Origin of the sequence: Mucilaginibacter terrae (assembly GCF_031951985.1) — a bacterium.
GTDB lineage: Bacteria > Bacteroidota > Bacteroidia > Sphingobacteriales > Sphingobacteriaceae > Mucilaginibacter > Mucilaginibacter terrae_A.
The window spans coordinates 1,671,857-1,787,199 of the sequence record NZ_JAVLVU010000001.1; the positions used below are offsets into that span (position 1 = coordinate 1,671,857).

103 protein-coding genes and 1 pseudogene (2 of these 104 running past the window's edge) are annotated in these 115,343 nt (G+C 47.0%); 62 read left to right on the plus strand and 42 right to left on the minus strand.

Annotated features, from left to right (window positions below):
• Nucleotides 1–784, minus strand: partial view of an HNH endonuclease domain-containing protein gene (locus QE417_RS06630; protein WP_311948575.1) — the 5' portion only. Its footprint begins 314 nt before the window's first position; only the first 784 of its 1,098 coding nucleotides appear in the window; the start codon lies at nucleotides 782–784; the stop codon falls past the left edge of the window.
• Nucleotides 785–1,156: 372 nt separating this feature from the next.
• Between QE417_RS06630 and QE417_RS06635 the strand changes: the two genes are divergently transcribed.
• The 4 genes from QE417_RS06635 to QE417_RS06650 all read left to right on the plus strand — a co-directional run bounded on the left by QE417_RS06635 (nucleotide 1,157) and on the right by QE417_RS06650 (nucleotide 8,366).
• Entirely contained in the window at nucleotides 1,157–3,517 is a 2,361-nt protein-coding gene (locus tag QE417_RS06635; RefSeq protein WP_311948578.1) for an AAA family ATPase, read from the plus strand.
• 105 nt (nucleotides 3,518–3,622) lie between these two features.
• A complete protein-coding gene (locus QE417_RS06640; protein WP_311948580.1) occupies nucleotides 3,623–4,900 on the plus strand; it encodes a metallophosphoesterase family protein in 1,278 nt (425 codons plus the stop codon).
• Nucleotides 4,901–4,909: 9 nt separating this feature from the next.
• Nucleotides 4,910–7,645 (plus strand): ATP-binding protein, encoded by a 2,736-nt coding sequence (locus QE417_RS06645; protein WP_311948582.1) that lies wholly within the window; start codon nucleotides 4,910–4,912, stop codon nucleotides 7,643–7,645.
• The gene (locus QE417_RS06650; RefSeq protein WP_311948584.1) at nucleotides 7,617–8,366 is read left to right on the plus strand and encodes a hypothetical protein; all 750 of its coding nucleotides are present in this window, start codon (nucleotides 7,617–7,619) and stop codon (nucleotides 8,364–8,366) included. Before QE417_RS06645 ends, QE417_RS06650 begins: the two co-directional genes overlap by 29 nt.
• A 13-nt stretch (nucleotides 8,367–8,379) precedes the next feature.
• Here the strand turns inward: QE417_RS06650 and QE417_RS06655 are convergent, their stop codons facing one another.
• From QE417_RS06655 to QE417_RS06685, 7 genes and pseudogenes are all read right to left on the minus strand, one after another.
• Entirely contained in the window at nucleotides 8,380–10,107 is a 1,728-nt protein-coding gene (locus tag QE417_RS06655; RefSeq protein ID WP_311948587.1) for an nSTAND3 domain-containing NTPase, read from the minus strand.
• A 25-nt stretch (nucleotides 10,108–10,132) separates the two neighbouring features.
• On the minus strand, nucleotides 10,133–10,747 hold the full coding sequence (locus QE417_RS06660) for a restriction endonuclease (RefSeq protein WP_311948590.1): 615 nt from the start codon (nucleotides 10,745–10,747) through the stop codon (nucleotides 10,133–10,135).
• A gap of 398 nt (nucleotides 10,748–11,145) precedes the next feature.
• Nucleotides 11,146–13,132 (minus strand): annotated as a pseudogene (gene mobC, locus QE417_RS06665) (conjugal transfer protein MobC).
• 44 nt (nucleotides 13,133–13,176) lie between these two features.
• Nucleotides 13,177–14,136, minus strand: coding sequence for a relaxase/mobilization nuclease domain-containing protein (locus QE417_RS06670; protein ID WP_311948592.1), 960 nt, complete (start codon nucleotides 14,134–14,136; stop codon nucleotides 13,177–13,179).
• On the minus strand, nucleotides 14,105–14,476 hold the full coding sequence (locus QE417_RS06675) for a relaxase/mobilization nuclease domain-containing protein (RefSeq protein WP_311948594.1): 372 nt from the start codon (nucleotides 14,474–14,476) through the stop codon (nucleotides 14,105–14,107). Before QE417_RS06675 ends, QE417_RS06670 begins: the two co-directional genes overlap by 32 nt.
• Nucleotides 14,464–14,931 carry a plasmid mobilization protein gene (locus tag QE417_RS06680; protein WP_311948596.1) on the minus strand — a complete coding sequence of 156 codons (468 nt, stop codon included), beginning with the start codon at nucleotides 14,929–14,931 and terminating at the stop codon, nucleotides 14,464–14,466. Before QE417_RS06680 ends, QE417_RS06675 begins: the two co-directional genes overlap by 13 nt.
• Before the next feature lie 92 nt (nucleotides 14,932–15,023).
• On the minus strand, nucleotides 15,024–15,938 hold the full coding sequence (locus QE417_RS06685) for a toprim domain-containing protein (protein ID WP_311948597.1): 915 nt from the start codon (nucleotides 15,936–15,938) through the stop codon (nucleotides 15,024–15,026).
• A gap of 140 nt (nucleotides 15,939–16,078) precedes the next feature.
• Here QE417_RS06685 and QE417_RS06690 point away from each other — a divergent pair, with 140 nt between their 5' ends.
• The 4 genes from QE417_RS06690 (at nucleotide 16,079) to QE417_RS06705 (ending at nucleotide 18,132) form a co-directional block, all read left to right on the plus strand.
• Complete coding sequence (locus QE417_RS06690; protein ID WP_311948599.1) at nucleotides 16,079–16,360, plus strand: hypothetical protein; 282 nt, start codon at nucleotides 16,079–16,081, stop codon at nucleotides 16,358–16,360.
• Nucleotides 16,361–16,685: 325 nt separating this feature from the next.
• Complete coding sequence (locus QE417_RS06695) at nucleotides 16,686–16,868, plus strand: histone H1 (RefSeq protein WP_311948600.1); 183 nt, start codon at nucleotides 16,686–16,688, stop codon at nucleotides 16,866–16,868.
• A 55-nt stretch (nucleotides 16,869–16,923) separates the two neighbouring features.
• The gene (locus QE417_RS06700) at nucleotides 16,924–17,184 is read left to right on the plus strand and encodes a hypothetical protein (protein WP_311948602.1); all 261 of its coding nucleotides are present in this window, start codon (nucleotides 16,924–16,926) and stop codon (nucleotides 17,182–17,184) included.
• 21 nt (nucleotides 17,185–17,205) lie between these two features.
• On the plus strand, nucleotides 17,206–18,132 hold the full coding sequence (locus QE417_RS06705) for an SOS response-associated peptidase (RefSeq protein WP_311948603.1): 927 nt from the start codon (nucleotides 17,206–17,208) through the stop codon (nucleotides 18,130–18,132).
• A 2-nt stretch (nucleotides 18,133–18,134) separates the two neighbouring features.
• Here the strand turns inward: QE417_RS06705 and QE417_RS06710 are convergent, their stop codons facing one another.
• Genes QE417_RS06710 through QE417_RS06725 form a run of 4 tightly spaced genes read right to left on the minus strand, consistent with a single transcriptional unit; the run spans nucleotide 18,135 to nucleotide 23,912 of the window.
• Nucleotides 18,135–21,344, minus strand: a complete 3,210-nt coding sequence (locus QE417_RS06710; RefSeq protein ID WP_311948605.1) for an error-prone DNA polymerase — start codon at nucleotides 21,342–21,344, stop codon at nucleotides 18,135–18,137.
• Complete coding sequence (locus tag QE417_RS06715) at nucleotides 21,341–22,843, minus strand: Y-family DNA polymerase (RefSeq protein WP_311948607.1); 1,503 nt, start codon at nucleotides 22,841–22,843, stop codon at nucleotides 21,341–21,343. The genes QE417_RS06710 and QE417_RS06715 overlap by 4 nt, the downstream gene beginning before the upstream one ends.
• The gene (locus QE417_RS06720; protein WP_311948609.1) at nucleotides 22,836–23,558 is read right to left on the minus strand and encodes an ImuA family protein; all 723 of its coding nucleotides are present in this window, start codon (nucleotides 23,556–23,558) and stop codon (nucleotides 22,836–22,838) included. Before QE417_RS06720 ends, QE417_RS06715 begins: the two co-directional genes overlap by 8 nt.
• A gap of 9 nt (nucleotides 23,559–23,567) precedes the next feature.
• A complete protein-coding gene (locus QE417_RS06725; protein WP_311948611.1) occupies nucleotides 23,568–23,912 on the minus strand; it encodes a hypothetical protein in 345 nt (114 codons plus the stop codon).
• Nucleotides 23,913–24,002: 90 nt separating this feature from the next.
• Between QE417_RS06725 and QE417_RS06730 the strand changes: the two genes are divergently transcribed.
• The 5 genes from QE417_RS06730 (at nucleotide 24,003) to QE417_RS06750 (ending at nucleotide 26,814) form a co-directional block, all read left to right on the plus strand.
• Nucleotides 24,003–24,266, plus strand: a complete 264-nt coding sequence (locus tag QE417_RS06730; RefSeq protein WP_311948612.1) for a hypothetical protein — start codon at nucleotides 24,003–24,005, stop codon at nucleotides 24,264–24,266.
• Nucleotides 24,263–24,757, plus strand: a complete 495-nt coding sequence (locus QE417_RS06735) for a helix-hairpin-helix domain-containing protein (RefSeq protein ID WP_311948614.1) — start codon at nucleotides 24,263–24,265, stop codon at nucleotides 24,755–24,757. The genes QE417_RS06730 and QE417_RS06735 overlap by 4 nt, the downstream gene beginning before the upstream one ends.
• 3 nt (nucleotides 24,758–24,760) lie before the next feature.
• Nucleotides 24,761–25,369: an alpha-ketoglutarate-dependent dioxygenase AlkB family protein gene (locus QE417_RS06740; RefSeq protein WP_311948616.1), complete on the plus strand. Its 609-nt coding sequence runs from the start codon at nucleotides 24,761–24,763 to the stop codon at nucleotides 25,367–25,369.
• A gap of 43 nt (nucleotides 25,370–25,412) precedes the next feature.
• Nucleotides 25,413–25,616, plus strand: coding sequence for a hypothetical protein (locus tag QE417_RS06745; RefSeq protein WP_311948618.1), 204 nt, complete (start codon nucleotides 25,413–25,415; stop codon nucleotides 25,614–25,616).
• 73 nt (nucleotides 25,617–25,689) lie between these two features.
• On the plus strand, nucleotides 25,690–26,814 hold the full coding sequence (locus tag QE417_RS06750) for a S1/P1 nuclease (RefSeq protein WP_311954606.1): 1,125 nt from the start codon (nucleotides 25,690–25,692) through the stop codon (nucleotides 26,812–26,814).
• 55 nt (nucleotides 26,815–26,869) lie between these two features.
• Here the strand turns inward: QE417_RS06750 and QE417_RS06755 are convergent, their stop codons facing one another.
• A complete protein-coding gene (locus QE417_RS06755) occupies nucleotides 26,870–27,778 on the minus strand; it encodes an ArdC family protein (RefSeq protein ID WP_311948620.1) in 909 nt (302 codons plus the stop codon).
• A gap of 449 nt (nucleotides 27,779–28,227) precedes the next feature.
• Here QE417_RS06755 and QE417_RS06760 point away from each other — a divergent pair, with 449 nt between their 5' ends.
• The gene (locus QE417_RS06760) at nucleotides 28,228–29,094 is read left to right on the plus strand and encodes a hypothetical protein (RefSeq protein WP_311948623.1); all 867 of its coding nucleotides are present in this window, start codon (nucleotides 28,228–28,230) and stop codon (nucleotides 29,092–29,094) included.
• 1 nt (nucleotide 29,095) lies between these two features.
• A complete protein-coding gene (locus QE417_RS06765; RefSeq protein WP_311948626.1) occupies nucleotides 29,096–30,490 on the plus strand; it encodes a hypothetical protein in 1,395 nt (464 codons plus the stop codon).
• A gap of 24 nt (nucleotides 30,491–30,514) precedes the next feature.
• Here the strand turns inward: QE417_RS06765 and QE417_RS06770 are convergent, their stop codons facing one another.
• On the minus strand, nucleotides 30,515–32,845 hold the full coding sequence (locus QE417_RS06770) for a caspase family protein (RefSeq protein WP_311948628.1): 2,331 nt from the start codon (nucleotides 32,843–32,845) through the stop codon (nucleotides 30,515–30,517).
• Between the two features lie 229 nt (nucleotides 32,846–33,074).
• Here QE417_RS06770 and QE417_RS06775 point away from each other — a divergent pair, with 229 nt between their 5' ends.
• Nucleotides 33,075–35,204, plus strand: coding sequence for a hypothetical protein (locus QE417_RS06775; RefSeq protein WP_311948629.1), 2,130 nt, complete (start codon nucleotides 33,075–33,077; stop codon nucleotides 35,202–35,204).
• Nucleotides 35,205–35,360: 156 nt separating this feature from the next.
• Here the strand turns inward: QE417_RS06775 and QE417_RS06780 are convergent, their stop codons facing one another.
• Together QE417_RS06780 and QE417_RS06785 are read right to left on the minus strand one after the other, a co-directional pair.
• Nucleotides 35,361–35,939 carry a hypothetical protein gene (locus QE417_RS06780; protein WP_311948631.1) on the minus strand — a complete coding sequence of 193 codons (579 nt, stop codon included), beginning with the start codon at nucleotides 35,937–35,939 and terminating at the stop codon, nucleotides 35,361–35,363.
• A 508-nt stretch (nucleotides 35,940–36,447) separates the two neighbouring features.
• Entirely contained in the window at nucleotides 36,448–36,726 is a 279-nt protein-coding gene (locus tag QE417_RS06785) for a helix-turn-helix domain-containing protein (RefSeq protein ID WP_311948633.1), read from the minus strand.
• A 369-nt stretch (nucleotides 36,727–37,095) separates the two neighbouring features.
• On the opposite strand from QE417_RS06785, the gene QE417_RS06790 reads away from it, so the two are divergent.
• From QE417_RS06790 to QE417_RS06815, 6 genes are all read left to right on the plus strand, one after another.
• Nucleotides 37,096–37,368 carry a hypothetical protein gene (locus QE417_RS06790; RefSeq protein WP_311948634.1) on the plus strand — a complete coding sequence of 91 codons (273 nt, stop codon included), beginning with the start codon at nucleotides 37,096–37,098 and terminating at the stop codon, nucleotides 37,366–37,368.
• A 129-nt stretch (nucleotides 37,369–37,497) separates the two neighbouring features.
• Nucleotides 37,498–38,775 carry a TlpA family protein disulfide reductase gene (locus QE417_RS06795; RefSeq protein WP_311948636.1) on the plus strand — a complete coding sequence of 426 codons (1,278 nt, stop codon included), beginning with the start codon at nucleotides 37,498–37,500 and terminating at the stop codon, nucleotides 38,773–38,775.
• Nucleotides 38,776–38,786: 11 nt separating this feature from the next.
• Complete coding sequence (locus tag QE417_RS06800) at nucleotides 38,787–39,149, plus strand: carboxypeptidase-like regulatory domain-containing protein (RefSeq protein ID WP_311948639.1); 363 nt, start codon at nucleotides 38,787–38,789, stop codon at nucleotides 39,147–39,149.
• A gap of 47 nt (nucleotides 39,150–39,196) precedes the next feature.
• Nucleotides 39,197–41,857, plus strand: coding sequence for a SusC/RagA family TonB-linked outer membrane protein (locus QE417_RS06805; RefSeq protein WP_311948641.1), 2,661 nt, complete (start codon nucleotides 39,197–39,199; stop codon nucleotides 41,855–41,857).
• Nucleotides 41,858–41,867: 10 nt separating this feature from the next.
• Complete coding sequence (locus QE417_RS06810) at nucleotides 41,868–42,737, plus strand: RagB/SusD family nutrient uptake outer membrane protein (protein WP_311948643.1); 870 nt, start codon at nucleotides 41,868–41,870, stop codon at nucleotides 42,735–42,737.
• Between the two features lie 40 nt (nucleotides 42,738–42,777).
• Nucleotides 42,778–43,221, plus strand: coding sequence for a RagB/SusD family nutrient uptake outer membrane protein (locus tag QE417_RS06815; RefSeq protein WP_311948646.1), 444 nt, complete (start codon nucleotides 42,778–42,780; stop codon nucleotides 43,219–43,221).
• A gap of 63 nt (nucleotides 43,222–43,284) precedes the next feature.
• On the opposite strand, the gene QE417_RS06820 is transcribed toward QE417_RS06815, so the two are convergent.
• The 3 genes from QE417_RS06820 to QE417_RS06830 all read right to left on the minus strand — a co-directional run bounded on the left by QE417_RS06820 (nucleotide 43,285) and on the right by QE417_RS06830 (nucleotide 44,961).
• On the minus strand, nucleotides 43,285–43,602 hold the full coding sequence (locus QE417_RS06820) for a hypothetical protein (RefSeq protein ID WP_311948648.1): 318 nt from the start codon (nucleotides 43,600–43,602) through the stop codon (nucleotides 43,285–43,287).
• Nucleotides 43,603–43,730: 128 nt separating this feature from the next.
• Nucleotides 43,731–44,159 carry a MauE/DoxX family redox-associated membrane protein gene (locus QE417_RS06825; RefSeq protein WP_311948650.1) on the minus strand — a complete coding sequence of 143 codons (429 nt, stop codon included), beginning with the start codon at nucleotides 44,157–44,159 and terminating at the stop codon, nucleotides 43,731–43,733.
• A gap of 106 nt (nucleotides 44,160–44,265) precedes the next feature.
• Nucleotides 44,266–44,961: a Crp/Fnr family transcriptional regulator gene (locus QE417_RS06830; protein WP_311948652.1), complete on the minus strand. Its 696-nt coding sequence runs from the start codon at nucleotides 44,959–44,961 to the stop codon at nucleotides 44,266–44,268.
• Between the two features lie 102 nt (nucleotides 44,962–45,063).
• Here QE417_RS06830 and QE417_RS06835 point away from each other — a divergent pair, with 102 nt between their 5' ends.
• The 5 genes from QE417_RS06835 to QE417_RS06855 all read left to right on the plus strand — a co-directional run bounded on the left by QE417_RS06835 (nucleotide 45,064) and on the right by QE417_RS06855 (nucleotide 50,224).
• On the plus strand, nucleotides 45,064–46,317 hold the full coding sequence (locus QE417_RS06835) for an aminotransferase class I/II-fold pyridoxal phosphate-dependent enzyme (protein WP_311948658.1): 1,254 nt from the start codon (nucleotides 45,064–45,066) through the stop codon (nucleotides 46,315–46,317).
• Nucleotides 46,318–46,320: 3 nt separating this feature from the next.
• Nucleotides 46,321–46,896 (plus strand): GNAT family N-acetyltransferase, encoded by a 576-nt coding sequence (locus QE417_RS06840; protein ID WP_311948660.1) that lies wholly within the window; start codon nucleotides 46,321–46,323, stop codon nucleotides 46,894–46,896.
• 10 nt (nucleotides 46,897–46,906) lie between these two features.
• Nucleotides 46,907–47,824, plus strand: coding sequence for a response regulator transcription factor (locus QE417_RS06845; RefSeq protein ID WP_311948661.1), 918 nt, complete (start codon nucleotides 46,907–46,909; stop codon nucleotides 47,822–47,824).
• Between the two features lie 172 nt (nucleotides 47,825–47,996).
• Nucleotides 47,997–48,668, plus strand: coding sequence for a hypothetical protein (locus QE417_RS06850; protein ID WP_311948664.1), 672 nt, complete (start codon nucleotides 47,997–47,999; stop codon nucleotides 48,666–48,668).
• A 128-nt stretch (nucleotides 48,669–48,796) separates the two neighbouring features.
• The gene (locus QE417_RS06855) at nucleotides 48,797–50,224 is read left to right on the plus strand and encodes a hypothetical protein (RefSeq protein ID WP_311948665.1); all 1,428 of its coding nucleotides are present in this window, start codon (nucleotides 48,797–48,799) and stop codon (nucleotides 50,222–50,224) included.
• 68 nt (nucleotides 50,225–50,292) lie between these two features.
• Here QE417_RS06855 and QE417_RS06860 read toward each other — a convergent pair whose 3' ends face one another.
• From QE417_RS06860 to QE417_RS06870, 3 genes are all read right to left on the minus strand, one after another.
• Nucleotides 50,293–51,093: a helix-turn-helix domain-containing protein gene (locus QE417_RS06860; RefSeq protein WP_311948668.1), complete on the minus strand. Its 801-nt coding sequence runs from the start codon at nucleotides 51,091–51,093 to the stop codon at nucleotides 50,293–50,295.
• Between the two features lie 37 nt (nucleotides 51,094–51,130).
• On the minus strand, nucleotides 51,131–51,961 hold the full coding sequence (locus tag QE417_RS06865; RefSeq protein ID WP_311948670.1) for an SDR family oxidoreductase: 831 nt from the start codon (nucleotides 51,959–51,961) through the stop codon (nucleotides 51,131–51,133).
• Nucleotides 51,962–52,104: 143 nt separating this feature from the next.
• Nucleotides 52,105–53,262 carry a hypothetical protein gene (locus QE417_RS06870; protein WP_311948672.1) on the minus strand — a complete coding sequence of 386 codons (1,158 nt, stop codon included), beginning with the start codon at nucleotides 53,260–53,262 and terminating at the stop codon, nucleotides 52,105–52,107.
• Between the two features lie 178 nt (nucleotides 53,263–53,440).
• On the opposite strand from QE417_RS06870, the gene QE417_RS06875 reads away from it, so the two are divergent.
• The 17 genes from QE417_RS06875 to QE417_RS06955 all read left to right on the plus strand — a co-directional run bounded on the left by QE417_RS06875 (nucleotide 53,441) and on the right by QE417_RS06955 (nucleotide 70,782).
• Nucleotides 53,441–53,956 (plus strand): hypothetical protein, encoded by a 516-nt coding sequence (locus QE417_RS06875; protein WP_311948674.1) that lies wholly within the window; start codon nucleotides 53,441–53,443, stop codon nucleotides 53,954–53,956.
• 203 nt (nucleotides 53,957–54,159) lie between these two features.
• Nucleotides 54,160–54,483: a DUF4134 domain-containing protein gene (locus QE417_RS06880; protein ID WP_311948676.1), complete on the plus strand. Its 324-nt coding sequence runs from the start codon at nucleotides 54,160–54,162 to the stop codon at nucleotides 54,481–54,483.
• A gap of 17 nt (nucleotides 54,484–54,500) precedes the next feature.
• Nucleotides 54,501–54,956 carry a DUF1896 family protein gene (locus QE417_RS06885; protein WP_311948677.1) on the plus strand — a complete coding sequence of 152 codons (456 nt, stop codon included), beginning with the start codon at nucleotides 54,501–54,503 and terminating at the stop codon, nucleotides 54,954–54,956.
• 7 nt (nucleotides 54,957–54,963) lie between these two features.
• Complete coding sequence (locus tag QE417_RS06890; RefSeq protein ID WP_311948680.1) at nucleotides 54,964–60,537, plus strand: helicase-related protein; 5,574 nt, start codon at nucleotides 54,964–54,966, stop codon at nucleotides 60,535–60,537.
• A complete protein-coding gene (locus QE417_RS06895) occupies nucleotides 60,534–60,869 on the plus strand; it encodes a DUF4133 domain-containing protein (protein WP_311948682.1) in 336 nt (111 codons plus the stop codon). Before QE417_RS06890 ends, QE417_RS06895 begins: the two co-directional genes overlap by 4 nt.
• An 11-nt stretch (nucleotides 60,870–60,880) precedes the next feature.
• Nucleotides 60,881–61,684: a hypothetical protein gene (locus QE417_RS06900; RefSeq protein ID WP_311948684.1), complete on the plus strand. Its 804-nt coding sequence runs from the start codon at nucleotides 60,881–60,883 to the stop codon at nucleotides 61,682–61,684.
• 11 nt (nucleotides 61,685–61,695) lie between these two features.
• The gene (locus tag QE417_RS06905) at nucleotides 61,696–64,155 is read left to right on the plus strand and encodes a TraG family conjugative transposon ATPase (RefSeq protein ID WP_311948685.1); all 2,460 of its coding nucleotides are present in this window, start codon (nucleotides 61,696–61,698) and stop codon (nucleotides 64,153–64,155) included.
• Nucleotides 64,152–64,826 carry a conjugal transfer protein TraI gene (locus QE417_RS06910; protein ID WP_311948686.1) on the plus strand — a complete coding sequence of 225 codons (675 nt, stop codon included), beginning with the start codon at nucleotides 64,152–64,154 and terminating at the stop codon, nucleotides 64,824–64,826. Before QE417_RS06905 ends, QE417_RS06910 begins: the two co-directional genes overlap by 4 nt.
• Before the next feature lie 12 nt (nucleotides 64,827–64,838).
• A complete protein-coding gene (locus QE417_RS06915) occupies nucleotides 64,839–65,483 on the plus strand; it encodes a hypothetical protein (RefSeq protein ID WP_311948687.1) in 645 nt (214 codons plus the stop codon).
• 1 nt (nucleotide 65,484) lies between these two features.
• Nucleotides 65,485–66,129, plus strand: a complete 645-nt coding sequence (locus tag QE417_RS06920) for a TerB family tellurite resistance protein (protein WP_311948689.1) — start codon at nucleotides 65,485–65,487, stop codon at nucleotides 66,127–66,129.
• Between the two features lie 5 nt (nucleotides 66,130–66,134).
• Nucleotides 66,135–67,265, plus strand: coding sequence for a conjugative transposon protein TraJ (gene traJ / locus QE417_RS06925; protein WP_311948690.1), 1,131 nt, complete (start codon nucleotides 66,135–66,137; stop codon nucleotides 67,263–67,265).
• 5 nt (nucleotides 67,266–67,270) lie between these two features.
• Entirely contained in the window at nucleotides 67,271–67,888 is a 618-nt protein-coding gene (gene traK, locus QE417_RS06930) for a conjugative transposon protein TraK (RefSeq protein ID WP_311948692.1), read from the plus strand.
• Nucleotides 67,889–67,907: 19 nt separating this feature from the next.
• A complete protein-coding gene (gene traM / locus QE417_RS06935; RefSeq protein ID WP_311948694.1) occupies nucleotides 67,908–69,041 on the plus strand; it encodes a conjugative transposon protein TraM in 1,134 nt (377 codons plus the stop codon).
• Between the two features lie 64 nt (nucleotides 69,042–69,105).
• Nucleotides 69,106–69,903 carry a hypothetical protein gene (locus QE417_RS06940; RefSeq protein WP_311948696.1) on the plus strand — a complete coding sequence of 266 codons (798 nt, stop codon included), beginning with the start codon at nucleotides 69,106–69,108 and terminating at the stop codon, nucleotides 69,901–69,903.
• A 2-nt stretch (nucleotides 69,904–69,905) separates the two neighbouring features.
• Nucleotides 69,906–70,190 carry a hypothetical protein gene (locus QE417_RS06945; RefSeq protein ID WP_311948697.1) on the plus strand — a complete coding sequence of 95 codons (285 nt, stop codon included), beginning with the start codon at nucleotides 69,906–69,908 and terminating at the stop codon, nucleotides 70,188–70,190.
• A gap of 26 nt (nucleotides 70,191–70,216) precedes the next feature.
• Nucleotides 70,217–70,492 (plus strand): helix-turn-helix domain-containing protein, encoded by a 276-nt coding sequence (locus QE417_RS06950; protein ID WP_311948699.1) that lies wholly within the window; start codon nucleotides 70,217–70,219, stop codon nucleotides 70,490–70,492.
• A 71-nt stretch (nucleotides 70,493–70,563) separates the two neighbouring features.
• The gene (locus QE417_RS06955) at nucleotides 70,564–70,782 is read left to right on the plus strand and encodes a hypothetical protein (RefSeq protein WP_311948700.1); all 219 of its coding nucleotides are present in this window, start codon (nucleotides 70,564–70,566) and stop codon (nucleotides 70,780–70,782) included.
• A 150-nt stretch (nucleotides 70,783–70,932) separates the two neighbouring features.
• On the opposite strand, the gene QE417_RS06960 is transcribed toward QE417_RS06955, so the two are convergent.
• The 5 genes from QE417_RS06960 to QE417_RS06980 all read right to left on the minus strand — a co-directional run bounded on the left by QE417_RS06960 (nucleotide 70,933) and on the right by QE417_RS06980 (nucleotide 76,235).
• Nucleotides 70,933–71,538 (minus strand): TetR/AcrR family transcriptional regulator, encoded by a 606-nt coding sequence (locus tag QE417_RS06960; RefSeq protein WP_311948702.1) that lies wholly within the window; start codon nucleotides 71,536–71,538, stop codon nucleotides 70,933–70,935.
• A 120-nt stretch (nucleotides 71,539–71,658) separates the two neighbouring features.
• Complete coding sequence (locus QE417_RS06965; protein ID WP_311948704.1) at nucleotides 71,659–72,450, minus strand: SDR family oxidoreductase; 792 nt, start codon at nucleotides 72,448–72,450, stop codon at nucleotides 71,659–71,661.
• A 186-nt stretch (nucleotides 72,451–72,636) separates the two neighbouring features.
• Nucleotides 72,637–73,575, minus strand: coding sequence for an oxidoreductase (locus QE417_RS06970; protein ID WP_311948706.1), 939 nt, complete (start codon nucleotides 73,573–73,575; stop codon nucleotides 72,637–72,639).
• Between the two features lie 115 nt (nucleotides 73,576–73,690).
• Complete coding sequence (locus QE417_RS06975) at nucleotides 73,691–74,548, minus strand: helix-turn-helix domain-containing protein (protein WP_311954609.1); 858 nt, start codon at nucleotides 74,546–74,548, stop codon at nucleotides 73,691–73,693.
• Nucleotides 74,549–74,903: 355 nt separating this feature from the next.
• Complete coding sequence (locus tag QE417_RS06980) at nucleotides 74,904–76,235, minus strand: glycosyltransferase (protein WP_311948709.1); 1,332 nt, start codon at nucleotides 76,233–76,235, stop codon at nucleotides 74,904–74,906.
• Between the two features lie 316 nt (nucleotides 76,236–76,551).
• Here QE417_RS06980 and QE417_RS06985 point away from each other — a divergent pair, with 316 nt between their 5' ends.
• From QE417_RS06985 to QE417_RS06995, 3 genes are all read left to right on the plus strand, one after another.
• The gene (locus QE417_RS06985) at nucleotides 76,552–77,334 is read left to right on the plus strand and encodes a hypothetical protein (RefSeq protein WP_311948711.1); all 783 of its coding nucleotides are present in this window, start codon (nucleotides 76,552–76,554) and stop codon (nucleotides 77,332–77,334) included.
• A gap of 343 nt (nucleotides 77,335–77,677) precedes the next feature.
• On the plus strand, nucleotides 77,678–79,402 hold the full coding sequence (locus QE417_RS06990) for a glycoside hydrolase family 71/99-like protein (protein WP_311948712.1): 1,725 nt from the start codon (nucleotides 77,678–77,680) through the stop codon (nucleotides 79,400–79,402).
• Between the two features lie 160 nt (nucleotides 79,403–79,562).
• On the plus strand, nucleotides 79,563–80,318 hold the full coding sequence (locus tag QE417_RS06995; protein WP_311948714.1) for an SGNH/GDSL hydrolase family protein: 756 nt from the start codon (nucleotides 79,563–79,565) through the stop codon (nucleotides 80,316–80,318).
• 162 nt (nucleotides 80,319–80,480) lie between these two features.
• Here the strand turns inward: QE417_RS06995 and QE417_RS07000 are convergent, their stop codons facing one another.
• From QE417_RS07000 to QE417_RS07020, 5 genes are all read right to left on the minus strand, one after another.
• Nucleotides 80,481–81,122 carry a response regulator transcription factor gene (locus QE417_RS07000; protein ID WP_311948716.1) on the minus strand — a complete coding sequence of 214 codons (642 nt, stop codon included), beginning with the start codon at nucleotides 81,120–81,122 and terminating at the stop codon, nucleotides 80,481–80,483.
• A gap of 21 nt (nucleotides 81,123–81,143) precedes the next feature.
• Nucleotides 81,144–84,224: a sensor histidine kinase gene (locus tag QE417_RS07005; protein ID WP_311948718.1), complete on the minus strand. Its 3,081-nt coding sequence runs from the start codon at nucleotides 84,222–84,224 to the stop codon at nucleotides 81,144–81,146.
• 313 nt (nucleotides 84,225–84,537) lie between these two features.
• Nucleotides 84,538–84,681, minus strand: coding sequence for a helix-turn-helix domain-containing protein (locus QE417_RS07010; protein ID WP_311948720.1), 144 nt, complete (start codon nucleotides 84,679–84,681; stop codon nucleotides 84,538–84,540).
• Nucleotides 84,635–85,321, minus strand: a complete 687-nt coding sequence (locus QE417_RS07015; protein WP_311948722.1) for an AraC family transcriptional regulator — start codon at nucleotides 85,319–85,321, stop codon at nucleotides 84,635–84,637. The genes QE417_RS07010 and QE417_RS07015 overlap by 47 nt, the downstream gene beginning before the upstream one ends.
• Nucleotides 85,322–85,358: 37 nt before the next feature.
• Nucleotides 85,359–86,318, minus strand: a complete 960-nt coding sequence (locus QE417_RS07020; RefSeq protein WP_311948723.1) for an SDR family oxidoreductase — start codon at nucleotides 86,316–86,318, stop codon at nucleotides 85,359–85,361.
• Nucleotides 86,319–86,642: 324 nt separating this feature from the next.
• Between QE417_RS07020 and QE417_RS07025 the strand changes: the two genes are divergently transcribed.
• The 3 genes from QE417_RS07025 to QE417_RS07035 all read left to right on the plus strand — a co-directional run bounded on the left by QE417_RS07025 (nucleotide 86,643) and on the right by QE417_RS07035 (nucleotide 89,571).
• The gene (locus QE417_RS07025; RefSeq protein WP_311948725.1) at nucleotides 86,643–87,803 is read left to right on the plus strand and encodes a proline iminopeptidase-family hydrolase; all 1,161 of its coding nucleotides are present in this window, start codon (nucleotides 86,643–86,645) and stop codon (nucleotides 87,801–87,803) included.
• Nucleotides 87,803–88,801 (plus strand): alpha/beta fold hydrolase, encoded by a 999-nt coding sequence (locus QE417_RS07030; protein ID WP_311948727.1) that lies wholly within the window; start codon nucleotides 87,803–87,805, stop codon nucleotides 88,799–88,801. Before QE417_RS07025 ends, QE417_RS07030 begins: the two co-directional genes overlap by 1 nt.
• Nucleotides 88,802–88,920: 119 nt before the next feature.
• The gene (locus tag QE417_RS07035) at nucleotides 88,921–89,571 is read left to right on the plus strand and encodes a response regulator transcription factor (RefSeq protein WP_311948730.1); all 651 of its coding nucleotides are present in this window, start codon (nucleotides 88,921–88,923) and stop codon (nucleotides 89,569–89,571) included.
• Between the two features lie 268 nt (nucleotides 89,572–89,839).
• On the opposite strand, the gene QE417_RS07040 is transcribed toward QE417_RS07035, so the two are convergent.
• Complete coding sequence (locus QE417_RS07040; protein ID WP_311948732.1) at nucleotides 89,840–90,307, minus strand: hypothetical protein; 468 nt, start codon at nucleotides 90,305–90,307, stop codon at nucleotides 89,840–89,842.
• A gap of 246 nt (nucleotides 90,308–90,553) precedes the next feature.
• On the minus strand, nucleotides 90,554–91,543 hold the full coding sequence (locus QE417_RS07045) for an RNA polymerase sigma factor (RefSeq protein WP_311948734.1): 990 nt from the start codon (nucleotides 91,541–91,543) through the stop codon (nucleotides 90,554–90,556).
• Between the two features lie 347 nt (nucleotides 91,544–91,890).
• Here QE417_RS07045 and QE417_RS07050 point away from each other — a divergent pair, with 347 nt between their 5' ends.
• From QE417_RS07050 to QE417_RS07085, 8 genes are all read left to right on the plus strand, one after another.
• Nucleotides 91,891–92,475 (plus strand): RNA polymerase sigma factor, encoded by a 585-nt coding sequence (locus QE417_RS07050; protein ID WP_311948736.1) that lies wholly within the window; start codon nucleotides 91,891–91,893, stop codon nucleotides 92,473–92,475.
• A gap of 84 nt (nucleotides 92,476–92,559) precedes the next feature.
• Complete coding sequence (locus QE417_RS07055; protein WP_311948738.1) at nucleotides 92,560–93,681, plus strand: FecR family protein; 1,122 nt, start codon at nucleotides 92,560–92,562, stop codon at nucleotides 93,679–93,681.
• 224 nt (nucleotides 93,682–93,905) lie between these two features.
• Nucleotides 93,906–97,205: a SusC/RagA family TonB-linked outer membrane protein gene (locus QE417_RS07060; RefSeq protein ID WP_311948740.1), complete on the plus strand. Its 3,300-nt coding sequence runs from the start codon at nucleotides 93,906–93,908 to the stop codon at nucleotides 97,203–97,205.
• Between the two features lie 10 nt (nucleotides 97,206–97,215).
• Entirely contained in the window at nucleotides 97,216–98,667 is a 1,452-nt protein-coding gene (locus QE417_RS07065; RefSeq protein WP_311948741.1) for a RagB/SusD family nutrient uptake outer membrane protein, read from the plus strand.
• A 103-nt stretch (nucleotides 98,668–98,770) separates the two neighbouring features.
• On the plus strand, nucleotides 98,771–101,302 hold the full coding sequence (locus tag QE417_RS07070) for a zinc-dependent metalloprotease (RefSeq protein WP_311948743.1): 2,532 nt from the start codon (nucleotides 98,771–98,773) through the stop codon (nucleotides 101,300–101,302).
• A 292-nt stretch (nucleotides 101,303–101,594) separates the two neighbouring features.
• Nucleotides 101,595–102,413 (plus strand): AraC family transcriptional regulator, encoded by an 819-nt coding sequence (locus tag QE417_RS07075; RefSeq protein ID WP_311948744.1) that lies wholly within the window; start codon nucleotides 101,595–101,597, stop codon nucleotides 102,411–102,413.
• A gap of 127 nt (nucleotides 102,414–102,540) precedes the next feature.
• Complete coding sequence (locus QE417_RS07080; RefSeq protein WP_311948746.1) at nucleotides 102,541–105,684, plus strand: GH92 family glycosyl hydrolase; 3,144 nt, start codon at nucleotides 102,541–102,543, stop codon at nucleotides 105,682–105,684.
• Nucleotides 105,685–106,015: 331 nt separating this feature from the next.
• Complete coding sequence (locus QE417_RS07085) at nucleotides 106,016–106,606, plus strand: c-type cytochrome (protein WP_311948748.1); 591 nt, start codon at nucleotides 106,016–106,018, stop codon at nucleotides 106,604–106,606.
• Nucleotides 106,607–106,679: 73 nt separating this feature from the next.
• Here the strand turns inward: QE417_RS07085 and QE417_RS07090 are convergent, their stop codons facing one another.
• A complete protein-coding gene (locus tag QE417_RS07090) occupies nucleotides 106,680–107,792 on the minus strand; it encodes an alkene reductase (protein WP_311948750.1) in 1,113 nt (370 codons plus the stop codon).
• Here QE417_RS07090 and QE417_RS07095 point away from each other — a divergent pair.
• Complete coding sequence (locus QE417_RS07095) at nucleotides 107,784–108,302, plus strand: winged helix-turn-helix transcriptional regulator (RefSeq protein ID WP_311948751.1); 519 nt, start codon at nucleotides 107,784–107,786, stop codon at nucleotides 108,300–108,302. The two genes, QE417_RS07090 and QE417_RS07095, sit on opposite strands and share 9 nt — an antisense overlap.
• Nucleotides 108,303–108,445: 143 nt before the next feature.
• Nucleotides 108,446–109,570: an adenylate/guanylate cyclase domain-containing protein gene (locus tag QE417_RS07100; RefSeq protein WP_311948753.1), complete on the plus strand. Its 1,125-nt coding sequence runs from the start codon at nucleotides 108,446–108,448 to the stop codon at nucleotides 109,568–109,570.
• 172 nt (nucleotides 109,571–109,742) lie between these two features.
• Here QE417_RS07100 and QE417_RS07105 read toward each other — a convergent pair whose 3' ends face one another.
• The 6 genes from QE417_RS07105 to QE417_RS07130 all read right to left on the minus strand — a co-directional run bounded on the left by QE417_RS07105 (nucleotide 109,743) and on the right by QE417_RS07130 (nucleotide 114,059).
• Nucleotides 109,743–110,114, minus strand: coding sequence for a hypothetical protein (locus QE417_RS07105; RefSeq protein ID WP_311948755.1), 372 nt, complete (start codon nucleotides 110,112–110,114; stop codon nucleotides 109,743–109,745).
• Between the two features lie 10 nt (nucleotides 110,115–110,124).
• Nucleotides 110,125–111,099 (minus strand): NADP-dependent oxidoreductase, encoded by a 975-nt coding sequence (locus tag QE417_RS07110; RefSeq protein ID WP_311948758.1) that lies wholly within the window; start codon nucleotides 111,097–111,099, stop codon nucleotides 110,125–110,127.
• A 773-nt stretch (nucleotides 111,100–111,872) separates the two neighbouring features.
• Nucleotides 111,873–112,229, minus strand: coding sequence for a diacylglycerol kinase family protein (locus QE417_RS07115; RefSeq protein ID WP_311948760.1), 357 nt, complete (start codon nucleotides 112,227–112,229; stop codon nucleotides 111,873–111,875).
• A 7-nt stretch (nucleotides 112,230–112,236) separates the two neighbouring features.
• Nucleotides 112,237–112,740 carry a hypothetical protein gene (locus QE417_RS07120; RefSeq protein ID WP_311948761.1) on the minus strand — a complete coding sequence of 168 codons (504 nt, stop codon included), beginning with the start codon at nucleotides 112,738–112,740 and terminating at the stop codon, nucleotides 112,237–112,239.
• The gene (locus QE417_RS07125; RefSeq protein ID WP_311948762.1) at nucleotides 112,737–113,327 is read right to left on the minus strand and encodes a class I SAM-dependent methyltransferase; all 591 of its coding nucleotides are present in this window, start codon (nucleotides 113,325–113,327) and stop codon (nucleotides 112,737–112,739) included. The genes QE417_RS07120 and QE417_RS07125 overlap by 4 nt, the downstream gene beginning before the upstream one ends.
• A 24-nt stretch (nucleotides 113,328–113,351) precedes the next feature.
• Entirely contained in the window at nucleotides 113,352–114,059 is a 708-nt protein-coding gene (locus tag QE417_RS07130; RefSeq protein WP_311948764.1) for a hypothetical protein, read from the minus strand.
• Nucleotides 114,060–114,192: 133 nt separating this feature from the next.
• On the opposite strand from QE417_RS07130, the gene QE417_RS07135 reads away from it, so the two are divergent.
• Complete coding sequence (locus QE417_RS07135; protein WP_311948766.1) at nucleotides 114,193–114,762, plus strand: LysR substrate-binding domain-containing protein; 570 nt, start codon at nucleotides 114,193–114,195, stop codon at nucleotides 114,760–114,762.
• A 46-nt stretch (nucleotides 114,763–114,808) separates the two neighbouring features.
• On the opposite strand, the gene QE417_RS07140 is transcribed toward QE417_RS07135, so the two are convergent.
• On the minus strand, nucleotides 114,809–115,225 hold the full coding sequence (locus tag QE417_RS07140; RefSeq protein ID WP_311948768.1) for a winged helix-turn-helix transcriptional regulator: 417 nt from the start codon (nucleotides 115,223–115,225) through the stop codon (nucleotides 114,809–114,811).
• Nucleotides 115,226–115,332: 107 nt separating this feature from the next.
• Here QE417_RS07140 and QE417_RS07145 point away from each other — a divergent pair, with 107 nt between their 5' ends.
• Nucleotides 115,333–115,343: the start of an SDR family oxidoreductase gene (locus QE417_RS07145; protein ID WP_311948770.1), read on the plus strand. 736 nt of this gene lie beyond the right edge of the window; only the first 11 of its 747 coding nucleotides appear in the window; its start codon is at nucleotides 115,333–115,335; its stop codon lies beyond the right edge, outside the window.

The following is a 115,343-nucleotide window of genomic DNA, read 5'->3' on the forward strand; positions in this document are numbered from 1 at the left end:
TATCATATCGGACTACGGGAACTCCTGACCATACGCAACGAACTTTTCCCTCTGTTTGGAGAATACTCTGGTAAAGCGTTTTAGATTCAGCAATGTCGCGAGCGGTCACGGGGCTCTGCATTACCTCTGTAAGCACATCTGTTACAGATAGCTTTTGGCCTGATGCGCGAACCGAGAATTCAGCCCACTTGAATAAGATAGCGTCAGTACCATTAATAAAACTTCCGAGCAACTGAAAAGCTTCGTAATAATCCTGCGGTATAGAAAATGTACCGAAGTTCAAAATCAGGTATTCAGCATCAATTGCGCCTACCGATCTAGTTTTAACCCGGTCATATTGATAAATGCCAAAATGCTGTCCATCTATAGATGTGCCTATATACTTCATCGGCATTTGTGTGATTGTGCTTGCAATCTTCTTAACAAGTAATAAAAACACTTTTTGAATATCAGCTGGGATACCTTTGTTTTTGAGGTCGTTATAAAAGGCGGAAATGCCACCCCGTAGATTGTAATAGTTAACCAGTTCCCGCAAAGTTTCTGCAAAGGCCAGTTGGGCACTACCATTGATTTGTGGCACCAATACCAATGGATAGTAATATAACAGCCATTTTTCAATGAGTAAACCCAAGGGGAAATGAGCCCGCTGATCTTCAATCTTTATATAAGGGGAGTTTTCCCCAATCAGCTCTATTGTACCTCTTAATAGCGCAAATTTGTACGTGGTTGACTTACTGTCCCGAGCTAAAATATGGTTTATATTTCGAAAGGTCTGATGGTTCATAATCGATATGAGAAAGCAGTAAGGTACGACAACTCTGCTTATACCATCAAGTTTATTCTTTAAGACTGGAACAATCTAAACTTATTACATCAACAATTATGAGCATTTCTTCAGCCTGTTCAAAGTGCCCATCAAAACTCAAAATAACTGAACCGATTTTAACACTCATATTACCTCTTCTGCGGTGAATCAAGTGTGAATTACAGGCAGATTTTGAAATATTTTGCTAGTTTTTGAATTACACATCGTCGCGGAAATACCTAAACTCGAAATACTTTGCCAACTCAGATTGCAATTATTCTCGACCGCTTTTGCATTTTTATTTACCTAACTTTGAGTGAAACCTGACAATGCTTATCATAAGTCTCAAACATGATTACTAAAATCGACATCGGCCATTTCGGATTATTTAAGGATTACTCTTGGGATACCGTTATTTCTAAGGATAATACCTTTAAGAAAATGAATATTATTTATGGCCGTAACTATTCAGGCAAAACGACACTTGCCCGTATTTTCAAATGTTTTGAAGATAGTTTGATGCACAAAGATTACTTAGCATGTCAATTTAAGGTAACATTGAATAATGGCAATATTATAGCCGAAAAAAATCTCCAGGATTTTGCAAAACACAATCAAATAAGGGTCTATAATACCGATTTCGTCCGTGAAAATTTGGGTTGGCTTTATCGGGAGGATGGAACAATTAGGCCATTCACCATACTTGGTGCCAAAAACGTTGAACTTGACAAGCAAATTACCCTAATAAATTATCAGCTTGGCACAATTGAAGCTGGTAAGGGATTGGTGTTTGAGTATGATAAGGCTCAAAAAGCCTTGGCTGCACAAAAAAAAACTAATTCCGATAAGACGGACATTCTTGACGATAAACTTAGGAAACGTGCCAATGATACCATAAAAGTAAATAACGATTTATTTTTACCCACGAATGCAAAAAAGAGTTACACGATCACCGACATCAAGGCTGATATTGACCAGATTAAAAGTGATGTGAAAAAACATATCCTTGCCACAGCAACTGCGGATGAGCTCATTAAATTATTGAAAGAGGTCGCTATTGATGATGTAAACCCGCTTACGGAATCCCAACCTAAATTCGCTGATTATTATAAAGAATGTAATGATATACTTCAGAAAAAAATAACACCAAGCACGCCTATTGCCGAACTGATCAATGATAATTTATTACAGGAATGGGTTAGACTGGGTATTGATAAACATCGGGATAAGCGCAAAACATGCGGATTTTGCGGAAACCCTTTGGACAAAGATTTGTGGAAGAGGCTTGACGAGCACTTTAGTAAAGAGTCAGAGGAGCTTAGAGCCGCGCTTAAAGGCAAGATCGACCAGTTGGAACTGGCAAAAAAAGGGCTGACCGAGTTTATGACCTTAAAACGGGAACAGTTTTATTCTACGCTACAAACGCGTTTTGATGGCACGCTGAAAAGCTGGCATACTGTTAGTAACGCTTATCAAAAAAAAATCGACCAATTGATCACAGAATTGAAAATTCGTGAAAAAGATATTTTTAGATTACGCGAATTGCCAGCTGATATTTCAGACCTTTCTGATGAGGTATTGGCAACGATCAAAGATTTTAATCAAATTATCACCGAACATAACAAGAAGACCAGTTCACTTGCGACAGACCAGGTTAGAGCTCGGAAAGAATTAAGGTTTTCTAATATCGCACAATATATCTCCGACATAGATTATTTTAATGAACTGAAGGCGATTGAGCAGCAGGACAACAAACTGAATATTGTCGGAGGCGGCTTGATTCTGCAGAAGCAAGAAATTGAGCGACTTGTTGAAGATAAAAGGGTGTTAGAAACACAGGCTAAAGATGAGAGCAAAGGGGCAGAACTTATTAATCAGCATCTTACTCATTTTTTTGGGCATAATGAATTAAAACTCACTGCTCAAGGCGAATCTCCAAACATGAAATTTATTATTCAACGGGAAGGTATTGACGCGAACAATTTAAGTGAAGGTGAATGCAGCCTTATTTCATTTTGTTATTTTATTGCTAAAATAGAAGATGAGTTGAAAGATGAGCTCAATAGTAATAAGCTTATTATCTACATAGATGATCCTATTTCCAGCTTAGATAGCAATCATATCTTCTTTATGTTCAGTCTTATAGAAAGTGTTATTGCCGGGCCCAAAAAATATGGGCAATTATTTATCTCGACACACAATCTCGATTTTCTGAGATACCTAAAGAAGCTGACCTTTCCTAAAAAAGATCTCAAACATTTTATTATTGAGCGCAGGAATAAAAGTAATACGCTACTAAGACTGGCGCCTGAATACCTCAAAAACTACATAACGGAGTTTAATTACCTATTTGACCAGATTTATCAATGTTCATTGGGTGACCGCGAAATAATCAGCCATAATTATCAGTATAGTTTTGGCAATAATATGCGTAAATTTTTAGAAGCTTACCTGTTTTATAAGTATCCAAGCCACAAAATGACTTCAGAGGAAAAACTGAGAAAGTATTTTGACAATGATCGCGTGACCATCAACCTGATTAATCGTGTTATAAATGAGTATTCTCACATTGGCGAACACTTTGAGAGAGGAATGGAACCTATTGATATGGATGAAATTACTAAAGTTTCGAGTTTGGTGCTAAATAGGATAAGTACTACCGATCCGGATCAATATAATGCGCTAATGGACAGTGTCAATCAGCTGGTTTAACAATCATCATTATAAATTTTAGCTGGATTGTATAGTTTTTATCATTATCGGCTGGATAAATAGTATTATTTATATGTAAATTTAGAAGTCCATAAACCTACGTCCATGTCAATTAAAATCCTTGCAACCGCCGATCTTCACTTGGGCAAAACCTCCGCAGATGCTTCAGGATACCAGGCTTCAACAAAGTCTACCTGGGCAGCGCTGGTCAATATGGCGATTGAAAACGGGGTCGATATCGTCGTACTTTGCGGTGACATTATTGACCGAAATAACCGTTATTTTGAAGCAATCGGGCCACTGCAATCTGGAATAGACCGGCTAAGGGAAAATAACATAACCGTTTACCTGGTTTCTGGTAATCATGATTTTGACGTTTTGCCGCAGGTTGTCCGCAGATATTGTGACGACGGTGTTAAACTGCTGGGAAAAAACGGCGTCTGGGAGATAGTTACTTTTAGGAAAGATGATCAAACTATTCAGTTTGCCGGTTGGTCTTTTCCAACACAATATTTCAGGGACAGCCCCTTGCTGAGTTGGCAATTTAATGATATTGATCTCAATTTTCCGGTAATTGGTTTATTACATGGAGATATTGAAGGCAAAGACGGCAAGTACGCACCGTTTCGTTTAGGTGAGCTCGTGCGCGCGCCGGTCAATCTATGGATACTGGGACACATACATAAACCTTTTGAATATAGCGGACAGAAACCATTGGTCTGGTATACAGGTTCGCCACAGGCACTGAGTGCAAAGGAACCAGGTTTGCACGGGCCGCTTCTTTTCACCATTACCGGCGATCAATTTTCAGTGCAACATCTGGGCATATCTTCTGCGCGTTATGAATCGCTTGAAGTCGATGTTACCGGTGCAGAGGATGAAGAGCAAGTACGAGAAAAGATAGTTACAGCTTTGGAAAAGGATGCGCTACAACGACAGGAGGAATTGTCTAACATATCCTTCTTAATCTACCAGCTGGAGATTACCGGCGAACATGCCCGGATCAGGGAAGTAGAACATTGGTCAAGGTCAGCTACGGATATCCGGCTACCGCTTAATGGCGACCTGGAAGCCAGCGTCAGAAAAGTCGACTGTTATTTACGTCCAGCGCTGGATGACTTAAAAGCATTAGCAGGCCAGTCTTCCCCAGCAGGCATTCTTGCCGATACTATTCTTGCAATCAGCGAGGCACGCAATACGCCATTTCTCGATAAACTGATTCATAAATGGCGACAGCAGGCTACCGCTTTAAATGAAGCTGGCGTTTATTTGCCCTTATCAGATGAAGAACGCTTATCTAACTTAAAGGATGACAATGCTAAAATTTATCTGCAGCGTGAATGTAACCGCTTACTGGGCGAATTAATAAGTCAGGATAAATAAATCAGCATTATGTCAAATCCCTCCCTGCTTATCAAAGATATCTCGGTTTACAAACTGCCCGGCTTTCCCAGGGGGATGCTACCGCTGCATGATTTTGCGAGGCACATCAACATCATCGCAGGCCCCAACGGTTCGGGTAAGAGTTCTACGGCCAGGCTCATCAGGCAGTTGCTGTGGCAGCAACAATTGGGAAGCGTACACGCGGATTTTATGCTGGACATTTCCGGCGTGCAATGGGGTATCCAGGCCGATAACGGTCATTACCGGGTACTGCGTGAAGGGCAACCCGATACACTGCCATCTTTGCCCGCTGCAGATGAATCAAAACGTTATCTTCTGGCATTACATGAGCTCGTTGGCGACATGGACACCGACCTGGCAGCTCTACTCATCCGGGAGGCTAGCGGCGGCTATGACCTACCGGCAGCACAGCACAAGCTGGGATATGACAGCAGAACGAAACAACGAACCATCACCGAATACCGGCAGTATAACGAAGCCAAAATAAAGATCGCGGGAATTGAAAACAGGCAAAAACAGCTAACCACTAAAGCTGACTCTTTGCAAAGCCTTTTCAAAGCGAGGAACGAAGCAGCCGCTGCATCAAACTATCATGACCTTTATACATGCCTTATTGCTAGTTTGAATGCAGGTGATACATTGAACCGCTTGCAGCATTTACTGGATGATTACCCTCCACAATTGCGGATTCTGACCGGTCAGGAATTTGATCGGATTGTGGCGTTAGAAGGAGAAATCCAAATAAATAATCGTTCTATAGAAACTATATCGGGCGAGATACACCGCAAAGAAACAAGAATTAGTGAATTAAACCTGCCTGAAAAAGGCATCAGCAAAGCGTTGTTAGAAGAGTTGCATACCCGTGTCGATACTTTATTGAGTATTGAGCAAAAGCTCGGCTCTCTGGATATCGACATCGCAGGTGCTGAACTAATGACGGCCGAAGCTTTGGAAAAGCTGGCGTCTGAACTTAGAAACACAGATATCAAGCCGCTGGACGTTAGCGGAACGGTGCGGTTGGCGCAATTCATGGAGGGCGCACATCGCTTGCTAAGTGAAAAGCAATACCTGGAAACTACTGTCGGCCAGTTAAAAAAGGAGCAGCAGATCGCGGCTGAAGACCCGTCTAAAATTCAGGAAGGGATCAATGCCTTGTTGCTTTGGTATCAGGAACGGTCGCCGTTGGACGGCATTCCTGCTTGGGCACTTTGGGTATTATTGCTATTGGGTATCATTACAGGTGTAGCCACTTTATTATTGGGATGGCTAGGTCTCATAACTATCTTACTCATGCTTGGTTTCCTGTTGTACGCCGCCCGCGGAAAACGTGCAGATGATGGGGAAGTTAGAAAAAAGGATTTTGTGCGCACCGGATTGCGGGAGCCGCAACAATGGGACATCCCTGGTGTAGCCGCCCGGTTAGAGGAATTGAACATAGCATCGCAGGAAGCAAAGCGATTGAACCTATTGGCTGTTCAGTTGAAAACGCAGGAAGATGCGCTTACCGATTTGCTGCCCCGGTTAGCTAAATTAGATGAGCAGCGTGACTTATGGCTGAATGAAATTGGCGTAATCCCGCTACTGTCGGCGGACGAATTGAAAGATTATTCCGGACTTTACTGGTTTTTGGCCAGCCTGTTAACCTGGCAGCAATGCTTCGCACAGTTAAAAGCGTTGGAAGAACAAAAAGTACTGGCGCTGGATCAGCAAAAAAACTTATTGTCTGCAATAAATGTGCTGATCAAGGACATAGCGGCAGAAGTTGCTGATGGCGCGACAGCCAAGGGTATGTATCGTCAGTTACAAGCGGATGAAACCGAACGCTCGACACTTTCAGAAGCGGTCAAACAACATAATGTTCAATTGGAGGATAAGAAAGGTTTAGGAAAAAAACTGGCGGATGAACTGGCGGCCATTTATGAACGACTGGAGCTGGAAGAAGGTAAAAAAGAAGAAATATGGGTTTGGAACCAACAACTGGCGGCTTTTCGGCAATTGCACAAAGACCATCAGGATGCTGGTACGCTGCATAGCGATAAAAATCAGACTTTAAAAGCACATAACTTGTTTCTGGAAATAGAATCAGAGTTGGATGCGCTAACACTTGATGAGGCTAAGTTGAAATGTGCCGCTTTTAAACAGCAGGCAGATAAGCTTGACGAATTGAATAAGCAAATCATAGAGATCGAGCGTGACATTGAACATGAAAAGGAAGGAACGGCAATGGAAGACGCCTTGGCAATCAAGGAAGCGTCGCTAAACGGGCTGGAGCAGATTTACTTGAATAATCTTTCTGCTATGACCGGCGATCTGGTGGTTGGTTTACTGAAAGAAACCTACCGGGAACAGAATAGTGCAGGAATATTTGGCAAGGCGAATCAGCTGTTCAGCCGAATCACCAACGGGCGTTATCAACTTACTGTAGAGGAGAGTGGAGCGCCGGCTTTCCGCGCCTACGATACCATCTACAAAAACTGGCTGGAACTTTCGCAGCTATCGACTGGAACTCGTATTCAATTGTTATTGGCGGTCCGCCTGGCATTTATAGAAATGCAAGAACAAAACGTTAAATTACCAATACTCGCCGACGAGATACTGGCAAACAGCGACGACTTGCGTGCGAAGGAAATTATCAGCGCACTTGCAGAGATAAGCAAAGAAGGACGACAAGTCTTTTATTTTACCGCGCAGGCGGATGAAATTGATAAGTGGAACAGCTTTTAAAGCGAATGATGCCGAACTGGATTTTAAAATTTTTACGCTGGATGGGCAGCACAACGAAAAGCCGGATTATCGCTTAGAACAAGCGCCGTTATTGTCTGGGTTTAAAATTATTAATATACCTCTTCCCGGTACGTTAACCGCTGAAGAGTATCGTAAATTGATTAAAGTGCCCCGGTTTAATCCGCTTACGGAGGAACCAGAACAATTGCACTTATGGTATTTGCTGGATGATCAACAACTGCTATATACTTGCCTGGCAAAACGTATTGGCAATTACGGGCAGTTAAAAGGTTTTATGCAATATCAGGGCAGCTTGCCAGGTCTGGATGAAAACTTATGGGCGACCTTGCAGGTAAAGATCAGATTACTCGAATCTTATCAGGAGCTTTTTCGCAGAGGAAGATCTAAACCTATTGACAGGCAAACGCTTGTGCAGTCCGGAGCCGTATCTGGAACATTTATAGATTTAGTAGCCGAAAAATTAAAGGAACTGAATGGTGATCCTCAGCGACTGCTATTGGCTTTGGGAGCGAAAGAAGTGCAGGGCTTTTTGCAATCCAAATTAAAAGCGCTGGAACAATACCTTATCGGGCTTGGGGTGATAGATGATCAACAAGTCTTATCCGCTGAAGACTTGCAGGTCAGGCTAATGGCTCTGGTGTCCAACCTCGATATTCCTGAAGTTCAGGCCTACGAATTTATCGATAAAGTCATGAGCTAAGAACGTGTGGTAGCTAAAAAGGTGGTTCATCGAACGCAGTGTCGTCCTGAATCGCCTTCGTATAATTTGCTATATAGAATAAATCATCGATCGCTTTTTCCTCCGTTTTTGCTGTTAATGTGGAGTTTTTATAATAGTGTATCAATTTTTCCTTGTTTTTCAATTTCTCTTGTTTGAGCACATCGTTTTCCTTAATTTTCGTTTCCCAAAATGCCCTGTCGATTTGCCTTTCAAATTGAATATCCCGTTCTACATCCGGCATTAAAGAATTTTTGAGGTTTATATCGGCTTGATGAATCGTTAAATAGGTTTTATCTACTTCAATTAAACTCAATGCGTTATTCTCCAATATGCTTTTTTGAAATCTATAGTTATAATTGGCCGCGTTTATAATCATGTTTGACAACGATTCTGCACGCTTGTCGTCTGCGAAATAACGCTGATAATCCTGATCATAAAGAGCAAACAATTCGGGCAGTTTTCTGGCCATATCCGGCTGATCTATCGCCATGACCAAAAAATCGACAATATTTAAAAAATCATTCTTGATATATTTTTTAATTTGCTCCGAATTCTTGGGATGAAGTAAACAATATAGCATTGCATCTTTAATCCAGTAGGTATCGTTAAAATCAAGGGCTGCCATTTTATCCATGAACAATTGATCTATATCAATATCCGGACAGTACTTTCTTACAGTTTGAAGTATTGATGCAGGCATCCGGTATAATTTATATTTATCTATTGAATCTAGCTCGTCCCTTATTACCCTTTCTTTAACAATAAATTGCAAATCGCTTTCAAATGCAATACTGGCTACATCGGGATCAAAGTGCTGTAGCTGTTCGATATAAATAATACTTGAGATAATGGCTTTTTTCTGGTGAAAAGAATCCTTGATAAATCCTTTGAAAAAATCGGCCAGCGACGGATTTATAAATGAATATTCCCGTTCGGGGTTTTCCCCATCAATCAATGTGCTAATAACAAAGCCATTAAGCAATATTTTAGCCGAATCCCTAAACTGATTAGCTTTAATAATTTGGTTATGGCTAACTTTTTCATACTGAAGCCTGGCATCATAAGCCTTGATCAACGCTTTTTCGTTAACCTTTCCTCTGAACGTAAAAAGAGTAATTAAAAAAAGCTGATCAAAATAATTAATTTGATTATGAAACGACCGGCTCCATATTCCTTCCGGATTGGTCAAACTTAACGTAATAAATTCATGATACTCAGCCGGAGTCAGGTTTTCAATTTTTGTAGGGTCTGTTAAAGACTCTATCGTTCTGGGTGTATAATTTTTATGATTGATAATGGTATTATAAAACTTGTTTTGCAGGATACAATTGAACAAATTTTCTTTTATCCTGTAAAAATAGAGGTGATTGTACAGAATTTCAGCTTTCTCAAATTTGCTGTAATCACTTAATTGAATTTCATACTGCTGATTTAATAGCTGGCTGCGATTGATTTTTTCAGATTTATCATCTGCCTGATTCAGAATTACCGTTCTGGTGGTCAGCATCAAATATTTGTTGGGCGTATTTTTAATACGATCCACAAATTGCGTGATCTGACTTTCCGTTTGACTGGCGGTTAATATTTCATAATAAGTCTCGCCCAAAAAATCATCAAAATAAAATAGCTGTTTAACATCATTATCGGTAGCAATTACATCTTCCGCCTCCCTGATGCTAGCGACTTTATAGATTTGATACCCATTTTTTGCCCTTTCCAATAAAATTGCATCAGCTAAGGTAGTTTTACCCCAAACCGGGTTGCCCGGTAATTAATAACAATTTCTTTTGATCAAGCAGTTCGTTAGCCTTATCCAAATTCTTGGTCACTACATATAAGCCAATTTTGGACTTGATCTTTTCAAGATATGACTTTGTCCTGCCCTCAATAGCGTTGTTCAAAATGGCGTTAAGCATACTGACGCTGGAAAACCAAAGCTTAAATTGCTTTTTTTCTATTTCCGGAAATTCGCTTAAATAAGTGTTCAAATCATTTTGACCGATCACATCATTTGAGGACAAAATGTAAGGCGCTAACAACTCTTTTAATTCGTCTTTTTGTTTAATGGACAAAGGAAGTGATGTCGCAATAATATATCTATCCGGATTTAGATCCTTTACCTTTTTCAATTCTGCTTTAAGAAACGCTTTTTTGAGTTTAGGATAGCCGGAACCGATATAATGCTTCGCCTGAACAACGATTTGATTATTATTTTCTGAAGAAGAATATCTTAGATCTACACCCTGGTCTGGCCCAACTTTGAAAGCTTGGAGGTTTAAATTGAGTTTGGCATTTAATAGATCGAGTACCAGCAATTCAAATTCTTTGTCATTAATGGTTGAAAAAGTGTAATTAGACATTATGTATAAAACTTATTTTAGCTATTCGATCATTATACTGACCCTTTTGATGACAATATATCTATTATAAAATATCAAAGGTATCTAAAAAGCAATATCAAATTCGATGGCATGCTATTAAATAGGCTAGTTCAGAATTTGGGAAAATCAGCAGTAAGAACATATGATCCTAAGCAGAAAAGCTAATAAACTTTTAAAAGTCCTAAATATGGTTTTAAAAGCTAGAGGTATCTGAGGGAGACTTTGAACGGAATATAAATGTCCACAGAATGATCCGATACAAATAAAGACCATCGTAGGAATTGTCAATATCATATTTGCGCCGTCAAATAAAGGATAACTGAACATTTTCTAATGTTGAGCATCTTAGAACTTCATTAAGATTGAACCTGTAACATTTATCCCTTTTTAATTATGAGGTGCGAAGATGCCGGATCATTCAACAGCCGCTCCATTTCTTCAATCACAATAAGTTGAACATCATCTTTAATTTGCTCATAATTCCGCTGCACGATCGCCGGTTGCACCGGTTTTACTTGTGGTACGGCCTTATAATTGCTTTCCTCGTTCGCTAAGGCTTCATGGTCATTCATTATCTCACAATGAAAAGTCTTCAAGTCAATTTTCTCCTCGGGATTATCCGCCACCATACCGACAAACTCCCCTGAAGACAAGCTTGAAATAGTTGAGGCGGGTACCGCCGACTCTAATTGCTTGGAACGGCTGATCGAGGTATCATTCCTATTGATGGAAAGACTTTCCCGGTCCTGCATGATCTTACCAAACCGTTCTGAAAGCTGTTTGGAGGTATCACCGGTAACCTGCCCGCTGATGATATTACCTGTGATGTTCATGATCACATCTGCCAATTCCCGTCCGTAATCTTTTCGAAGCTGGCTCGCATCCTGAATGCCTAAACAAGTGGACACCTTGTTACTTCGTGCAGTGGCAATCAGACTGTCCATATTATTGAGATAGATGGTAGGGAACTCATCGAATATCAAACTGCTTTTCATCTTCCCTTTTTTATTGACAAGCTTGACCAGCCGGTTCACGTACAGCGATAGCACAGCGCCATAGGTTTGGATCTTCTGCGGGTTGTTACCGGCGCAAACAATCTTCGGTTTGTCCGGATCATTGATGTCCAGTGTAAAATCACTACCCGAAAGTACGTAATATAGCGACGGCGACGATAGTCGAGCCATAGAAATTTTGGCAGAGGCGATCTGCCCCTCAAGCTGTTCTACAGCATCCCGCAGATAAGCACTGACAAATGGATTGACCAGCACTTCGATCTCCTTTTCCGTCCTCAAGAGCGTAAACAATTTATCGTACTCCAGTTGCATGAATTCGATAACATGTGGCAAGGTGCAGAACTCTCCGCCCCTATATTTCTTGAGATACCAGATGATAGCAGTCAGAAAATTGATCGGCGATTCGACGAAGAAGTCACCCTGCCGCTTGATCCACTCCCGGTTGAGCCCCATCAGTATGGTACGCGCAGATTCTGCAGCATCAGTGATGTCAAACATGGATGCCGGATCGAGCGGGTTACACCGGTTGGTACGAGAGAGGTCGTCAAAGTTGATGATGAAGAATTGGGGCTTGATCTTGTAAGCGGTTTTCTTGTGTTTGAGCCAGGTGTTATAGACGATCTTGGTCAAATCATCAAACTTAAAATCGTAAATGAACATGGTGAACCCTTTTTTAATATGCTGGGTAATCACGTGGCGGATAACGAAGTAGGATTTGCCAGCACCTGGGCTACCAATAACCAGCAGGCCACGAAACGGATTCACAAAATTGATCCAGGAATTGCGCAGTTTATTTTTCAAGTGGTAGCGTGCCGGCAGGTTGATCGAGTACTCATTTTCCAGCAGGCGTTCTTCCTTGCGGGAAGGTCTCCTGATCGCGGTTAAAGATATCGCCGGTTAACTTATCGGTAATGATCCGGGACAGCATGGTTCCGCCACTCATCATGATAAGATAGCCTGCCGCGGTAGCCATCATATAGAGGACAGGCAAGACCCTATTATTGCCTTTGAATAGCAACAATAAACCTGCTGAGAAGTACAGTACGACGCCAATGGTAAGCCAGGTTAAGGCTTGCCTGTGGCTGCGTTTCTCGTCTTTTTTGCCTTTGATACCGATCAGCGCAATGACCAGTAATACCAGCGCAATGATCTTTGGTTTATTGAAGCTGGCGAACAATCCTGTTCTTGCGATATTGCCGAGGACCCGGTCAGTCAATGCGGCACTCCACTGCCATTGCCTGAATAGCCCATAGAACTCGAAATAAAAATGCAGTAACAATATTAAAATGCTGATCAGCCTGGTCATGTCCAGGATCTTGCGCATCGCCTGATCATTTTCTCCGGTCGACATTCTTCCTCCTTTTTTAATTCATCCTCACCTTTGTCCGGCAGTCCTTAATCCAAGCGCATTTTTCTCTTTTTCCGCTTGCGCCTGGTGGATCGCAACTCAAAATCCATCGTTTCAGATACATCCCGCTGCTCCAGCAATGCCGCCGTAAATTCACTTCCCCGGGTCACAAAATCCCCGGTCGACCTATCCCCTCCTACGTCGGTGCCTGGCCGACCTCCAGCTACCCCATCTGGCTTTTGTCCGCTCAATTCTTTCCGCGTCGTCAATTGCTTTTTCCTTTCAAAAGCCCCGTTGTCCTGACAGCGTTCTAAAACACCACGGGCACTATAAGCTTTACCCAGGTCACTCCCATTTAACACGACCCTGGTATGATGGTCGACATAGGTCAGACCGTAAACAACCCCTTGCTCATTCTGACGAACAATCGTGTCGATACCTGATCGCTTCAGTTCAGCAATCATATTTTGAAGAGAACCTTTTCGATGCAGCAGTGCAAGATCGATCCCGTTCCTGACCCTTGCTTTAGCGGGCTCCTTTGCCAGGCGATTTTCCGCAAACAATTTCATCAGTTGTTTCATTCCTGGATTGCTGAAAAATAGGCTTGCTTTGATCGGCGTCCCTACCGGTTTACCATGCTCATCCAGCAGCCGGTAAAGCAAACCTGCATGCTTTCTGACCCGGCTGTTTTCGGAGCCGTTGTCGGCAATGATATTGTATAGTTTCAATATAGCATTAAGCTCCGCAATAGAGGCAAAACGGTACTTGGTAACTACGGCATTCAATACATTATTGATAGCCCTTTTGGTCTCCGTTTTGCCATAGCTGACGCGCTGCGCGTCGATTGGTTTTAACTTGTGTTTTTCCGTCAGGGCAGACTTGTCGGCTTCTATCAAACCATATTTCTTTTCAATCTCCCGCCGGGCTTTTTCGGATTCATTCCTGCCCAGATTATGCAATGAAATGCGCGCGCCGTCAGGTTTGATATTCGTCGTTACGATATGCAAATGGCGGATGCCCGGAATCCGAATGCTGGTACAACAAATACGGCTGTCCGGCAAAGCCTATCCGCTCCAAATACTCCTGTGCGATCGCCTTTAATTTGGCTTCCTCAAGGTTTTCGGACGGGTCGAAGTTCAGCGAAATATGTACGCTATTGACCCTTGTCCGCTGGTTCAATTCCGTTAATTTTTCCAACCGTGAAAGCTTCTGAGCGAAGGTCAGTTGCGCTGCTTCTTTAGGATATAAACCAGCCTCAAGGCAAAGCGCCACACCTGCCTTCACCTTCTGCTCATTGTAGTTCAAAATATTGCGCAGGCTGCTGCTGGCATGGATCACAGCAACCATTCGTCCGCCAGTTGATCCAACCTTGATTTGATCGCTTCAACCTTGCCGAACAGCGCACCTTTATCGCGCTCAAACGCGGTCAGCCATAACTGCATCTGCGGCAAGTGGTCAAGGGTATGCAGCCGGTGTACTGCCTGGTTAAAATTCACGCCGATCGCATTCAACTCACGCCTGAGCAGCACCATTTCTTCCATGAGATCATCCAGCGATTTATTCCGGGTATAGACCGTAATGGTCTTACCCATTAACACCCGGCGAACGTACTCGCTTAGTTTTCGAAGTGTCGTTTTTTTCCAGCCTTTTTCCACTGACTCGTACTCTCCGGCCGATAGCCGGAACCCGATGAACCGCTTTTTTGCCTCATTTTCCTCTGCCATTGTTTCCTCCTCCACATCAATACATCCCATCATTAAATGGCTTTCCAGACCGCCCCCGACTTCGGAGAGGGGCGGCAAGATTCCGGTTGTTGTTAAACAACCGTACATCTTGCCGATTGCAAAAAGGCAATCTTGCCTTCCACTCGGACCTTAGAAAAGCTGTCTTATTCTTAACTGATCTTTTGCCCGATCTGCTGTTTGGGCTTCAAAAGCTTTCCGGTTAGAAAGTCATTCAGATCCTTATATTTCTCATATATCCCGCTCCTATCGATAAAGCCATCTTTCAGCGAAAGTGCAAACTGCGTGTAAGCCCGCCCGGTCGTGTCATGGTCCAGCCAAAGATTCTTCACAGGATACTCAGCCATGACCGGTCGTGCACGCTCAAAGAAAGCAGCACTATTCAGGACAAGCATGTCACCGGAAAAAGCGGCATCTATGCCATACAGGGTTTGAAAAGAAAGCATATCAAAAAAGCCTTCGAACACATGTAGCTGATCACTTCCGGAGCCGATCCGCGTGATGTCTTTTGGACTGCTGCTCGCCTTACTGAAAGCATTCCTGATCTCATAGCCCCCAGCATCATTTTTGAAGCCGACCCCAAAGTAATTCCGGCCATCCAACTGATAATTAACCTCCCGGCAAAATTGCCCGGCAACACTTACCGGTATCCTGCGCTCATGCAAATAATTGATGAGCGGATAAGCATACAGTTGCCGGTCAGAAAGGATCGTAATTTTACTGTCATGAACATCGCTTTTACCGTTAATAAAACGCTCCCCGGCGATATGCTGTTGAAAGGAAAAACCCGGCCTGAACTTATCCATCAATTCCCGAACGTTGCAACCAAAATAGGCCAGGCCAAAATCAATTAAATTGCCGCCTTTACCAAGGCCGTGGTCATACCAACGATTGATCTCGCGATTCACTTTGAAACTGGCCTCACCCTCCAGGCGTAAAGGTGATAGGTACCAAAAGTCCCTGTCCTTTTTGACGTATTCCGGCTGATGGCCCAGCGATGCCAGGTAATCTACGAGATCAAGGTTTCTAAGTTCCTCGATCGATAAACCGCTCTTCATATTTTCCATAGGGCACTCATCCTTTGCGATTAAACATAACGAAGGTAAGCAGACCTAAACCTCACCTGCAATCCACGCTATATTTTGATGAGGATCGTATTCGTGCAGCCAGCTACCTTTGTGTCATTGTTAACCTTAAAAATCAGCGTATGGCAATGAATGTATTGGAAAAGGTCTATGAGACGTTGCTCTGTAGCCCGGGGATGAATGAAGCCGTCAAGGTCGATGTTAAGATCAACCGTAAAGTGGTCCTGCTGCTGAGCAGCGTCATTGAGACAGGATTGGCACCGCAAGGCGATAAGGAGGTGCCTGGCCTGCTGCAAATCGTACCTAAAGAGGCGGTTGAAGAGTTAAGACAGTTTACGGAAGATTGCCTTAAAAAAGCTGGGCTTACCGAACTGAGTGAAAAGATGAGATCGCTCGCCAAGTAACATCGAAAAACAGTTTGGGCAACTTCAGGTCAAGCTGACGAAAAGCGCCCCAGATGCCTGCCCGGCGAAACGTGGCAGGTTTCTGGGAAGGCGCGGAGCGGAAGCTTGACCAGAGGTTGCAACTGCCTGAAAAGCGGGTGAGCATAGTGCGTAAGCACGGAGCGAACCTGCTGAAAAGGCAAAGCCGGTATGGATATGAATCGGCAACTCCAGAAAGGCCCATCTCTTTATACCGGGAGATTACGGAGCAGGCGCGAATCACTTTCATGATAATTTTTATATTTGGCTTGCATACGCACAAGTGTGAGCATAATTAGAATCTATTATGGAAAAATTAGCCGAACTCAAGGCGCTGGTTGAAACAGCGGAAAAAGAAGGTGCTGCCTTCTACGAAAAGAACAACAAAGCAGCGGGCACACGCCTGCGTAACGCGTTGCAGCAAATAAAGGTGCTGGCAACCGATCTACGCAAGGATGTCACGGAAAAGAAGAACACTGAAAAAGCATAGTGTAGAGGCCTGCAATAGCGGGCCTTTTTTGTTCTTATTTGTTTAACTTTAACTAATGCGCACGATAGAACCACCTTTTGATATTGAAAGTAATAGCGGACTGATTCATGTGTCAGAACATAGCATTGGTGGCGAGCGTGTGTTTCACCTGGAGTTTGCCGATATGCGAAAGCCGCTTAATATATTAGTAGCAGAAAAACGTCCCAGTGGCGAAAAATTTTGGACCTCAACTCCGGAAGGACGGCAGGAAGAAGCAGAACATTTCGGCAGGCTAATTGCTGCCTACATCAGGAGTAAACGAAAAAAAAACGACTGACAATCAGAAAGCGTTATAGTTATGTGTTATTACAACGGACAAAAAGTTACCCGTGCCGAAGCCATTCGGTTAAAAGGCATTGAGAAAGCGATAAAGAAATACAATTTCCTGAATGTTGGGGTGCATAATGGTTTCAATTATGCGCCTTGTGCCATCCTGATTCCATCGGCAGATGGGAAGGACTTCGACATTGTCCAGGCAGAATGGGGATATGTCCCCGGTTTTGTAAAGACCAGGACGGAGGCGAATATTTTCAGGGCCAAGTACACGACACTGAATTTCAAATCAGAGAACCTTTTTGTTAAAGAAGATGGTAAGCGATCAATGTGGGCGGACGCCGCCAAGAACAGGCGTTGCCTGGTGTTGTCAACCGGAATTGTGGAGTCCAGGCATATCCCAAAGATCGGCAAGAAAGGCCAAGAGCTGAAGGAAATGATCAAATACCCCTACCAGGTTACCGTGAAAGGTCAGGAATATTTTTATTTACCCGGCTTGTATAACGAGTGGTTAGATCCGGAAACCAGCCAGTTCGTGATGACGGTCGCGTTCGGTATCACCGAAGCCAACCATATCATGTCCCAAATCCATAATTCTAAAAAGCGTATGCCCTCTATCTTAACAGAAGACCTGGCCTGGGAATGGTTGATGGAAAAACCGACCGAGGAGCGCCTTTCAGAAATCGCACGTACCCAGATCCCATCAAGAATGCTGGACTTTTGCACGGTTGACCGGAACTACCGCACTGCCCTGGAGGCCTCACCCCTGGATTACCCTGAATTAGCCCCCATTGATATGAGCTTTGTTGACACCGAAGAGTTGCAGTTCAATCATTGGCCGGCGCAATTAGATGCACTCAAAGATGAAAGAAGTGAATTGGTTATAGCTGGTGAATCAGCCAAAATGGATTATCATCATGGGACAAGCGGTCAAGGCAACCTCTTCAGTTGATACTATTTAAAGTTCCTGCCCTTATGTAGGTAACTCGCTTGTTCGCTGTCCAGCGACTTAAGTGGTTTATCCATGGGAATAAAGGGTGAAGCTTTTTCATCTGCCCGGGATAACGTAAGAACAGGCTGCTGTTCATTGGGGATTGCCGTGAGATCCCCAAGTAATTTGGTCACATCGAAGATGCGCCTCACGATAATATGCGTTACTTCGGTGCGCTCAACAACACCTTCCGCCATCAGGAGACGTGCCCGTAAAATCTCTTTACGGTACTTATCAAAGATCTTCGGAAATACCACGAGGTTAGTTGTTCCCGTTTCATCCTCCAACGTAATAAAACAAACCCCTTTAGCCGTTCCGGGACGCTGACGAATAAGGATAAGTCCCGCAGTTTTGATCAGCGTTTTGTTCTCTGTGTCATTAGCAACCTTAGCTGTTTTGATATGCAGGAGGTCGAGCGTCTGCCGGATAAAGCTGAGCGGGTGCCCTTTAATAGAAAGGCCGGTAGTCGCATAATCCTGTACAACGTGTTCAGACAACCGTAAGGTTGGCAAATCTACTTCAGGTTCATAATCACTCTGTGAGGGCTGGCCTTGCATTAACTGCACCGGGCGGTCATGCAGGGCAGAAACTTCCCAAAGCGCCCTGCGGCGGTCAAGGCCCATTGAGCGGAAAGCATCGGCATTGGCGAGCTTTTCCATTGTGGCTACGCTTACGCCTACGTCGCAGATCTGGTGTGGGGCAGTATAGGGTTTGATCCGCCCTCCTACCAATTGATCCATCTCTTCTTTGCGTATGCCATCGATCTCCCTTAATCCCAAACGAAGTGCGAAATATTTACCTTGTTTAGCTTCTAATGTATTATCCCATTGTGAGCGGTTAACATCGATAGGCAATATCTGAACGCCGTGTTCCCTCGCGTTGCGAACGATCTGCGCCGGCTGATAAAAACCCATAGGCTGGCTATTGAGTAATGCGGCAGCAAACACATCAGGGTAGTAAAATTTCAGCCAGCAGGAAACATAAACGAGCAGGGCAAAGCTGGCAGCATGACTTTCCGGAAAACCGTAGCTGCCGAACCCCTCCAATTGTCTGAAAATACGACCCGCGTATTCCTGGGAATACCCCCGGGATATCATACCATTGATCAGTTTTTGTTCAAACTTACTGACCATCCCGTTGAACTTAAAGGTAGCCATGGTCCTTCGCAACAGATCCGCCTCACCCGGGGTAAAGCCTGCCGCAACAATGGCGAGTTCCATTGCCTGTTCCTGGAAAAGGGGAACGCCTAAGGTGCGCTCCAATATTGACTTGATTTCCTCCGAGGGATAATCTACTGCCTCTTCACCGTTCCTCCTTCTGATGTAAGGATGCACCATATCGCCCTGTATCGGTCCCGGCCGCACAATAGCCACTTCAATGACCAGGTCGTAAAAACAGGTAGGCTTCATGCGCGGCAGCATGGACATCTGCGCACGGCTCTCGATCTGAAAGACACCCAGGGTATCAGCCGCAGTGATCATTTGATATACCCGGGGATCATCCTGAGGGATATTGGCCAAAGTCAGCGTTTCACCATAATGTGCTTTGACCAGATCAAAGGCCTTACGGATGCAGGTCAGCATTCCCAATGCTAGAATATCCACCTTCATAAAGCCAAGCGCATCAATATCATCCTTGTTCCATTCGATATTTGTCCGGTTTGCCATGCGTGCATGAAAGATGGGGCAAAGATCGCTGAGCTTACCATCGGTAATAACAAAACCACCGGTATGCTGTCCCAACTGACGCGGGAAACCGATCAATTGGCCGGTCAGTTCCACCACTTTGAGCAAATGCGGGTCTTGATGATTGAGCCCTAACGCATCCAGTTGCGCTGGGGTAATCTCGTCATCGGAAAGGTCACCATAGGCGTCCGACAATTGCTTGACCACGTCTACCGAAAGACCCATAGCGCGGCCGACATCATTGACAGCACCTTTATAATGCAACATGAATACTGTGGGCAGAATGGCCGCACGGTCACGCCCAAACCGGTTGTATACATATTGAATGACCTCCTCCCGCCGCTCGTGTTCAAAGTCCACATCAATATCGGGCGGCTCGTTACGTTCCTTGGAAAGGAAACGGGCAAAAAGCAGGTTGGATTTATCAGGTGCGACGGAAGTAATGCCGAGCACGAAGCACACGGCAGAGTTTGCCGCGGAACCGCGACCCTGGCAAAGGATGTTTTGACCGCGGGCCCAGGTCACATAATCTTCAACGGTCAAAAAATAATCGGGAACATCCAGTTCCGCAATGATTTCCAATTCATCTTCAATAGCTTTCCTGACCTTCGGCGGAATATTATTATCGTAAAAAGTATTCGCACCTTTCCAGGTCAGATACGCTAACTGCTGCATGGGCGTGCGGCCGTCGGTCGTCAGCTCACTGGGATATTTATATTTAAGGGACTTTAGATCAAACCGGCAGGCATCTGCGATAACCCGGGCATTGGTGATCGCTTCGGGGTAATTGCGGAATAAACGCTCCATTTCTGATTTCTCCTTCAGGTGCCGTTCTGCGTTTTGATGCAATTTATATCCCGCATTAAAGATGGTACACTTTTCACGGATGCAGGTCAGGATATCCTGCAGTTCGCGTCGTGATACATTATGGTAGTGCACATCATTCGTTGCAACCATCGGGATTCCCAATTCAGCTAACAGGAACAGCCGCTTGGCATCGTCACCGGTATAATACTTCGTGGCAGCCAGGTAGAGATTGGGCAGGTTTTCCCTATAATCGCGTACATGGGTTTGAAAGACAAACTCAAATTCAAAGTCCTGGGTCAGCTTGTCAGGCGGCACGATAATGAAATAAGAACCCTCTGCATGCTGGTAGACATCCCTTTTTGAGATATGGCATTTCTCCTTTTCAGCACGTAAGTTACCGAGTGTAAGTAGAGCAGATAGCCGTCCGTATGCTTCCTTATCAGTAGGATATGCCAAGAGGCTGGGGCCGTCGAGTAGGTCAAGCCGCACGCCGGGAATCAGCCGTATGCTCCGGTCTTTGGCAACCTGATAGGCACGTACTATGCCGGCGAAAGTATTCCGGTCTGTAATACCAATCGCATCATAACCCAGGTCAGCTGCCTGATCGACGAGCTCTTCAGCATGGCTCCCGCCACGCCGGAAGCTGAAGTTACTGGTGACTTGGAGTTCAACGTAACTCATGCGAAAAAGCCATGTAAATACCAATGTTGATTGCTCTCTGCGTTATAATGACCGGAACGAAAAAGCCAGTAACGGCAGCCTGCTTCATCTTCTGCGATATAATAATCCCGGTGTTCACCAGGTTTCAGCCACCATTCCCGCTCGATACGTTCCGGGCCGTCTGCCCCGACGATGATGTGCTGCACACCTTTCCAGATGAACAGCCTAGGCGGATAATCGGGCGTCAGTGCCATGGCGCTGACTGGCTCCGGAGGATCCAATAGCTGAATTGGTCGCGGCTTATCCGTTCGCCATTCACTTACAGGCACCTTTTTGATATCGGCCTCAGGTTTGGGCGTGCGTTCTGGCCAATAATGCTCACCGGGCAGATAGCGGTTGATATAAGCGTTCCCTATCCTTCCCGCCACGCGGTCAAGTAGTTCGGCCACTTCATCACTTTCCGCACCACCTTTTGCCGACCATAGTTCACTTTGCTTCTCGTTTACCGGCTCCGTATTAAGGGCACTCAGGACGAAAAGTTCGATCCCCATGCCCGGCGCAACGGTATCCAGTTTATTAAAGAACAGTTTGAACAGATGCTGTACCCGGTTACTGGGATGGTTGGTGCCTATGGTCATATTGCCACTTTTCCCGTCTATCCGGTACCAGGTCAGCACAGCGGAACGCAGGCCTAAACCCTCACCGTAAAGCCGCTTACATAATCTCTCCAGCAGATCAGTTAGCCCGACCTCGATGGCAGTCCGGGTTTTAACCGGTTCCAGGCACGGCAAGTGTTCAGTATAAGGTACGGATTCTTTAAGCGGGAAAAGGTATTCGACTTCCTGGCCAAGCGCCTGGTGCAAACGTAAAACCATATTCTTCCCGAAACGGCGCCGCAAGACGGAATCCGGTATATAAATGAAATTGCTGATCTGGTTCAATCCCAGGTTGCGCAATTTGATCAGCAGTTCCGGTGGCAAGCGTAACGCTGATGGAGGTAAAGCCATCAGCGCGTTCCGGTGTTCCCCTTCCGGTACAATCAGACCTGATTTGGCAAAACGCGCCACTCCCCACGCGGTGCCAATGGTATCAGCAATTGCCGGGCGAACGTAATACCCGATCTGCTTAAGGCGCGAAACGATCTCCTGCAAGTAAGCCTTTTCACCACCCTTCAAATGCGTACACCCCGTCACGTCCAGTAACAATCCATCTGGCGGATCAAGCTGAACAAGCGGTGTATAACGCAGGAACCATTCCGCGAGGCCGGTAAGCAGTTTCATATTCCGTCCCGGTTTACCCTCAAAAACCTGAAGGCCGGGTGCAATAACTCTGGCATCTGCCACGGTCATGCCTTCCATAACGCCGTATTGACGGGCTTCATCCGTTAACGCAGTAATAAGCATACGCCCATGATCCGGTTCGGCAAAGACATAGGCTTTCCCTTTCAGATCAGGCTGGCGGATCGCCTTCTGGTCTGTGAGCAAATGCCGGAACCATATGGACGCAAAACGCTTAGGCATAACGTCGTGCGGCTTCGTTAATCTGGGGATTAACATTTTGAAAATCCAGATTTTTCCATTCAATAGTCCAACTACCTGGCTTGCCGTTCCTGACTTTAAGCAATTCCACCTGCCAACGCGGATGCCCCACCCCCGGCATGCCGCTCCTGAGCCGGCTCCGCACGGGGCGAACCCTCCAGCGCGTTACGCAGGCAGTAGTGTTTACTTTTTGAACATCTTTTCGCAGGATAAAGCCGGTGACATGGCTTTTCTCCACGGCCAACTGCAAACGCTGGGATTCTGTAAAGCTCAGGTCTTTGGTCTCGCAGATCACCGTGGCGACACCTTCACATTTCAGCGCCTCCTCGGTCACCCAAAGCAAATCCCGCTGAAATGGGACGTCAATAAAGATCACCCGGTCGGGATCAACACCGAAAAGTTTCAGTGCAGGCGGATAGATCCGCCGCGTATAGCTAATCCACAAACAGGCACCGCCGCCCGTCAAAAGCTTTTGGATCAAACCAACTATAAACCCACCGCTGGATGCGGTATCCTCCGGACAACTACTGATAAATTCATGAATGGCACCTGTTGGGAAAATGCCATCAGGAAAGGCGGCTGTCATGACACCTAAACCCAAGCCGTTATCTGTACCAGGCTTAGGAGGCCTAAACCCTTCCCACCGGCGCATATCTTGACGGAGTTTGCCGATGATCTCTTCTTTGGTCGCTTTCATGTCTTCAGGTTAAAAGTCAAAATGCATCTGGTCAAATGTCAGCTTGCGACTATCGTTGTAGGCTTTAATCGCGCTGACGATTATGCCAACCTCATCAGCCTTGAAAACCTCATCTTCACTGATCCCGGAATGATGACCGGGGTCCTGAACACCTTCATGAGAACTTTCCGAATCAGCGGCTGAAACGGATTGCGCCCACCCTTCTTCGATGTTAACGCAGATAATCGACCGCCTTTCGCCAAGGCTAACTTGATAACGCATAAATCCATCGTTATCAGCAATTTGATCAAGTTGCTCGGCGGTGCCGGTCATCCGTTGATCCGGAAATTCTAATTCTAAATTAAATGGTACCATACCTGTCAGATTTTTGGGACTACAAATCTATGCTAATATTTTTAGCATTTTTATATGCTTTTTTACAATTTTTTATTCACATTTGTTTCAATGAAAAGCAAGTTGTTCGAGGATAGGCCAAAAACGGCCAAAACCAGTACAGAAAGGTGGATCCGAATATTTCCGGACAACGGTGAAGGATATCAGCTCTATGATGTTTTCCGGGAACACAACGTGGGGCGCATCCTTTTCGATGTTGATGCGAACTGGATTTACGACGGTGACGAACTGAATGTGGATGAACAGGAAGATGTAGCCGGCTCGATTAGTGGCAACGTCAAAGAAATGAATGCGCTGCTCAAAGATATTTTATGAAAAGGAACATTGATTTTGAATTAACAACATTTGAAAAGCAATGCTTAAAGGAGCAAAAGGTCAGTCAGAAAGCACTGCGCGATTATGCACCTGACGAGATCGCGGCAATGCTGAACGCTTCGCCAGAGCGTGCTAAGGAATTAGCTGCACTCGCTGAATTCCAGAGTGTACCATCGCTTGGAGCCGGGTTTGCAAAAGAACTCATTGCCCAGGGATACTATTCGTTAGATCAGTTAAAGGGAAAAAGTGCGGTCGAGTTATTTGATGCTTATGAAAAGCACTCCGGTTGCTGGGCAGACCCCTGTGTGGAAGATTCTTACCGGCTTTTGGTGCACTATATTGAGCATAAGGACGAAAGCAAACGGTGGTGGGATTTTACGAAGGAACGTAAAGCTTACCGTGCAGAATTTGGATTTCCGGCAGACCGGCCAGTAATAGCATGGTATGAGACGGATAGATATCCAAAGGCCAAGGCATTTCTAAAAGGATAGTATATGGCGCAACTTTGTTTTTTCCCTGAAGCAGGTCAGAGTAAAGGCTTGCCAAAACAGTTTCTCGAATATGTTCCAAAGCTGATCGATCCTTTCACCGGACAGCAATTATTGGAAAAGCTGATTGCTGAAACGCCCTGGCAACAATCGATGCGGATCATGTATACCAAAGAAGTGCTAACACCAAGGCTCACGGCCTGGTATGGTGATCCGGAGGCTTTCGATTACCAGTCATTGAAAAGCACCCGGCCGCTTGCCTGGACACCGGAACTATTAATGGTCAAGAACCTGGTAGAGCCGCTTGCCGGGGCGACCTTCAACAGCGTGTTGTTGAATTATTACCGGGATGGCAATGATTCAGTGGCCTGGCATAGTGATAAAGAAGAAATATTAGGTAAGGAACCCATCATTGCCTCTGTAAGTTTCGGGCAGGTACGCAGTTTTGACATCCGCAATAAGTTAAATCATGCCGAGCAGTATTCCGTTAAACTTGAACACGGGTCTTTTCTGCTCATGAAAGCGGGGTTACAGGAAAAATGGGAACACCGCATTGCTAAATCCACAAAGGCCATGGAACCAAGGGTGAACCTGACGTTTCGTATTGTGAAATAATATTTACCTTGCCATGGTGATCACATTATATGATTTTCTAAGAATGGAACAGTCCGAACAATACGACGCCGTATGGAAGGGGACATTTCTGGGCGACCGCCGGGAAAACGAATTATGGATCCAGTGTTATAGCTTGCAGAACTTCTATGTCGAGGTTTATTATGATGCCGGTACCAATAAGGTCGCCCGCCTCAGGTCATTCACCGGGATAGAGCAATTAGCACCCTATTTAAAGGGCAACTTTTAAATAGGCGCAAGGCTGTTACATCTTTTTAATGTTGAATTTATTAAGGTTTGCGATCTTGCAACCAGATTTATTTATGAAAAAACGAACTATTTTAAGTGCAGGCCTGGCTTTTGCCGCATTGGGTCTGATCTCCTGGGGTTTCAAAGGACATCGTGCTGTCGCCACAATCGCACAAAATCATCTTAACGCCAGCGTTGCTTATGTGGCATCCGCCTACCTGAAAGGTGAGCAAATGGAAGCGGTGAGTACGTGGGCAGATGAAAACCGGGATCCCAAGACCGCGCCATGGCATTACATTAATTTGCCATTGGGCTTATCACGGGATGCATTTGTAAAAGCTGTTCAGGAAAGCGACAATAACGTTTATACCGCCATCCTAAAAACGGAAGCTACCTTGAAAGATGTGAACGCTTCTGATGAAGCAAAGAACGAGGCGATGAAGTACCTGATCCACCTCGTTGGCGATGCGCATCAACCCATGCACGTCAGCCGTAAAGAAGATAAGGGCGGTAATACCATACAAGTACGATTTGACAATAAAGGCACCAACCTCCACAGCCTTTGGGATAGTAAACTGATCGATAAAGAAGGATTGGGTCAGGAAGATATCGTCAAGACCTATGATACAGCAACGCCTGCCGAAATTAAAAAATGGCAAAGTGATAGTCCGTTCGAGTGGTTATGGGAAAGTTACCAGATCACAACTGAGCTATATGCGAATGCTAAACCGGGTCAGAATATTGATGATGTCTATTACCAGAAATATATCCCGGTAATTCATAAGCGGATCGACCAGGCCGGTATTCGTTTGGCAGGCGAACTGAATCGTTTACTGGCTGGGCAGAAAGTAAAAGCGGTTACCGTCTCAGCACCTCCAGCAGTACAAGGCGTTCCTACCAATAAAACCGCTGACGCAACACCAACGGCTGTGAAGCTGGAGGAAATAAAAAACTACGTGGGTAAAACCGTAACCGTTAGCGGTAAAGTATTCAGCAGCCGGGATATTGGCAGTATGATCCTGGTCAACCTTGGCGCGGCATATCCCAACCAATTGCTAACGTTGGCGTTAAAAGGCGATGCAAAAGCCTTGGGTACGCAATTAGACGGTAAGACGATTACGATCACCGGGCAGGTCATTGACTACAAAGGCAATCCTGAGATCATTGTAACCTCTCAACAGCAGGTTAAAGTACAATAAAGCACAACCACACAGTGCATTTAGCTGCTTAGGTAAAAGCCCCTAAGGACCTTTCCTAAGCAGCTTCATCTTTAATATTTCTGATGTAATCCGCTGCTTTCTGTGCCTGACCTGCAGCTTTGACAAGCAGGGTTTTATCGTTTTTCAACGCGCTTAACCAGCCTTGCAGGTAAGCTGCACTGTTCTCTATAGTCTGCTGGCCTATGCCAGTGAGTGCACAAAGGAATGTTGCGGTCAGTTCGGCAGTCAGCTCTTCGCACGAGTAGGGTTCACTACCATAACCGGCAGATTCCGTAATCTCCTTTCTTCCCAACCTTAGTTCATGCCCCGTACTGTGTGCCAATTCGTGAAAAAGTGCAGCATAGTATTCTTCGGCACTGCTAAATGAACTGATCGGCGGCACGCTTACCAAATCCCGGACAGGATAGTAAACTGGATATTGGCCATTTAGCCTTATCTCCGGACGCTTAGGCATTTGATCAATCAATGCTTCGCATGCAACATGCTTTTCGGCTTTACTTGAACCATTCATATCGGGTTCAAAAAATATAATTCCCTCTGCTTGTGCGATATTGAAAACCGTATAAACTTTTGGAACCAGCCGTTGCCGGTTCGCTTTATTTTCATCATCATCGGCAAGCTGACTTTCGTTGATTCCAGACTTAGTATGAATGGTTGCCCAATAGATAATCTTGACACCCTTCTCCCCTTTCCTGATGTTACCACCAAGATCAAGTGCCTGTTTGAAGGTCAGGTATTGAGGCGTTGGATAGCTTTTGACCATCGTGTGAAAGTTCAACCAGAAAACGTTCCAGCCACGGTAGCATATTCCAGTCGTCACATTACTTGGCAAGCCTGATTCTTTCCAGCCACAATGCCATACCAATACACCTTTTTCCATCTGTTCGATAACTGCATCTGTCACTTCCTGATAGATGTCTTTAGATCGTCCTGTAATTGCCATAACACTGAATTTTAAGTGAATAAAAAATTAATTATGGCGGATGCCCCGTTCGCAGAACGGAATAAGGGCAAGGTGGAGACCCGGAAAATGTGGAGGCTCCCGCAGGGATACCCATTTTCCGGGTACTACCTTGGAGGGCGTCGCAACGCAAAGCCCGGCACCCGTTTGCGGGCTGACGGACGAACTTTGCGCTAATGATTAATGGTTTAATTATATCCTTAATACATCACGTCGAACACTCCAATACCGGTCGCAACCTCGACTATTTTGATGAGTAGCTCGCTAGATCCAATAGGATAATTCTATGTAAATTAATAGTGGCGACCTCATGCAAACGATCACGCAGGCTAATGTGCGTTTATATTCATTTCAGTACCTGACAGCAATGTTTAAGGTTGTAATTCGCTGACCCACATTAAACGATTATTTAAATATGAAACTGGGAATTTGTGAGTATTTTAGTACCAATAATACCTAAGGCGCCCCACATGATGCGATATGTTTTTCTCTCCATCTTTCTTTGTTGCAATGTTTTGGTCAACAATGCTTTCAGTCAGTTTCGTCAGCCGCAATTTCAAATTTGCAAAACCCCAGCAATCATTGGTCACCGCTTGATAGATTCGGTTAATTTACTGATTGCAGCTGTTCCCAAGCGGGCAGACGCATTATCCATCATAAATGCTGCTCTGAAAAATAAACGCTATAAGGGCACACTAATCACAATGCAGGAAATCACTGGTAAAAACTCTTATAGGATCTTGCAATTTTACCTGGGAAACTCTACCCATGCGGATGAAAAAATGCTTACTCGAACGGTATCAAGAGGACAAGATGAAACCATCTATTACACAAGAGATTTTAAGAGTTCTTTGAAAGGGAGGGTGTGTTTACTTGACACACTGCGTATCAGCATCATATTGTATGATGAGCCATATCCATTGGAACAGTATTATCTTCTAATGGAAAATGGCCTAAGGCAAAGATCCAGGATAAGCCTACCGGTCGATGCAAACGGTAAGTTACAAGTGTTTGCTTCCCCCATGGAACCTCAAACTAAACCGAGTGATTGGAAGTGTGAACTGTTTAACAAGGCCGGAACAGGAAGCCTCGCCAGCTTTGGCCTACATATTTGCACCCTTGATGAAAAAAATCAATTACGACAGCAGATACGACTCCTTTTGTCAATGAATGGAAAGGAGATTGCCAGCAATAGGTCACTGATGGTACCGTATCTGCTTTTATTCGCTGAAGCCAGTATAGGAACAATAAAAAATAGTGATCTCGAGGCGTGGTTAAATCGGCAAAAATTTCAATAAAATGACTGACATTAATTCCATACAAAAGTTCTTGCTTCTACTTGTATGCGTGATGATTATGTCAGCTTTGGTTTGGGTAATCGTTCGAAAACCACTCACACTGAAACGGCAACTTATCGTCGCATCCATTATGTCCGGGCTGTTAACTGCTTATACAATTACATTCCTCGTTGGACATTCACTATTCTTTGAGGAGGAGGGAATAATCTCGGGTAAACTTGCTAAGTTAACGGAATGGTTTGACGATCATACTTCTTCAAATGCACAACTAAGTAAGCAACAGGATTTCGTAGAAAAATCCTTTGTATTTATCAATACATCAAAAACGGTAAGTCTTATCCCTGAAACACTGGAGGACAGCACCTATATGGTAGTTACCAACCGGGAGCAACTGACTGAACTTTTCAACTTTTTGGTAAAACATGCGGAAAACATTGGATTGGTCGCATGTGACCTGCAATTCTCATCTCCAACAAACCAGGATTCCAAGCTTGCTCAGTCGCTATTAGCATTACAGCGGAATGATAAGCTGGTTATTGCAAATTATGAAGGATTAACTGAACAAAACCCCGATATCTATCGATATATTAAAACTGGTTCTTTAGGAGAGGTTACCAAAGTTGCAGACGAACCTATTTATTATTCCCACAAGATTTATAACAAAAGCACTCGCCGATTCAGCCTCCCCTACTTGATGTATGCAAAACTTAATCATACGAAGCTGCTTCAGGAACAAGACAAAAACGTCATTTTCAAAAACTTTATCACGGAACTCAATTTTACTGATCAAGACAAGTTGTACCGCTCCATTGACACAAGCATGGCCCTTCAAACATCACATGAAAGGCATAAGTTAACTGAAAGTTCTTTAAATACTTTTGAGCTAGGAAATGCAACAACAATGATTGGGAAGGACCAACTGTTACGGACGATAAAAGCCCATAACCAGAAGCCGATCGTTTATATCGGCAATCTTTCAGACAAGTATCAGGATATACATCAAACTGCTGCTGGGCCGCTGCTGGGCTCGACAATCATACTAAACGAATTCTATTATATTGCTATGGGTTATCATAAGATGACTTTCTTAACCTATGGTGGGTTTTTAATTTTCCTGTTTGCGGGATTTTTCATTATAATATTTGTGATTTTGAAGCGCGCGATATTAGAAGAATCCCGGTCAGGGCACGGAGTGCAATCTGGAGAAAACCCCATCATTAGCTGGTGGTCTGCTGTTCAAGATTTCCTGCTGGATGACCTATTCTTCGTCTTGATGGTCGTATTTGTGCTCGTGCTCGACCTATGTTTTCATAAAGTAATTAATATCATCGGACTGATATATGTTATTCCACTTTTTAATGCACTTCTGAGGTGCTTCCTGAAATACAGACCATGAGATGTCGATTGTCAACTAGGTTGCTCAATCTTTAAGAATAAAAATAAAATCTCCGCCTTGATCGTTGGTGCCGCTTATGGTACCGTATTGGGGTATTTGATGCTTGGGACTGTTGTAGATGACCTGTTCACGCATATTAGAGAACAGCTTTGTTGCGGTTAGGTATTTTTCTTTGTTTGATTCAAGTTGCTGAAGAAGAAACTTCACGAAAACGCTGTTATCCGGTACAGTTTCTAATGTGCCGCTGGTAATTGCGCGCATGCTGGGAAGGCGGTAGAGGTCTTGTATAGGTAACGGTGCAGCATTGATACCACTTCGCGTCTTGAAAATGCTACCTGAAAAACAGGCATCAGAAATGAGAAGAATATGTTTACTTTTCATGGCAATAATCGATTCCCTTATGTCTCCGTTACTGACCCATGTGGAGCGCTTATCTTTCTTTGCATCTGCTAGAAACCAATAACCTTGTTGCCTTGCGTTATCCCAACTACCATGTCCAGCATAAAATATCAACAGATTGTCTTGCGGTTGGAGGGCATGGGATAGGCTATCTAATACGTCGAACACTTGTTCACGGGTTGGATCTTTTAGCAATCTGATATCACCTGCTGCAAATTTGTAAGAGCTTTGCAGAAGCTTGGCGAAAGCAGCAGCATTTTTGTTTGGATAATCTAGCGTTTCAACCTCCTTGTCCTTATAATTTTGTACGCCGATAATCAATGCAACGTATCTTATCTGAGGCGTTGCACTGGCCGCCTTTTCTGTATTAGCTTCTTCTGCAATCTGTAAATTACTTTCGCGATGAACTACGAATTTTAGCTCCTTACGATTCATTCTACCGTCAACAGAACTTACGGTTATTGGGTTATCTCCGAAAACAAGCGGTACATTTATCGTAAATTTTCCACTGCTCACCCTTGCCTCTTTGCCATTGGTGTATACAGCATAGATACCGCTACTATCGGCAGTAGTGCCGCTAATTGTAATGGAAGCTTTGTCATATCGAAAAGTGCCGCCTTCCTTGACACTTGGGGTTGATATACAAATCTCCGGCGGTTGCGAATCCAGCTGATTATCATTGCTTTTTGCAAATGTATTGTTCTGCATATACGACAATTTTTCAGGGGTTTTACCAAATCTGCCGGTATTCGGTTTAAGCTTATAATACAAATTGAGGTTGGCCTGCGCTGATTCAGACAATATATCGAGGTCTGAAGCTCTCTTTAGAAAAGGGTATGATTGATCCAATAAGTGATCTGTTTGTGCTAAGATATCCGCGATCCGCTTTTTATCGGTAACATTGATTCCGGTATTGTAAATCTTTATTGCCTTCTCTAAATAAAAACCACCTAGGCCAGCTGCAATATCAGCATCGTTGGAATTTATTTGAAAAGCTTTACGAAAGGCTTGCTCCTGCTTTACAAGATATCCGTTTTTTTCTTCGATCAACCGCGACTGCTCGTTTCGGGGTGCATATTGGTAACGATGATTAATATTTTCAATAAGAATGTCGTAAGCCCTTCCTAAATAATATGGCAACCATTCTCCGCCGGGGTTCGTTTTTGCTACCGTATTGATTTGTTGAATAAATGACGGTATGAGATTAAGTTTATAGTGATTCAGAAACTGTCTTCCCAATAATTCTTTTGAGTTTGGAATTTGATGAATTCCCTTATTTAGTATCTCAATAGCTGCTGTCGTATCTTTAGCTATCAGACAAAGAGCAGAAAACTGAATATAGATGTCATCTGTCTTTTTTATATCACTATTTAGAATCTTTGAGTATTTTTCTCTCGCAATCGGAGTAAATGCATGATCCTGTATCGCAGCATTATATGCTGTTCCGGCTGAGATAAGGACTAAATCAGTATCTGTTGGATCAAGCATTCTTGCATTTTCATATGCGGCGTAAGCGCTTTTATAATTTGACTTTGCGCCATAGCTGTTGCCTATTGCTCCATATGCGCTTTTGAGGATACTTTTTGCCACCCCATATAAATAATGTTCATAGGTATTTGCCTTGGGAACCGTCAATGTATTTAAGATAGCCAGTGCAGAGTCAGCAAGAGGTTGTGATTTTTCAGTTTTTTCAAGCCAACTAGCCGCGGCATTGATCCCAGCTTTGTAAATCTTTACTTCTTGTTGTTTTGACATCTTTTCGTTTGCCCAAACTTTATCTATTGCTGACTTAGCCTGTGCAATGGCGTTAAGATTTGCTTCATCGGAAGTATTTGGTCGTTTCCAAAAAATGTCAAAGTTATCTTTGGCAATTTGTAATTCTCGCTTTTGACCAAATAAAATATTGGGAATTACTAATAAAAAATAAAGAAAAATTAAATATCGTGCCTTGTACATGAGTATATGAACCGTAATTATTTGATAGGCAATATAGCTATTTTAGTGCGTCGTATTTGCTAATCAAAATCAGCGAAACCATGGTATCGGTTAGAATCCTTCCATTTAGATCGGGTACTAATCTTTATCTTATCATATTAATCCTCCTCTCGAATAGGTTCCTATTTGTAATAAAAGCTTTTAGATTGTTAGCCAAAGGTTTTAAATTTATAGAGCCTAAACACAAAGAATGATATCAACCAATACCCTTTACACTATTACCAAGATTCAATATGTAATTCTTCTCAAGAATGTACCAAATACTTACCCAGCGGCTAATTTTGTTTTAGAATACACCATTATCCCTAAGCTAAGGTATTTTCCTATTGACCTGCTACAATTCATTGATGGATATGATTATTTCGCACATGTTAAAGAACGTGATTCCGGAGGCCTTCAAGTATTGTTCTTTTCCATTGATGACGTGCTTAAATCGAATTCCACGAAAGCGAGTTTAGAGGCTTTCAAAATGTTGGGGCGGGTTGTTATTTTCCTGTTCAGCTATGAGTGTTTGCCTAGGATTTATGAGCTTTTAAACGTAGTTAATCGTATCAAATTGAGCCATTGGTACTTTTCCATTCAAGCGGCGGACAATCTAGTTGATGTCAATGGTCACCCGCGGTACTTTATGAATGCGGATGGATTATTTGCATTACTACATAGAGACTCTAAAAAGCTGGCAAATTACATATCGTCGAAAGTGAAGCACATGAAGAATCTTAGATTAAATGTGCCTAAGGTAAAGTTTGTAAATACCGAGTATGTGCATTTCCGACCAATTGTAAGCAACGTCCTGAATATCTTTCGTGCGGATAACATATTAAACATCGAAACCCATTATAATTGGGAAGACGCCCCGTTAGAAAACCGCCAAAAATTATTATTAACTTCTTTAAGAGATTTGGACGACATTCACTTGGCTTGGGGCGAAGAATTGGGAATAAGCTCATTCCGATCGCTTCCAACATTAATCATGATCTTTCCTTTTCACAATCCATTGTTTCGCGAAGCAGTATCCCAAGATAAGAGACAACTTTTTACCAAAGTGTTATTGGCTGAACAAACGAAAGACTATCAACATCATGTCCGATTAGATGAGGGAGATGATCCTGAAGCAGTCAAGGCAGCAAGCCGAGCACTTTCATCTGTACAATCGGATGTCTTCGATGGCATCGCCTATTTACATGCTTCTTTCCAATTTTCACCAGTCCTTAGATTTCCAATTCAAAGTTCGGAGTTGAATAAAGAACTTTCATTATTGAGTATGGGAAAAAGTAAGGGACTAAGACGTAGCGCAAATCGTTATAAATTGATACTACGGCTGGGTAGCAAATTTCACAATGTTTTTCTAGAGCCTGATCTGGAGGCGTATATCAGTGAAAGAAACGGTCAAATTTTAGTGGTATCTGATCTTCCGATAGAGTGGATGTTGATCAAAGGTGTGCCATTAGGTTTCCTTGGCGACGTTTGCCGTATTCAAGACTCGAATGTGCAAGGCTTTTTATTAAATTATTCCATAGCGAGCAAGATCAGATTTCAGTTGGGTGAGAAAGCTGTTGAAAAAGCTCTGGTACTTTTTAGCAGTAATGAAACAGACAAAGATGACTTTGAAAAGTCGATCGCCTTAGTGGAGTTCTACGGGAAGGAGCTACATTTCAACATCGGCCATGCTGGTAGCATTCAAGAGGTTAAGTCATTGATTGAAAAATATAAGCCACAAATACTGATTTTTGACTGCCATTGTGAGTTTGACAAAGAGACATTGCGGTGTTATTTACAAATTGGCGATGATCGTATGTATTCAAATGATATAGTAAAATATGGCATTGCAGCGCCTATTGTGTATTTATGTTGTTGCAATACCAATCCCAACTATGATAACCTTGACAAACTTCACGATGCATTTGTCGCCGCAGGCGCCATCACGGTAACCGGAACCTTTCTACCGCTAGATATGGAGCGCGGTACATTTGTCTATGTTCGGATGTTATCCTTATTACGTTCTAAACAAGAACGGTTGGCTTCAGGTAATTGGTTACATTTCGTCAGTTTTTGCATCAGGACATCTTTGATATGGGAAGCGCGTGGCAAGTGCTGGGTGAAGTTCAACCGAGCGCTCACCGATGAGGAAGAAGCGGTATTTATCCGACTGCTCGAAAAACTTCACAGCTTTGAACACCGGGCAGAGGTGTTCAACACGTTTGTAAACGAAGGACTCCGTATCTCAGATGAATTAATACTCAAACTGGAAGATACCAATCTTGAATTTATGTACTATTCACATTATGGCCGTCCTGATCTGATCAAATTTACTGGTTGACAAAAAATTATGCAACGCACGCTATAAAAGTTTAAAAGTATCAGCCCCCTTAGCCTCGGATCCAGCCTAAACGAAAAGTCGCAATTTGCAAGCATAAGAAGCAGATATATCCAATGGGGTACCTGCTTCTTACGATCTCAATGCTCATTAGCTATTTTAAAAAAGTGACAACTGCACCCTACTGTTTTTCATAGCCGCAATTGCATTTAGTGTCTTGTTTAGAATTTCCTGTTTATAATTAGTCGTATCTGCGTTACCCAAATATTTTGTCATTTGGGCTTTCATTTCCGCCAAAGCATCAGTTAATGCTGCATCACGACTAGCATACTTTTTGCAAAAAACGCAAAGTGGACTACTGCTTCCTGCCGTTCCATAATTACAGCTAAGTGCATAAGCCCATAAACCATTTGGGCCATGGCCTAAGCGTATCTCACTTTGCTCAAGTTGAATATCTTCTCGGTCTATAAACTTTGGTGAACTAAACCAACCATATTGATTGAAGGCAATTTCAGTAAAACCGAATTCCAGTGCCTTGCGGTGTTCATAGACATTCATTATAATCTGTCGGAGGCTATCGCCAAAGGAATTGAACCAATTCATTTTGACATAATCACCGGCGTTCACCGAAATTAATATTTCTGATAATAGGTCTTTTTCATATTTCATCAAATGATTACCTGCAACATAAGAGTCGATAGCGGGCTGGGACTGTAGGTTTAATGCTAACTTTTCCATGGTATGAAGTTTTTATTGCCCTATAGCACAAATCAAACTTTTTGTCAAGGGCCGTGGCGAAGCCCGGTTCATATACCCTTGACGGAAAGTTTGATTTGTGCTTGCTTTGCGTAAAGGCTTCATGCTATGGAAAGGAGAAATGCGGTTCGATCATCACCGTGTGTATAGATAGGTAAATAAAAGTCCCCTACACTCGCTGTAAGAGACTTTTAACCTAAACCTTATCACAAGAGCAAGCCAGAAAGCCTGCTCAGGCCAGCAATTTATAAAACTTTTTAGTATTCCTTTCTTAAAATGATAAACGTAGCGAACTCTTTGCCGCAAAATAATAGTCACTTTTGAATAGCAAGGGCTACATAAAGTTTATCGTCCAAATCGTCACCGTATCCAAACAAATAAAATTTTTTATAAATCCGTTTTAATATTCCGCGATAGGGATAGCAGCGGCATCCTGCGTAGCAGATATAGCGGATAGCCCGGGCCAAAGGCATCGCCCAGAAGTTATATTCTATTTCCCCTTCCTCTCTCTTCTTGTAGGCGGGTGCTTTACATAATCGAAATCAAAATCTAGAAGTTCTTTAGGATGGACTTCTAAGGCATTAGCAATTGCTTGTAAATGAGAAATGGCAAAATTGCTTTTACCACTAAGCATCAACCATACTTGCTTTTGAGTAAAACCAGTTCTTTCTACTATATCTTCTTGAACTATACCTTTTTGCAGGCGAATTTCTTCAATCCGCTTAGCAATTTGATCAATAAATTCTTGATTACGGTACTGTTCTGCCATTATCTATGTAAAGCAAGCACCAAAAAGAATTTATAAGTACGTCACTATTGACGTTATTATATATCTTCGTTATATTTGATAATGAATAATGCTAAATAAACCTGTGCATTAAAGCACATATGTTATTTTTGCGGATACTTCGAAAATATTGAAGCATTCGCTTTGAGTCTTGCTCTGGAAAATTTGCACTTTCAATATGAGCCCAAGATGAGAAGCCGGAATGCCCATGCTACAGGTATGGGCTCCCTTCTTGTTGGTGCTTAGGGCGTGCAAACCCTTCCAGAGCGATAAGTTGGGACCCATGCCTGTAGTATTTTAACAGCTATCCCCTTCAGCGGACTCCTTACTTGATATTTTAAATTCAGTGTAATGGATGACTTAAAGCCAACAAACGACAAACCTGATTTCGGTACCCTTACCGGGATAATGGAACGCTTTGCTCAAATTCCTTATGAGCAGTTCCAGCAGGAATTGCATGACTGGTTTTACACTTCGCTATCGGAAAAAGGGATTGATGCACAGCAATTGCAGGAAAGCGGTCTTGCCAACTTACCCAAACTGGTAAGCTCGATTTACCATGAAGCCGAACTGAAACAATTGTTGCACGATCAATCCATTTCCGATGAGCCAGGCGACGATTAAATCCACCATTTGGCTTCTTGTGATATGCCCTCCTGAGTGACACAGGGCCAGGGCAGCCTGCACCCAGTTAATAGTTAATCGCCGGTTGCCCTTTCCTTTCTGACTGACATTTCCAATCTCTTAACGCTCATGAAAAAAACGATACTCTCCGGTGTCCTGGCCGCGCTTTGCCTTTTCTCAAGGGTAATAGCCCAGGACCATCCGGCGTTAAAGCCACTCAAGCCCGGCGACCCGGTCCCTGATATTACTTTGACCGGTCTCCAAAACTATGCTGCGCCGACCCTCAAGCTGCACGATCTCCAGGACCGATTGGTCATCCTTGACTTTTGGGCGATGTGGTGCGCCTCCTGCATCAAAATGTTCCCGGCGATAGACAAGCTGCAGGAACAATATCAGGGGAAAGTGCTTTTTCTCGGCGTGAATGCCACCGGGGAAAAGCGAACGCAGATCGCTGCTTTCTTTAAAAAGCATGCCGGCGAATTCAGCTTTCCGAATGTTCCGGAGGACACGGTCCTCAAAAAGCTATTCCCGCATCATAGTATCCCGCATTACGTCTGGCTGTACCAGGGAAAGGTCGCCGCCATTACGGATGCCTTCGCAATCCATGCGGATACCATCGCACGGGTACTGGCCGGAAGCAGGGGCCCTCTTTACACGAAAGTTGACCAAACCCACCGGATGGATAAGCCGATCTTCCTGGATGGAAACGGCGGTGTACCTGCCAGTTACCAATACCGGTCGATCCTGACCCCCTACGCGCCCGGCCATCCCAGCTCGATCTATATGCAAACCAACGGAAAGGACTCCGTTTCACGCATCCAACTGGTGAATGCGACCCTGACACAAATGGTCTTCACGGCCTGGCCGGAGGTCGGCGCGGCTCCCGCCAACCGTATACGCCTGAATGTAAAAGACACGGTTGCCTACCGGACGACCGGCGAAAGCTTTGTCTGGCAGCGACAATACCGGTTTACCTACGAGTCTTCCTTCCCACAACGGCCGAAACGGGAAGCCCTTCAAATTTTCCGGGATGACCTGCACCGCTATTTCGGTTTGCGGGTGGATAGTGCAATGGAAAACAAGACCTGCCTGGTGATCCAAAGACGGGATACCCAACCTGCGACAAGCACAGGCGGCCCCGGGACCAATTGGTTCAATGAAGAAAAAGGAGCCGCCTGGTTCAAGAATTACCCTGTGGATGAGGTGACCGCTGCCTTAAACGAACGTTCCCCGCTGCCTATCCTGAACGAATCCGGCGGCAACGCGTTGCTCAGCCTGGAACTCCCCTCTTTTACGATTGACGAAGGATCGCTACGGGCGGCATTGATCAAGCATGGGTATACCCTCAACCGCATGGAGCGTCCCGTCCTCGTGTATACGATCACCGACCAGAACCCCCACCCTTAACCTAAAAAACTATGAAATATTTGTATTCGCTCTTCATTTTCATGCTTCCTTTGATCGCATCCGCGCAGACCCTGGTCACAGGGAAAGTTACCAATGAACGCAACGAGCCCCTCCAGGCGATAACGGTTACGGAAAAAGGCACGGGCGTCGTCCGCTTTACCGATGAAAAAGGCCTGTTCACGATTCCCCTGCATACGGGGTCGATCATTCGCCTGACCGGTGTTGGCGTTGAACCGGTCGATGTTCCTTATACCGGCAAAAACGGGCTCGTCATCGTTCTACGCCAGAGCCGGAGCCAGCTCGACGAAGTGCAGGTCATTGCCTATGGTACCAATACCCAGCGGTTCAACACCGGTTCGGTCACCGCAAAGTAACTGCTGAAGAGATCAGCCGGCAGCCGGTCAGCAATCCGCTTAGCGCCTTGCAGGGAAGGGTTCCCGGACTGGTGGTCACCTCCAGCAGCGGCCTGCCGGGCGCTTCTGTCAATCTACAGATCCGCGGGCAAAACACCTTACGGTCCAATGCCGGCATCCTCGCACCGCGCGATCAGCCGCTGTTCATCATTGACGGCGTTCCCTATGCAACGCAAAACGGTAACACGAACCAGTTCAGTTCCGTGCAATCGCCGGGTCTGGCCGGTTCCTATAACAATGCCTATGGCGGTGTAAGTCCGTTCAACAGCATCAACCCGCAGGATATTGAAAGCATCGAGGTGTTAAGGGACGCGGATGCCACGGCTATCTACGGATCCCGCGGTGGTAACGGCGTTATCCTGATCACGACCAAGAAAGGCAAGGCGGGTGTCACGAAGATCGACCTGAACCTGAACAGTGGGTTAAGCTTCACCGGCAAGACGATGCCGATGATGAGCACCCCGGAGTATCTTGCCATGCGCCGTGAAGCGCTGGCCAATGACGGGTTAGCGCCTAACCTGATCATCAATGACGAGGCCTATGCGCCCGACCTGCTGCTCTTCGACCAGCAAAAGGATACCAACTGGAAAAAGTATTTTACCGGCAGGAACGCTGCCACGACAAATGCAAACCTGTCACTCTCGGGCGGCAATGCCCAAACCACTTTTCATCTGAGCGGCGGCTACACCCGGGAAGGCTATATCTTTCCCGGTGACTTTTCCGCCAGGCGCGGCAGTGTGGCGCTTAGCCTTCACCATGCCAGCAGCGACAACCGGCTAAGTGTTGATCTATCGACCAGCTATTCGGCCAGCAGTAACAACAGTTCCGGCGCACGAGAGCTGCTCGGTGCATTTGCGCTTGACCCGAACTACCCGGACCTGTTGGACGCGAATGGAAAACTCGTCTGGAGCTACCAGGGCCGGCAGCTCAGGAACTTTACGGCAGGGAACAACGTAATGGCCTACCTACAACAGCCTTACCGCGTTCAGAACAACCTGTTGACGAGCAGCCTGCAGGCGGGGTACAAACTCACCTCCGGCCTGACCTTGAGATCGGGCTTTGGTTACACGACCTTTAGCGGCGATGAGTACACCGGGACACCTAAAAGTACGCTCAGTCCTTACAATAACCCGCAGGCTACCGCCCGTTTCGGGACCAATGATTACCGGACCTGGATCATCGAGCCGCAACTGGAGTACCGGGGCAATGCCGGTAAGCATAGCTACAGCGCATTGCTGGGCGGCACGTTCCAGCAAAACAACAATGCCCGGACGGATGCCAGCGGCAGCGGCTATCTGAGCGACGAGCTGATCGGCTCCCTGGCCGGCGCACCAACCCGGACGATCACGGATAGCTACAGCCTGTATAGATACCAGGCGATCTTCGGGCGGCTTACCTATCGCTACGACGATAAATACCTGCTGAACGTGAACGTCCGCCGGGATGGCTCCAGCCGTTTCGGCCCTGACAAGCGCTTCGGGAATTTCGGCTCCATTGGCGCAGGATGGATCTTCGCAGAAGAGGAATTCGTAAAAACTGCGCTGCCGTTCCTCAGTTACGGAAAGCTGCGGGGCAGCTACGGCATTACCGGCAGTGATGCCATTGATAATTACCAGTTCCTGTCCCGCTGGGCACCGGCGACCTATGCGTATGACGGCGCGCTGGGGTACCAGCCCCGCAATCTGTTCAATAATCGCTTTGGCTGGGCCAGTACCAAAAAGCTGGAGGCGGGGCTGGAACTCGGATTTTTAAAAGATCGTTTGCTGCTGAACACCACCTGGTACCGGCACCGTACAGGGAACCAACTGGTATTTTATACCCTCCCGTCGCAAAGCGGGTTTACCAGCGTAACCGAGAACCTGGACGCACTGGTGCAAAACACGGGTTGGGAGTTCAGTTTGCAGGCCACACCCGTCAAAAGTGCGGATTTCAGCTGGTCGGCAGCGCTGAACCTCTCCCTGCCTAAAAACAAGTTACTGGCGTTCCCTGACCTGGCTACTTCCAGTTACGCTTTGCAATACTTCATCGGCCAACCGGTCAATGCCGTCCGGGGCTACCGGTCCGCAGGTGTAAATCCGGAGACCGGATTGTTCGAATTCTATACAACCGCAGGCGGTCGGACGACTTCTCCGGCATCGCCCTCGGGCGGATCGCTGAATGACCAAGCCATTATCGGTAACCCGGATCCGAAGTGGTTTGGCGGCCTGCAGAACAGCTTCCGTTTCCGGAGCCTGCAACTGGATGTGTTCTGGGAGTTCCGGAAGCAGTGGGGCGTCACCTATCTGCAGCAGATCTATTCACAACTTCCCGGATTTGAGCAAAACCTGCCAGCCACCTTTAACCAGCGGTGGCAGAAGCCCGGTGACCAGGCGGCTTTTCAGCGCTTAGCGGTACAGTATGCCGACGCCTACGACACCGGTTCCTATTTCTACCAATCGGATGGTGTTTACGGGGACGCGTCGTATTTGCGCCTGAAGAACGTCGCGCTGTCCTGGCAATTGCCATCCAGGGTATTGACCAGACTTCATGTCCAAAACCTCCGGATCTACGCGACGGCGCAGAACCTGTTGACGATCACCAATTATGCCGGAAACGATCCGGAAACCCAGAATTTTTATGGAGTGCCGCCGCTTAAAACCGTGGTGCTTGGCCTCCAGCTAACCCTTTAAAAATTTGTTTATGAAACATCATAGCCTGACATATTATCTTACGCTGCTGCTGGTTTGCAGCTGCCTGTGGAGTTCCTGCAAAAAGTTTGTGGACGCCGGTTCTCCTAAAGCAGAACTTACCACCGATAAAGTATTTGCCGACAGTACCGGAGCGACAGCGGCGGTGACCGGCATCTACATTACGCCCGGAATCGGATCAGGATCCACCACGGTCGCCGCAGGGCTATCCGCCGATGAGCTGTCCACAACGGCCCAGGGCAGCTATGCCGAGTTCTTTGCGAACAACATCCGGCCGGCGAACAGTCAAAACCGCTCATTATGGGTGAGCACTTATCAGCAATTGTACCAAGCAAACGCCTGTATAGAAGGCATCATGGCCTCTCCAGGCCTTTCTGATCAGCAAAAGAAGCGATTGACAGCAGAGGCACGCTTTATCCGGGCCTTCCTGCTTTTCAACCTGACCGGGTTGTTCGGCCCGGTTCCGCTGGTCACCATGACCGATTACCGAGAAACCCGTACGCTTCCGCGGGCCGCCACCACGGCTGTATATGCACAGGTGGTAGCAGACCTGCAATTCGCACAGGCCAACCTAAGCAGCCAGGGGGAAGATACACGGCGGGGAAATTACTATGCCGCTACGGCATTGCTGGCCAGGGTTTACCTGTACCTTGGACAGTACGCCCAGGCAGCAGCGGAAGCAAGTAAAGTCATTGATTCGGGTCATTTTTCGTTGATGGCTGAGCCGAACCAAGTGTTCCTGGCGACGAGCAAGGAAGCGATATGGGCGGCTGGTCCCGGTCACTACCGGCCGGGAGACGACGGAGGGTTCCTTATTCGTACCATCGTCGGCAAGCGCCGTTCCCGCATTCGTCCTCAGTGAACAACTGCGTGCCGCCTTTGCACCGACCGATAAACGTGCAGTGCAATGGATAGCGGGGAGTACGATCGGCGGGCGGGTTTACTATTACCCGTTCAAATACAAAAAGGTGTTCAGCAGCGGTGCCCCGACGGAACACTATATGGTGCTCAGGCTGGCCGAGCAATACCTCATCCGGGCGGAATGCCGGGGAAAGACGGGGAATATCGCTGGGGCGATAGCTGACCTCCATGTCATCCAGAAACGCGCCAACGCCGCGCTGTACGCCGGGGAGGCCGCGGGCTTGCCTGACGCGATCGAGCTGGAAAGAAAAAAGGAACTGTTCTGTGAGTGGGGACACCGCTGGGCAGACCTGAAAAGAACTGGCCGGGCTGATGTCGTATTAAGCCCGGTGAAGGCTGGCTGGAAACCTGCTGCCGCACTGTTTCCGGTGCCGCAGGAAGAACTTGATGCCAACCCCTATCTGGATCAAAACCCCGGTTATTGAAGGGAAGAAAATGAGATCAAACAAAAAGAGAGCCCATGGAGCTCTCTTTTTTTATCGAACTAATCAATTACGCGTTGCAGCTATGGTTTGTGGCATTTGGGTGCCGTCAAGCTGGTTGCTGGAGTTCACCTGGCTGGCATTGAACCCGGAAATACACTGATTGGTCGATCCGCTACAAGTGAAGCCGTCAGGTTGTGGCGGTGTTTCGCTTTCACCCAGATAGGTTGCGCCGGAAGATGGAACTGATTGCGAGGTGGTTCTGTTCGCGGTGATGCGGAACCATTTATAAGAAACCAGTTTGCCATGGTGTGCTGGTGTGGTGAAGGCACTGGCACTGATCGCGATGATTACGGCTGCGATGCCTAAAATATTTTTATGCATGATCCTGAATGCTTTTATAGATCAAAAAACAAACGAAAAACTTTAATGGTAAAATATGTTATGCCTACTCTTTCAAGGATTTTCGGAACTCCTGTTGGCGCAGCGTTGCTGCCTGGTATTGATGGGTCTTAAAGTGCGGTCTTCCTCCTTTCCCTGTTACTCAGATATATCCCGGATAAACTTAACAGCAAGAAAAAGATGTTGAAGTACAGGTGCTGCTCCCAGGTCATCCACTTCAACACACCACCGCAGGAACAGGGCACGCGTTCAAAAGCATGCAGCATCACCATGGCCACATAGGCGGTGAACAGGAACATCAGCAGCGCCGAAAGGTAGAGCCCATAGCGTTTTGTCCCGGTAAAGACCAGCAAGGCTGCCGTGACAAGCTCGGTTGCCGGCAAAGTATAGATCAGGATCTGTTGCATAACCGGAGGCAGGCTTTGCATCCGCATCTGTATGACAAAGGTTTGGAAGTCGATCCATTTACTGACCGCTGTGTATACGAAAAGCAGGATCAACAGTGCTGCAATGATTCCGGTCGTCTGGTTTCGTTCCATGGGCAATGATTTTTATCGAAGTTACCGGAGCCGGTAAGAAAGCAGCGTGAACTACATCACGATCTGATTGGAACGACCTTACTATTTCAAGTGAGCAACTGGATGTTTAACGATGATCATGGCTGATCAGCTTACTAAGATTTTCCCTGGTCATATTCAAGTATGTAGCGATCAGGCGAACGGAAACCCTTTGGAAGATGACGGGGTTAACTTTCCGGAATTGCCGGTAGCGCTCTTCCGCGCTCCAGGTCATAAGCCGGCTGTAGAAATGATCCTGAAGAAGCCTTCGGCGCACGATGGTATTGGCCATCACCTTAAATTCCGGGAAGCGCGTGCGCAGGCTTTCCACAGTGGTATAGTTTATAGCTACAAGGTGGGTCGGTTCGAGTGCCTCCAGATAATAATCGGCAGGTTCCTGGAACACGCCTTGCCAGGAAAAGATGACCTCGCCGCCAAGGAAAAAGTGAAGGGTATGCTCTTTACCGGACACATCGAAATAATAGGCTCTAACCAAACCCTGTGGCAAATACCATAGGCGGTTCTCGACCTGGCCGGCTCCCTGAAAGACCTGATGATTATGGTAGAATTCCTGCCGGATGAGCGTGTTCAGTTCTGCCAACAGCTCGCTACTCGGATCTGCCAGGGACGCTAAAAAATCAACTAATGAAGGTATGGTCATAGCTGCAACATAAAGGGGTGCGGGGTTCTTAGCTGCCAGGGTCAAATTGCGGAGTACCATGCCGGCCGCTATCTTTTCCGGTTCCGGAAAAGAAATGCAAAAGAAGGGCATTTTTTGGTCCAAGTGGTGACATTGCGAAAAAGTTAAAAAATTGTTACCCCAATATTGTATGTCACCATTTCGCACTTTTTTCAGCAATAAATTCGTGGTACAACAATTAATGCCATGACACCTTTTGAAAAAGCAAGCTTTAAAGATTTTGAAAACATCCCGGGGAGCGACATGTATGAGACCGCAAATCATTTCAATCAGTACCTGGATTACCTGAAAAAAAACGACCGGTTAAATTACCGGCTGGAGTCGACGACGACCTGCGGGCCCCGTATGGACCTTCGGATGCCCGGTGAGCGCGCCCCCAGAACCTATGTCGCATTGGTGTCCAACGATTATTTAGGATTCACCCAACATCCGAAGATAAAGGCAGCAGTGATCGGGGGCATCGAACGATTTGGCGCAGGCTCCGGTGCATCACCCGCCATCGGCGGACATTTCAGCTTTCATCAGCAGTTGGAGGATAAGATCGCGGCCTTCTTCCACCGCGATGCGGCCATCCTTTACACGACCGGCTATACCGCGAACAGCGCCACCTTTCAGTGTCTCCTGAAAAAGGAAGACGTAGCGATCGTGGATATGGAAGTTCACGCCAGCATCTACGAGGGCTGTCAACTGACCAACTTAAAAATGTTCCCCCATAACAACCTGGAGCGGCTGGAGCGTCAGTTGAAAGAGGCGCAACACCAATTCCGCACAAAAATGGTGATCATCGATGGCGTTTACTCGCAAAATGGAGACCTCGCTTTGGTGAAGGACATCCTTTTGCTATGCCGGAAATATGGTGCCTATCTGGCCATTGATGATGCCCATGGGGTTGGCGTGATCGGCAAGACCGGCCGAGGAGTGCTCGAAGCAGATAACCTTTTCCAGGACGTGGATATCATGACCGGTACGCTCAGTAAGACCTTCGCTAATGTCGGGGGCTATGTGGTGGCGTCACCCGAGCTTGTCCGTTATCTCAAATTTCAATCAAAGCAACACCTGTTTTCCGTAACCGCAACGCCGGCAACCCTGGGGATCATGAAGGCGATCGACCTGATTGACGAGGAACCGCATTGGCGGGACAGGTTATGGGAAAATATCCGATACCTGAAAACCGGGTTGATCGCTCTCGGATTAGATATCGGAAAGACAGCCTCCGCGGTGATCCCCGTAAAGATCGGCGACCCGGCCAAAACCGGCGTGGTCGGAAAGTTACTGCTTGACCGCGGCGTTTATGCGAACCCGATCATGTACCCGGCAGTTGCCAAAAAAGACGCACGAATTCGAATGAGCGTGATGGCCACGCATACCCGGGAAGATCTGGATACCGTTTTGAACGCCTTCGAAGAGATAGACCGCATCGTTCCCATTTCAAAGCACTAAGTGATGATCATCGCCAATAAAAACGACCGTGGTGCGGTCATCGATATCCTTGCTGAGGCATTTGATGATAACCAGAGCGTCAATTACATCGTCGGCCCCGGGAGCGGACGCAAACGCCGGATCCAAGCGTTGATGGCTTATTCATTTGATGTGTGCCAGTTGTTCGGCGAAGTCTGGTTGTCGGATGACCGAAAAGCCTGCTTGCTCTATCTGTATCCGGAACGGAAAAAGACGAATTTCCGGTCAATCCTGTTAGACATCAGGCTCATCTGGCAAGCCATCGGTATCTGTCGTACCGGGTTAGCCCTGAAACGCGAAAAGCTGATCGCTCGAAAACAATTGAAGGGCAAGACGCTATACCTGTGGTTCATCGGCATAAAATCCGGTGACCAGCGTAAAGGCGCGGGTACCGCCTTATTAAAAGAGTTGATCGATGTTGCCGATATCGAATTCAGGAACATTATTCTCGAAACTTCCACTACCCGTAATCTGCCGTGGTATGAAAAGTTAGGATTCAGCACTTACGATGAACTTGAACTCAGCTACCATTTACATTTTCTTAAAAAAGAACCGGATTGACGATTAACCTATGTTAGGAACACAGTGCCACCTTATTACGTTCATCTTCATCATTCTGGAACTGATGATGTTGAGTTATCAACTGGCTTATTATCTATCGAGGCCACAGGACCGGACCCGCTTATGGTACCTGATCCTGTTGGTCTTAATGATCCTGTATAATGTGGCCGGCGGATTGTTTCCCGACCCCAGGATACCGGTCAGGTTGCCCGTACAAATGATGATCGCCTATGGCACCGGCTTTTTAATGGCTTCTTATTTTCCCTTCTATTTCTATAAAGCATTTGAACTGCATGCCCTGCGGTGGCATGCGCTCTACGGTGTCCCCTTATTCCTGATGCTCCCGTACCTGATCTTCTTCGTCATCATGTACGCCATTAATGGTGATATGGAAAAAACACTGGTCTACGGGATGATCGTGCCATTTGTATATGCCTTTATTCTCTTGTTTGTGATGTTCCGTGCGATCAGGAGAAAGCATCAGCAGCAGCGTGACCGTGGCCAGTACGCGAAAGAGACCGCCATGTATTTCGCGATCAGCCCCTGGGCTTCCCTAACCGTGTTCGGTATTGTGGAGGAAAGCCAGGTACTTGAAGTAATCTGCACTAATACCGGCATTATTTTTATCTCTTTTATTTTCATCAGCAAAGCCATCAAAAGGTCCCGGAAAGAATACGAGCAACTGATGGCCTATAGTATGGTGGGTATCAACCCCGGGATCATCAACCACAATAGTAAACGCTACCAGCTGACCAAACGTCAGATCGAAATCGTGTTACTTATACAAAAAGGGCTAACTTATCGTGAAATAGCCGAAACACTTTTCATCTCTGAAAAGACCGTCAGTAATCACCTGCAGAATGTTTATGAAAAGACCGGCGCGGGCAACAAGATACAATTGATACAAAAGCTTACCCAGCACCGCTGATCACTTTTCCGGCATAGGACTTTCACCCCATTTGGTCAAAATGGGGCTAATTTCCTATTTGAAGCGGATTTTCACCATGGCATCTTTGCTTCAACAACCGCCTTTGATCAGTTGATATAAACCTGTCCGTAGTGTGGAAACAGATGGCATTCCGGATCAAAACTCATCGGTTATGAAAAAAGAAACAAGACCGGGTAATTACCCTTTTGAATGGCTGGATCAAATGATCTCCGTAAAATTAAATCCGGAACGTACCACGCTGACGGAGATCCCTCAGTCTGAGGTCAGTGCAGTGGAAGACCGGATGGGGCAGGAAACCCTGGGACTGCTCAACTACCTGAAGACGCGGACGTTCGGAAGACCGGAAAAGAAAGTCCGCGACTTTGTGGTACAGTATCACGAAACCATACTGACGCTGATGGCGCAGGCCAAGCGTAACATCGCTGATTGTGCATTGGTGAGCGTCGTTGAGCTATCTGAAAAATTTATCATAGCATTAGGGGAATTACAAAAAGATGTGGAACTGCGATTTGGGAAGTATCTTTCAAAGGCGCGGTACCAAGATGTGGCAACTAAAGAGGCCAATGGCTTTAAAGTAATCTGTCAGCTTAGCGTTGACCAGTTAGGCATCCTGATCAAAGCTGCCGATGACATCAAGCTCATCTTATCCCGTTCGTTAAGCCTGATCTTTCGCTCATTGGTGCCTTTTTTGTCAACTGACCGTACAAAAAACATCTCCTGGATGAGCATGCGAAAAAGCACTTATCAATTTGAGCAGGCTGACCTGGATCACATTGTCGAAGTACTTGAACGAATGATCAAAAAAATAAAAGGCTATTACTGAATCCGGAGCTTGATAATTAAACATATACCGATAGCCAATGGGTCAAAAGACCCAAAAAAAAATAGTAAAATTACGTTTGTAAGTTTCTGACTTACAGTTTAAATTTAGCAAACCTTAACTTGTCCAATATGAAAAAGACGTACATTTTTTTTAGCTTACTGCTCCTAGTACAATGCAGTGCTTTCGCTCAAGAAAATTCCAAGAGTGAGACTGTTGAAACCAACAAAATCAAGTATAATTTCTCGAGTAAATCGTTGACTAAACCCAAGCTTTCCAAGATCAAGACTGACGAGTTTTATCAGGTCATCATAGATAGCATCAACCTGAACTTGTACAAAGTCTCTATTAATACTAAAGATACAACGACGTCAAAGGCATTGCAAATGCCTGCCTTGACGGGACTGGACCTGGAAGGCATTACAAAAGCAATTTCCGGGATCAAACCTCCGACGACCTTTTACACGATCACTAGAAAAATACCGGTGGCTGGAGATACTTCGGCACATGGGTTTTCGCCTAATAAAAAGACCAAAACTATAACTGAAAAGAAGCCCTCCCCGGTGGGCCCAAAGATGCAGGAATATAAGCAAACCTTAAATGGCTTTCTGGCATCTTTGACTTCGATCAAAGCAGCCATTGATGAAGTTTTCTTCAAGGTATACGAATACCAACTCAACCAACAACAGAACAGTCCATCGAAAGAAACCGTTTCTCCCTATGCTGCCAGACTTAAAGACATCACTGATTTGCGTAATCGAATCACCACCCTGGCAGGACTGATCACTGCGTCTCAAACAACCTATGTTGCTTTTCAAACAAAATACAAAGATGAGATTGCCAAGAACGAAGAGCTGACGGCTGCTGACAAAGCTATTGTGGAAACCTATACGAAATTGATTACCGGTTGCAGCGACGCACAATCAGCTGTGGCTGCTGATAAAGCGAGGGACTTGCTTGCCGGGCTAATCAGTACGGCCAATAACGCTAACGGACAATACATGTCACTTCCGTTTCAATTCAAAAAGGACCAAGCCACCGTTAGCTTGTTGATAGAACCGCGTAAACCGGAGCTAGGATTAAACACCTATAAACAAGAGCTGGTGTTTCCACTTCAAAGTAAATCTTACGCCGCAGTGGGCGTATCATTTTATGGCTCAAACCTGCATGATGAACCCTATTCGGTGGTCGCAGTAGATTCGGCGGAATACCAGGTAAAGCCGGAAAATTGGACAAAAATGGAGGTAGGGATTACAGCGTTACTTCGTTTAGGGACTAAGTTTTCAGATACTTCGCCGGCAGGGGCGCATTTCAGTATCGGGCCCGGGGTGACGATCGCAAGCACGATCAAGCCGCGGCTTCTGACAGGCGGTGGATTTTCCTATGGTCACAAACACATGTTCACGTTTGACATCGGCGGTATTTTCGGGTATGTTGACCGGGTAACCACTGCAGGAGATATTACCAATCAAACCTTGTCCGCCAGGCCGGACAATGTCATGGTGTCGAAACTGAGCGGTGGTATATTTGGAGCAATTGGTTATTTGTACCGTTTTTAAAGCAGCTGTACATTTAAATGAGACCGGAATTGTAAACAAGAATGCATTAGGAATTTCTTTTCGACGGCTTATGCTTTTCCAGGCGAAACACCAAACGCGCGTCGGAAAGCATAAGTAAAATGGGAAAGGCTTTCAAACCCTAATTCCGCGTAGATCTCGGAAGGACGTTTAGACTGTTCTTCGATGAGGTATTTTCCGGCCTGTAAGCGGCGCCATGTCAGCCAGCGGCCCGGGGAGCTATTAAAGATCTCTTTGAAGTCCCGTTTGAATGTTGCCAGGCTTCGGCCTGTCAGAAATGCGAAGCGCTCCAACCCCACCTTGAAGTGGTAATTTTGCTGCATAAATGCTGCAAGATCTATTTTCCCGGGTTGACTGAAATCAAAAAGAATGTTCTTCAGTTCAGGGTTGATCTTTAAGATGATCAACAGTGCTTCTTTAGCTTTAAGTTTTAGCAATTCAGTATCCAGGAGGCCATCCGCATCGAGGTAGGGAATCAATGAAGCCACCAAGTCGGAATAGGCTTTGTGCGGCTTTAGTTTAATAAAGGCATCAGTTGGAACAGTCCTGTCACAGGAAAACCCGTAGGTACTGTTAAACTCCCTCAGCATAGCTTCATCAAAGAATATCGCCACCGTCCGGTATGCGCCGTTCGGCGGCGGTATCTTTTTATACTTCGCCAATTTGTTGGCCACCGCAAACCTGAAGTCGCCTTCATTGAAAATATATTCCTTTGTGCCATCATTAGCGATAACCGAACCAGACTCCTGAAAGCTGAAGGTATGAACAGGCACAAACTGCTCACCTTTGGTCGAGGCACTGAAATAGCACGAGTGCACAATAGGCGGTATAAGACTATTTTCTTTTCTCATGTCAGCGATAAGGCCTGAAAATCCGGCCTTTAAGTTTCTATAAGTATTTGCGGTATCCGCTCCGGATAAAATTAACATATTCCTGATCATCCAATTCCTTCCGTGCATTCATCCGGGCATTGAAGTCATCATTTCCGATCGAATATCTCAGCGTATCCGTACCATCTGTAGCAGCTTCATATATCAGTTCAGCGACTGATCTGGCGGTTACCAGGCTAAAGTTACGCATGTCCTGAAACATCTTGCCTGCCGCGTTGACGAAAGGATCATAATCATCTATCTTAACGGTTTCGGAAAGCGCGTCGTTACTTACCGCGCTAAAATTGGTTGCTGTTCCCCCGGGCTCAATAATCTTAACCTTGATGTTGAGGCCATCCAGTTCATGTGACAACGCCTCTGAGAATCCTTCAAGGGCAAATTTCGATGCCGCATACAGCGATATCAGCGGTAATGTGAATTTCCCGGCACCAGAGCTGACGTTCAATATCGTTCCAGCGCGATTTTCCCGGAAGTGTGGCAGGATGGCCTTGATAGTGTTCATCACGCCTATGACGTTCACGTCGAACTGCTGCTTGATCTGTGCATCTCCGGTGCCCTCAAAAACGCCAAATTGCCCATACCCTGCGTTGTTGATCAAAACATCGATCCTACCAAATCTTTCGATTCCCTGTGCGATCGCACTTCCTATACTTTTCCTCTCCTGGACATCCAAACGCGCGAGATATACGTTAGCGATACCGGCCAACTCCGTGTCTTTCGCAGGGTCTCGCATGGTAGCGATTACATTCCAGCCTTGTTCCGCAAAAATTTTGGCGGTTTCCTTTCCTATACCGGAAGACGATCCGGTGACTAAAACTACTTTACTCATAAGTGAACTTATTAAACGTTATGAGATCAAATGTCGGAATCGCTTAGAAACCAAATTGTCTTTAAAAGCTCAATTTTATATCTTCAAAAGCTCAAAAACGAAGACGATAACAGCCATATCTTTAGCCAGACATGATGATGCCACTAATTTATCTTATCATTCCTCCCACGGTAGATAATGCCACTGTACTTGAAAACATCACTGTTGTTTTCCGACACAAAGGTCAAGCAGACCAAGACTATGGAGAGCAACAGGAGCCCTGCGGTGAGCGATCCGCAGACCTGTACCACCCGGTTGCATTGAAAGGTAAACGCATTTATCAGGGGAGCTACGGTGCCGAAAAACAAGATAGCCGTTGCGTTCACGAGCAGATGGATAAATGCGCCGGGGAGTTGCTTTTCGATCAGGAAAGTTGCATCATGCAGCGGAAGGAGCACCTCTCTGACGAGATAACTCTCAATTTGTTTCATCCGGGTCAAGTCGTTGCGAACCTCCGTTAATCCGGCGTTCCTGGTGAGTTGCTGACAAAGCTCCTGCTCTGCAATTTTCGCCAAAGTTTGATCAAGACTCACGAATAAATGAGGGGATTTCTTGACTACTTTCTCCAACTGGTCGTAAACGCCCTGAATGTTCAGCAGGTTCAGATAGTCATTGACAGACCGGTTACCATAGGCATAGGTCCTGTTGGGGTAAATAAGCGCCAGGAATGCATCTTCCGGCTCATTGCAGCTAAACTCCAGCATTTTAACGAGTAGTGTAAAATCGAATACATTATAATTCTCTTCAAGCTGGTTGATCTCCTGGTAATGTGCCTGATCCACCTTATCCAACTGATCCATGTTGACCCTAAACAGTTCAAAAATCGTTATACCTAATTTCCTGGAACGATTGTAGGCATTAGCGGTATCACCTTTAAGACCGGTCCGTAAGTAATTGAGCAGGTATCGGTAATAAGAAAGCTGCTTCCATTTATCGATGGAACTATTTAAAAGCGTTTCTTTCGTCGCGCGTATGCTACTGATCTTTTGCAGCAGGTAGGTCAGCGCGATCGTCGAGTAGATGGCCGAAATGGAGATCAGATAATAGGTATAATTAGGATCCTTACGGTCGCTTTTTAGAAACCAAACCATCAAACCGATGGTGAGCAACCCTACGATAATGGATGCCAAATTGAAGGGGTTGCCAAAGAATTGCTTATTCCATTTTTTTGCTGTTTTCTTCACCGCGGCGATGTCGAACACTTTTGCAAACTGATCACTGTAATATTGCTGCTTTGCCTGCAGGAGCGCCTTTATTGACATTGTTACGTAGCCTGTGTTCCGCAAAAATAGCAAGAATAATAACTGAAGCATAAATCAAGCAAAAACAACAACCTTACCAGCCCGGGGGTACAAAAAGGGTACAACTTAAACTTGTACTTTTTGCGCATTCCAAACAACGCTTGCTTTGTATTGTCGATCAGGCATTGGTCCTGAGGCAATGGAAAACAAAAACAAGCGCATTATGAAACACCACATCTCTTGGACCATTTATCTGGAAGCGGTGATGCTCCTGCTGGTCATTTATTACGGCTACATCTTTGTCAAATACTATCTCCCTGATTACCGCAGCCGGGTTGCAAAAAGGCCAACCGGGCAAGATCCGGCTGATGTGCTACCCGCCGAATTGATGGCCATTGAACATCCGGCTAGCGCAGCTTTTCAGGCAGAAGCGGAATATGAACAGCAATTGCCTTTCCAGGAGGCGGAGCAAACCATGGCCGATTCGGACCGCCTCCTCAGTCAGGCGAAGCAAGCCATCGACATTGCGGCCAAGCGCCCCTACTCGCCTGAACGAACAATACAAGAACTGAAGGAGATCGCCCATACATTCCCAACGCTTAAGGGCTCCCCCTATCTACCAGGCATAGCCGAGGTGATCTCCCTGAAGTGTGAAGAGACAGGCACTGCCACGCTGACCGAGGATGAAGTGAGCGCATGGTGGGATGATCAGTAATGCGGTGCCAGCCGTAGCGGCCACGGTGAAGCCGTGGCCCTAACGGTTTTCCAATCAAACTTTCGCGCTGTCTGCGGCCAGATTCTCCAAAACTGAAACATACCTAAGCCGCAAGGACAGCCAGGCTTCCCCCGTTCCGCAACCCATTGCGGGACGGGCCAGGAGCGCTATTGCCGAATTTTTTAACCCAATGATAAGTGAATATGGAAAAGTGGAATGGAAAAACAAAAAAAGTGAAGGCAATTGTCGCGGTAGTTCTCTTGCTGGTCGCAGCTACCGGCACCTACGCCCAGGATGGCAACGCCGGTATTGAAGAAGCCAATCAACAGGTGCGCAGCTATTTTGATTCGGGCACAAACCTGATGTACGCGATCGGCTCTATTGTGGGTCTGATCGGTGCGGTCAAGGTTTACCAAAAATGGAATGGAGGCGATCAGGACACCAGCAAGGTCGCGGCGGCCTGGTTCGGTTCCTGCATCTTCCTGGTGGTGGTCGCCACCATTATCAAGTCATTCTTCGGCATGTAATCTTCAACCCTACGATCATGAAAGAACAACTGACCAAGAGGCTTCACAGCTATTTGCTGGAGAACCACATGGATCTGCTGATCTCCCTGCAGGAAGACCACAGGCTAAAGGAATATCTGAACCGGAAAGTATCCTCTGTTAAAGCGTACTGGGAGGATTTACTAGCGGAGAAACGGCCGGAATACGTAATTGAAGCGCTCTGTATGGAGGAACTGACCAGTGACCTGCGACCGTCCAGGTTTGAATTTGTACGCAATCTGCTGGAGGAAGAATTCGAAGAAGATTACCGGCGCATGCTGGGCTGCGGTATCCTCAGCTATGAGGTGATCAATCTTATTGGCGCCTGTGAGCCCATCTTTAACATCTACGGGCTAACCGATGACTCGGACGACCGAAGTGATCTGCGACATGCAGTGATCGGCATGATCGCGGAGTATGTGAATGAAGGTGAAGGAATTAGGGTGAAAGGATAAGAAGATCATGGCATTTAACGCATTCAAAAAACTCCGGGGCAATATTGATGCGATCCGCATCGCGCTTGACCATAGGGATGGTCGGCAGCCATCGGCTGATGATGCCATTAAGTTGCGCGCCTACGCAGGCTTTGGCGGATTAAAAGCAGTGCTTTACCCGGCAGGTGACCGTGACGAGTGGGTTGCGCAGCATGCGTCAAAGCAGGACATGCAACTCTATCCGTCTATTATGGAAATGCACGGCCTCCTGAGAGACCGCTGTGAACCGCAGGAATATACCGCGATCATCAACGCGATGCGGGCCAGTGTAATGACAGCATTTTACACACCGGAGGTCGTGCCTGAGATCTTGTACGAAAGCTTGAAGCGCCAAGGACTAACGCCAACCCATATGTATGAGCCAAGCAGTGGTGCCGGGGTGTTTATCACCGGGGCAATTAACGCGTTCCCAGACATCACGGTAAAAGCGGTAGAAAAGGATCTGCTGACCGGGCTGGTGCTCAACGCCTTGTGCAGTACGCTGCCGCAATCTATAACCGTTGAGCGCATAGGCCTGGAAACCACGGGTAATGAGGAGAACGGCGGCTATGATCTTGTTGTCAGCAATATCCCGTTTGGCAACTTTCCGGTCTTCGACCCTGCATACCCCGACAAGAACATTAACGGCAAGATCCATAACTATTTTTTTGCCAAAGGGCTGGACAAGCTTGCCGATGGTGGCATCCTTGCCTACATCACGACCGATGCCTTTTTAAACTCCCCTTCTAATCAAGCGGCCCGCGAACATCTTTTCAGCCGTGCCGACTTCATCGGCCTGAGTGTTATGCCTGATAACCTGATGAAGGAGACTGGTAATACCGAGGCACCTAATCATTTGCTCCTTGTTCAACGTAATGATAACAAGGGGGGCATGAGCCCGGATGAAAGGCTGCTACTCGAAACAGAAGAGCGGGAGAACGAATATGGCAGCTATCATTCCAACAGTTATCTGTTAAGCCAGGGTAACGGACCGGTCATCGGTGATACCGTCCGGCCTGGCCGAAACCAATATGGTCATGCGACCATGGAGTATTGGCAGAGCGGAGCGATCGAGGCCATCCGTGAAAAGCTAGGCCAAAGTTTATCGGCGTCGTTGGAACAGCGGCTGCACCGGGAGCGGTTCGAAAACGCATCCCTGAGTGCCCGGCTGAAAACCACCCTGCCGGCTCCCGCGGAGTTGCCGGTCTTAACGCTAAAGCCTATGCCGGAGATCGTCGCGACAGCCGTGTCCGTGCAGCTGGGATTATTTGATAATGCCCCGGCGGAAAACAGCAACCGGGCGATGGACTACCTGAACGCGACCGACGAAACCGTTGTCCTGAAAGATACCGTAAGGACCATCGGTACGATACGTATGCGTGACCATGCAGCCCATGAAGGCCTGATGCTCGTTACCGCTAAGCTTCAGAACAGCCAACAATATGCCTATAAGCTATACTCCAATGTTGAAGAGATCCAAATGCCCATGGCCTGGCTAAACGGGCAGGGCTTCGGCCGGGAGGTGAACGAATTGCGGGAGCGTTTGAAGCACTTCGGCCATGAGTTCTTTTTTGAAGGGGACCAAAGCTTAAAAGGCTTGTTCAAGTTCGAGCGGGATGAAAGGATCTGGTTCAAGGGTTTGTTGCCACATCACCAGGAAGGCAGCCTGGTGGTGGACGGGTTGCGTACCGGTAACATCGTTCAGCTGGAACGCGATCATGACCGTGCCTTATTCCAGCCCATGGCCGGTCAGGGCGACGCGATGTTCTACAGGGCATACATCCGCCTGCGCGATGATTACTTTCAGCTTTATCAAACAGAGGCTGACCACCAACGGGAGCATGCCGGATACCGCCTGCAATTGAATGAGGCCTATCGTGCCTTTAGCACCAGATATGGTGAACTGAACCGTCCGGCTAACCGGCGCCTGATCCTTGCCGATGAAAAAGACGGTTTTAAGATGCTGGCCTCTATTGAGACCCGTGATGGTTTGGGCTACCGTCCGGCTGACATACTGGAGCGCCCGGTATTCCAGGCACTGGCACCTTTCCGCACAGATGATCCCGTTTCTGCGCTGGCGAGATCCCTGAACGATCAAGGCAAAGTTGATATCGGGTTCATCGCAGCGGCTACGGGTTTGAACACAGCGGAAGCCATCATCAGCCTGCATAGCCACATCTTCATCAATCCATCAACGATGGCCTGGGAAACCCGGGACGCATACCTGAGCGGAAATGTGGTGGATAAGTTAAGTATAGCGGAAAGCGCAGCAGTAGGATCTCCTGAAGACCACGAACTTCAGCGATCCCTTGAAGCCATCAGGCGGGCGCAACCAGAGCAGATCCCTTTTGAACTACTGGACTTCAACCTGGGCGAACGCTGGTTTCCCAACACGTATTATGAAAAGTTCGCCAGTGATTTTTTTGAGCTGCCGGTGACGATTAACTACTTACCGTCGAGCGATAATTTCAGGGTGAGCATTGAAGGGACGAACCTGAAGATCAGCCGGGAGTATGCGATCAGGCCAAAAGAAAGCCCGCGTACGACCTACGGTTATACTTTATTGGAACACGCGCTGGAAAATACCACGCCTTACTTCAGCTATGAAGTAAAAATGGGGGACAGCACCAAACGTTTCCCGGATAATGAGGCGATCCAGCTTGCGCATGAGAAGATCGAACGTATCCGTAATGGCTTTACCTCCTGGCTTCATGACTTGCCGGAGAGCGACAAGCAGGCAATCACATCGCTTTATAACCGGACGTTCAACTGCTATGTGTTGCGCGAATTTGATGGCGGGCACCTGCGGTTTCCGGGTCTGAAAAAGCAGGCGCTTGGCATCAATGATCTGTATGCTTCGCAAAAAGATGCGGTGTGGCGGATCATGCAAAACCGTGGTGGCCTTATCGATCATGAAGTGGGTTTAGGTAAAACGCTCACCATGGTTGCTGCCGGCTATGAGATGAAGCGGCTGGGCATCGCCCAGAAACCCATGATCCTTGCGCTTAAAGCCAATGTCAATCAGATCGCGGACACCTACCGCAAAGCCTATCCGGATGCCCGTATACTTTTCCCGGGAGAAAATGACTTCACACCTGACAAGCGGATGCGTATTTTCCATGAGATCAAAAACAACAACTGGGATTGCATCATCCTGACCCATGATCAATTTGGCAAGATACCGCAATCACCTTTGATACAACAGGAGATCTTTCAGCGGGAACTGGATGCGGTTACCGAAGATCTTTATACACTCCAGTCAGCGGGTGGAGAGATCACCCGCCGCATGCTCCGGGGTATGGAAGTCAGGAAGAATAACCTGGAGGTCAAGCTCAAGCATATCGAGCAGGTCATCGAGCAGAAGAAAGACGGTGGGATCACGTTCCGGGAAATGGGTATTGACCATCTTTTTATCGACGAGTCCCATAAATTCAAGAACTTAACCTTTACGACCCGGCATGACCGTGTTGCAGGACTCGGCAATATCGAGGGGAGTCAGAAGGCATTGAACATGTTGTTCGCGATCAGGACATTACAACAGCAGTTCAATAGTGACCTGTGCGTTACCTTTCTGAGCGGCACGCCCATCTCTAATTCCTTGACAGAGATGTACCTGATCTTTAAATACCTCAGGCCAAATGAGATGGAGCGGCAGTCGATCGCCAATTTTGACGGGTGGGCGGCAGTTTTTGCGAAAAAGACCACGGACTTCGAGTTTTCGGTCACTAATCAGATCATCAGCAAAGAACGGTTCCGCCATTTCATTAAGGTACCCGAGCTGGCCTTGTTCTATAATGAGATCACGGACTATAAAACTGCGGCGCATATTTCGCTGGACAAGCCGGCGCTGGATGAACACCTGATCAACATCGCCCCTACCCCTCAGCAAACCGATTTCATCATGCGCCTGATGAAGTTCGCCGAAACAGGTGATGCCACGCTGCTTGGCCGTCCGGCCCTTTCCGAAGAGGAAGATAAGGGGCGCATGCTGATCGCTACCAATTATGCAAAAAAGATGGCGGCAGACATGCGCCTGATCGATCCCGCCTACGGCGACCACCCGGACAACAAGGTCAATACCTGTGCGCGCCAGGTCGCGGAGTTGTACCACGCTTCCATGCCGCAACGGGGTACGCAGATCATTTTTTGCGATATCGGCACCCCCAAACCGGGCCAGTTCAACTTATATGATGCACTGAAAAGCAAGCTGGTCAATGACCTGGACGTGAAGGCAAACGAAGTGACCTTTATTCATGATTGGAACGACCGGCAAAAGCCCGAACTATTCCGCAAGATGAACCGGGGCGATATCCGCATCCTTATCGGAAGTACCGAGAAAGCGGGAACAGGATTGAACGTTCAACAACGCGTTATCGCGATGCATCACCTGGACATTCCATGGAAACCATCAGAATTAGAGCAGCGGAACGGGCGCGGCTCCCGGCAGGGCAACCTCCTGGCGAAGCAGCATTATGGGAATAAGGTCGGGAATTTCATCTATGCCGTTGAACAATCCCTGGACAACTACAAGTTCAACCTGCTCAAAAACAAGCAAACGTTCATTTCGCAAATGAAGAACTGTGAACTGAATGTGCGCAGCATTGATGAGGGTTCCGTGGATGAGAAGAGCGGCATGAACTTCTCGGAATATGTAGCCGTGTTGTCGGGCGATACCTCACTATTGGAGAAGTCAAAACTTGAAAAGAAGATCGCCGCCCTGGAAAGCCTGAAGACCGCGCACTACCGGGATGTCAGCCGTAACAAATACGCGTTGACGGACAAATTGCAGGAAAGTACGGAGATTAGCAAGGAACTCCGTTTGGTCGCCGCTGATATGAAAGTGCTTCACGCTCGATCGAAATGGGAAAAAGATGGTGCCAGGGCCAATATGATCCGGCTGGACGGTTTAACAAGTGCAGATCCGGTCGCCATCGGAAAGTTCCTGATCTCGAAATATCGCAACTGGTTACCGGAAAGTGGCACGACGGGGTCAGGCAAGCTGGGAACACTTTACGGTTTCGATCTCATGATCGAGCGGAATGCAGGAAGCTTTGAGCTGGACAAACCCGCCAGCCATTACAATGTGCTTTATGCCATCAGGCCGGAGACCGGCATCCGTTACTTGTACCATTCAGGCGCCCCTAACACGGACAATCCCAAATTGGCGGCCCGCTATTATCTAAGCGCCCTGGATAAGGCTGAGGGAAGGCCGGCGAAACTGCAAGACAAGCTCAATGAGTTGGACAAACAAATACCACAGCTGGAAGCACTGATAAGCAAAAAATTCGAGCGTGACGGAGAATTGATGCAAATGAAGTCGGACCTCACCCGGCTGGAAAGGGAGATCGCGGCCAACATCGCGGCTAAACAAAAGCTACAGCAAGGTGGCTCCGCAGACACGAATCAGCAAAAACTGACGGCATCAAAAGAAACACAGGAAGTCCTTCCCGGGAGATTAAGTGAGAAAGCGCATGCCAATGTCCTTCATAACTCGGCAAGCGAGGTGTTGCAGGACCTTCAGCAATATACTGGTGAACGCAAATCGAAAGGATTGAAATTATGAAAACAAGTATCTACCCAATCAATAAGGGCATTAATAAAAGTATTGAGTTCCGGGGTCTTAAAGCGCAATGGATCTGGTGGTTCGGCGGACTGGTGATCGTCTTGATGCTGCTTTTTACCGTCATGTATATCTGCGGGCTGGGCACCCTTTTTTGCCTCGCATCCACGGGAATCCTCGCGTTCTGGGGAAGCCTTAAGGTTTTCTCCCTCAGCAAAAAGTACGGCGAGCACGGTCTTAAAAAAATGCTGGCTTATCGCAGGTTGCCGAAACAGGTGCGCATTTCCAGCCGGAGCGTTTACATCCGCCTTGGCTGGAAGGACTCGAAAAAATAAATGATCTAGCTATGAAAACACAGAAAGAACCAGTGATCTACATGATCGAGGGCACCAGTTTTGAGGTCGACGTGGCCCATCAGCTACTGAGGCAAACGAACGACCGGGGTAACACCATTTCCTTTACCCGCGATATGCAGGATAAAGGCACGCACTACCAGCTACAATATGACCTTGATCAGCGTAAGGCACAACCGGGAGCCTTGACGGAGCGCACAAAATTGATCACCGTGCCGCAAATGGCCTGGCTTGATCCCGAAGGCATGGCGCAAGTCTATGGTAAGAAGGTGGAAGAGGTCATGGGAAGGCCGGACTACGATATCATCGTTGATGCCGGGCTGGTCGTCCATAGACACCAGGGCGTTTTGCCAATGATCGATATTGGCGGTGAGCCCTTTATCGTGGATATCCGGTCAAAGGAACTACGTCAGGCCAGCAATCTGACGAACCGTATCCCATTGAGACAGGCTGACCTTTCCGCAACCGGAGATGAATTCCTGTTCTTCTATCACCTCGCCGATCGCTGCACCGTCGAGCTGGATCCGAAGTTGACGGCGTTCCCTGACCAGGTGGTGCTGGTGAAGGTGCCCAATGAGGTGCTGCTGGATCCCATAGCGACCGCAGAAGCCTGTGGTCTGGATGTGCGTCAACTGCTGCGCCGCTTCCCTATCCGGAAAGACCTTAAGGCTACGCTCGTTCCGCTTGCTGACACGGGCGTACCGGGAATGATCAGCCGTAACCGGCTGGCACTACAACGGGAACACGCAGCGATCATGGCCAGTCACCCACCAAAGAAAAAGCTCCGCATATCATAAAACAGCAGAAAATGGAAAAGCAACTCAAAGATATTCTACCCATTATGTCGGTCGAAAATGACTGCCTCCTGTCGAAACAGGGCGATGTGACCATCGTATTCCGGGCAATATTGCCCGAAATATTCACGCTGAGCGACGAGGAATATGAAAACCTGCACCAGGCCTGGATCAAAGCGGTCCGCATTCTTCCCAAAGGATCGATCATGCATAAGCAGGACTGGTACTTAAAACAAAGTACCGGCCCTGCCGCCGGGGTGCCTGACGGGCGTTTTCTGGCCAGGGCAAGCCATCAGTATTTCAGCGGCAGGACAACGATGCAACACGAATGCTACATCATGCTCACCAAACGGACGGGTGACCGGCGTCATCAGGATTCTACGTTTTCCAGCCTGATCAGACCAAGCCTGGTATCCGGGGACATCACCCATACGGCAGCACTAAAATCATTTTCAGAAGTAGCGGCACGATTTAAAAGATTGCTGGAGGATACCCGGCTGATCAGCCTCAGCCGTGTCCAGGGCGAAGCGCTGCAAAGCAGCCGGGCAAAAGCAGGACTTGTCGAACGGTACTGCAGCCTTTCCGATGGCCGGGGAAGGCAGCTGGAAGACATCAGCTTTGATAACACGGGCATTCAGATCGGTCAACGGCATACGGCACTGCTTACGCTGGCGGACGCCCAGGACCTGCCCGGGATGTGCGGGTCGAGGATCACCTATGAACCCTATAGTACCGACCGTACGAAATTTCCGCTGGGGTTTTCAGCCCGGTTGGGCTTACTGCTTGACTGTGACCATATCTATAACCAATATATTGTCGTCGGGGATGCACAGGAAACGATCCGGCTGCTGGAAAAAAAGCGGCTTCGCTTACAATCCCTGTCTGCCTATAGCCGGGAAAATGCCATTTCCCTGAGCGCAACCAATGACTTTTTAAACGAGGCCATCAGCCAGCAACGCCTGCCGGTAAAAGCACATTTCAATGTTCTGGTCTGGTCTGCTTCGCCGGCTGAGCTGCAGGATATGCAGAACCAGGTCGCGTCGGGGCTATCGGCCATGGATGCCGCCGTGAAACTGGAAACACTGGGCGCGGCGCAGATCTGGTGGGCAGGCATCCCGGGTAATGCGGCAGAGCTACCGGTCAACGAAACGTTTGACAGCTTTGCCGAACAAGCTTGCTGTTTCATCGGCCAGGAAGGCCCGTACCGGTCTGCGCTGCCATCCAAAGGCATCCGGTTCTGCGACCGTGTCAGCTCCTCCCCGGTCTATGCTGATCTCTATGATGGCCCGCGGGATGCCGGCATGACCTCCAACATGGGCACATTGGTCTGCGGCACCTCGGGTGGCGGAAAATCCATGACGGTGAATCATTTGCTGAACACCCTGTTTGAGCAGGGTGCGCATTGCGTGACGGTTGATATCGGCGGAAGTTATAAGGGCTTGTGCGAACTGCTGGGTGGTTATTACTTTACCTATGAGGAAACCAGCCCCATCCGCTTCAACCCTTTTTACCTGGGCCCAAAAGAAGTGCTCGATACAGAAAAGAAGGAAAGCCTCAAAGCTTTGCTCATCTCGTTATGGAAGGGTGAAAATGAAACCTTCAACCGGGCAGAATATGTTGCCTTGTCAAATGCTTTACAGGGTTATTACGAATGGCTGGGTAAATACCCGGTGCGATCCGCCTCCTTCAACAGCTTTTATGAATACCTGGAAACGGAGTACGTCAACGTCTTGCAGGTACATAAGGTAAACGAAAGGGACTTTGATATGAGCAATTTCCTGTATGTGCTCCGGCCCTATTACCAAGGTGGGGAATTCGATTACCTCCTGAACGCGACAGAGAACCTTGACCTGCTGCACCAGCCTTTTATCGTGTTCGAGCTTGACCAGATCAAGGACCATCCGATACTGTTTCCCGTCGTTACCCTGATCATTATGGAGCTTTTCATATCGAAGATGCGCAAGCTCGCGGGAGTACGCAAGGTGCTTACCATTGATGAGGCCTGGAAGGCGATCGCCAAATCGGGCATGGCTGAATTCCTGAGGTATGCTTTTAAAACGATCCGTAAGTTCAATGGCATTCCCATTGTCATCACGCAGGAACTGGATGACCTGATCAGCTCCCCGATCATTAAGGACGCGATCATCAATAATGCGGATATCAAAATACTGATGGACATGCGGAAGTTCCAGGGCAAATTCGACAAACTGCAGGAAGCACTCGGATTGTCGGACAAGGGCAAAACGATACTGCTTTCGGTCAATAAGGACCACCGGGAGATCTTCGTTGACATCGGCGGACAGGACATGAAGGTCTACCGCAATGAGCTTTGCCCCGAGGAATATTTCGCTTTCACGACAGAAGGCCGGGAACGGGTGGAAGTTATGCGACTGGCCTCGGAGCTTGGGAGTGTGGAAAAGGGTATCGCAGCCATGGTTACGGCGAGCTTAAAAATGAAGGGAGGACAGTCATGAAAAGATGGATCATGATCGTTTTCGCCTCCCTGATGCTGCTTTTCGCAGGTAAACAAACGGAGGCCCAGGTTCCGGGCGCTGGACTGGTAACGGGCCTGATCAAAAGGGTCATCGTAGCGATGGACCTGAAGGTAAAGCAAATGCAAAACAAGGTCATCGGCTTACAGAATAAGCAGAAAGAGCTGGAGAATAAACTTTCACTGGGAAAGCTCAACGAAATCACCGGATGGCTGGATGAGGAGAAAGAACTGTACCGCTCCTATTACGATGAACTGGCGAGGGTAAAGTCCATCCTATCGGATTATAAAATGGTCCGCCGGACGATTTCCCTTCAGGTGCAGCTCATCGGTGAGTATAAACGTGCCTGGGCTTTGTTCAGTCAGGACCGGCATTTCCAGCCTGCTGAATTGCACTACATGGGAAACATCTATAACGGCATTCTGCGGGAAAGTGTAAAGAACCTGGATGAACTGGTGCTGGCCATCACCAATGCGCAGACCAGCATGAACGACGGTGAACGGCTGCGGCTGATCAGTCATGTTGCCGGCGCGTTGCAAACCAACCTCGATCACCTGCGACAGTTTAACGGGCAAAATGCTGCGCTCAGCTACAACCGTTCACGCAACAGTGCGGAGCGGCAGCAGGTGCAGCGCTTATATGGATTAAGATAAAAAGGAGGAAATATGAAAACGAAGATTTTAATGGCAGCGATCCTGCTGTTGCTTGGAAATTACACCAGTAAAGCGCAAGGCCTTTCCGGGCTTTTTGGTCAGCAGGCAAAGAAGAGAAAGATCATGATCGCCCAGATCGCCGCCCTTGCGGTGTACGACCGTCAACAGGTGGCCGGTTATCAGATTGACGACAACGGATTGAAGGAAGCCTATGCGCATAAAGATGATGAGTTCGCTGCCCACACTGCATATTATCAGTCCCTTGAAGAAATCAACCAGTCTACCGGTGCAGACGGGAAGAAAAAACAGCTGCTTAAACTGCAGGCACAGGTCAACCAGGTTTTCAGCAGCGAAGTCAGCTGGCAGGAAAACCACCGTGAGCTCCGGCGTGATGAACTGGTCTACCTTAAAAAGGTCGCTGACGGGATGCGCGAAAAATGCGCAACCGACATCACAGAGATGCAGGGGCTCACTTCACGTGGCAAGCTGAGGATGACCGATGCGGAGCGGCTTGAGCGCCTGGATAAACTGGTGTCCGCGATGAAAGATAAGTATGCATTTGCCCTTTCGTTCACGGGCAAATGCCGGAAGCTGGCAACCGCCAGAGCGGGGCAGCGAAAAGACCAGGATAACCTGAAGAAACTATATGGGCATTGATATGAAAAAAGTAATGTTTATGACACTGTTCATAGCAGCTATGACAGTGACAAATGCTTCCCGGCTGAAAGCGCAATCTGTTGCTGATGTCATCAAGGAACTGATGTTGGATTACCAGAAACTGGCGAACATGAAGAATACGCTCACCCACATGTATGATGGCTACGGTATCCTGAACAGGGGTTACAATGCCGTAAAAGGCGTATCCATGGAAAACTTCAGCTTGCATAAGGCATTTCTTGATGCAGAATTGCTGGTCAGTCCGGCGGTGCGGGCATACCCGCGAACTGGTGACATTATCCGCAATCAAAGCGATCTGCTCAAGGAGTACCGGTCGGTGAAACGAAGATCCGGCAGCAGTGACCTGCTGAGCTACCAGGAAAAGCGTTTTTCGGAACAGGTTTATGACAAGCTTACCCAAGCCAGTTCGGACAATATAGACGAGCTGGCCCGGGTCACCACGGACAGCAAGTTGCGGATGACCGATGCCGAGCGGCTGGCGGCCATTGACCGGCTGTTCCTACAAAGCCAGGACCAGCTCAGTTACCTGCGCAAATTCAATGAACAGATTATAAAGACCATCCGCCAGCGACAGGCTGCCGATTCGGAACGGGCGGCGCTTAGGACGTTGTACGGTATAAAATAATTCTTATGAAAAAGATATTGTTCAGAAGCGCACTGCTGGCAGTGCCCGGGCTCCTATTGCCTGTATTTTGCCACGCTGAAGGCGTGGCCGACGATCTCCACGGTCTGCAAACTGTTCTGGCGCAGCTTTACGACCAGATGATGCCCTTATGCAGTGGCTTGATCGGCGTCGGGCGAGGCATTGCGGGCTTTGCCACACTTTGGTATATCGGTGCCAGGATCTGGAAGCATTTGGCGGCTGCCGAACCTGTCGATATCTATCCCTTGTTACGACCGTTCGCTATAGGATTCTGCATTGTGGCATTTCCGCTCGTACTCGGGCTGATCAATGGTTTGCTGGAGCCGGTCGTTACGGCAACTAACGGGATGGTCAGGAATTCTAACGCATCGATCATGCGCCTGCTGGAAAGTGATCCCCAAAGTATACAGGAAGATGCAGTGGCTGGTGCAAGCACTGACCCTGACAAATGGTATCAGTACAGCCATCCGGATGGTGCTGGCGGTGACGGATCGCCGGGCAACCTGATCTCGGACGCCTTTTCCGGCTGGAGCATAAAGAACATGGCGCGGAAGTGGATCGCGGAGTTGCTCAATGTGCTTTTTGAAGCCGCTGCTTTGTGCCTTGATACGATCAGGACTTTCAAGCTGATCGTGCTTTCCATCCTGGGACCGCTCTGTTTCGGGCTCAGCGTTTTCGATGGGTTTCAGCACACCCTCAAGCAGTGGCTGGCCCGTTACATCAACGTTTTCATGTGGTTGCCTATCGCTAACATCTTCGGGGCGATCATTGCCAAGATCCAGGAGAACATGATCGCGCTTTCCCAATCCGGCGAACTTGGGGGAAATAGTTTTGGCAATACGAACACGGCCTATCTGATCTTCCTGCTGATCGCCATCGTAGGTTATTTTACCGTTCCCAGTATATCGAACTACATCATGAATGTCGGAGGCCACGCCTTGCTGGCGCGGACGAGTGCCCTGACCTCTATGGCCATGTCCTATGTCAGCGGGACGATCATTAACCATGCGCAAAACAACGCAGGTTCCACGATCAGTAACAGCACAAACAGCAATAATCAACAGAATTTTCAGCAGGAACGCCTCTCGGGGAATTCCGCTAAAGACCAAAAAGCTTAATCGTTATGTTTACTAAAGCCAAAAATATTGAAACCGCCTTCCGCCATGTGCGTGCGTTCACGATCGTGATCATTTGTGGGAGCCTGCTGGTCGCGGGAACAGCAGTTTACGCCTACCTAGGTAGCGTTACCAAGCTACAGAACCGTATCTATATCCTCTATGAGGGCAAGGTACTGGAAGCGACCGGCAGTAACCGGCGGGATGTGTTACTGATTGAAGCACAAGATCATATCAGGACATTCCACGAGCTCTTTTTCCGCCTGGAACCCGATGAGAAGTCCAACTCCCGGCATCTTCGCCGGGCCTTATACCTGATCGATGACTCCGGTAAGGAAGCTTACAAGAACTTTAAGGAAAGCAATTATTACGCGGGAATTGTGTCCAATAACATCAATCAAAAGCTGGAGGTGGACAGTGTGCAGGTAGATCTGCAACAGCAGCCCTACCACTTCAAATGCTTTGCGACACAGCAGATCGAACGCACCTCCAGTACCGTAACACGGAGCCTGATCACCGAAGGAGAGTTGCGCAAGATCTCCAGCAGCGAGAACAACCCGCACGGCTTCCTCATCCAGCACTGGAAAACTTTGGAAAATAAGGACATCAGCATTAAAAATCAATAAACAAAAGGAGGAATCAAAGATGAACAGTAAACCCATAACACCGCAGTTGCAGCGTCAAAGGAAACTGCTGCTGCTTTTGCCCGCTATCGCATTACCTTTTCTGACGCTATTGTTCTGGTCAATGAAAAGCAAGAACGACGATGCCGGACATGCCCAGTCCGCAGTAGTGGCCGGGCTGAACACGCATTTGCCAAGTGCGCACGTAAAGGATAGCGGATCGGTCGACAAGCTCAGCTTCTATGAGCAGGCGGATGCGGATGCCCGCAGGCGCAGCCAGGAACGGCAGCAGGATCCGTATTCCCGTACATCAGCAGACCCGCTTGACCATTCAGCGGGCATCACATTTAACAATGAAGTCCCCGCCCACCACCCCGGTAATGTAGAGCCGGGGTCAACTGCAGACGCGAATGAGCAAAAAATATATGCAAGGCTGAACAGCATCACGCAGGCCATGAATAGGGAGCCGGAGCCGGTCATCCCCAAAAGAAACCTGCGAAAGGAATTCCGGAGCATGAGCGATGGAAATGCCGCCAGGCCGCAGGAAGACCCGGAGCTTAAACAAATGAACGCGATCATGGAGAAGCTGGTTCAGCTCCAACATCCCGAAACGGTCAAACCGGCTTCGCCCGTCGTCAATGCCGTGACCAGGCAGTTCCGGGCCATTCCTGCAATTATCGATGGAAAACAGCGGATCACCGATAACACGGTGATCAGAATGAAGCTGTTGGACAGTGCAACGGTTAATGGTCAGTTCTTCCGGAAAGGGCAACCGGTCTTCGCTGCGGGCATGTTTTCCAACCAACGCATGAAGCTTGACATCCGGTCCATTCATATTGGCAATGTGATCTATCCCGTTGACCTGACGGTATTTGACGCGGAGGATGGCCTGGAAGGGGTCAGTGTTCCGGACGCGGTCACCAATGACGCGCTGCGGAATGGTGCGACCACGGGGGTGCAGAGCATGGACCTGATGAATCTGGATCCTTCGCTATCAGCACAACTCGCGACGGCAGGCGTAAACACCGCCAAGGGGCTTTTCAGCAAGAAGGTCAAGCGAATTAAAGCAAAGTTACAGGACAAGCGTCCGATCCTGTTGCGCGTCAACCAACCGGTGCTTGTTCAGCAGGACGCAACGGAGACACCCAGGAGATAACAAAGATTTATTCGTCCGACGGATAGCGTATCCCGAGGCATTCAACAAACATAATAGTACAACCATGAACGAGAAAAATTATGACTACCTGAAAAATCAGATCAAATTTTCAGGTTTCGGCGAAGAGTTAGGTAATCAATTGAAAGAGAAGATCGGGGAACAGGCCGCGGCATTCAGCCTCCAGCATCAGACCAGGTTTGGACAGGACGATGTCAGGTCGACCCTGCACTTCAGCCGCTCCAAGGAAAGCGACCTGTACTTTTTCAACAAGTATGATGTGGAGATCCAGAAAACGGGTCAGGAACAGGTACTCAAGCAAACCTATTACGTTGGAAAGGAAAACAATCTGACGTTAAAAGAGCGTTACAATCAGCTTGACGGACGGGCTGTATTTAAGGAGTTCAATCGTTTGGAGCAGGTCGGCACGGGGCAGGATGCCAAATGGCAGGCCACGGATCAGACCTACAAAGCTTGGGTGGAACTAAACTTCAAAAACACTGACGATCAGGGAAACTTCCTGTCCCGCAAACTTTTCTGGGATCATGAGAAAGCGCTTGATCGCTTTCCGATCAAGGAACTGGCAGATAACTATGAACGTAGCCGGTTGCTGGCATCGCTGGAGAAAGGCAATGTCCAAAGGGCCACTGCCACCATCGACGGGCAGGACATCAAAGTCCATATTGCTGCCAATCCGCAATTGAAGAGCTTCAATTTTTTTGATGCCAATTTACAAAAGCTGGAAGTAAAACCTGTTCAGCAGGAAAAGGAACAACAGCAACAAGCGGAGCGAAAGTCTGAGACGGTAAAACAGGCGGAGAACGAGCAAAAACAAGGCCGCAAAAAACAGGTCAAGATCTCCTAGCTATGGAGCCGCTAAGCCCGTTATGCCGGTTCTTTTCGGCAATCAGAAAAGATGGACGGATCAGTATCACCCATATCGGCCTTTTCGCCGCTTTGCTGGAATCATGGTTGGAAAACGGCGCGCAGAATCCGCTGTGTGCATACAGCCATGAGGTGATGAAAATTGCCAAGATCTCTGCCCAGCGGACCTATCACCGCTGCATCCGTGACCTGCATGATTTCGGATACGTCCGTTACGAGCCGTCCTTTAAACGAAATGTTAGAAGTAAGGTGTTCCTGCTGCTTTAGCAGGAACGCCTTTTAAAGTGAGCAAGATGAGTGTGGAATTAATGACAAAAGAAGATCTTCAGCAGTTCCGGAACGACCTGCTGAGTGAGATCAGGCAAATACTTTCTGTTTTACCTGATAAACCAAAGGAATGGATCAAAAGTGCTGATGTCAAGCGATTGCTCAAAGTTTCTTCAGGAACTTTGGTGAACCTTCGCATCAGCGGACAGCTGAGCTTTTCCAAACTTGGCGGGACCTATTATTACCGTTACGCTGACCTTATCAAGATGATCGAAGGTTCAGTTAAGCCTTCGTTGCGATGAACAGGCGGACGCTGACGATGCGCAGGCTTTACGCGGTCCTGTGTTCAGATGACAGGATAACACCCTGGCATTTGGCCATCTGCATTGCAGTGTTGTTCCTTGGCCATCAGGACGGGAACAGCCAGGGCATCCAAACCAGCCGGAGAAAGATCATGCAGCTTGCCCGCATCCGGAGCATTGTAACTTACCATAAATGCATCAGGGAGCTGACGGCATTTGGATACATCACGTATTGCCCGTCCTATCATCCGGCAAAAGGCAGCCTTATCGATCTTAAAATTGAGGATTAAAAAACGGCAGGAACGATGCGTTCTAAGAACAGATCACCCTGATGACCTGCAACTCCCCCAGGGAAGGTGTCCCAGCGCGCAACAGCTGTGTGGCCAATGATTCGCGCTGTTGCTTTGAAAAGAGCCGGTGCGCCTCCGATACCTGGCCGTTCAGATCGAAAAGGTCAGGTCTAACACCTGGTCAATCGCTTTGATGATCTCCTGCCGGCCCTCGGGCGTGGAAAGGTCGACATCTGAGAACATCCCGCCGTTATGCCTGGTGTGCAGGATCGTATAATAGATGCCGCCAACCAGCAAGGCAGCGATAGCCCGGAAGTTAACGGCTTTATTTTTAAAGTGAGGGTCTGTCAACTCCAGCAGGGATTTGCCCATTTCCTCCCGGGTATGATGGATACTGCGCATCAAATCGCTTTTGGCTGAGAGTTCCCAAAGGATGAGTTGTTGCATTTCCTGATCTTCATAAAAGTACAGGAACTGATTTTTGAGTATAGCTCCCAGCAGCTTTTTCAGATCTTGTACCTCCGCAGGGACGCTCAGTTCCCTGACGCCGTCGGCAAAGCGCATCCAATAATCCGTATCCATCACATAAGCCTCGATCAGGCCATCCAGGTTCCCGAAGTACCGGTAGATCAATTTCTTATCGACCCCGGCAATACGGGCTATCTTGTTCAAACCAAGACCTGCATACCCCTCCTTCTGAAATATCAGCCTGACCGTGTCGATCAGCTTTCGCTTCGTTTGTTCTTTATTTCTCATCGATCAATCCAGTTCTTGTATCATTTCGGCCATGCCCGCAATGAATAAGGTCAACGCTTATTCCTTACCAGCCACGCGGATGGGGCTGAAACCGCGCATACCAGAGCCATTCCTGCCTGATCATAGGGTCGGGATCGTCCCACCGTCGATCACGTATTCAGTTCCTGTGAGGTAATTAGCCCGTGGTGAGACGAGGAAGCCGACCAGTTCCGCCACCTCTTCGGGTTCTACGGGCCTACCCATGGGAATACCCCCCAGCGAATCCATGACACTTTGTGTCGCGTCCTCCACCGTTGTGCCTGAGCTTTGTGCGATCCTTTCCATCATCCGCGTAGCCGCATCCGTTCTGATCCAGCCTGGCGAGACCGTTAGTACCCGGACACCCTTTGGGGAAACTTCCTTAGATAAGCCCTTGCTATAGTTGATCAGGGCAGCCTTGGCGGCAGCGTAAGGCAAGGTCGATTCATACAGCGGCAAGGTTCCCTGTATCGATGCGATATGGATGATGCAGCCCGCCGATCTTTCCAGCATGTGCGGGAGGAATTCCCGGTCTAACCGGACCGGCGCAAGCAGGTTGGCCTGGAGTGTTTCATCCCAATGCTGATCGGTCAATGCCTTAAAACCACCGCCTGGGGTAGCTGAACCACCCAGGTTGTTGATCAGGATATCGATACCCCCAAACGCTTCCCGGATGCGATCAGCAAGATTCCGGGCGTCGCTTGCTTTCGTCAGGTCTGCGGCAATAAAGGTGGTACCGGGGGCTGGTACTTCCGGTTGGTTACGGGCAGTGACGATCACGCGGGCACCCGCCTGCGCCAGCCGGAAGGCAATGGCCTTTCCGGTTCCTTTGGTTCCACCGGTGACCAATGCGGTCTTACCGGTCAGTTCGTTATTTAAATTCAATTGTTCCATAGTTTCTACTGTAGTTAGACAAAACTGATCGATACGGGTCCCATAAACAAGCATGGAAAAAAGATTCCTGCAGGGATAATTTTTGCCCTATCCCCGCGCAGTATAATTTGACCAGTGGTGAGCGATTTCTTACAGGAAACAGCTGCCAACGGCCTTCCACGCTTCGCTCACGCCCTCGAAGCGTCCTTAGATCCGGCCAACCACCGCATGGTTATCAGGTCTCAAGTCAAACCTGACACCGGTCAGCTCCTCACCGACCTTCCATAAACGCATGCCGGTCATCGGATCTTTGGCTACTGCGGGCACTTTGGCTGCGTGAGGTGCGCCTTTTAATTCGTTAAATCCGGAAGGTCCCCAATACGTACCATTCGTTGCCATCGGGTCAACTGCGGCAAGTAAAGATGGCAGCACCGCTTTATCCGGGGCATGCGATAATAAAGGGAACAAGACGTGCTTCAAAAAGAAACCGGTCGTGCGTTGCAGGTTGGTGTTCGATCCCCCGGGATGGGCGGCGACAGCAATGGTCCTGGCATTCGCATCCACCAGCCGCTTCGCCAGCTCAAAGGAGAAGATCAGTTCCGCCAACTTACTTTGGCCATAAGCCTCCCATTTTTTATAAGGCTTCGATTTGCTGTGAAGATCATTAAAATCAATTTTTGCATTGTTTCCAGCTAAACTCGATACGGTGACGATCCTGGAGCTTTCAACGTCCTTCATCAGCGGGAACAGGAGTCCGGTTAGTGCAAAATGGCCCAGGTAATTGGTTCCGAACTGCAGTTCATAACCTTGCTTCGTTTGTGTGTACGGTGGTATCATCACGCCGGCATTATTGATCAGGATATCCAGTTTATCGTAAGCCTGCTGAAAGCTTGCAGCAAATTTGCGGACCGAATCCAGATCGGACAGGTCCAGTTCCATGACCGACAGATCTGCCTTTGGTACCAGTTGCAACAGCTTTTTCATTGCTTCGTTTCCCCTGTCGATGCTCCGGCAAGCCATGATCACGGTTGCCCCTTTTTGGGCCAATGCACGTGCACTTTCAAAGCCGATACCGGAATTAGCGCCGGTGATCAAAGCTATTCTTCCAGACTGATCTGGGATCTGATTTTCTGTCCAATTTTTCATTTTGTATTTCTTTTTATTTTCTTCTACAAAGAAAGCCCCTTCAACCCGCCGGAATGTTTCCGTAATGAGTTAGAGTGTTTCCAAAATGACAAAACCGGCGCAGGTCATCGTTTATTCAATTAAATGAGGTGCGGAACTCCAATGGGGACAGATTGAGTTTCTTTTTAAACAGCTTGTTCAGCGATTGCGGCCGCTCGAAGCCCAGTTCGTAGGCGATCTCGGCTACGGACAGGCTGGTTGTGCTGAGGAGTTCTTTAGCCTTGGCGATCAATTTCTCGTGAATATGTTGCTGCGCATTTTGCCCGGTAAGCGAACGGAGCATGTCGCTCAGGTATCTGGGGGACACGTTTAACTCCCCTGCCAGGTATTCTACCGTCGGCAAACCATGCTGAAGTGGTTTTTGCTGGTCGAAATAACTATTCAGTAATTGTTCCATCCTGGTAAGCAGATCGTGATTGACTGCTTTACGGGTGATAAACTGCCGTTTGTAAAAGCGCTGGCTATAGCTGAGCAAGACCTCCAGGTAAGAAACCAGCACATCCTGGCTCATCTCGTCAATGGACGTACTGAGCTCATTTTCGATATTGGTGAATAATCCTAAAATGATCGCTTTTTCACTTTCCGACAAATGCAAGGCTTCATATAGCTGGTAATCGAAGAAACCATATTTGCTGATGCTTTTACCCAATGGGTAGTTAAAAAGAAGGTCAGGGTGAAAAAAGATCGTTTTACCGGTATGGCTGTTGTGGCTCTCATAGGTTCCGATGACCTGATTGGGTGCAGTGAAGATCATCCCGCCCTCATCAAAATCATAATATCCCTGGCCGTAACCCATTTTTCCATTAACCGCTTCTTTGTAGGAAAGGCCATAGAACCGCATGCTGATCGACTTCGCTCCTTCCGCCGGACCGGACTTCAGCTGGTCGTTATCCACTAAACTTAATAAGGGGTGCTTCGGCCCGGGCAATCCCATGAGATGGTGCAGCTGGGATATGGAGTCTACCTTAAGTGTTGTTTGTTCCTTATTCATACCTTGAAAATTATTTGATCAAAACATCAAATCTAGCACCTGACATACCGGTCAATGTGTCCAATTTGAGTTTAGTTGTTTCCAAAACCACCGAAGCGCCCTGCTGCACAAATTTACGAAAATTAACACCGGGACCCGCATGCAGCTTGGCAGAATGCGCCCCTGCACGAAGCGCGCCAGCCGTCCATGCAAGTGGTAAGTATCTACGCTGCCCGCACCTGCTGACGCGGTGTATCCGCATTATGTTTGTATAACCCTATTACAGTTACCATGATCAAAGCCGCAAAACTTTTGGCGATCAGGCATCATATTCCCAGGTCCGTGAGTTCGACAGCACTTCATGAATGGCTTCCACGACAAGTGCCTGTCCATCATAGTTCAGAAACTCCGCCGCGAGCCTGCTGACCGCTTTCTTATATTTCACATCGAGGAAGATCCGGTCAACCGCCTCCCGGACCTGGGCGGACGTGGGGTTCTCCGTTTGCAGATCGATACCCAGATCGAAATAGGCGATACGGGCACAAACCTCATTTTTTCCTTCATGAAGCCCGGCTGCCACCATGGGCAGCCCATACAATATTCCTAAAATCACACCACCATACCCACCGTTGGTCACATAGACATCAACATGGGGCATGACCTGGTCGAAAGGAATAAAAGCTTCAATGATCACATTATCGGCGTTATATTTCTCCCTTAGCTTATCGGTATTATTGCCTGAAGTTGTCGCGATGATCAGCGTATCTGTTCCGGCAAAGGCATCGAGGGTTGGCTCCAGCAGTTTACGTGTGTCCAGTTCAATGGTCCCCTGCGTCACCAGTACAACCTTGTCATACCGAAGCAGTTTCTCATCGAACCACGGTTTGTTTTCCTGCGGATCTGGCCTGAACGGTAAAAGCCCACCGATGAAACGGATATTGGCACCTAAACGCTCCCGCGGGTATTCAAAGCCAGGAGATCCGATCTGAAGATAACGGTCAACAGACCTGATCAGGATATTTTCATAACTCAAGCCCGGGTAAGAAATATCAGCCTCGTTCAAAAGCGCTTGAAACAGGTCGCTCGATTCCTTGAATTTCTGCGGCATCTGCCGGTATAGTTCCGCATACCCGCTTTTTTCTTCATCATCTTTTGGCGGATGCAGTCCCAGGCCATAGGGTGCGGTTTCCGGGGAGTCCTCTGCCAGGGGCACGACACCAATGCTGATCACCGGTATACCCAGATTGTGTTTGATAAAGGGAATGGCGGGGAAAAAGCTATCACAGATCAGCAGATCAAAAGGAAATACTTCGTGAAGCGCCCTAATGTCCTCATAATACAACTTCCCGTTGGTTGCATAGAGTGAACGGTACATATTCGACCGTTTAAGCGGGTCGTTAGTGGTAATCCCGGGCACCAGTTTCACAAGGTTACCGGCGTTCACTTCCGGTGCATTTATCAAGGCATAATAAGGGATGCCTAAACGTTCAATTCGATCCTTGTACAAACGTGATGCAAACCATCTTACATCGCAGCCAATACCCTGCAGAAATTTAGCGATGCCGGTCAGCGGATTAAAGTGTCCGTCAGCAGGCAAGTTCGAAAACAGGATCGTTTTTCCCATTAAACTTTCTTTCAATAGATTTTCCATAAGTTTCAATTATCGTTACCGGATAAAAAAGTGCGTTGCCGGATCTGGCCGTCAGGGGCACTTAGTAGTCAATTACGATCGCAAGTTACCGGCGCAGTCTTGACAAGCCTATAGCCGAATGTGGGGGCAGTAGCATGGCTTTATTACAGGGAACGGGCATTTAATTAAGCTGATGAATTCTTGCTCAGGGCACGCACAGGATGATTTCAAATACCATAATATAGGCCCTTACCACATTCGGCTGGTGTATGCACAAATGTGGTAATTGTGCCCTGCCGCCAACGTCAGCACTTTTGTCCCGGAAAATTTAAAAACTATGAAAAATCTATTCAAACCAATGATTGTGGCCGGGATAACCGCCATTATCTTCAGCAGCTGTGACAAAGATGACAACAACTATGGCGCACCGGAACATGAAACTGCCTTTGCCGTTACGCTCGCCGCCGGCGACAGTAGTGCGATCATCGGCAAAGTCAATTCATTCAGGGAGCGTGCAGGAAAAGTTATTAATACGGTTCCCTCAGTGACGGGAGGCCGCCGGGAAATAAACTGGGATGGTGTTCCGGCAGATTTCTTAAGCCCATTGGCATTTCCGTTCGATTTTTTCAACCCGACCTTGCAGTCTGCGCCGGATGCAAGAAAACGTGGTTTAGTCTACTTCCCTGAAAATGCATCGCTCTTGGTCAGCGACAAGAACTTTGCAGAGATCGACCCTGCTTTCGCTAATGAGTTCAAGGCCTTCAGTAAAAACAAGCTCTTCATCCCGAAGGGAACGAACGTATCCGAGGTACATTTCCAGGTTCCAGGGACAACGACAAGCGCCTATGTAACGGCTTTCGGACTGATACTTTCTGATGTCGACCAGGATGAGTCCACGATAATCGAGGCCTATGAGGGCGATAAGCTGATTGGCAGGGTCAAAGCCCAAAAGGCGGACAAAAAGTATTCTTTCGTAGGCTTTCAAACAACGACAAGGAAGATAACGAGGGTAAAGATCACAGCAGGAAATACTGCGATCGCAGCCGGAATTACTGATGGGGTCGAAAAGGATATCGTCGCGCTGGACGATTTCATCTACAGTGAACCCCGTGCCAATTAATTACCCGGTCTGAACAGTCAGCGCACCGGCACAATTGTTTGAGGTCTGCAGCAGTATGACAAACAATACGGGTTAACATTTAAGAGAAGGCGGTGATCATTTCACCGCCTTTATTTATAAATATCAGTAATGCTTGTTCAGCCATTTTCCGGCAGCACTTACACTGCCAATTCAAGTATCAACCCTCATCAGGCACGCGCTGTACACCCTGGCAAAAGCTCTTTTGAAAACGGGGACATAGTCAGGACGATATAGCCCATTGTGGGGCTAATTTACCAGAATAGGCCATAGCGACTGTTTAAATGTCACCGCATTTTTAAGGAGACATTTTTACGAATCACAAATGACCTATTTAAAAACAAAAAAACGCTTGCGTTACGCTGTTCCGGCAGCATTGGCCCTTTTTGCAGTCGCTTGCGCAAAAGCGCCGGGCATTGACGCGCATCAGACCGGAAACCTGTCCAATAAATCCCGGCTGTTGGCCTCCCCGGTTGGTGACGTTGTCGGTAAAACGATCGTCGGATACCAGGGATGGTTCGCCGCAGCAGGTGACGGGCAACCAGGCGGGAAGAACTGGTGGTGGCACTGGACGGAGAACTGGAATGCCCTCCCCTCTAATAATGACAAGGCATTATGGGCGTGGCCGGATGTACGGGATTATGACAAGACCTATCAGACCGGCTACCCTGCGCTCAATAACGGTAACCCGGCGAAGTTATATTCCTGCGTAGACCAGCAAACGGTAACGATGCAATTTCAGTGGATGCAGGAGAACGGTATTGACGGCGCTGCATTGCAGCGCTTCAATCCTACCGGAGAGGAAGGGCCTTTAAGGGACCGGGCAGCGCAGAACGTGCGTACAGCTGCGGAAGCAACCGGCCGCAAGTTCTATATTATGTACGATGCAACGGACTGGGTGAATATGCAAATGGAGATGAAAAACGACTGGACCAGCAAAATGAAGGGATTCACATCATCAAACGCTTATGCGCGCCAAAACGGGAAACCGGTCGTAGCGATCTGGGGGTTCGGTTATGACGACAACCATCACCCATGGACCGCAGCCGTTTGCCTGGATGTCGTTAACTGGTTCAAAGCGCAGGGCTGCTACGTGATCGGCGGCGTTCCGCGCGAATGGCGGTTTGCGAGCGGTGACCGCGCAAGCTTTGCAAACGTTTACAAAGCCTTTGACATGTTGTCGCCATGGCTTGTCGGCGCTGTGAACAATGTAGGTGATGCAGACAGGATCTACAATGACTTTATCGTAGGCGACGCGGCTTATTGCAAGGCTAACCAAATCGATTACCAACCCTGCGTATTACCGGGTGGCCTGGGCCAGCGGGCGCACGGCGACCTGATGTGGAGGATGTTCTATAATGCGATACGGGCCGGAAGCCAGGGCCTTTACATATCGATGTACGACGAGTACAATGAAGGCAATCAGATCGCGAAGACCGCCCCGACAAAGGCATGGCTTCCCGCCGGTTCCAGGTACGAAGCCCTCGATAATGACGGTGTATTCTGCACCTCCGATTACTATCTCCGGTTGACGCGCGACGGAAACCGGATGCTCAAAGGGATGATTCCGCTTACGGCATTGCGTCCGACGATACCGGGAATTGATTATATCGAGACTTGCGATCAGCTTACCGGTTGGAGCTCTGCGAATGCGCTGTCTGTGGTCACTAATGGCCGAAAACAGGGCGACGGCTTCCTGCGGTCAACGGGCTCCGGTACAGATGATTTCAGTAAGGTCATCACCCCGGCATTGAACAGCGGCGCTACCCCCGCGACAGGAAGGTTACAATTCTGGTATTATGTATCTGATGTTACCCGTCTCAGCGGTGAGGACCAGATCGAAATCGGCAGCGGCGGAGGACCCGACAGGGATGAGTACAGCTGGTCTATCGGTCCGCTGACCAATGGCTGGAACCTGATCTCAAAACCATTATCGGCTGCGGTCAGAACCGGCAATCCTAACCTAAATGCGATCAACTGGTTGCGGGTCTATCATTATAAGAATGGCAGTGTCACCACTGGTCTGGACGGCATTCAGATCATTCCCTGATCACCCTCCCCCCTTTAGGTTCGCAGCCCACAGTTTTGGCTATAGCATACCGGACCTCCGGTCAGGATATTTGAAGTGAGATGATGAGCGACAAAGATGCTGATCGTCCCGGTGGCAGGTGAATAAATCCAAATAAAAAATCCCACAAAACAACAAAACTATGAAAAAGCAAACAAGCATTTTATTACTGGCATTAGCTGCGGCTTTCAGCGCATGTAAGAAAGACGCTGCCACGGCCCAAAGCGGCAGCGAAACCGGCAACCTGGCGACGACCTCGTTAGCGAACGCCCGGAACACGCCTGGCGTGATCGTAATCATTGGTGCATCGACGGCCGCAGGGTCCGGTGCAACACCGATCGATTCTTCATGGGTGAACCGGTTACGATCAGAAACCGCCGGAAACCCGGTGCCGCTTAAATATATCAACCTGGCCAAGGGCGGATATACCAGCTACGAAGGTATGCCAACCGGGTTTGTCAAAAGCGGCCGGCCGGCACCGGATACCGCACGCAATATCACAAAAGCGCTTTCTTATCACCCGAGCCTGGTCATGATCACCTTCCCAAGCAATGACATCGCAAAAGGATATGCATCGGACGAAGTGGTGAACAACTATGCAGCGATAGTCCGTAAACTGGATTCGGCCAAAGTTCCCTACATCTTGTTTGGAACGCAACCCAGGGACTTTACTGACGCCACCCGACGCGTCGCGCTGAAGGATCTGAACGATAGGCTGGCCTCGATCTATGGAAATAAGGCCAATGATTATTTCGGTCGACTAGACACGACCGACTATAAGATCAAAGGGTCACTAGCGGCTGGCGATGGTGTCCACCTCAACAACAAAGGACATTACGTCGTACTTCTCTCCGTTAAGAACCATCCGGTATTCCGGGCAACATTACAAGGTAAGTAATCCGCCAAAAACCCGCCACCGGGTCTATCAACAGTCATGGACCTCAATTGGATCAAGTACCACAGATCCGTCATCCTGCTACATGGATGACGGATTTTTTGCTCCAGGGAAATATTAAGTATCGAACCGCTTGTTGAAATTTATATACCTCGCCGCCGCATCTTAAACGATACGCTGCTTGATCGCTTTGGCAACTACTTCCGTAAGCGACGCCACATGTAATTTGTCGTAGATTTTTTTTACGTGTCCTCTGACCGTTTCATAGCTGATGTTTAACTGAGCGGCGATCATCTTATAGCTTAGCCCATTGACGATCAGCAAAAGCACCTCCTTTTCCTTGTTTGAAAGATTATATTCCTCCGTTGACTGGGCGCGTATTTCTTTTGAATGATAGATCATATTCAACACTTTTCGCGCCACCCATGGGGTCATCGGAGATCCGCCTGAATGCGTTTCTTTGATTGCAAGGGTAACATTTTTCAGCGCATTTTTCAATATGTATCCGGAGGCTCCCGCTTTCAGGGAATCGAAGATCTTTTCTTCATCCTCGAAAACGGTTTGTATGATCACCGCCACCGCGGGCATCTGCGCTTTGATCAGCCGCACGGCCTCAATGCCGTTCATGCCCGGCATTTCGATATCCATGAGTACAACGTCCGGTTTACTTAAAAGGAGTTTATCCACGCAATTCCTGGCATCGGGATAGATACCCACCACCTCCAGTTCCGGGTCCGTGTTCAACATCAAAATGATGCTATTCCTGATGTTCTTGTTGTCATCAAATATGGCTACTCTTATACGCATACCTTTATAGTTTATTCATTTTTAAGGAATAAAATTCATCCCATAGAGCGGCTTTTTGAACCAAAGCCTGATCGTTGTGCCCATCCCGGGCTGGGAATTGAATTGAACAGTGGCACCCATTTCCGCTGCCCTGCTGTAAATATTGCCAAGGCCATTACGATCCGTTCCGATCTGCCCAACTTTATCCCCGGGGTCAAATCCGGCCCCATCATCCGCCACCATTAACCCTGTAAGATGATCGACTCCGTCAATGACAGCCCTGATACGTTGGCACCCTGAATGCTTTACCGCATTGTTGATCGCCTCTTTCAAGATCAGGTAAAGGTTCTTTCTGGTTGGCATATCAACGTTTGCCGACCCGAGGGTGGGATGAAAGTCAAGTTCAAACCGGATGCCCTTGGCGTTGCAAAGTGGCTCCGCATAGTTTTTAACGCGGTGAAAAACACGCTGCAAGAGGTCATTCTTTGGATTGATGGCCCAGACGATATCGCTCATTTCCGAAATGGTCTCGCCGCAAGTGTCGCTGATGATACTCAGCAAGTCATTTAATTGGGAAACATCCCCTTTAAGGCTGTACTTTTTGGCGACCTCGCTATACAGCGCGATACTACTTAAGGTGGATCCAATCTGATCATGCAGATCCTGGGCAATATTGTTACGGATCCTTTGCTGCGCCAAAAGACCGTCGATCCGGTTGCGGTAAAATGCAAAACAGATACCGCAGACAGACACAACGAGCAGCCCGATGAACCAGCTTGTGAGCCAAAAGGGCGGATCAATGACGATGTGCAGGACCGACTCCCTGGTTGCCGATTGCCCTTTCCAGTTCGTTGCAGTCACCCTGAACGTATATTCACCACTCCTAAGATTAGCATACTCTGCAAAATTTCGCTTACCGGATGCTATCCAGACCTTATCAAACCCCTCAAGCATGTAGGAATACCGCAGGTTGTCCCCGCTGTATTCGGGGGCAGAAAATTCAATTTTTATGCTGTTACGGGCGTAGTTGAGTTTGATTGGCCCCCTGTAAAGCAGATCATTGAAAGAGGTTTGAAAGACCTTGAAATCGGTAAAATAAATCGGAGGATCATGCCGTATCTTCGCGACCCGTGCAGGATCAAACGTGATAAAATAGTTCCTTCCCGCAGCATAAACCGTACCTTCTCCGTCCTGATACAGATAGCCCGATAATCCGCTTGTATGCTGTATTTCGGGGATGTCGTAACAACTGTACACCCGGTCCGGGGTGCAATACCGGTGAACATGTCCGTTACATAACATCCAAAGGTTCTTTTGCTGGTCCAGGAGCATACCTTCTGTCAAGTTACTGGACTCCTGGAGATGTTTGAATTGCTGGGTCTTTACGGAAAAGTAACTGACGCCGCCACCATAGGTACTGATCCATAGATTGCCATTTGCGTCTTCCTTGATGTCAAAAACATCATTGTTGCTTAAAGAATCACGACTCCCGGGTGCGGTGGACAAATACCTTATCCGTTCCCGCCTGCCGGACCACCATCCAAGTCCGTTTTTGGAAGTCGCTAAAAGTATATCGTTATTCCTTTTTCGATAAAACAGCCGGATGAGGTTATCCGTGACATTATACCTTGACAAGATCTGTTTTACGGTATCCTCCCTGGACACCCATTGTTGGGTCTTGAGATCATAGTAAGTTAAAAAATGCCCATAAGGCGAGACCAAAAGTACCGGATGCCCATCCAGTGTATCCCGGATGACGGAAACGACCCTGGAACCGATGAGCTTTTTCATGACCGGGTCCTTCCCCGTATTGGGGAGCGGTGTAAGCTTATTATCCTTAAGGTCAAATAAAAACAAAGTATAGTCTGTTCCGATAAAGAAGCGGTTGTCCTTATCCTGAAAGAACTTGGTCACCGCCAGTGCTTGTCCTTTATAAACCAAGGGGATATGGAGCAGCTTGGACTTACCTGGTGTTTTGACAAAGATCCCCTGGTTCGTTCCGATCAGTAGCCTTCCACCGCTCTCTTTAAAGAAGTCATAGATCATAACTTCCTGGTGATCGAAGGAGATTTTATGGAACTCAAATGGTTTAAATAACGGGTTATAAACGCTCACGCCGTTCTCCGTCCCAATCCACATTGTTCCGTCTTTTCCGGCATATACCACATTAGCGTGGTCGTCACCTAAGCTACCCATAACAAATTGGTCATGTTTGAGCATTCTTACCGAGCCGTCCTGCCCGTTATAGATGACGAGCCCGGTCTGCTTACCCGCCATCCAGATCTGGTGCTCACTATCTTCCGCGAAAGACAGGTAATCATCCGGTGGGAGGTGCGCCATCCGTAATTTCTTTTGGAAATGCTTGTCCGGATGCCCCTGGCTGTCCCAACGGTATACGGTTTTGTCCCAGCTCGCTATCCAGGTATTCCTGCTACTGTCCATGAAGATATCGGTGATACTCACATGCGGAAGCTTCGCATATAGATCATCGTAAGCATTATCATATTTGTAATGCAGATCCCGCGTATTGATCTTCAGTAATCCACCGCCCGCCCTGCCGACGAGCAATGTGTCTGCTTTGGTCATGGCAAGTGTGTAGATACATCGCGTACCAAGGGCAACCGGGGTATCGAACTTTTCAGTGGTCTTGTTGAACCGCACCGTATAATGGGCTGAAGTAGCCAGCCAGAGATTACCAAACCGGTCTTCCGCAATTTTGTTAATGCTGTTTTCCGGGATGCCTTCTCTGCCTGCGCCACGAAAGCGGTATTGCTTAAACTGGGAACCCGGTGCAAGACGGTAGTCGTACTTGGTCATTCCGCCATCTTGTGTCGCAATCCAAAGGATGCCGTCGTTATCTTCATGAAGGTCTTTGATGATATTACCTGACAGGGTGTGGATGGATCCCGGCGAATACCGGTAGGTTACCATATAGCGGCCATCATAACGGTTCAGCCCATCCTCTGTCCCAAACCAGACAAAACCGCGGCGATCCTGCAATATGCAATTGACCTTTTTGTGTGAAAGGCCATGCTCCACATTGATCTGCTTAAAATAAATATCCGCAGCCCTGGCAAAAAAAGGTTGCCCTATAATGAACAGGAGCAATATCCAATATTTCATATCATTAACCATTATCGGAACCAAAGGACCGGTCAGACTGGGCCGCGCAGGCTTCCTTTTGTTAGCAACCTCAAAGTATCCGTTGCAAAGGTATTTATCCCCAATCCACGAAGAGTCAGCCAAATGTTGTTGACCGCATACCAATAATGGCTATATGAATACCAGTAATTTTTAGCGTCGGCTGATCCGGCTCTTCCGGACCCGGTCCTGTCCTCAATCAAGACTTAGGACCATCTGACTCCTGCGAAGAAAGTCAGGTTGATCAGCGGATGCGCAATTGTTTAAAGAAGCAGGTTGCCAAAACCATAGCAAGCTAGCTGATCGCTACCTCAGAAGGTGTCTTTCCGAACTCCTTTTTGAACGCGAAAGAGAAGTGAGAAAGATCTTCAAAGCCTACTTCCAGATATACTTCATTCGGGTTTTTGATTTTGCGTCCGGATTTTGAAGTAAGCTTCATCCAGGCGCTTTTTTTTGAGCCAGTTTCCCGGGTTCGTCCCAAACGTCTTTTGAAAATCCCGCTTAAAGGTAGACAGGCTTCTTCCGGTGAGGAATGCAAAGCGATCCAGGCTGACATTGAACCGGAAGTTCGTGTTCATAAACTCTTCCAGATCAATTTTATCAGGAATGCCGAAGTTAAAGAAGACGCTGGCCAGGTCAGGTTGCGACTTCAATAAGATCAGCAACAGTTCTTCGCGTTTAATGTCTGCAAAAGTCTTATCAAGCTGCCGGTTGCCATGATAATAGGGTTCCAGCGATTGGATATAGCTTTTTAATAATTCGTTTTCCTTGATAAACAGAAATGAATCGCCATTTCCGGACGGCTTGACGTCGTAGGAATGGCGATTCACAAACTGTTTTAGAAATGTCTCATCAAGGGTAATGATGATCTTTTCAAATTGATCATGCTCCCGGTACTTCGTATAGCGGATCAGGTGATTTTTCCGGGCGATGAAGTAATCGCCCGGTCGCATAGCATAGCGCTTACTTCCGTCATAGGCCAACATCGTGCCTTTAAGAAGAAACATAAAGAAATGTTCCGGGATAAATTGCTCCGGCGATATCTCGGGACCTAAATAACAGGAATGAATGCTATTCATGCTCAAATTTAATACTTAACTTCATTCAGGAAAGAACTCACGCCACAGTGCTGTCCACACTTGCTAAGATTGCCTCCTCTTTACTTCTTGGTTGCCAGCCTAAAATGTCCACAGCCTTTCTATTAGACATTTGCGTATACATCTCCGGTTGGGTTGGTTTCATTTCAGCAATGCGATCCGCCTTTTGGGGACGTTCTGTTTTGATCAGCTGTGCGACATCATAAAAGCTTACTGCCCCATCCGAGGTTGCCAGAAAACGTTGCCCTCTGGCTTCCGGGTGCAACATGGCTTTGATGTGAATACCGGCCACATCACGCACGTCAACTATTCCAAACGTGAAAGCCGGGCTTTCCGTAACCGTGCCTTCCAAGATCGCTTTAATGACACCTTCATAGGAGGCCGGGTAGATATCTCCGATGACCGGACCGAAGATACCAACGGGGTTGATAACGCTCAACTCCATGTCGCCACCCTCCTTCCTGATAAATTCCCAGGCCGCTTTTTCAGCGATCGTTTTCGACTTGATATAAGGCGCGACGGAAGCGTTCTCATCCGTCCAATCCTCTTCTGTAAATGTATGACCTTTACGATCTGCACCATAACCGATCGCAGCGAAAGATGATGTAAGTACGACCCGCTTCACCCCACTCAGTTTAGCAACCTTCAGCACCCTTAATGAGCCGTCCCTGGCAGGGATGATCAGATCATTTTCGTCCTCAGGTTCAACCAATGGAAAGGGAGATGCCACATGCAGGACATAATCACAACCTTCCGTGGCCTCGTTCCAGCCTTTATCGGCTGTCAAGTCAGCCTCGAAAAAATGCAGGTCCTGCAGTTCCGTTATGCCGCCTTTTGCTAAGGCGCTTATGATATTTTCTTTTTTGGAAAGGGAACGCAGCGTCGTATGAACGGTATAGCCCTGTTGCAGGAGTTGTAAAATGGTATGAATTCCCACGAATCCACTTCCGCCTGTTACTAATACTTTTTTATTTTTCATGGTCTGAATTTTAAATGTACAGGCAAAATTCAGCATTAAAACCCGAGTTCGTTTTGTTGTGAAGGTCAAATTTGCTTTGTTGTACGGGTCATCTTTTTAAGGCAACTTCATTCGATAGCTGGTTGCCTCCCCTCCACCGTTCGAGCTTAGCCGTTGAACCTGAGCGTATTGCAACCGGACCTCTCTCAATCACTACCCTGGTCAAATTTGCAGACCGAACCAACAGCTTGAAATGCGGTCCCAAAAATTCTTGATTTTTTTTCGCGCCCGCCGAACTTTCGTATGAGTTACGGCATCATTACTCATATTTAACAATGTTAACTTATGAACAAACAAAATTTCAAGCGAAGCATGGGTTCGGATACTACCGGCACCCGTAGGAGATCAGGAAAAAAGATGACAAAAACTTTCAAGGGGATCAACCTGCTCTGTTGCTGTCTGCTAATGACCACGGTATCGACGGCCTCCTGCAGCAAGGAAGCAGATATTGCGGCTAATGGGCGCAATGACTACTTTAAACCCGACTCCGGTGTCCAGACCGGCGGTGCAAAGCTCATACCTGTCAAAACGGCGAAAGGAACATTCAACGTATGGACCAAAAGAGTGGGCAATAATCCCAAGATCAAGGTACTGATCCTGTCTGGCGGCCCCGGCGCGAGTTCTGAATACCTGGAATGCATGGATAGCTTTTTCCCACGGGAAGGGATTGAATACATTTACTATGACCAATTGGCAACCGGACGCTCTGATAATCCGAAAGACACTGCGTTATTTGACCTGGGAAGGAGTGTTGAAGAGGTGGAGCAAGTACGAAAAGCGCTAAATCTGAATGCTGACAACTTTTATCTGTACGGGCATTCATGGGGCGGTATCGCTGCCATGGAATATGCGCTTAAATATCAGCAGAACCTGAAGGCGCTGATCGTGTCAGATATGATGTCGAGTGCTGCCGACTATAACCGATATGCCAACGACGTGTTAGCGAAACAGATCAACCCTGACGTATTAAAAGAGATCAGGGCGATCGAAGCCAAGGGAGATTTTGAAAATCCCCGCTATATGGAATTGCTCGTTCCGCATTTTTATGCCAAGTTCATTTGCCGTATTCCGGTCGAACAATGGCCGGAGCCATTGAACCGTGCTTTCGGAAAGATCAACCATGATTTTTACACCATCATGCAGGGACCAAGTGAGTTCGGGCTGCGGGGAAAATTGACCGGCTGGGATATCAAGGCGAAGTTGCCAGGCATAACGGTCCCCGTACTGACCATTGGTGCCAGATATGACACCATGGATCCCGATCATATGAAATGGATCGCTTCGCAAGTTAAGCACGGCAGTTTCCTGTATTGCCCAAATGGCAGCCATATGTGCTTCTACGATGATCAGCAGGTTTACTTTCAGGGTCTGATCCAATTCATCAAAGCCATTGATTCCGGAAAGCAAGCGTTATCGTTCAATTCGTCATCAACAAAGGCACATTAATGAAAAGCTACCGATTTATGCAAGCTATAAAATTCATGACGGCGGTCTTGTTATGCCTGGTGTTAACGTCGACTCCCGCATTATCATCAACCCAGGCTGTACTTGAAAAAACTAACCTAAGCAACATGGAAGAGGGTGAACACTATGCGGACGTCAATGGCGTCCGCCTGCATTATTATGTCAGGGGGCATAAGCGTCCTGTCCTGCTCGTCCCCTCTCCGGGCTGGGGCGTAAATGTTAACTATTTGATACCGATCCGTGTTTTTGAAAGGCATTTCACGGTTGTTTACGTTGATACGAGGCTCAGCGGAAAATCCTCCGGTCCGGCTGATGCTAGCCAATATACGGAAGCGCACTTCATCGGCGATATCGAAGCGATGCGAAAACACCTGGGATTAGTGAAATTTTCCCTGGCGGGGCATTCGGCTTCCGGGCACCTTGTGTTAGCCTACGCCCTAGAACATGGGAAGAACCTGACAGCGCTGATCACCATCGATGCCATTGTTGCCCGCGACAGTCTTCGTGCCGCTGAGATGAAAGGGCGGATCGACAAAAAAGCGCAGGAGCCGTACTATAAGGCGCATCCTGCGATATACCGTAAAGCTTATGAACAGTTCTATGGCTTAAGCGGCAAAGAAGCATCACTAAAACAACAGCTCATGACGTACGGATATTTCTATTTGTACGAACCATCAAAGGCACCTGCCCTGATCTCGCAGCTAAGCTTCAATGATACGGTAAACACTTATACGGATCAGGCAGGCTATACCACGCAGAACCTTTTGCCTGAATTGCCCAGGATCACGGTGCCGACCTTGATCGTTTCCGGTGATGATGACTTTATTTGCGATCCTTTAACGCAGGCGACCCGCATGCATGGAAAGATCATCAATTCCAAGCTTTTGATCATCAAACAAAGCGGGCACTTTCCTTGGGTGGAACAACCGCAACAGTTTGATTTTGCATGTGAGCAATGGTTACGGGGGCTTCGTTTATAAAGTTATCGAAACACCTTATTTCCCGGTACCCGGTTGACCAATCCTTGCCGGTAATGCTGATGCCAGCATTACCGGCTTTCAGCTGAATAAACCATTAATCTTACGCCATTCCATGACCTATGAAAACAAAGATTATTATTTTCGAACAAGACAAGTCTTTCCTCAGTACGATCTCGCAAATCCTAAAGACCGACCCGACCCTGGAAGTTGTGGGTGAGTTCCCGGAAGCAGCAGGTTGTCTGGAAAAAGTGATCCGGTACAATGCAGATATCGTTTTATTGGATATCGAAACAAAAGGAACCGGAATCGATATGATCACCGCCCTGAACAGCGAATTACCCCATGTTCAAATACTTGTTCAAACAAGTGCGGACGATGAAATGATGATCGTTCAATGCATCAAGGCGGGGGCCGCAGGTTACCTCCGGAAAGCTGATCTAACCAGCAAATTAATTACCAGTATCAGTGAGCTAAGAAATGGTGGAGCGCCTATAAGCAGCGAGATCTCGCGGAAAGTCCTGAACATCATCTACCGCTCGCCTGACCTTAAATCCATGCAGCCCCAGCCCGAAAATTGCTATAACCTGACCGCAAAGGAAAAAGAGGTTCTAAGCAATATTGTCAATGGGCTGAGCCACAAAATGATCGCGGCTGACATGAGGATCCGCTATGATACGGTCCGCAATCATGTAAAGAAAATTTATGAGAAGCTTAATGTAGCTTCACTAACAGAGGTTGTCGCCAAAGCGATCTATCAGGAGATCGTTTAAGGCATTCATTTTAACCGGGTAAATCATTCGTGATCCACCCATCCTACCGGGATCTCAATTAGCGGCCGACCCCATCAAATGATAAATGTTACTGTCATTTGATGGGGTCGGTTGTTTAAAGGGTATTGCCTGCTGCTTCAAGGTTGATTCGCAGTGACCGGCGACGGCTTCCCGTTCGTCGATTACCTATGATAAGCGACCAACAGCATGGCTGCCGGCTCCTTACCCATCGCCGCGGTTATCCGTTCACCTCGTTGGCAAGGCACGCTTACTGCTGGGCAGGATGGGAAGATTTACGGAGATCGACGTTAAAAACTTCATCATCCGGCAAAACGCACAAACTATCAGTCTCTATCATATAGGCAATAGTTCCATGTACCACAGCATGCCTTGACCTGAGGCGGATCTTCTGCTCGAACGTTGCCTCCTGATTAAAGTAAGCAAGCCTCATTCTAAAGAGGTCACTATAAATAACTGTGGGCTGGCTTTCTTTGATGCCACCAACTAACTCAAATTGTGTTGATGGTAAAAAGGATATCCGGGTCGGGATCGGGCCGCCCTCAGGTACGGTCGTCGAGTAGATCAAGCATTCCGGGCCTATCTCTGCCCTGATCCTGAGCGTAGCTTCGTCCCCGTGGCGTTCAACAACTGAATATGACCAGGTTACCTGCGTTTGTGCCGATACGCCAATACCGCAAAGCAGAAGCGACAAGGTCAGGATGATACATTTTTTCATAGCGTGTATATTGGTGAACTACAAAATAACGTACCCGGGAAGATGATCCCTACAGCCGGAATAGAGGGTTTTTAATACCCAAAATGGGGATGGAGCTGGCGTAGCTGTTGTATCGATCCGCCTCTTGAAAAATAATTGGAGTCAACAGAACAGCCCCCGGTCGCAACTGGCGGCCATAACCGCAAAAGTGCAGGCTAAGCGAGCGTTCAGTAAAGCTTTTGAGTCGGTGCAGGCCTGTAAGAACCGTTACGAATAACTGCTTCCCACTTGCAAGTCAGGCCTCGGCGCGTGATAAAGTTTAAGACGCTTCATGGACCTGTCGTCTCTTTCTATAACGACCAGGGACCCCGGCGGGCAATGAGTGGGATGCTCTTCGGAATTGCTGAACCGGATCCGCATCACAGAGATCTCCCCGGATGTGATGCATCCCGAGACATGCTCGATGCCGCTTCCATGTTCCAGGTCGTCATAGATGGAGGCAATGAACTTATCTTTTCCGTGCAACCGCTTTCCACTGGTCAGTACCATCTCGAGCTCACCGTTAAGATGGCGGTCCAGTTCACGGAACGCAGCACCATCCTGATGTATTGCAGGCATCAATTCTTTATAATACCGGTTCCATTGCCGCGACCTTTCCACTTCAATGCCTGGATCTATTTTGTCGATGTGCCACTGTTTTACCAATTCGGCCTTTCCGGCACTTAGCCGGCTCCTAACCGTTCCTACCGGAATGTCCAAAACTTCGGCGATCTGGGCGTAGCTGTTATAAGCACTAAAATACCTTAAAATCAAGGGCTGTTTCAGAACCGGGGAAATGTTGGCGAGTGAGGCGTATAGGTGGTCTCTTTCCTCAAGGCTTTCAATGTGCCGCTCAATACTGTCTTCTACGGGTTCGAAATTTTGCGTTCCGTAAGGAACCTCAGCTTTTGATCTCATTTTCCGCATGAGCTGATAGCAGCTGTTCAGGGTTATGCGTTTGAGCCATGGCCGGATGGCATTGATGTCCCGAAGTTGATGAAACTTCAAATAAGCGGTGATCAGTGCATCCTGGATGGCATCATCCGCACGTTCATAGCCGCATATTCTTAAAGCAATGGCAAATAGTTCTGCCCTGTACTGATCGCAGGCAGCGGCAAAGAGCTGGTGATCGCCAGGGGCGGCAGACGGTGACGTCTGCTGTTCAGCAACATCAATTGGGTCTCTCAAAATAAGTTTGCTCTCCGTATCGGGTGACATTTAATTCCTTGAACTTTTCCCATCGGTAACGCTCCCCTTTCCCGAATATTATATTGTTCCTGTCATTTATGATCCGCTGACACTCCAAAAATAATGGCCGTCGTGTGGCATATACCCTCGCCGGAGCAACCTACCGATCTTTCAAAACACCGGCCGGGGCATCAACCTATGGCACCGGATAAAGGCCTTTGGCCCAAAGACAAAATCCCGGCAGGACAGGGTATCAGGCCCGTTCAGCCAAAAATTAATGTTTAGACTTGACCGGACCATTAAGGTTCGGTACTTCGAAAGCATAAGATTTAATATTATTTTAACCTTCGTCGAAAAAGTATTACTTTTCATCTTAAATGACAAAGGAAGTGCCATTAGCAGATGAAGAATTGGTCGAACGCCTCAGGCAGAGCGACCAGTCTGCTTACGCGACCATCTTTCAGAAATATAATACCCTTCTTTTTGCACATGCCTATAAGAAGCTTCAGGACAAAAATGAGGCCCAGGATCTGGTTCAGGAAATATTTTTGTCGCTTTGGAAGAACCGCGAACATGCGCAGATCGATAATCTCATGGCCTACTTATTTACGGCGGTCCGCTATAAGTTCTTCAACATCATTTCTCATAAGCAGGTCGAAGCAAAGCATTTGGAATCCTTGCGTAACTTTGTCGGAAGCGAGACACCTATCGCTGATTATCTTGTCCGGGAACGCATTTTCATGGAACTTATCGAACACGAGATCAGTTTACTTCCACCCCGGATGCGCCTGGTGTTCCAAATGAGCCGGAAGCAACATCTTTCACACAAAGAAATAGCTTTAGAATTAGGCATTTCGGAACAAACGGTAACAGATCAGATCAAAAAAGCCTTAAAAATACTACGACCGCGTCTTAGCATGCTCTGTTATGTCGCTTTGACGATCGAATTGTGCCATAATTAATTTTTTTTGTAAAAATATTCTTTTCGACATCCCCCTTTCTGCAACTTTAGATGACATGGTAGATATAAAAGGTAAAACTTTGATATGCCAAAGCCAGACGAGTTAGAATTAATTAGAAAATACCAGGACGGAACTGCCAGTGAAGAAGAAAAAGCTTTACTGGAAACCTGGTATTTACACTATAACCAGCAGGAAGACAACCAGCTTTCAGAAAGTGAATATCAAGCCATATCGGCGGATATCTGGAAGAATCTGGACCATGCTTCAAGACCTGCGGTCATTCGGAGGTTGAACTGGAGCAAGCTGGCGATAGCAGCCGCTATCCTATTATTCATAACCATCGGTACTTATTTCTACGTGAACAAGCCCTACAACAGGACACCACAGCAAATGGCTCAAAATATCATGCCGGGTGGCGATGCTGCTTACCTTACCTTATCTGATGGAAAGGTCATCGTGCTGAACAAGCGCAATATTGGCGACCTGGCAAATGAAGCGGGGGTTACGATCAAAAAGACCACACCTGGGGAATTGATTTACGAGGCCGACCTACAGGCTGAGGGCGTAACGGCTGAAAAGAATACGATCACCACGCCGAATGGTGGGCAGTATACGGTCATCCTTTCGGATGGAACAAAGATTTGGCTCAACGCTGGTTCTTCCCTCACCTTCCCTTCAAGGTTCACGGGAGATTTCAGGGAAGTAGACCTTAAAGGCGAGGGCTATTTCGAAGTGGCGAAGGACAGCTCCCATCCATTTCACGTACTTGCCGGCGGGCAAGAGATCAGCGTCCTCGGCACACACTTTAATGTCAGTGCCTATTCCGATGAGCCGTCTATCCGCACCACCCTCGTGGAAGGATCGGTTAAGGTAACGCATCATGGGCAAAGTTTCATGCTATCTCCTAATGACCGGGTTACGGATCAACGTAAAGATGGCCATCTGAGGCTTGAACACGGGATAGATGCTGACGAGGACATCGCCTGGAAATCGGGAAGGTTCTACTTCAATAATACCGCTGTATCTACCGTATTAAGACAGGTTGGCCGCTGGTATAACTTAGACATCGTATACGAGGGGAAAGTGCCCGGGGATTTCCTGAGTGGATCCATGTCCCGTAACCAGGACCTTTCCCAGGTGGCCAAGCTGCTTGCATTGACCGGTATAAAATTCAGAATAGAAGGGAGGAAACTTATCGTTCAGTAAATCGCACCTGCCCATTACGATCCGCGGCGAGGCCGTAGATTTCAGGTTCGCAAAAAAAAACCGGAATGTGTTGACGCACAATCCGGCAATAATTTTGGGAACTGGTTACAACTATTGATTCTCTCTAAGCTTATTTCCAACCCAAAACATACAAAAGTATGCAAATTTTTACTTCCAGTAAGCCGGACATCCCCTGCGTCCGGTTAAAAAAACTCCTTTTGGTTATGAAATTAACCTTCATGCTCATTTTCGCCTGCCTTCTCCAGGTAAGCGCCGCAAGTTACGGACAGCGGATCAATCTGAATGAGAAGAATATTTCCTTTGATAAACTCCTGAAAAAGCTCGAAAAGCAAAGTGGATATTCGATCTTATACAATACGAATATTCTAACGGATATCCCGCTGGTCAACGTCGATATCAGACAAGCGACAATAACGGAAGTGCTTGACAGATGCCTGCTCAATAAACCGCTTGACTACGTGATCATCGATAAAAGCATCGTGATACAACGGAAGCCGGGAATGCCGGTCGGAAAGCCTGCCGACATGCTGATCAAAGGACAGGTCGTCGATGAGAAAAACCTGCCGCTACCTGGCGTTACGATCAAACTCAAAGATGGCAATAATGTCTGGGTTACGGATGCCGATGGCCGGTTTACCGCATTGGTCAACGGAAAGGACCCCGTCCTGATCTTTAGCCACGTGTCGTTTCAAGCCCAGGAGGTCAAAGCAATGGATCTTATTCGAATGGCAAAAGATGATCAAGCTGTTGTTATCATGAAAGCGGTTACAAGCGTATTGGATCAGGTACAGGTCATTGCCTACGGGCAAACAAGTAAACGGCTGAATCCTGGAAACGTCGTATCGATCACGGCTAAGGATATTGAACATAATCCGGTAACCAACGTGCTGGAAGCGCTGCAAGGGCGGGTTCCAGGTATGTTCATCCAGCAAAACTCGGGCGTTGTCGGCGGCAGCTTCGACATCCGGATCCGGAACGCAAAAAACTTCACCTCCCAATCACCGCTCTACACATCAAACCAACCACAGCCCCTGATCATATTGGACGGCGTTAGCATACCTTCCGGTACGCTCCCACAGTTACTGACGGGTGCCTCCGGGGCCGCATTGTCCTTTGCCGGTGGGAACGCGCTGAACTATCTCAATCCGAATGATGTTGAAAGTATCGAAGTGTTAAAGGATGCGGATGCGACAGCCATTTATGGTGCAAGGGGTGCTTATGGCGTGATCATTATCAACACCAAAAAAGCAAAGCCCGGTCCGCCGAGTTTAAACGTCAATGTATACAGCGGGGTATCGGTGAAAGGAACTGCCCCGCAACTACTTAATACGCCCTCCTATCTCGACATGCGTCGCGAGGCCTTCCGGAATGACGGAACGAATCCGGGCAGCTTCGACAACGACCTGAATGGCCAGTATGAGCTGAACAAATACACAGATTGGAAGAAATTCTTTATTGGTAATGCTGCTTTAAATACCAAGGCGGATGCGAATTACAGCGGCGGATCTGAACTTATGGGCTACAAGATCAATGCGGGTTATCATAATCAGCAGAACGTCATCCGCGGAAAAGGATCTGCGCGCGATGGGGAGGTCGGCCTCTCTTTAAACATCCGTACACCGGACAGGAAGCTGAATTTGGGCATCCAGGCCAATTACGCCAATGCCATTAATGACATGCTTTCCTATAACCTGGACCGGTTGCTGCTCACAGCGCCGAACGCGCCGGACGTGTTGCTGCCCGACGGTAGTATAAACTGGGCACTGGCTGACAACCCGGCCAGACTTTTACAAACCATTTACCGCAACAAAGTGTCCAATTTGCAGGCGAGTGCCAACCTCAACTATAATTTATTACCGGGGTTAAGCTTAACGGGTACTGCCGCCTATAATGAGCAAAACTCTAATGAACTGTCAGCAACGCCCTCTACCTATTTTCCACCTACCGCTGCGTTTGCGCAATCAACTGCGAGCATATTCAACCATTATAATATCCGTAGTATAACGGTCACTTCTTACGCACACTATAATAACAGATTGGGCAAAGGTGACCTCGACGTAAAAGTAGGCGGGGAAATCAATGACCGCCTGGCTTTAACAAACAGTATCTCTGGCTCAAACTTCAGCTCTGATGCTTTAATTTCCAATCCGGCGGCAGGCAGCAATCCCCCGACGGTAACTTACAACTCGATACCGTTCAGGTCACTGGGTTTGTTCGCCGTCATCAAATATACGTGGGACAATAAATACATTATTGACCTGAACGGCCGGAGGGACGGGTCAAGCCGCTTTGGTCCGGACAGGCGCTTTGGCAATTTTGGATCAGTTGGCGCAGCATGGATCATCAGCGAAGAAAGATGGTTCAAAAGCGTTCTTCCTTTCATCAGCTTCACAAAACTTAGAGGTAGTACCGGTACAGTTGGTGGAGACGCAATTTCAGATTATGCCTGGCTCAATTCTTATACCGTGTTAGCTAATGGCTACGCCGGAAAGGGATCTGTTCAAAACCAACTGTTAGCCAATCCTGATCTCGCGTGGGAAAAGAACAGAAGATCCGAGATTGGTCTGGAGTTAGGGCTGTTCAAAGACCGTCTTGTTCTGGAGGCCGACTATTATTACAATAAGGCGAGCAATCAGCTACTCGCGCAGCCGCTACCCTCTACGACCGGTTTTAAAACATTTGCTATAAACTCCGACGCCGTGATCCAAAACACCGGCTGGGAAGCGATCGTGTCAGCGAAAGTGCTAACCACGGGAAAATTACACTGGAATACACGGTTCAATGTGACCTTACCGAAAAGCAAACTCCTGCGTTTGCCCAATTATCCGACCGGCACGCTCAACAACTTCGTTCTGGGAAGATCGACGAGCGGCATTTTGCTTTATGATTATGCCGGTGTGAACCCGGCGACGGGCAATTATCAATTTACCAATGCAGCGGGTTTAAAGGCAGATTATGCGCTGTCCGGCTCAGGAAGTTTGAACAGTGCCAAAGATAAAACGGCATTCGTTGACCTCAATCCCAAGTTTTACGGCGGGTTGGAAAACACATTTAGTTATAACCGGCTGTCCTTAAGTTTCTTTTTTACGTTCACTAAACGAACCGGACAGAGCTTCCTCGGTCAGCAAACGATTTACCCGGGAACTTTGATGACTAATATTCCGCTATCTGTATACGATCAACGTTGGCAAAAGCCGGGTGGTGTAACAAAAGTTCCCCGGTTAAGCGCAGGAATTTTAGCTGCGTCATCCCAATCTTTCTTTAACCAGAGTACAGGCGCGTATGAGGATGCTACTTACGCCAGGCTGCAAAACCTGAATTTCAGTTGGGAGCTTCCTCCGCTGTTAGCGAGAAAGATCGGTTCGAAGCGGGCTAGCGTATTTCTGCAGGGCCAGAACCTCCTCACGATTTCCAAGTATGGGGACGTTGATCCTGAAAGCCTGAGTGCAAGCAGATTGGCTCCGCTAAAAATTTTTACTGCTGGCTTTAACGTAACCTTTTAAGCATTGTAACATGAAATACTTCTATTCACCTCTTATCGTTTTCATCGCCGCGGGTATTGTGATGCTTGCCGCTGGCGGATGCAATAAATATCTCGACGTTCCTTTGCCTGTCAACAGGATCACAGGCGATGCCGCTTTCATAAGCGACGCTGCAACGTCCAGTGTAGTAACAGGACTGATCCAACAAATTTCCCAGGCAGGTTATACCGCCGGTTCCACCGGAGTTGGTTACACCACCGCACTTTACGCAGATGAAACGCAAAACCTGAACCCGGCAATCCTCAGTAATGCCTTGTTCTACGCCAATGGGCTGAATACATCTTCGCCTTCCGGTACTACGCAATGGACTGCGATCTATCAACAGCTCTATCAGGTCAACCTTGCTATCGAAAAAATCAGTAGCGGAACTGGTACTTTATCTTATCGAAATCAATGGCTTGGCGAGTCTTATTTCCTGCGGGGATACCTCCTTTGGATCTTGACCAACTTATATGGTGATGCCCCCATGCCTCTGACCTCAAACTTCGAGTTAAACAGGACGATCGCGAACAGTCCGCAGGCCAGTCTTTATTCACAGATCATTAAGGACCTTAAAATGGCCCAAACCCTTTTGACTGTAGATTATAAAGACGGATACGGCGCAGCGACCACAGACCGAAGCAGACCAAATCAACTTGCTGTGCGCGCCATGTTAGCACGTGTCTATTTATATCAGCAGGACTGGGCGAATGCAGAAGCAGAAGCAACAAGTGTGATCAGCGCTGCAAATTACCAGTTAGTTCCGCTTAGTCAAGCGTTTCTGATCAATAACAAGGAAGCCGTTTGGAGCTTTGCCACGCTGACGGGTTCTACCACCGTGGTCAGCGAATATACTTTGTATAACAATGCGATGCCAGCGGTCATCCCGGCGGGCAGGCAACTCACCTCCTACGGTGTCAATGCAGCGATGAGCACCGACCTCGTCAATGCCTTTGAGCCCGGTGATAATCGTTTGCAGAACTGGGTACGCCAGACCACTGTGCCAGCCACAGCAACCGCCCCAGCGCTCACGTATTATTTCCCCAATAAGTATAAAGCTTCAGCTGTTGGAACGGAGCATAACGTGGTATTGCGACTAGCCGAAGCCTACCTGATAAGGGCGGAAGCCAGGGCCCAGCAAAACAACCTGACAGGCGGCCAGGATGATTTGAACGCGGTCCGGCAGCGTGCAGGACTTGGCCTGCTAAAGCCCGCTTCGCCGGAGCTGCTTGTTGCGGCAATACTGAAAGAGCGGCGGACAGAACTATTCACAGAATTCGGTCATCGCCTGTTCGACCTGCGCAGAACAGGTACGCTCAATACGGTGATGAATGCCTACGCCCCTGTAAAAGGCGGTAGTTGGAGTGCTTACAAACAATACTGGCCGAGACCTGCTGAAGATTTACAGACTAATCCTAATATCCAGCAGACCCCTGGCTATTAACTGCCAGGATCATCAAAACATTTTCAATGACAGGACTTCCCCTCCCCATTTTGGTTGGGGCTGGGAATTCACTGCCATAACGCAACTACATCAAGATATGATCATGACTCATAAAGCCCTTAAGATATATACGGCATTCATTTGCGCTGTGCTCCTGCTGAACATAGGTCAGGCATTTGCGCAAAAAGCACCTTCGAAAGCTGGCAGTACTACCATGCCGAAGGACTCGATCAAAGAAAAAAGCCTGGCAACAGCCGTTGCCACGGCAAAACCGGTTTCTCCAAAACCTTTCAAAGATGTTATTCCGGCGACGGCGAAGACAATGCACGGATTTTTTAAAGTGCACCTGGTAGCCGATAAGTATTTTTTAGAGATCCCAGACACCTTGTTAAAAAGGGACATACTTATCGTAAACCGGCAGGATCAGGCTCCGGCCGGGTTTCGTCTGCCCTTCGGATTATCAAGCTTTGCGGGAGATCAAATGGGTGAATCTGTCATCCAGATAGAAAAAATTCCGGGCGAGAAACTGGCGATCAAATCAATTCTCTTCAAGGAAAGGGCTTTGGATACCACTGAAAATGGTCTGGGCAAATTGCTGGTCAAAAGTAATGTTCAATCCATACAGGGAACGTTCGCCATCAAAGCGTTTAACTTTGAACGCCATAGCAGCATCATTGAGGTTACCGATTTTATTAATGGCGACAATGCCATCTTTAGCATCAATGACCCACTTCCAAAAAGCTTCCTGGGCAGTCTCATTGCAGATCGTTCTTTCATTGAAGATATAAAGGCCTTTCCGGACAACATCGAGATCAAAACCGTCAAAACATTTAACCTCAAGCCGACTGGCCAAATACCCGGTAAACCCGTAACCTTCCAATTGAATAGCTCTGTCATCCTGTTACCGAAAAATCCCATGCGGCCCAGGGTGGCAGATCCCCGTGTCGGGTTTTTCTCGAACGTCTATGACGATTTTGATGCGAATATGTATGGTGTCTCTACAAAGGCATTCATATGGCGATGGAGGTTAGAGCCTAAGCCTGCAGACCTGGACCGGTATCGTAAGGGCGAACTGGTCGAACCACAAAAGCCGATCGTCATTTACATCGATCCCTTAACCCCTAAAAAATGGGTTCCCTACCTAAAGCAAGGTATTGAAGATTGGCAGGTGGCCTTTGAAAAAGCAGGTTTCAAAAACGCCATTATCGCAAAAGACGCGCCGCTGAATGACTCGACCTGGAGCATCGATGATGCCCGTCATTCGGTTTTGGTTTACAAACCCTCTGCCGTGTTCAATGCGATGGGCCCCAGCATTAAAGATCCACGAAGCGGCGAAATTTTGGAAACGCATATCAACTGGCATCATAGCGTGATGACCTTGCTGCAAAGCTGGTATACAATACAGGCAGGTGCCATTGATCCACGGGTAAGGAGACCGGACCTTGACGAACATTTAATGGGGGAACTGGTGAGATTCGTTTCCTCGCATGAGGTTGGTCATACTTTGGGTCTCATGCACAACTTCGGCGCTTCTTCAACCGTTCCGGTTGCGAACCTCCGTAATAAAGCATGGGTAGAAGCGCATGGACATACGCCATCGATCATGGATTATGCCCGCTTCAATTATGTTGCCCAGCCGGAAGATCAAATCAGTGAAAAAGGCATTTACCCGCGCATCGGTGATTACGACAAGTGGGCTATAGAATGGGGATACAAATATTTTCCTGATATTTCCAATGCTACTGAGGAGCATAAGATCCTCAATGATTTGGTCGTTGACAAATTAAAATCCGGAAAGCAATATTTCTACGGCAGCCAGGTTGATCCGCTGACCAACGACCTGTCCTATTCACAGAATTTCGACCCCAGGGATCAAACGGAAGACCTGGGTGACGATGCCATGCTGGCGGGTTCCTACGGTATAAAGAATTTGAAACGCATCAAACCTCATCTTGTCGAGTGGATGCGCAAACCCGCAGAGAACTATGACAGGGCTTCCTTAATGTATAAGGAGCTAATCTCGCAGTTTCAGCGTTACATGGGGCATGTTTTAAAGAACATAGGCGGTATTTACACAACCCCTGTTACGGCAGACCAGCCTGGACCCGCCTTCACCGTCGTTCCAAAAGCCATACAAAAGCGGGCGATGCAATTTTTGAATGAGCAACTTTTTAAAACCCCGGACTGGCTGATAGACGGGAAACTTTATAGTGTGTCCAAATGTGACTTTAGCATGGTCACTAAAGTGCAGGAACAAATTTTAGCCGTCCTGTTGAACCCTCAAAGACTGTCCTTGCTCAACAGTGAGGAAAAGAATTTCCCCGGCCAGGCTTATACGGTCGATGCGCTGCTGACTGACCTGGGTAACGGAATATTTGCGGAAATTCCTGCCCGCAAAAGCATAACGGTTTACAGGCGGGACCTGCAAAAGGCCTACGTTCAGCTGCTCACATTATACGTCAGCAAGAATACCGGTGATGATACCGATGTATCTTCGCTACTCAAAGCGCATTTGAAAAAACTTGCATCAGTTACAAAAACAGCGATCGGGCGTTCGCCTGACCGAATGACGAAATATCACCTGGCAGATATTGCCGGGCGTCTGGAGAATGCCTTGAAGCCCTCCGGTAAGTAATGGTTAATAGTTAGTGATCGATAAGACGCCGTGCCGAAAGGCCGGCGTTTTTAATGGCGAAAAAATCATTCGACGGTCGAAGGATCCGGAGCGTTGGTCAGAAACGTTTTCGGCGTACCAAAGATTGGAAGATACTATTCAGTCAATTATCCTTCTACGTTCGCTTGTTAAAGTGACAGAAAGAACAAAGCAAAATTGACCATTTAAACAAAGCAAAGCGACTCACAAATGTCTAACTTAGTAATCAATTTGCGTTCAATACCTGTACCGGCTATATATTGAGAATTAAAAAATGGCAATTCAAAAACCCTTTCCGTTTGCGCAGATGATCTGGACCGTCGTTGAGGACAAGTTCTTTAAAGATGAGATCATCCTGGAATTTCATTCCTTTGTACGCATCATTTCCGGCGAAATGAAGGTGGTTCAGGCAGACCGGTCTTACATCTTCGGCCCGGGAAGTACGCTTCTTTTCCCCCGCAACCAGCTATCGGCAGTGATCAAGCAACCCAAAGATGGCGAGCCATATAAAGCTGTGGTGCTTGGTTTGACATTGGAGCGCCTGAAAACATTCTACGCCAAGCACAAGCCCGTATTCTGTGCTGCTGCCAATCATCAGGTGAGGATATTTGACGGCCACCCGCTGCTGGAAAGCTTTTTTGCCTCATTGATGCCTTATTTTGACCTGGAGCAAAAACTTCCGGAGAGTGTGTCGTCGCTTAAAGTAGAGGAAGCCATCGCTATCCTTCGCTTTATCGACCCTGGCACAGATAACCTTTTGGCTGACTTTTCAGAACCTGGAAAAATCAATCTGGCGGAGTTTATGAACAAGCATTACATGTTCAATATGCCAATGGAGAAATTCGGCTATCTGACAGGACGCAGTTTATCCACTTTCAGCCGTGATTTCAAGAAATCTTTCCGGATCACGCCTCAAAAATGGCTTACCCGGAAGCGGCTGGAATTAGCCCATTATCAGATCGCGGAAAAGCACAGGAAAGCTGTTGACGTGTATCTGGAAACCGGCTTTGAAAACCTTTCCCATTTTTCTTATGCATTTAAAAAGCATTTTGGTTACGCCCCGACCGAATTGCCAGGGAGACACGCGGTATAAACATTTATCATGACAGCAATATTGAGCCATTCCCCGCAGCCCCGATAGACAAGGAAATTTAGGTCGTCGACCTAACTTCACAATGTTCAAATTTTGGTCCTTTAGCTAACCATCACAACGATCTGCTATGAAATATCTTCCTTTTTTAGTTTCCGCCATGCTGAGCCTTGTATTTTCAATTGCGCAAGCGCAAAATACCGTTTGGAAAATTGGCGAAGCTGATGATAGCAGTGCCGGTCTGGCCCTGGCACCCAATAAATACGCTCATTTTCTGGATCATGATTTTGGTTGGGAAGACAGGTATTTCCTGATAGGCTATTCAAACCCGGCTACCGACTGGCCCTATGCCCTGCCCGGCCCTAAAGATGGCTGGGGCGGAACAGGACCAACATCGGGCGTACGGTCTAACTCACTTAACATACTTTTCGGGTTAGAAAATGCGCCTGTTAAGGGCAAATATAGTTTTGAGATTTCTTTTGCAGGGATACACAGCAAGTTTCCGCCTTTGCTGAAGGTGCTTATCAACGGAAGATCATATAAATATCGTTTGCCTAAACGCTACAATGATAAGGCCATAGAAGGTGATACCACCGGGTACGTTACATTCACCTATGCTATACCTTTTACCGATAGCCTGCTAAAAAAAGGCGGCAACGAAATTCAGCTGACCACGCTTGATGGTTCGTGGTTGATGTTTGACCAGGTAAGGCTGCAAGGCCCCGTTGGTGTAAAACTCATCAAACCAAAGGATTTTTTTGTGCGCGAAGTAAAAGTGGCTGCCTATGAAATGGTTAATAACGGCAAACGCTACCAACCGCTGCTTGTTGATGTGCAGCACCTTACAGGCAAACCCAAACTTACGGTCAAGCTTGATGGCAAACAGCTATTTGCGCAACAACTTGATTCGGCACGTTACCAGTTCGAAGTACTTATGCCTGCTGTTAGCAGCGCAAAAACAAGCAAATATGAGATACTTAAAAACGGGGTGGTGATACAAACCGGAAGCGTACAACGTTCGCCGAAGGCCTTGTTTACTTATGCCGATTATGCCAACACCACTATGGGAACAGGCCATTCGCGTTGGATGATAGCGCCGGGGCCGTGGATGCCCTTTAGTATGGTAAAGATCAGTCCGGACAACCAGAATTCGGGCTGGTCGGCCGGGTACGACCCGATACATGAGAGTATTGGCACCTTCAGCCATATACACGAGTGGACAATGGCCGCGCTGGGCACCTTCCCTACCAGCGGGACTTTAAAAACCCGTATTGGCGATGAAAGCGACAAGGGTGATGGCTACCGTTCTAAAATTGATAAATCAACCGAAAAAGCACCCGTTGGCTATTATTCGGTTTTATTAACTGATCATAATATTAAAGCCGAATTAACTGCCACTACCAGGTGCAGCTTTCAGCGATATACTTATCCCAAAGGTATTCAGCAGCGCGTAATGGTGGATTTGAAAGTGCCGGCTGAATACGATTATCAGCTGAAAAATGTCTCCCTTAAACAAACTGCCGACAACCGTTTAGAAGGCTACAGCGAGCAATTTAGCAAGGATGTCTGGTCGGGCATAAACCAGGAATACACTGTGCACTTTGTGATGGAGTTTAACCGTCCTATTAAACAGTTCGGCACTTGGGTAAATGATGATATCTCCGAAAAAAGTATTGATGCCATAGCAAGCCCGAAGTTTGCCGGCGCTTTTGTGGAATTTGATGAAAGCAAAGGCACTGTAGTGCAGGTACGCACCGGAATATCCTTAGTAAGCATTGAAAACGCCGCTAAAAATTTGAACGAAGAAGTAACCGTTCCCTTCGGCTGGAGTTTCGACAAAGTACATAATGCCCATCGCGATGCCTGGAACAAGCTGTTTGCCCGTTTACAGGTAAACACTAACGATTACCGTGAAAAGATGCGCTTTTACACCAACATGTACCGTGCGCTCGCCAGTCGTAATACCTGGAGCGATATTGACGGCCGCTGGGTTGACGCATCGAAAAAAGTGCAGCAGTTTACCGATAAAACTTCAGTTGCTTTGGGTTGCGATGCTTTTTGGAATACCTTTTGGAACCTGAACCAGTTTTGGAACATGGTTACGCCCGAATGGTCGTCAAAATGGGTAAAATCACAACTGGCCATGTATGATGCCGACGGCTGGCTGGCCAAAGGCCCGGCGGGTATGAATTACATCCCGGTAATGGTTGCCGAGCATGAGATACCATTAATTGTTGGGGCCTACCAGATGGGCATACGCGATTTTGATGCCGAAAAAGCATTTGCCGCCGCCTATAAAATGCAAACAACACCGGCACAACGCGTTGGCAAAGCGGGCCATGCCGGTAACGACGACCTGGTAACCTACCTTGAACATAAATATGTGCCCTATGATAAGGGACGCTTTTCAAACAGTTTGGAATACAGTTTTGACGACTGGACGGTATCGCAATTTGCTAAGGCACTGGGCAAACAGAAAGAGTTTGAACAGTTTAAAGAACGCGGCAACTACTGGCGCAATGTTATTGATAAAGAAACAGGGTATGCACGTTTGAAAAAATCAGACGGTAGCTGGATGCCGGGGTTCGATCCGTTCAAATCGGGCGCTAACGAGCATTATGTTGAGGGTAATGCCTGGCAGCTAACTTATTTTGTACCGCAGGATGTACCGGCACTGGCCAATACAATTGGGGTTGACAAGTTTACCGAACGCCTGTCGTGGGGATTTACAGAGAGTGATAAACTACGCTTCAACGCCCCCGGCGACCAGTATTGGGATTACCCGGTTATACAGGGCAACCAGCAGTCTATGCATTTCGCATTTCTGTTTAACTGGATGAAAAAACCATGGCTAACCCAGCGCTGGAGCCGCACCATTGTCGATCGATTTTATGGTTACGGCGCGTCAAACGCTTACCTGGGTGATGAAGACCAGGGACAAATGAGCGCCTGGTTTATAATGAATGCAATAGGACTTTTCCAGACCGATGGAGGCACCCATACGCAACCCATATATGAAATTGGCAGCCCTATTTTCTCAAAAATAACTATTGGTCTGGGCAGGCAATATGGTCGCGGAAAAAGCTTTACCATTGTAGCCAAAAACGCATCGAGAACCAATAAATATGTGCAGCAGGCGGTGCTGAACGGCAAGCTATTGAATAACTTCTGGTTCCCGGCACAGGAATTATTGAAAGGCGGCGAACTGGTGTTAACCATGGGTGATAAACCAAATACGAATTGGGGGGTGGGTGCTTTGCCGAAACGTGATTAATTTTAAGGTTTAGATTTTCGTTATCAGACAACTGCATCATAAACCAACTTAGGCTTGATGACGTCCTGAAAATGCGCCCTTAGACCGTGCCTAGGAATGGAAGTTTTATATGGCTAAAAAGCACGACCGGCGATTATAAATAGTTCCGATTAACGTTCCAAAAGGCTAAGGATTGATCGAAATGACATTCAGGACATATTTAGATACCTTCGCAAATGGAATATCAGCACAGATCTGGCTATTAAATAGACAAATAAGGGGATGTTTTAGTAGTTACCTAGCCGCTAGTTTTGGTCTGCTAACACGAAGTTGAACAACGCTTAAAATCCTTATGAAAAAAGTCTTTTATTTGTCCATAGTTGCTTTGATCGTACCTGCAACCCTCCTATTCTCCTGCGGTGAACCTGCAAAGGGCAACAAGTCAGGTGTCGCAGTTTTGCAGAAGAACAGCCTTGTGGACCGGGGCAAATATCTGGTTACTACGATCGGGTGCAACGACTGCCACTCTCCAAAGAGCCTCGGGCCGAACGGCCCGGAGATTATTACCAACAGGATGCTGTCAGGCTACCCGGATATCCGTCCCTTACCAAAATTCCCGGAGGATGTTTTGAAAAAGGGACTTGTGGTGATGAGTGGGGACTTGACTGCGGCGGCAGGTCCATGGGGTACATCCTTTGCAGCCAATTTAACCCCTGATGATACCGGAATTGGTAATTGGACAGAAGCTCAATTTAAAAATGCGCTTACTCATGGTAAATTTAAGGGTTTGGACGGGAGTCGCACGCTTATGCCGCCGATGCCGTGGCAGAACTACACCCACATGAACGATGGTGATATCAAAGCGATATTTGCTTACTTAAAGTCCATTCCGGCAGTCAAAAACATTGTGCCTCCATACCGCCCAGCAAAACGCTCATCATAAATAAGCAATTGAGCAGTGCTATGATACAAACCAAAAGCCGCTCTAATTTGCGGCTTTTGGTTTTGCAGTCACATCAGGTGGCCGGGTTGACACTATAGGCCGGATAATCTGCAAACCCATTTGCCCCTCCTGAATAAAACGTATTGGTATCAGGGGCAGACAATGGCCAATGGTTTCTGATCCGCTCGACCAGGTCTGGATTGGCAATAAAGTCCGTAGCGAAAGATACGAGGTCGCATTTTCCCTGTTCGATCATTATCTCGGCACTGTCTGCGTTTAATCCAAGATTCGCCATTATCGTTCCGGTATACTTGCTGCGAAACCACCCGTAGAAGTTTTCGTGCCAAGCCGAAACCGCTGTGTTTTCAAGTGAAACCCGTGGCCCCACAAGTTCAATAAATGCCAGACCATAGTTGGTAAGTTTTTGAAGTATAAACTCGAATGTGTCAACGGTATCATCATCCGGCCCAATGATACCATGATTAAAAGCTGCGGGTGTGAATTTTATACCAACTGTGTTTGGTGGGAATACTTCGTTAAGGGCGTCCAGTATCTCGAATAAAATGCGGCACCTGTTCGCTACGCTTCCTCCATATTCATCGGTTCGAATATTGGTCGCAGCGCTTAAGAACTGCGGTATCAATGTAAAAAGTTGCGCGTGCAACTCAATACCATCAAAACCCGCTTGTTTGGCATTTAGCGCGGCCTGTCTGAATTGGCCGACTGTAGCTTTAATCGCATCGATCGTATAGGCCCTGGGTTTAAGTGTCGGGGTAAACCCTGTTGGAATATAAACATTTTCCATTGGGTTGACCGCGGAAGGGCCAAATGGCAAATCACCGTTAAGGTAATAGGGATGCGATACAGCGCCGGAATGCACAAGCTGTACAAAGATCTTGCCGCCGCTGTCATGTACCCTTTCGGTCACTTGCTTCCAGCCCTCGACCTGTCCGGCAGTATAAATCCCAGGTATATTAAGATACCCAACGGCCTGTTGACTAACCCAAACGCTTTCCGTCAATATTAGCCCTGCACTTGCCCGTTGTCCATAATACTCGGCATGTAGCGGCGTAGGTGCCATGGCCTCGTTTGTTGCTCGCGCGCGGGTCATCGAAGCCATTACAATCCTGTTCGCCAGTTGGACGCTCCCTAAATTGTATCCCGTGAATAAATGATTATGTTCCATTTCTTTTTAGGGCAAATCTCAAAGGAAACAGAACAGCCTGCAATAAGGGACAATGCAATCCTTTGGGGAAAATATTTTCCCCTGTGGTATGGAATTGTTCCTATACCTATTTTTGTATCTCAAAATCTATCGCTCATGTATGAAAAGAAGATCCCCTTACCACTGGAGTGTGGTCTCACCATGACCAAAGAGATTTTAGGTGGTAAATGGAAACCTAATTTACTCCTTGCTATTTCTTTGGGAATCAAGCGGCCAAGCGATCTGCAAAGAGCGATCCCACACTCAACTAAGCGGGTTTTGAATCTTCAGCTGAAAGAACTGGAAGAGTTCAGGGTCATCACCAAACAGATTTACCACCAGTTGCCGCCAAAAGTGGAGTACTTTCTTACAGATATTGGTGAATCACTACTACCCATACTGAAATCGATGGATGACTGGGGAAACCGAAACAGGGCAGTTATTGAGGCAGTTATCATCAATCGGAATGCTGCTGAGACGGAAGAACATTAATTATCTACAGCTGGAAAATCAATGATTGATGTCGGCTTGAATTGAAGATTTCATCAACTAATTCTGTCCATTTATGGCTATATTTAGGGTTGATTGCCTTTGTATCAATGTATCATAGAACATTGGTAAAATACTAATCTCCCATGATCAACAGATTCGATTATTCATCATTCGCCCGCCGTTTCGCCTTTCGATTTCCGTTTTATAGTTACGTCGGTACGCAGGTCTCCTTTTGGACGGCGGCTAATATCTTCATTGGCACCATTCTTCATTTTCATTCAAAGTTCATAGAAGAGGTGTATGGTGTTCCAATTAAAGGTGAAATATCACACACCTTAGTAGCTGCTATTTTTCAGGGCATATTTTATGGGATGATTCTTGGCACGACAGAGTTCTATCTGGAGAAATATTATCTCAGAAGGATGCCATTGGGCAAGATCATTTTGCTTAAAGCAGTTTTATCGCTGTTCGTGAGCCTGATCATTCTTGGCCTGTTGTCAGCGACACCGGTTGATTTCAATATTCCGTCGATGATCCCAGGTCATACCGTTCTTGAAAACCACAAACCCTGGAGGTTCATCTTCTACCAGTTCATCATATTCTATTCAGTATTAACGCTGTTGATCAGCTTTATAAATCAGGTCAACAAGAAGTACGGACCAGGTATCATTTTACCGATGTTGTTTGGAAAGTACCGTGAGCCGGTAGAAGAGAATAGGATCTTTATGTTTATGGACCTGAAATCCTCAACGACGATTGCTGAGGTGCTGGGTCATTTAAAGTATAGTTCCTTCATCAGGGATAGCTTCCACGATATTAACCAGCTGCTGACTACTTATAATGCGGAAGTCTATCAATATGTCGGCGATGAAATGGTTCTGAGTTGGAAAGTTGACAAGATGATATCCTATCGCGCGTGCGTTGAATTTTTCTTTGCCTGCAAAGACCTGTTCAAAAACCGTTACGATTACTACCATAGCAATTATGGTTTTTTTCCTAAGTTCAAGGCCGGTTTGCATATGGGGCTAGTTACGGCGGTTGAGATCGGCGATGTTAAGCGGGACATCGCCTATCATGGAGACACGATCAATACGACCGCAAGAATACAAAGTGTCTGCAATAAATTCGCTAAAGATCTGCTTATTTCGTCCGTTCTCCTGGAGAAAATAGGCCAACAGAACCAGCTAATTACCGAGTTTATGGGATCAATTCAACTGAAGGGAAAACTAACTGATATAGCAATACTCAGTATTGAACGGCGCTCGTAAACATTGATTTTTTATACCGGGTAACCTTGCGATCAACGCTGGCCTTTAATGTCAGAATTAAAGGCTATCTGCAATTTATTGAGCTTGCTGTATTACGCTATCCGGTTGGAGGGAAAGAGTAGGGTTGCTCTCAACAAAAACCACACCCGCCGGCGGGTGTGGTTTTTTGTTTTTATTTGCTCACTGCTTGACCGTAAGAGAAGAATCTTCCTGCCTCCACACCCTGCTTCATGCCTTTCATAAAATGGGATGAATATGCCCCAAGTAATTCCAGACGATCGATTTTCCAGTCTACCTTATATTTTTCGGAAAGCGGTTTGATCAGTTCCAAGTGCGCTAAAAATGCCGATTCATTAACATAAGCTTCCACTATTAAGCATTGAAATGTTTCCGGGTCATAGTAGCATTCATGCGTAAGTACTTTCTCCGGCCCTTCGTTTGCAACAATTTCTCTGGTTTCAAGAACCATTTGTTTGAAGACTTCCCAGTCGTTTGGATTGACCGTCGCGGCGGCATTTAGTCGCACTATCGATTGATTTGACATTTTAAATTGATTAAGGGGTTACGATAATTTTGCCAACGGCGTTTTTTGTTTGAATGATCGCGTGGGCTTTAGGCATGTCTTCTAATGGGAAGGTATGCGAAATATGGGTCCTGACCTCGCCAGAGGATAGCAAGCGGCCAATGGATTCAAGGTCCTGCTCGTAGGTCGGGTTCGGGCTAACGTTCACGCGCAAAACAGCCACTTCCTTTTCTGCCCTTGCTTGCTCAACAAAGACGGGGTCGGGATATATTACGAGGCTTAACAACGTTCCTCCCGGCTTTAACGATCGGAGTGACCGTTCAAGATGTTTATCATCATCACTCCATACCGTATCATGAACAAGGTCTGCATCCTTTACCAAGTCTTCGAATCGCTGTGTTTGGTAGTCGATAAATTCGTCAGCACCTAAACTCAATACAAACTCACGATTTTGGCCCGAAGCAACGCCAATCACATAAGCTCCAAAATGTTTGGCGAACTGTACCGCGAAGTGTCCTACGCCTCCGGATGCGCCATGAATGATGACCTTATCACCCTTTTTGATTTCCCCTACGTTTACGATCGAAACCCAAGCGGTCAATGCGGACATAGTTGCACCGGCAGCTTCCTTAAAGCTGACGTTGGCAGGCTTCATTACCATTTCGGTTTCGGGCGCTGCTACATATTCCGCATAAGCGTTTGCCTGGCCAACAAATTTGAAATTGCCGAAAACTTCATCGCCCTTTTTAAACTTAGTAACGGCCCGACCTGCTTCTGTAACAATACCGGCAACATCCCAACCTAAGATAATATGCTCTTCTGTTCCTTTGTAGGAATACACCCAGTTCAGGGCCTCTTTGGTCCTTCTTACAAAGGCATCTACAGGATTAATACTAATAGCCTTTACTTGTACCAATACTTCATTGTCTTTTATTTGCGGCACAGGCACATCTGCCAATACCAGATTCTCGGGTCCCCCGATCTCTTTTAAAACTATTGCTCTCATTATGTAATTATTATGAAACAAATGTAGATGGGATTAAGCGGGGGCGTTTTGTTTAAAACGTCAACTTTACTTTGTTTAAATAGTCAATCAGAAGTCTAAGACTTCAAGCGGAAATGATGAACATTGCACTCGAAGAGCGCATCATTGTATATGCTCCCTGCGGTGGTTTTGGCTAGGTAGGCTCATACAGCAGCGTACTAGGCAGCGGAAGGTTCTGAATAAATTTTTCAATCCCAAAAAAGAGCAAACGAAAAAGATGTCGATCAATATAGGAATGACCATCTTGCTTCCGGAGCAGGTTGCGCACAAAAATTAAGGCCGTTAACCGGTCACTTCAAGATGCGCATGTGTGGTATAAAACGCATTAATAAGGTAGGCGTAAAAGTAACGACAAGCCCTTAAGCTGGGAATAAGATCTAATAGTGCAGCTATTGATCAACGACTCCATATACGCGATAAGCTTTACTACCTTCACCAGGTTCAATTTTATTGAATTTAAATTTAATTGCTGAAATAGTAAATCACTACAGCGCGCTGATAAGGATCTATTATAGCATGGACCTCAGGAATATCATAAAGTCAGCAATCGCAATATTGCGATACTAACTTGCAAGGCTTAAGAAAATGGGATATTCACGAAGAGCAGAATAGGTCAGCACTGCGCTAATAGCCACCGTATATCCTGCCCGGATTGCCAATCTGCAATACAAGTTGCATTGAGCATTACTAAGCCTGTTATCATGCTTCGTAATCAGCGAAATAGCGATTACTACTTAGAAGATGTATGGAATATAAATGATCGTGGCGCATATCACGGCAAACAAGCAAATGATCAGCACGGCGCCTGAAGCAATATCCTTTACCTGCCCGATAAGCGAATCCTGTTCCTTAGTTACGCGGTCGGCCAGCTTTTCGATGGCCGTATTGAAAAGTTCTGCCATCCAGGCTAAGCCAATCAGCATAAGCGTGATGAGCCATGCCGTGCGATCGACGTTAAGCAGGCTGTTTGTCAGAATCACCGCAATAGCGGCAACAAAGTGGAAGATCATGTTGGGTTCGTTACGAAACGCCAACCAAATCCCGTTAACGGAATACCGGTAGCCCGCCAAATGTTTTTTAATGATATTCATGCCGCTTCTATTTAAAAACGTGTGCTAAGTAAACGATGCCGTAACTGATAAAACAGACCAGCGTCTTTGAGTTTAACGAAGTAAATATATGCTGCTTTTCCTCTTTCGGGTTGAAACCGTAACAGCCAGGCAGCCAAAACAAAATCGACATGCCAATGTCCATCCAATCAAAACGGCCATTAGTTACATGGGTCATTTGCAATATCTCTAACGAAAGGCAAAACAGTAATGGCATATAAAGGCAGTTGAAGCGCCTGCCGAATATTATAAAGTGGTAGGTTTTAGAAGTTAGTGTAATGCAAAATATCCATAAACCTTCGGGTAATGAATATACCACTACATTATTTAAAGGCAGCGTGTTTACAACAACCGCTTTTATGTGTGTATACGCCTCAACCGAAATCAGCCAAACCAAAAGCTGGTTCACCAAGGTCTTTTCTGTTCGGTAAAACAAATAGATAAACAGGCTTATAAGCAGCGCTGTAGTTATTAAAGCATATTGCTTTCTCATGGTTTTTGGTAAATAAGCAGTTTAAAATACGATGCGACACCCAGGTTGATCTGCTTTCTTAATTCGAATTTTTCTATTGCCGGTATATCCTCTATGCGGAAGATCGATTTAAAATGAAGAAGCTTAGCGATCTGTCGGAGGCTGTGGTCAACGTACCTAAGCCAATTATCCGTTGTAAAATGATTGAGGATAAATATTTGCCCGCCGGGTTTCAATACGCGGTAAGCTTCTGTTAATAGCAGCTGCGGGTTATCTACAACTGCAATAACATGCGATAGTACGATGTAATCAAATTCCTCGTCACTGAACTGAATCGCTTCGCCGCTCATTTCTAAAAGACTAACATTACCGAACCTGTTTTTGCGGGCGATCTTCAGCATCGTTGCGGAGGTGTCAATACCTGTAATTTCATGTTTTTTATAGTGCTTAAAGTGTACCCCGTTCCCCACGCCAATCTCCAGCAACTTGCCATTAGGCATAGCATTAACTTCTTTAAACAGTATGGTTTTTTGAGGTTTCAGAAATACATCTACAATAGGATACAGGAAGGAAAAGTAATTGTAAAAGGCAGCGGTTTTTCTATTCATCTTATTAAAGCGGCGAGTTGCATCCTATTTTTTTTGTTTTAGAGCGCGTTCGTAATCGTCTAAACTCTTATCCAAATCCTGCCCGTTTTTGTGTATCGATTCGCAGAATACCTTACACGCTTCCGGGATCTCGCTATCGTCGCACTGTGTTTCGCAATCAACCTGCGTATTGCGTGGCATAAGTTTGTATAAGTGCGTAACGGTGAAGCCAACGGCCAAAAAGGTAGCGATAACCACGGCGAGGAATAGTTTTGGAAAGCGGTTATTCTGCGCCGGCTGAATGAACGGAGGGTTATTGAACGGGAAAATATATTTAATCCTTTCGTAATGCCAGCAGAGCAGGTATACGCAGGCAATAACCATTAAGGGCGCCGTAAGTAAGGAGCCTTCAAACCTAACCGCGAACGAAAGGGTACAAATATTCAGGATGATGGGCAAATAGAGCAATGTACCAAGTACGACGGTACGTGGAATGAGCAATAACATGGCGGCCAGTACTTGTGCATAGCCAATAAAAGTGTAATAATAACCCGTATGGTGCAGCGCTTCGAGGTAGTGGCCCATTGGTTGATTATTATGCAGATCGGTAAAGCGCTCCCCGATGATCTTTACATATCCTGCGGGTAAAAACCCCGCAGCAAGCGCCAATCGGGTAAATGTTGTGAAATAGCGCATCCATCTGTTGGCTCTGGCCCTATAGTGCAGGGCTTCTAATTTTACAGCTAAATTCATATTTAAAAGTACTTTGCATTACAAAGTTATAAAACAGATTGACATTTCAAACTATATTAAATAGTCCGTATCATTTTACGGGGCAGTCTGACATAGCTGAACGATGAATTTTTTCGTTAAGCACAAGTTATTTTTGAAATATTTTTCACGATTAGTAAGGTTTAAGAATGTCAAAGTCAGCTTAATTACAGGTAATACAGAACAGGTAGAGGAAGCTTTGTTAAATAAGGAGATCGATCTGGGTATCATAGAAGGCATCAACCGTAACCCCCAGATCAGTTACCAGGAGTTTTTAAGAGATGAGATGGTGCTGGTAACTGCCACGTCCAATACCACGATCAGAAAAGATGTTATCAAGCCTGATGAGTTAAAAAACTTCCCGCTTTTATTGCGCGAACAAGGTTCGGGATCCCTGGATGTTGTAAAGCTTGCGTTAAAACAACACAACCTTAAGCTTTCAGACCTTCAGGTCGAAATGAAGCTGGGTAATACTGAAAGCATTAAATCGTATCTCACCGAAAGCAATTGCCTTGCTTTTCTTTCTGTACATGCCGTTCTGAAGGAGTTAAAAGCTAACGAATTTAAGGTCATTGATATTAAAGGCGTTTCCATTGAACGAGCTTTCTATCTCATAAACATCCATGGCCAGCCTGGCCAACTGTCGGAGTTATTTGTCAGGTTTGCTGCCAAACTTCAGCAATAGCTGAAAAGATTAAGCCTGTTTACCGGATGTAATCTTACCACTCGTGTTATTCTTTCTTAAGGCGCTGTAAAAGTTTGTCTTTTAATTCTTTGATAGTGCCTTCCTTGTCGGTTTTTATTTTTTTGAGCACCTGCTCCGCGCCTGGAGGATTGTATTTTGATCCCCAGATCATCAGTTCAACAATTGCCGGGATAAGATCAATACCTTTCTCTGTGAGACTATAGATAAACTTATTCTTCTTTTCTGCTGATACTTCAGATTTTATGAATCCGTTTGCTTCTAACAGCTTAAGCCGGTCTGCAAGGATATTGGTAGCGATCTTTTCATCAGAAGTCAGAAAATCACCGTAACTGGTTTTGTTGGTAAATATCAGATCCCTTAAGATTAATAATACCCATTTGTCGCCTATATAATCCAAAGAAAACGATACAGGGCAATCTGATCTATGCTGAATTTCTTTCATGACATTAAAATGTTAAATAATGCTTGCAAAGTGCAAGTTAATTGATTTACCTTTGTTTACTTGCAAATAGCAAGCAAATTTAAATATAATATTAGAATATAAAAGTCATGGAATTAAC

What these genes read in the sequence shown, in the direction of transcription:
- QE417_RS07050 (WP_311948736.1), top strand. Translation starts at nt 91,891, where the DNA reads ATGACAAAGGAAGTGCCATTAGCAGATGAAGAATTGGTCGAACGCCTC.
- QE417_RS06685 (WP_311948597.1), bottom strand. Translation starts at nt 15,938, where the DNA reads ATGGAAAATATGAAGAGCGGTTTATCGATCGAGGAACTTAGAAACCTT.
- QE417_RS06795 (WP_311948636.1), top strand. Translation starts at nt 37,498, where the DNA reads ATGAAAAAAACGATACTCTCCGGTGTCCTGGCCGCGCTTTGCCTTTTC.
- QE417_RS06635 (WP_311948578.1), top strand. Translation starts at nt 1,157, where the DNA reads ATGATTACTAAAATCGACATCGGCCATTTCGGATTATTTAAGGATTAC.
- QE417_RS06780 (WP_311948631.1), bottom strand. Translation starts at nt 35,939, where the DNA reads ATGGAAAAGTTAGCATTAAACCTACAGTCCCAGCCCGCTATCGACTCT.
- QE417_RS07065 (WP_311948741.1), top strand. Translation starts at nt 97,216, where the DNA reads ATGAAATACTTCTATTCACCTCTTATCGTTTTCATCGCCGCGGGTATT.
- QE417_RS07070 (WP_311948743.1), top strand. Translation starts at nt 98,771, where the DNA reads ATGACTCATAAAGCCCTTAAGATATATACGGCATTCATTTGCGCTGTG.
- QE417_RS06965 (WP_311948704.1), bottom strand. Translation starts at nt 72,450, where the DNA reads ATGGAACAATTGAATTTAAATAACGAACTGACCGGTAAGACCGCATTG.
- QE417_RS07025 (WP_311948725.1), top strand. Translation starts at nt 86,643, where the DNA reads ATGAACAAACAAAATTTCAAGCGAAGCATGGGTTCGGATACTACCGGC.
- QE417_RS06905 (WP_311948685.1), top strand. Translation starts at nt 61,696, where the DNA reads ATGGAAAAGCAACTCAAAGATATTCTACCCATTATGTCGGTCGAAAAT.
- QE417_RS06695 (WP_311948600.1), top strand. Translation starts at nt 16,686, where the DNA reads ATGGAAAAATTAGCCGAACTCAAGGCGCTGGTTGAAACAGCGGAAAAA.
- QE417_RS06710 (WP_311948605.1), bottom strand. Translation starts at nt 21,344, where the DNA reads ATGAGTTACGTTGAACTCCAAGTCACCAGTAACTTCAGCTTCCGGCGT.
- traJ (WP_311948690.1), top strand. Translation starts at nt 66,135, where the DNA reads ATGAAAAAGATATTGTTCAGAAGCGCACTGCTGGCAGTGCCCGGGCTC.
- QE417_RS07010 (WP_311948720.1), bottom strand. Translation starts at nt 84,681, where the DNA reads ATGAAGCTTACTTCAAAATCCGGACGCAAAATCAAAAACCCGAATGAA.
- QE417_RS06995 (WP_311948714.1), top strand. Translation starts at nt 79,563, where the DNA reads ATGAAAAAGCAAACAAGCATTTTATTACTGGCATTAGCTGCGGCTTTC.
- QE417_RS06900 (WP_311948684.1), top strand. Translation starts at nt 60,881, where the DNA reads ATGAAAACACAGAAAGAACCAGTGATCTACATGATCGAGGGCACCAGT.
- QE417_RS06980 (WP_311948709.1), bottom strand. Translation starts at nt 76,235, where the DNA reads ATGGAAAATCTATTGAAAGAAAGTTTAATGGGAAAAACGATCCTGTTT.
- QE417_RS07085 (WP_311948748.1), top strand. Translation starts at nt 106,016, where the DNA reads ATGAAAAAAGTCTTTTATTTGTCCATAGTTGCTTTGATCGTACCTGCA.
- QE417_RS07120 (WP_311948761.1), bottom strand. Translation starts at nt 112,740, where the DNA reads ATGAGAAAGCAATATGCTTTAATAACTACAGCGCTGCTTATAAGCCTG.
- QE417_RS06700 (WP_311948602.1), top strand. Translation starts at nt 16,924, where the DNA reads ATGCGCACGATAGAACCACCTTTTGATATTGAAAGTAATAGCGGACTG.
- QE417_RS06990 (WP_311948712.1), top strand. Translation starts at nt 77,678, where the DNA reads ATGACCTATTTAAAAACAAAAAAACGCTTGCGTTACGCTGTTCCGGCA.
- QE417_RS06745 (WP_311948618.1), top strand. Translation starts at nt 25,413, where the DNA reads ATGGAACAGTCCGAACAATACGACGCCGTATGGAAGGGGACATTTCTG.
- QE417_RS07130 (WP_311948764.1), bottom strand. Translation starts at nt 114,059, where the DNA reads ATGAATTTAGCTGTAAAATTAGAAGCCCTGCACTATAGGGCCAGAGCC.
- QE417_RS06730 (WP_311948612.1), top strand. Translation starts at nt 24,003, where the DNA reads ATGAAAAGCAAGTTGTTCGAGGATAGGCCAAAAACGGCCAAAACCAGT.
- QE417_RS07100 (WP_311948753.1), top strand. Translation starts at nt 108,446, where the DNA reads ATGATCAACAGATTCGATTATTCATCATTCGCCCGCCGTTTCGCCTTT.
- QE417_RS06790 (WP_311948634.1), top strand. Translation starts at nt 37,096, where the DNA reads ATGGATGACTTAAAGCCAACAAACGACAAACCTGATTTCGGTACCCTT.
- traM (WP_311948694.1), top strand. Translation starts at nt 67,908, where the DNA reads ATGAACAGTAAACCCATAACACCGCAGTTGCAGCGTCAAAGGAAACTG.
- QE417_RS06690 (WP_311948599.1), top strand. Translation starts at nt 16,079, where the DNA reads ATGGCAATGAATGTATTGGAAAAGGTCTATGAGACGTTGCTCTGTAGC.
- QE417_RS07060 (WP_311948740.1), top strand. Translation starts at nt 93,906, where the DNA reads ATGAAATTAACCTTCATGCTCATTTTCGCCTGCCTTCTCCAGGTAAGC.
- QE417_RS06785 (WP_311948633.1), bottom strand. Translation starts at nt 36,726, where the DNA reads ATGGCAGAACAGTACCGTAATCAAGAATTTATTGATCAAATTGCTAAG.
- QE417_RS06810 (WP_311948643.1), top strand. Translation starts at nt 41,868, where the DNA reads ATGAAACATCATAGCCTGACATATTATCTTACGCTGCTGCTGGTTTGC.
- QE417_RS06855 (WP_311948665.1), top strand. Translation starts at nt 48,797, where the DNA reads ATGAAAAAGACGTACATTTTTTTTAGCTTACTGCTCCTAGTACAATGC.
- QE417_RS06875 (WP_311948674.1), top strand. Translation starts at nt 53,441, where the DNA reads ATGGAAAACAAAAACAAGCGCATTATGAAACACCACATCTCTTGGACC.
- QE417_RS06725 (WP_311948611.1), bottom strand. Translation starts at nt 23,912, where the DNA reads ATGGTACCATTTAATTTAGAATTAGAATTTCCGGATCAACGGATGACC.
- QE417_RS06820 (WP_311948648.1), bottom strand. Translation starts at nt 43,602, where the DNA reads ATGCATAAAAATATTTTAGGCATCGCAGCCGTAATCATCGCGATCAGT.
- QE417_RS06650 (WP_311948584.1), top strand. Translation starts at nt 7,617, where the DNA reads ATGAAATTGATAAGTGGAACAGCTTTTAAAGCGAATGATGCCGAACTG.
- QE417_RS06740 (WP_311948616.1), top strand. Translation starts at nt 24,761, where the DNA reads ATGGCGCAACTTTGTTTTTTCCCTGAAGCAGGTCAGAGTAAAGGCTTG.
- QE417_RS06660 (WP_311948590.1), bottom strand. Translation starts at nt 10,747, where the DNA reads ATGTCTAATTACACTTTTTCAACCATTAATGACAAAGAATTTGAATTG.
- QE417_RS07000 (WP_311948716.1), bottom strand. Translation starts at nt 81,122, where the DNA reads ATGCGTATAAGAGTAGCCATATTTGATGACAACAAGAACATCAGGAAT.
- QE417_RS06705 (WP_311948603.1), top strand. Translation starts at nt 17,206, where the DNA reads ATGTGTTATTACAACGGACAAAAAGTTACCCGTGCCGAAGCCATTCGG.
- QE417_RS06750 (WP_311954606.1), top strand. Translation starts at nt 25,690, where the DNA reads ATGAAAAAACGAACTATTTTAAGTGCAGGCCTGGCTTTTGCCGCATTG.
- QE417_RS07035 (WP_311948730.1), top strand. Translation starts at nt 88,921, where the DNA reads ATGAAAACAAAGATTATTATTTTCGAACAAGACAAGTCTTTCCTCAGT.
- QE417_RS06950 (WP_311948699.1), top strand. Translation starts at nt 70,217, where the DNA reads ATGAGTGTGGAATTAATGACAAAAGAAGATCTTCAGCAGTTCCGGAAC.
- QE417_RS07080 (WP_311948746.1), top strand. Translation starts at nt 102,541, where the DNA reads ATGAAATATCTTCCTTTTTTAGTTTCCGCCATGCTGAGCCTTGTATTT.
- QE417_RS06890 (WP_311948680.1), top strand. Translation starts at nt 54,964, where the DNA reads ATGGCATTTAACGCATTCAAAAAACTCCGGGGCAATATTGATGCGATC.
- QE417_RS07125 (WP_311948762.1), bottom strand. Translation starts at nt 113,327, where the DNA reads ATGAATAGAAAAACCGCTGCCTTTTACAATTACTTTTCCTTCCTGTAT.
- QE417_RS06960 (WP_311948702.1), bottom strand. Translation starts at nt 71,538, where the DNA reads ATGAGAAATAAAGAACAAACGAAGCGAAAGCTGATCGACACGGTCAGG.
- QE417_RS06940 (WP_311948696.1), top strand. Translation starts at nt 69,106, where the DNA reads ATGAACGAGAAAAATTATGACTACCTGAAAAATCAGATCAAATTTTCA.
- QE417_RS07095 (WP_311948751.1), top strand. Translation starts at nt 107,784, where the DNA reads ATGTTCCATTTCTTTTTAGGGCAAATCTCAAAGGAAACAGAACAGCCT.
- QE417_RS06915 (WP_311948687.1), top strand. Translation starts at nt 64,839, where the DNA reads ATGAAAACGAAGATTTTAATGGCAGCGATCCTGCTGTTGCTTGGAAAT.
- QE417_RS07075 (WP_311948744.1), top strand. Translation starts at nt 101,595, where the DNA reads ATGGCAATTCAAAAACCCTTTCCGTTTGCGCAGATGATCTGGACCGTC.
- QE417_RS06825 (WP_311948650.1), bottom strand. Translation starts at nt 44,159, where the DNA reads ATGGAACGAAACCAGACGACCGGAATCATTGCAGCACTGTTGATCCTG.
- QE417_RS06895 (WP_311948682.1), top strand. Translation starts at nt 60,534, where the DNA reads ATGAAAACAAGTATCTACCCAATCAATAAGGGCATTAATAAAAGTATT.
- QE417_RS06640 (WP_311948580.1), top strand. Translation starts at nt 3,623, where the DNA reads ATGTCAATTAAAATCCTTGCAACCGCCGATCTTCACTTGGGCAAAACC.
- QE417_RS07020 (WP_311948723.1), bottom strand. Translation starts at nt 86,318, where the DNA reads ATGAAAAATAAAAAAGTATTAGTAACAGGCGGAAGTGGATTCGTGGGA.
- QE417_RS06715 (WP_311948607.1), bottom strand. Translation starts at nt 22,843, where the DNA reads ATGCCTAAGCGTTTTGCGTCCATATGGTTCCGGCATTTGCTCACAGAC.
- QE417_RS06860 (WP_311948668.1), bottom strand. Translation starts at nt 51,093, where the DNA reads ATGAGAAAAGAAAATAGTCTTATACCGCCTATTGTGCACTCGTGCTAT.
- QE417_RS07005 (WP_311948718.1), bottom strand. Translation starts at nt 84,224, where the DNA reads ATGAAATATTGGATATTGCTCCTGTTCATTATAGGGCAACCTTTTTTT.
- QE417_RS06885 (WP_311948677.1), top strand. Translation starts at nt 54,501, where the DNA reads ATGAAAGAACAACTGACCAAGAGGCTTCACAGCTATTTGCTGGAGAAC.
- QE417_RS06835 (WP_311948658.1), top strand. Translation starts at nt 45,064, where the DNA reads ATGACACCTTTTGAAAAAGCAAGCTTTAAAGATTTTGAAAACATCCCG.
- QE417_RS06845 (WP_311948661.1), top strand. Translation starts at nt 46,907, where the DNA reads ATGTTAGGAACACAGTGCCACCTTATTACGTTCATCTTCATCATTCTG.
- QE417_RS06870 (WP_311948672.1), bottom strand. Translation starts at nt 53,262, where the DNA reads ATGTCAATAAAGGCGCTCCTGCAGGCAAAGCAGCAATATTACAGTGAT.
- QE417_RS07045 (WP_311948734.1), bottom strand. Translation starts at nt 91,543, where the DNA reads ATGTCACCCGATACGGAGAGCAAACTTATTTTGAGAGACCCAATTGAT.
- QE417_RS06920 (WP_311948689.1), top strand. Translation starts at nt 65,485, where the DNA reads ATGAAAAAAGTAATGTTTATGACACTGTTCATAGCAGCTATGACAGTG.
- QE417_RS06755 (WP_311948620.1), bottom strand. Translation starts at nt 27,778, where the DNA reads ATGGCAATTACAGGACGATCTAAAGACATCTATCAGGAAGTGACAGAT.
- QE417_RS06770 (WP_311948628.1), bottom strand. Translation starts at nt 32,845, where the DNA reads ATGTACAAGGCACGATATTTAATTTTTCTTTATTTTTTATTAGTAATT.
- QE417_RS06850 (WP_311948664.1), top strand. Translation starts at nt 47,997, where the DNA reads ATGAAAAAAGAAACAAGACCGGGTAATTACCCTTTTGAATGGCTGGAT.
- QE417_RS07105 (WP_311948755.1), bottom strand. Translation starts at nt 110,114, where the DNA reads ATGTCAAATCAATCGATAGTGCGACTAAATGCCGCCGCGACGGTCAAT.
- QE417_RS07015 (WP_311948722.1), bottom strand. Translation starts at nt 85,321, where the DNA reads ATGAATAGCATTCATTCCTGTTATTTAGGTCCCGAGATATCGCCGGAG.
- QE417_RS07055 (WP_311948738.1), top strand. Translation starts at nt 92,560, where the DNA reads ATGCCAAAGCCAGACGAGTTAGAATTAATTAGAAAATACCAGGACGGA.
- QE417_RS06675 (WP_311948594.1), bottom strand. Translation starts at nt 14,476, where the DNA reads ATGGTTGCTGTGATCCATGCCAGCAGCAGCCTGCGCAATATTTTGAAC.
- QE417_RS06645 (WP_311948582.1), top strand. Translation starts at nt 4,910, where the DNA reads ATGTCAAATCCCTCCCTGCTTATCAAAGATATCTCGGTTTACAAACTG.
- QE417_RS06775 (WP_311948629.1), top strand. Translation starts at nt 33,075, where the DNA reads ATGATATCAACCAATACCCTTTACACTATTACCAAGATTCAATATGTA.
- QE417_RS06970 (WP_311948706.1), bottom strand. Translation starts at nt 73,575, where the DNA reads ATGAAAAATTGGACAGAAAATCAGATCCCAGATCAGTCTGGAAGAATA.
- QE417_RS07140 (WP_311948768.1), bottom strand. Translation starts at nt 115,225, where the DNA reads ATGAAAGAAATTCAGCATAGATCAGATTGCCCTGTATCGTTTTCTTTG.
- QE417_RS07090 (WP_311948750.1), bottom strand. Translation starts at nt 107,792, where the DNA reads ATGGAACATAATCATTTATTCACGGGATACAATTTAGGGAGCGTCCAA.
- QE417_RS07115 (WP_311948760.1), bottom strand. Translation starts at nt 112,229, where the DNA reads ATGAATATCATTAAAAAACATTTGGCGGGCTACCGGTATTCCGTTAAC.
- QE417_RS06765 (WP_311948626.1), top strand. Translation starts at nt 29,096, where the DNA reads ATGACTGACATTAATTCCATACAAAAGTTCTTGCTTCTACTTGTATGC.
- traK (WP_311948692.1), top strand. Translation starts at nt 67,271, where the DNA reads ATGTTTACTAAAGCCAAAAATATTGAAACCGCCTTCCGCCATGTGCGT.
- QE417_RS07030 (WP_311948727.1), top strand. Translation starts at nt 87,803, where the DNA reads ATGAAAAGCTACCGATTTATGCAAGCTATAAAATTCATGACGGCGGTC.
- QE417_RS06735 (WP_311948614.1), top strand. Translation starts at nt 24,263, where the DNA reads ATGAAAAGGAACATTGATTTTGAATTAACAACATTTGAAAAGCAATGC.
- QE417_RS06800 (WP_311948639.1), top strand. Translation starts at nt 38,787, where the DNA reads ATGAAATATTTGTATTCGCTCTTCATTTTCATGCTTCCTTTGATCGCA.
- QE417_RS06945 (WP_311948697.1), top strand. Translation starts at nt 69,906, where the DNA reads ATGGAGCCGCTAAGCCCGTTATGCCGGTTCTTTTCGGCAATCAGAAAA.
- QE417_RS06720 (WP_311948609.1), bottom strand. Translation starts at nt 23,558, where the DNA reads ATGAAAGCGACCAAAGAAGAGATCATCGGCAAACTCCGTCAAGATATG.
- QE417_RS06865 (WP_311948670.1), bottom strand. Translation starts at nt 51,961, where the DNA reads ATGAGTAAAGTAGTTTTAGTCACCGGATCGTCTTCCGGTATAGGAAAG.
- QE417_RS06975 (WP_311954609.1), bottom strand. Translation starts at nt 74,548, where the DNA reads ATGGGATTGCCCGGGCCGAAGCACCCCTTATTAAGTTTAGTGGATAAC.
- QE417_RS06910 (WP_311948686.1), top strand. Translation starts at nt 64,152, where the DNA reads ATGAAAAGATGGATCATGATCGTTTTCGCCTCCCTGATGCTGCTTTTC.
- QE417_RS06840 (WP_311948660.1), top strand. Translation starts at nt 46,321, where the DNA reads ATGATCATCGCCAATAAAAACGACCGTGGTGCGGTCATCGATATCCTT.
- QE417_RS06880 (WP_311948676.1), top strand. Translation starts at nt 54,160, where the DNA reads ATGGAAAAGTGGAATGGAAAAACAAAAAAAGTGAAGGCAATTGTCGCG.
- QE417_RS07040 (WP_311948732.1), bottom strand. Translation starts at nt 90,307, where the DNA reads ATGAAAAAATGTATCATCCTGACCTTGTCGCTTCTGCTTTGCGGTATT.
- QE417_RS07110 (WP_311948758.1), bottom strand. Translation starts at nt 111,099, where the DNA reads ATGAGAGCAATAGTTTTAAAAGAGATCGGGGGACCCGAGAATCTGGTA.
- QE417_RS06985 (WP_311948711.1), top strand. Translation starts at nt 76,552, where the DNA reads ATGAAAAATCTATTCAAACCAATGATTGTGGCCGGGATAACCGCCATT.